This is a genomic window from Jannaschia seohaensis (assembly GCF_900116765.1).
Classification (GTDB): Bacteria; Pseudomonadota; Alphaproteobacteria; order Rhodobacterales; family Rhodobacteraceae; genus Jannaschia; species Jannaschia seohaensis.
Window position 1 is genome coordinate 217,994 of sequence record NZ_UETC01000004.1, and the last position, 112,163, is coordinate 330,156.

The 112,163-nt window shown below is 66.3% G+C and carries 101 protein-coding genes, 2 tRNA genes, 6 pseudogenes and 1 riboswitch (2 of these 110 running past the window's edge); of the genes and pseudogenes, 76 read left to right on the top strand and 33 right to left on the bottom strand.

Annotated features, from left to right (window positions below; genetic code table 11):
* Window positions 1-486: the end of a histidine kinase dimerization/phosphoacceptor domain -containing protein gene (locus DTQ71_RS11330; protein WP_170125402.1), read on the top strand. The gene continues 621 nt to the left of window position 1, outside the view; only the last 486 of its 1,107 coding nucleotides appear in the window; its start codon lies beyond the left edge, outside the window; its stop codon occupies window positions 484-486.
* Between the two features lie 6 nt (window positions 487-492).
* Window positions 493-1,164 carry an SOS response-associated peptidase gene (locus DTQ71_RS11335; RefSeq protein WP_109564404.1) on the top strand — a complete coding sequence of 224 codons (672 nt, stop codon included), beginning with the start codon at window positions 493-495 and terminating at the stop codon, window positions 1,162-1,164.
* 278 nt (window positions 1,165-1,442) lie between these two features.
* Here the strand turns inward: DTQ71_RS11335 and DTQ71_RS11340 are convergent, their stop codons facing one another.
* Both DTQ71_RS11340 and thrS read right to left on the bottom strand, forming a co-directional pair.
* Window positions 1,443-1,757: a hypothetical protein gene (locus DTQ71_RS11340; protein WP_109564405.1), complete on the bottom strand. Its 315-nt coding sequence runs from the start codon at window positions 1,755-1,757 to the stop codon at window positions 1,443-1,445.
* Between the two features lie 145 nt (window positions 1,758-1,902).
* Complete coding sequence (gene thrS / locus DTQ71_RS11345; RefSeq protein ID WP_109564406.1) at window positions 1,903-3,849, bottom strand: threonine--tRNA ligase; 1,947 nt, start codon at window positions 3,847-3,849, stop codon at window positions 1,903-1,905.
* Window positions 3,850-4,070: 221 nt separating this feature from the next.
* Between thrS and DTQ71_RS11350 the strand changes: the two genes are divergently transcribed.
* The 22 genes and pseudogenes from DTQ71_RS11350 (at window position 4,071) to DTQ71_RS11430 (ending at window position 22,185) form a co-directional block, all read left to right on the top strand.
* Window positions 4,071-4,904, top strand: coding sequence for a universal stress protein (locus DTQ71_RS11350; RefSeq protein ID WP_170125403.1), 834 nt, complete (start codon window positions 4,071-4,073; stop codon window positions 4,902-4,904).
* A 185-nt stretch (window positions 4,905-5,089) separates the two neighbouring features.
* Entirely contained in the window at window positions 5,090-5,644 is a 555-nt protein-coding gene (gene frr / locus DTQ71_RS11355; protein WP_109564408.1) for a ribosome recycling factor, read from the top strand.
* A 259-nt stretch (window positions 5,645-5,903) separates the two neighbouring features.
* On the top strand, window positions 5,904-6,620 hold the full coding sequence (gene uppS, locus DTQ71_RS11360) for a polyprenyl diphosphate synthase (RefSeq protein WP_109564409.1): 717 nt from the start codon (window positions 5,904-5,906) through the stop codon (window positions 6,618-6,620).
* Complete coding sequence (locus DTQ71_RS11365) at window positions 6,617-7,495, top strand: phosphatidate cytidylyltransferase (RefSeq protein ID WP_245947437.1); 879 nt, start codon at window positions 6,617-6,619, stop codon at window positions 7,493-7,495. The genes uppS and DTQ71_RS11365 overlap by 4 nt, the downstream gene beginning before the upstream one ends.
* Window positions 7,495-8,649: a 1-deoxy-D-xylulose-5-phosphate reductoisomerase gene (dxr, locus tag DTQ71_RS11370; protein ID WP_109564410.1), complete on the top strand. Its 1,155-nt coding sequence runs from the start codon at window positions 7,495-7,497 to the stop codon at window positions 8,647-8,649. Before DTQ71_RS11365 ends, dxr begins: the two co-directional genes overlap by 1 nt.
* Before the next feature lie 11 nt (window positions 8,650-8,660).
* Window positions 8,661-9,992, top strand: a complete 1,332-nt coding sequence (rseP, locus tag DTQ71_RS11375) for an RIP metalloprotease RseP (protein ID WP_109564411.1) — start codon at window positions 8,661-8,663, stop codon at window positions 9,990-9,992.
* Between the two features lie 98 nt (window positions 9,993-10,090).
* On the top strand, window positions 10,091-10,216 hold the full coding sequence (locus DTQ71_RS24610) for a hypothetical protein (RefSeq protein ID WP_281271237.1): 126 nt from the start codon (window positions 10,091-10,093) through the stop codon (window positions 10,214-10,216).
* A 121-nt stretch (window positions 10,217-10,337) separates the two neighbouring features.
* Entirely contained in the window at window positions 10,338-12,689 is a 2,352-nt protein-coding gene (gene bamA / locus DTQ71_RS11380; RefSeq protein ID WP_109564412.1) for an outer membrane protein assembly factor BamA, read from the top strand.
* 2 nt (window positions 12,690-12,691) lie between these two features.
* Window positions 12,692-13,258 (top strand): OmpH/Skp family outer membrane protein, encoded by a 567-nt coding sequence (locus DTQ71_RS11385; protein WP_109564413.1) that lies wholly within the window; start codon window positions 12,692-12,694, stop codon window positions 13,256-13,258.
* 87 nt (window positions 13,259-13,345) lie between these two features.
* On the top strand, window positions 13,346-14,608 hold the full coding sequence (locus DTQ71_RS11390) for a calcium-binding protein (RefSeq protein ID WP_109564414.1): 1,263 nt from the start codon (window positions 13,346-13,348) through the stop codon (window positions 14,606-14,608).
* A gap of 72 nt (window positions 14,609-14,680) precedes the next feature.
* Window positions 14,681-15,145 (top strand): 3-hydroxyacyl-ACP dehydratase FabZ, encoded by a 465-nt coding sequence (gene fabZ, locus DTQ71_RS11395; RefSeq protein ID WP_109564415.1) that lies wholly within the window; start codon window positions 14,681-14,683, stop codon window positions 15,143-15,145.
* Window positions 15,142-15,939, top strand: a complete 798-nt coding sequence (gene lpxA, locus DTQ71_RS11400) for an acyl-ACP--UDP-N-acetylglucosamine O-acyltransferase (protein ID WP_109564416.1) — start codon at window positions 15,142-15,144, stop codon at window positions 15,937-15,939. The genes fabZ and lpxA overlap by 4 nt, the downstream gene beginning before the upstream one ends.
* Entirely contained in the window at window positions 15,936-16,841 is a 906-nt protein-coding gene (locus tag DTQ71_RS24270) for an LpxI family protein (protein WP_245947439.1), read from the top strand. Before lpxA ends, DTQ71_RS24270 begins: the two co-directional genes overlap by 4 nt.
* Window positions 16,838-17,989 (top strand): lipid-A-disaccharide synthase, encoded by a 1,152-nt coding sequence (lpxB, locus tag DTQ71_RS24275; RefSeq protein WP_245947440.1) that lies wholly within the window; start codon window positions 16,838-16,840, stop codon window positions 17,987-17,989. Before DTQ71_RS24270 ends, lpxB begins: the two co-directional genes overlap by 4 nt.
* A 39-nt stretch (window positions 17,990-18,028) precedes the next feature.
* Window positions 18,029-18,105: transfer RNA gene (locus DTQ71_RS11410), tRNA-Arg, on the top strand.
* Window positions 18,106-18,546: 441 nt separating this feature from the next.
* Entirely contained in the window at window positions 18,547-18,822 is a 276-nt protein-coding gene (locus DTQ71_RS24895; protein WP_211317133.1) for a universal stress protein, read from the top strand.
* A 13-nt stretch (window positions 18,823-18,835) separates the two neighbouring features.
* The gene (locus DTQ71_RS23870; protein WP_211317134.1) at window positions 18,836-19,024 is read left to right on the top strand and encodes a hypothetical protein; all 189 of its coding nucleotides are present in this window, start codon (window positions 18,836-18,838) and stop codon (window positions 19,022-19,024) included.
* A gap of 91 nt (window positions 19,025-19,115) precedes the next feature.
* Entirely contained in the window at window positions 19,116-19,400 is a 285-nt protein-coding gene (locus DTQ71_RS24280) for a hypothetical protein (protein WP_245947442.1), read from the top strand.
* Complete coding sequence (locus DTQ71_RS11420) at window positions 19,400-20,032, top strand: Bug family tripartite tricarboxylate transporter substrate binding protein (RefSeq protein ID WP_245947444.1); 633 nt, start codon at window positions 19,400-19,402, stop codon at window positions 20,030-20,032. The genes DTQ71_RS24280 and DTQ71_RS11420 overlap by 1 nt, the downstream gene beginning before the upstream one ends.
* A 112-nt stretch (window positions 20,033-20,144) precedes the next feature.
* Window positions 20,145-20,513, top strand: coding sequence for a tripartite tricarboxylate transporter TctB family protein (locus tag DTQ71_RS11425; RefSeq protein ID WP_245947446.1), 369 nt, complete (start codon window positions 20,145-20,147; stop codon window positions 20,511-20,513).
* Window positions 20,480-20,650 (top strand): hypothetical protein, encoded by a 171-nt coding sequence (locus DTQ71_RS24285; protein ID WP_245947448.1) that lies wholly within the window; start codon window positions 20,480-20,482, stop codon window positions 20,648-20,650. Before DTQ71_RS11425 ends, DTQ71_RS24285 begins: the two co-directional genes overlap by 34 nt.
* Window positions 20,651-20,773: 123 nt before the next feature.
* Window positions 20,774-22,185 (top strand): annotated as a pseudogene (locus DTQ71_RS11430) (tripartite tricarboxylate transporter permease).
* A gap of 6 nt (window positions 22,186-22,191) precedes the next feature.
* Here DTQ71_RS11430 and DTQ71_RS11435 read toward each other — a convergent pair.
* Both DTQ71_RS11435 and DTQ71_RS11440 read right to left on the bottom strand, forming a co-directional pair.
* Window positions 22,192-23,172 (bottom strand): 2-dehydropantoate 2-reductase, encoded by a 981-nt coding sequence (locus tag DTQ71_RS11435; protein ID WP_109564417.1) that lies wholly within the window; start codon window positions 23,170-23,172, stop codon window positions 22,192-22,194.
* A gap of 14 nt (window positions 23,173-23,186) precedes the next feature.
* Complete coding sequence (locus DTQ71_RS11440; RefSeq protein WP_109564418.1) at window positions 23,187-24,716, bottom strand: acyl--CoA ligase; 1,530 nt, start codon at window positions 24,714-24,716, stop codon at window positions 23,187-23,189.
* 250 nt (window positions 24,717-24,966) lie between these two features.
* A riboswitch (TPP riboswitch) is annotated at window positions 24,967-25,078 on the top strand.
* On the opposite strand from DTQ71_RS11440, the gene DTQ71_RS11445 reads away from it, so the two are divergent.
* From DTQ71_RS11445 to DTQ71_RS11460, 4 genes are all read left to right on the top strand, one after another.
* On the top strand, window positions 25,069-25,677 hold the full coding sequence (locus DTQ71_RS11445) for a YkoF family thiamine/hydroxymethylpyrimidine-binding protein (RefSeq protein WP_109564419.1): 609 nt from the start codon (window positions 25,069-25,071) through the stop codon (window positions 25,675-25,677). It overlaps the preceding riboswitch by 10 nt.
* A gap of 61 nt (window positions 25,678-25,738) precedes the next feature.
* Window positions 25,739-26,323 carry an ECF transporter S component gene (locus DTQ71_RS11450; protein WP_109564420.1) on the top strand — a complete coding sequence of 195 codons (585 nt, stop codon included), beginning with the start codon at window positions 25,739-25,741 and terminating at the stop codon, window positions 26,321-26,323.
* The gene (locus DTQ71_RS11455; RefSeq protein WP_109564421.1) at window positions 26,316-27,887 is read left to right on the top strand and encodes an ABC transporter ATP-binding protein; all 1,572 of its coding nucleotides are present in this window, start codon (window positions 26,316-26,318) and stop codon (window positions 27,885-27,887) included. The genes DTQ71_RS11450 and DTQ71_RS11455 overlap by 8 nt, the downstream gene beginning before the upstream one ends.
* Window positions 27,881-28,621: an energy-coupling factor transporter transmembrane component T family protein gene (locus DTQ71_RS11460; protein WP_109564422.1), complete on the top strand. Its 741-nt coding sequence runs from the start codon at window positions 27,881-27,883 to the stop codon at window positions 28,619-28,621. Before DTQ71_RS11455 ends, DTQ71_RS11460 begins: the two co-directional genes overlap by 7 nt.
* Window positions 28,622-28,637: 16 nt before the next feature.
* Here DTQ71_RS11460 and hemN read toward each other — a convergent pair whose 3' ends face one another.
* The 12 genes from hemN to DTQ71_RS11520 all read right to left on the bottom strand — a co-directional run bounded on the left by hemN (window position 28,638) and on the right by DTQ71_RS11520 (window position 46,267).
* The gene (gene hemN / locus DTQ71_RS11465) at window positions 28,638-30,002 is read right to left on the bottom strand and encodes an oxygen-independent coproporphyrinogen III oxidase (protein WP_109564423.1); all 1,365 of its coding nucleotides are present in this window, start codon (window positions 30,000-30,002) and stop codon (window positions 28,638-28,640) included.
* A gap of 9 nt (window positions 30,003-30,011) precedes the next feature.
* Window positions 30,012-30,656 (bottom strand): bacteriochlorophyll 4-vinyl reductase, encoded by a 645-nt coding sequence (bchJ, locus tag DTQ71_RS11470; protein WP_109564424.1) that lies wholly within the window; start codon window positions 30,654-30,656, stop codon window positions 30,012-30,014.
* Window positions 30,649-32,313, bottom strand: a complete 1,665-nt coding sequence (bchE, locus tag DTQ71_RS11475) for a magnesium-protoporphyrin IX monomethyl ester anaerobic oxidative cyclase (RefSeq protein ID WP_109564425.1) — start codon at window positions 32,311-32,313, stop codon at window positions 30,649-30,651. Before bchE ends, bchJ begins: the two co-directional genes overlap by 8 nt.
* 276 nt (window positions 32,314-32,589) lie before the next feature.
* Window positions 32,590-33,408, bottom strand: a complete 819-nt coding sequence (locus DTQ71_RS11480; protein WP_109564426.1) for a hypothetical protein — start codon at window positions 33,406-33,408, stop codon at window positions 32,590-32,592.
* A gap of 1 nt (window position 33,409) precedes the next feature.
* A complete protein-coding gene (locus DTQ71_RS11485) occupies window positions 33,410-33,721 on the bottom strand; it encodes a hypothetical protein (RefSeq protein WP_170125404.1) in 312 nt (103 codons plus the stop codon).
* 132 nt (window positions 33,722-33,853) lie between these two features.
* Window positions 33,854-34,705: a dynamin family protein gene (locus DTQ71_RS11490; protein ID WP_109564428.1), complete on the bottom strand. Its 852-nt coding sequence runs from the start codon at window positions 34,703-34,705 to the stop codon at window positions 33,854-33,856.
* Entirely contained in the window at window positions 34,702-36,681 is a 1,980-nt protein-coding gene (locus DTQ71_RS11495) for a dynamin family protein (protein ID WP_109564429.1), read from the bottom strand. The genes DTQ71_RS11490 and DTQ71_RS11495 overlap by 4 nt, the downstream gene beginning before the upstream one ends.
* Window positions 36,682-36,717: 36 nt before the next feature.
* Window positions 36,718-37,878 carry a hypothetical protein gene (locus DTQ71_RS11500; protein ID WP_109564430.1) on the bottom strand — a complete coding sequence of 387 codons (1,161 nt, stop codon included), beginning with the start codon at window positions 37,876-37,878 and terminating at the stop codon, window positions 36,718-36,720.
* A complete protein-coding gene (locus tag DTQ71_RS11505; protein WP_170125405.1) occupies window positions 37,875-38,783 on the bottom strand; it encodes a PP2C family protein-serine/threonine phosphatase in 909 nt (302 codons plus the stop codon). Before DTQ71_RS11505 ends, DTQ71_RS11500 begins: the two co-directional genes overlap by 4 nt.
* On the bottom strand, window positions 38,776-39,771 hold the full coding sequence (locus tag DTQ71_RS11510) for an FHA domain-containing protein (protein ID WP_245947454.1): 996 nt from the start codon (window positions 39,769-39,771) through the stop codon (window positions 38,776-38,778). Before DTQ71_RS11510 ends, DTQ71_RS11505 begins: the two co-directional genes overlap by 8 nt.
* A 3-nt stretch (window positions 39,772-39,774) precedes the next feature.
* Entirely contained in the window at window positions 39,775-41,133 is a 1,359-nt protein-coding gene (locus DTQ71_RS11515; RefSeq protein WP_245947456.1) for a serine/threonine-protein kinase, read from the bottom strand.
* Between the two features lie 817 nt (window positions 41,134-41,950).
* Window positions 41,951-46,267: a calcium-binding protein gene (locus tag DTQ71_RS11520; RefSeq protein WP_109564432.1), complete on the bottom strand. Its 4,317-nt coding sequence runs from the start codon at window positions 46,265-46,267 to the stop codon at window positions 41,951-41,953.
* A gap of 250 nt (window positions 46,268-46,517) precedes the next feature.
* On the opposite strand from DTQ71_RS11520, the gene DTQ71_RS11525 reads away from it, so the two are divergent.
* Window positions 46,518-46,742, top strand: a complete 225-nt coding sequence (locus DTQ71_RS11525; RefSeq protein ID WP_342768125.1) for a hypothetical protein — start codon at window positions 46,518-46,520, stop codon at window positions 46,740-46,742.
* An 80-nt stretch (window positions 46,743-46,822) separates the two neighbouring features.
* Here the strand turns inward: DTQ71_RS11525 and DTQ71_RS11530 are convergent, their stop codons facing one another.
* Entirely contained in the window at window positions 46,823-48,547 is a 1,725-nt protein-coding gene (locus DTQ71_RS11530) for a tetratricopeptide repeat protein (RefSeq protein WP_170125406.1), read from the bottom strand.
* Between the two features lie 8 nt (window positions 48,548-48,555).
* Here DTQ71_RS11530 and DTQ71_RS11535 point away from each other — a divergent pair, with 8 nt between their 5' ends.
* Together DTQ71_RS11535 and DTQ71_RS11540 are read left to right on the top strand one after the other, a co-directional pair.
* On the top strand, window positions 48,556-50,841 hold the full coding sequence (locus tag DTQ71_RS11535; protein WP_170125407.1) for a SulP family inorganic anion transporter: 2,286 nt from the start codon (window positions 48,556-48,558) through the stop codon (window positions 50,839-50,841).
* 714 nt (window positions 50,842-51,555) lie between these two features.
* Entirely contained in the window at window positions 51,556-52,002 is a 447-nt protein-coding gene (locus DTQ71_RS11540) for an ion channel (protein ID WP_109564435.1), read from the top strand.
* A 288-nt stretch (window positions 52,003-52,290) separates the two neighbouring features.
* Here DTQ71_RS11540 and DTQ71_RS11545 read toward each other — a convergent pair whose 3' ends face one another.
* Window positions 52,291-53,217, bottom strand: coding sequence for an endonuclease/exonuclease/phosphatase family protein (locus tag DTQ71_RS11545; protein ID WP_109564436.1), 927 nt, complete (start codon window positions 53,215-53,217; stop codon window positions 52,291-52,293).
* 6 nt (window positions 53,218-53,223) lie between these two features.
* Here DTQ71_RS11545 and DTQ71_RS11550 point away from each other — a divergent pair.
* Window positions 53,224-53,567: pseudogene (locus DTQ71_RS11550) on the top strand (integrase core domain-containing protein); the annotation flags it as partial.
* Between the two features lie 127 nt (window positions 53,568-53,694).
* Here DTQ71_RS11550 and DTQ71_RS23170 read toward each other — a convergent pair.
* On the bottom strand, window positions 53,695-53,874 hold the full coding sequence (locus tag DTQ71_RS23170) for a hypothetical protein (protein ID WP_146204845.1): 180 nt from the start codon (window positions 53,872-53,874) through the stop codon (window positions 53,695-53,697).
* Between the two features lie 993 nt (window positions 53,875-54,867).
* Here DTQ71_RS23170 and DTQ71_RS11555 point away from each other — a divergent pair.
* Window positions 54,868-55,533, top strand: coding sequence for a cold-shock protein (locus tag DTQ71_RS11555; RefSeq protein WP_109564438.1), 666 nt, complete (start codon window positions 54,868-54,870; stop codon window positions 55,531-55,533).
* 78 nt (window positions 55,534-55,611) lie between these two features.
* Here DTQ71_RS11555 and DTQ71_RS11560 read toward each other — a convergent pair whose 3' ends face one another.
* Together DTQ71_RS11560 and DTQ71_RS11565 are read right to left on the bottom strand one after the other, a co-directional pair.
* Entirely contained in the window at window positions 55,612-56,277 is a 666-nt protein-coding gene (locus DTQ71_RS11560) for an acyl-homoserine-lactone synthase (RefSeq protein ID WP_109564439.1), read from the bottom strand.
* Between the two features lie 114 nt (window positions 56,278-56,391).
* Window positions 56,392-57,009: a helix-turn-helix transcriptional regulator gene (locus DTQ71_RS11565; RefSeq protein WP_109564440.1), complete on the bottom strand. Its 618-nt coding sequence runs from the start codon at window positions 57,007-57,009 to the stop codon at window positions 56,392-56,394.
* Between the two features lie 122 nt (window positions 57,010-57,131).
* On the opposite strand from DTQ71_RS11565, the gene DTQ71_RS11570 reads away from it, so the two are divergent.
* Complete coding sequence (locus tag DTQ71_RS11570) at window positions 57,132-57,632, top strand: autoinducer binding domain-containing protein (RefSeq protein WP_170125409.1); 501 nt, start codon at window positions 57,132-57,134, stop codon at window positions 57,630-57,632.
* A gap of 925 nt (window positions 57,633-58,557) precedes the next feature.
* Here DTQ71_RS11570 and DTQ71_RS11575 read toward each other — a convergent pair.
* Window positions 58,558-58,860 (bottom strand): annotated as a pseudogene (locus DTQ71_RS11575) (IS630 family transposase); the annotation flags it as partial.
* A gap of 222 nt (window positions 58,861-59,082) precedes the next feature.
* On the opposite strand from DTQ71_RS11575, the gene DTQ71_RS11580 reads away from it, so the two are divergent.
* The 7 genes and pseudogenes from DTQ71_RS11580 to DTQ71_RS11605 all read left to right on the top strand — a co-directional run bounded on the left by DTQ71_RS11580 (window position 59,083) and on the right by DTQ71_RS11605 (window position 63,485).
* Window positions 59,083-59,964: a hypothetical protein gene (locus tag DTQ71_RS11580; protein WP_146204846.1), complete on the top strand. Its 882-nt coding sequence runs from the start codon at window positions 59,083-59,085 to the stop codon at window positions 59,962-59,964.
* A gap of 269 nt (window positions 59,965-60,233) precedes the next feature.
* Window positions 60,234-60,545: pseudogene (locus DTQ71_RS24900) on the top strand (DUF3987 domain-containing protein); the annotation flags it as partial.
* A gap of 55 nt (window positions 60,546-60,600) precedes the next feature.
* On the top strand, window positions 60,601-60,759 hold the full coding sequence (locus DTQ71_RS24295; RefSeq protein ID WP_245947460.1) for a hypothetical protein: 159 nt from the start codon (window positions 60,601-60,603) through the stop codon (window positions 60,757-60,759).
* Complete coding sequence (locus tag DTQ71_RS11590) at window positions 60,752-61,579, top strand: hypothetical protein (RefSeq protein ID WP_109564444.1); 828 nt, start codon at window positions 60,752-60,754, stop codon at window positions 61,577-61,579. Before DTQ71_RS24295 ends, DTQ71_RS11590 begins: the two co-directional genes overlap by 8 nt.
* A gap of 81 nt (window positions 61,580-61,660) precedes the next feature.
* Entirely contained in the window at window positions 61,661-61,876 is a 216-nt protein-coding gene (locus tag DTQ71_RS11595) for a helix-turn-helix domain-containing protein (RefSeq protein WP_109564445.1), read from the top strand.
* 7 nt (window positions 61,877-61,883) lie between these two features.
* Window positions 61,884-62,330, top strand: a complete 447-nt coding sequence (locus tag DTQ71_RS11600) for a helix-turn-helix domain-containing protein (RefSeq protein WP_109564446.1) — start codon at window positions 61,884-61,886, stop codon at window positions 62,328-62,330.
* Between the two features lie 111 nt (window positions 62,331-62,441).
* Window positions 62,442-63,485: a tyrosine-type recombinase/integrase gene (locus DTQ71_RS11605; protein WP_170125410.1), complete on the top strand. Its 1,044-nt coding sequence runs from the start codon at window positions 62,442-62,444 to the stop codon at window positions 63,483-63,485.
* A 489-nt stretch (window positions 63,486-63,974) separates the two neighbouring features.
* On the opposite strand, the gene DTQ71_RS11610 is transcribed toward DTQ71_RS11605, so the two are convergent.
* Window positions 63,975-64,241: a hypothetical protein gene (locus tag DTQ71_RS11610; RefSeq protein ID WP_109564448.1), complete on the bottom strand. Its 267-nt coding sequence runs from the start codon at window positions 64,239-64,241 to the stop codon at window positions 63,975-63,977.
* A gap of 157 nt (window positions 64,242-64,398) precedes the next feature.
* Here DTQ71_RS11610 and zorA point away from each other — a divergent pair, with 157 nt between their 5' ends.
* The 5 genes and pseudogenes from zorA to DTQ71_RS11635 all read left to right on the top strand — a co-directional run.
* A complete protein-coding gene (gene zorA, locus DTQ71_RS11615) occupies window positions 64,399-66,441 on the top strand; it encodes an anti-phage ZorAB system protein ZorA (protein WP_109564449.1) in 2,043 nt (680 codons plus the stop codon).
* Between the two features lie 71 nt (window positions 66,442-66,512).
* Window positions 66,513-67,415: an OmpA/MotB family protein gene (locus DTQ71_RS11620; RefSeq protein ID WP_170125411.1), complete on the top strand. Its 903-nt coding sequence runs from the start codon at window positions 66,513-66,515 to the stop codon at window positions 67,413-67,415.
* Entirely contained in the window at window positions 67,412-69,634 is a 2,223-nt protein-coding gene (locus DTQ71_RS11625) for an EH signature domain-containing protein (RefSeq protein WP_109564451.1), read from the top strand. Before DTQ71_RS11620 ends, DTQ71_RS11625 begins: the two co-directional genes overlap by 4 nt.
* Window positions 69,631-72,729 carry a DEAD/DEAH box helicase gene (locus tag DTQ71_RS11630; RefSeq protein ID WP_109564452.1) on the top strand — a complete coding sequence of 1,033 codons (3,099 nt, stop codon included), beginning with the start codon at window positions 69,631-69,633 and terminating at the stop codon, window positions 72,727-72,729. The genes DTQ71_RS11625 and DTQ71_RS11630 overlap by 4 nt, the downstream gene beginning before the upstream one ends.
* Before the next feature lie 128 nt (window positions 72,730-72,857).
* Window positions 72,858-73,335, top strand: a pseudogene (locus tag DTQ71_RS11635) (IS5 family transposase); the annotation flags it as partial.
* 123 nt (window positions 73,336-73,458) lie between these two features.
* On the opposite strand, the gene DTQ71_RS11640 reads toward DTQ71_RS11635, so the two are convergent.
* Window positions 73,459-73,548, bottom strand: a tRNA-Ser gene (locus DTQ71_RS11640).
* Between the two features lie 155 nt (window positions 73,549-73,703).
* Between DTQ71_RS11640 and DTQ71_RS11645 the strand changes: the two genes are divergently transcribed.
* The 23 genes from DTQ71_RS11645 to tsf all read left to right on the top strand — a co-directional run bounded on the left by DTQ71_RS11645 (window position 73,704) and on the right by tsf (window position 96,576).
* Complete coding sequence (locus DTQ71_RS11645; RefSeq protein WP_109564454.1) at window positions 73,704-74,567, top strand: DUF2059 domain-containing protein; 864 nt, start codon at window positions 73,704-73,706, stop codon at window positions 74,565-74,567.
* Window positions 74,568-74,779: 212 nt separating this feature from the next.
* On the top strand, window positions 74,780-75,490 hold the full coding sequence (locus DTQ71_RS11650) for a 50S ribosomal protein L21 (RefSeq protein ID WP_109564455.1): 711 nt from the start codon (window positions 74,780-74,782) through the stop codon (window positions 75,488-75,490).
* A 6-nt stretch (window positions 75,491-75,496) separates the two neighbouring features.
* On the top strand, window positions 75,497-75,766 hold the full coding sequence (gene rpmA / locus DTQ71_RS11655) for a 50S ribosomal protein L27 (RefSeq protein ID WP_109564456.1): 270 nt from the start codon (window positions 75,497-75,499) through the stop codon (window positions 75,764-75,766).
* Window positions 75,767-75,872: 106 nt separating this feature from the next.
* Window positions 75,873-76,475, top strand: coding sequence for a LysE family translocator (locus tag DTQ71_RS11660; RefSeq protein WP_109564457.1), 603 nt, complete (start codon window positions 75,873-75,875; stop codon window positions 76,473-76,475).
* A complete protein-coding gene (locus DTQ71_RS11665) occupies window positions 76,472-77,038 on the top strand; it encodes a GNAT family N-acetyltransferase (protein ID WP_109564458.1) in 567 nt (188 codons plus the stop codon). Before DTQ71_RS11660 ends, DTQ71_RS11665 begins: the two co-directional genes overlap by 4 nt.
* A gap of 31 nt (window positions 77,039-77,069) precedes the next feature.
* Window positions 77,070-78,110, top strand: a complete 1,041-nt coding sequence (obgE, locus tag DTQ71_RS11670) for a GTPase ObgE (RefSeq protein ID WP_109564459.1) — start codon at window positions 77,070-77,072, stop codon at window positions 78,108-78,110.
* A complete protein-coding gene (gene proB, locus DTQ71_RS11675; protein WP_109564460.1) occupies window positions 78,095-79,198 on the top strand; it encodes a glutamate 5-kinase in 1,104 nt (367 codons plus the stop codon). The genes obgE and proB overlap by 16 nt, the downstream gene beginning before the upstream one ends.
* On the top strand, window positions 79,198-80,457 hold the full coding sequence (locus DTQ71_RS11680; RefSeq protein ID WP_109564461.1) for a glutamate-5-semialdehyde dehydrogenase: 1,260 nt from the start codon (window positions 79,198-79,200) through the stop codon (window positions 80,455-80,457). The genes proB and DTQ71_RS11680 overlap by 1 nt, the downstream gene beginning before the upstream one ends.
* 24 nt (window positions 80,458-80,481) lie before the next feature.
* Window positions 80,482-81,666: a trans-sulfuration enzyme family protein gene (locus DTQ71_RS11685; RefSeq protein ID WP_109564462.1), complete on the top strand. Its 1,185-nt coding sequence runs from the start codon at window positions 80,482-80,484 to the stop codon at window positions 81,664-81,666.
* Window positions 81,667-81,689: 23 nt separating this feature from the next.
* On the top strand, window positions 81,690-82,754 hold the full coding sequence (locus DTQ71_RS11690) for an ATP-binding protein (protein WP_109564463.1): 1,065 nt from the start codon (window positions 81,690-81,692) through the stop codon (window positions 82,752-82,754).
* 158 nt (window positions 82,755-82,912) lie between these two features.
* Window positions 82,913-83,947: a substrate-binding domain-containing protein gene (locus DTQ71_RS11695; protein ID WP_109564464.1), complete on the top strand. Its 1,035-nt coding sequence runs from the start codon at window positions 82,913-82,915 to the stop codon at window positions 83,945-83,947.
* A gap of 98 nt (window positions 83,948-84,045) precedes the next feature.
* The gene (gene pstC / locus DTQ71_RS11700; RefSeq protein WP_109564465.1) at window positions 84,046-85,509 is read left to right on the top strand and encodes a phosphate ABC transporter permease subunit PstC; all 1,464 of its coding nucleotides are present in this window, start codon (window positions 84,046-84,048) and stop codon (window positions 85,507-85,509) included.
* Window positions 85,506-86,858: a phosphate ABC transporter permease PstA gene (gene pstA / locus DTQ71_RS11705; protein WP_109564466.1), complete on the top strand. Its 1,353-nt coding sequence runs from the start codon at window positions 85,506-85,508 to the stop codon at window positions 86,856-86,858. The genes pstC and pstA overlap by 4 nt, the downstream gene beginning before the upstream one ends.
* A gap of 14 nt (window positions 86,859-86,872) precedes the next feature.
* Complete coding sequence (gene pstB / locus DTQ71_RS11710; RefSeq protein ID WP_109564467.1) at window positions 86,873-87,670, top strand: phosphate ABC transporter ATP-binding protein PstB; 798 nt, start codon at window positions 86,873-86,875, stop codon at window positions 87,668-87,670.
* Window positions 87,671-87,674: 4 nt separating this feature from the next.
* Window positions 87,675-88,397 (top strand): phosphate signaling complex protein PhoU, encoded by a 723-nt coding sequence (gene phoU, locus DTQ71_RS11715; protein ID WP_109564468.1) that lies wholly within the window; start codon window positions 87,675-87,677, stop codon window positions 88,395-88,397.
* On the top strand, window positions 88,394-89,083 hold the full coding sequence (gene phoB / locus DTQ71_RS11720) for a phosphate regulon transcriptional regulator PhoB (RefSeq protein ID WP_109564469.1): 690 nt from the start codon (window positions 88,394-88,396) through the stop codon (window positions 89,081-89,083). Before phoU ends, phoB begins: the two co-directional genes overlap by 4 nt.
* Window positions 89,084-89,199: 116 nt before the next feature.
* Window positions 89,200-90,582, top strand: coding sequence for a Trk system potassium transporter TrkA (gene trkA / locus DTQ71_RS11725; protein WP_109564470.1), 1,383 nt, complete (start codon window positions 89,200-89,202; stop codon window positions 90,580-90,582).
* Window positions 90,582-92,120, top strand: coding sequence for a potassium transporter TrkG (locus DTQ71_RS11730; RefSeq protein ID WP_109564471.1), 1,539 nt, complete (start codon window positions 90,582-90,584; stop codon window positions 92,118-92,120). The genes trkA and DTQ71_RS11730 overlap by 1 nt, the downstream gene beginning before the upstream one ends.
* 140 nt (window positions 92,121-92,260) lie before the next feature.
* Window positions 92,261-92,509, top strand: a complete 249-nt coding sequence (hfq, locus tag DTQ71_RS11735) for an RNA chaperone Hfq (RefSeq protein ID WP_109564472.1) — start codon at window positions 92,261-92,263, stop codon at window positions 92,507-92,509.
* A gap of 55 nt (window positions 92,510-92,564) precedes the next feature.
* On the top strand, window positions 92,565-93,872 hold the full coding sequence (gene hflX, locus DTQ71_RS11740; RefSeq protein ID WP_109564473.1) for a GTPase HflX: 1,308 nt from the start codon (window positions 92,565-92,567) through the stop codon (window positions 93,870-93,872).
* Between the two features lie 235 nt (window positions 93,873-94,107).
* Window positions 94,108-94,665, top strand: coding sequence for a lipid-binding SYLF domain-containing protein (locus tag DTQ71_RS11745; RefSeq protein ID WP_109564474.1), 558 nt, complete (start codon window positions 94,108-94,110; stop codon window positions 94,663-94,665).
* A 159-nt stretch (window positions 94,666-94,824) separates the two neighbouring features.
* Window positions 94,825-95,628, top strand: a complete 804-nt coding sequence (gene rpsB / locus DTQ71_RS11750; protein ID WP_109564475.1) for a 30S ribosomal protein S2 — start codon at window positions 94,825-94,827, stop codon at window positions 95,626-95,628.
* Window positions 95,629-95,700: 72 nt separating this feature from the next.
* Window positions 95,701-96,576: a translation elongation factor Ts gene (gene tsf / locus DTQ71_RS11755; protein ID WP_109564476.1), complete on the top strand. Its 876-nt coding sequence runs from the start codon at window positions 95,701-95,703 to the stop codon at window positions 96,574-96,576.
* Between the two features lie 351 nt (window positions 96,577-96,927).
* Here tsf and cobT read toward each other — a convergent pair whose 3' ends face one another.
* Window positions 96,928-98,811, bottom strand: coding sequence for a cobaltochelatase subunit CobT (cobT, locus tag DTQ71_RS11760; RefSeq protein WP_109564477.1), 1,884 nt, complete (start codon window positions 98,809-98,811; stop codon window positions 96,928-96,930).
* A gap of 161 nt (window positions 98,812-98,972) precedes the next feature.
* On the opposite strand from cobT, the gene DTQ71_RS11765 reads away from it, so the two are divergent.
* Complete coding sequence (locus tag DTQ71_RS11765; RefSeq protein ID WP_109564478.1) at window positions 98,973-100,250, top strand: TAXI family TRAP transporter solute-binding subunit; 1,278 nt, start codon at window positions 98,973-98,975, stop codon at window positions 100,248-100,250.
* Between the two features lie 199 nt (window positions 100,251-100,449).
* Here the strand turns inward: DTQ71_RS11765 and cobS are convergent, their stop codons facing one another.
* Window positions 100,450-101,436: a cobaltochelatase subunit CobS gene (gene cobS / locus DTQ71_RS11770; protein WP_109564479.1), complete on the bottom strand. Its 987-nt coding sequence runs from the start codon at window positions 101,434-101,436 to the stop codon at window positions 100,450-100,452.
* A gap of 118 nt (window positions 101,437-101,554) precedes the next feature.
* On the opposite strand from cobS, the pseudogene DTQ71_RS24615 reads away from it, so the two are divergent.
* A pseudogene (locus tag DTQ71_RS24615) lies at window positions 101,555-101,926 on the top strand (phospholipase effector Tle1 domain-containing protein); the annotation flags it as partial.
* A 29-nt stretch (window positions 101,927-101,955) separates the two neighbouring features.
* On the opposite strand, the gene DTQ71_RS24620 reads toward DTQ71_RS24615, so the two are convergent.
* Complete coding sequence (locus DTQ71_RS24620; protein WP_281271239.1) at window positions 101,956-102,084, bottom strand: hypothetical protein; 129 nt, start codon at window positions 102,082-102,084, stop codon at window positions 101,956-101,958.
* A gap of 6 nt (window positions 102,085-102,090) precedes the next feature.
* Here DTQ71_RS24620 and DTQ71_RS24625 point away from each other — a divergent pair, with 6 nt between their 5' ends.
* A complete protein-coding gene (locus DTQ71_RS24625) occupies window positions 102,091-102,747 on the top strand; it encodes a phospholipase effector Tle1 domain-containing protein (RefSeq protein ID WP_484131399.1) in 657 nt (218 codons plus the stop codon).
* Window positions 102,748-102,813: 66 nt separating this feature from the next.
* Here the strand turns inward: DTQ71_RS24625 and DTQ71_RS11785 are convergent, their stop codons facing one another.
* Window positions 102,814-103,425, bottom strand: a complete 612-nt coding sequence (locus tag DTQ71_RS11785; protein ID WP_109564481.1) for a J domain-containing protein — start codon at window positions 103,423-103,425, stop codon at window positions 102,814-102,816.
* 76 nt (window positions 103,426-103,501) lie between these two features.
* Between DTQ71_RS11785 and DTQ71_RS11790 the strand changes: the two genes are divergently transcribed.
* Complete coding sequence (locus tag DTQ71_RS11790) at window positions 103,502-103,759, top strand: BolA family protein (RefSeq protein WP_109564482.1); 258 nt, start codon at window positions 103,502-103,504, stop codon at window positions 103,757-103,759.
* A 9-nt stretch (window positions 103,760-103,768) separates the two neighbouring features.
* Here DTQ71_RS11790 and DTQ71_RS11795 read toward each other — a convergent pair whose 3' ends face one another.
* The 3 genes from DTQ71_RS11795 to DTQ71_RS11805 all read right to left on the bottom strand — a co-directional run bounded on the left by DTQ71_RS11795 (window position 103,769) and on the right by DTQ71_RS11805 (window position 106,238).
* Window positions 103,769-104,188: a DUF4177 domain-containing protein gene (locus DTQ71_RS11795; protein WP_109564483.1), complete on the bottom strand. Its 420-nt coding sequence runs from the start codon at window positions 104,186-104,188 to the stop codon at window positions 103,769-103,771.
* A gap of 519 nt (window positions 104,189-104,707) precedes the next feature.
* The gene (locus DTQ71_RS11800) at window positions 104,708-105,010 is read right to left on the bottom strand and encodes a DUF4177 domain-containing protein (protein WP_146204849.1); all 303 of its coding nucleotides are present in this window, start codon (window positions 105,008-105,010) and stop codon (window positions 104,708-104,710) included.
* 106 nt (window positions 105,011-105,116) lie between these two features.
* Window positions 105,117-106,238, bottom strand: a complete 1,122-nt coding sequence (locus tag DTQ71_RS11805) for an aminotransferase class I/II-fold pyridoxal phosphate-dependent enzyme (RefSeq protein ID WP_109564485.1) — start codon at window positions 106,236-106,238, stop codon at window positions 105,117-105,119.
* A 79-nt stretch (window positions 106,239-106,317) separates the two neighbouring features.
* Between DTQ71_RS11805 and xylB the strand changes: the two genes are divergently transcribed.
* Window positions 106,318-107,775 (top strand): xylulokinase, encoded by a 1,458-nt coding sequence (gene xylB / locus DTQ71_RS11810; RefSeq protein WP_109564486.1) that lies wholly within the window; start codon window positions 106,318-106,320, stop codon window positions 107,773-107,775.
* Here the strand turns inward: xylB and DTQ71_RS11815 are convergent.
* Complete coding sequence (locus tag DTQ71_RS11815) at window positions 107,763-108,974, bottom strand: ROK family transcriptional regulator (RefSeq protein ID WP_109564487.1); 1,212 nt, start codon at window positions 108,972-108,974, stop codon at window positions 107,763-107,765. The two genes, xylB and DTQ71_RS11815, sit on opposite strands and share 13 nt — an antisense overlap.
* Before the next feature lie 113 nt (window positions 108,975-109,087).
* On the opposite strand from DTQ71_RS11815, the gene xylA reads away from it, so the two are divergent.
* Complete coding sequence (xylA, locus tag DTQ71_RS11820) at window positions 109,088-110,395, top strand: xylose isomerase (RefSeq protein WP_109564488.1); 1,308 nt, start codon at window positions 109,088-109,090, stop codon at window positions 110,393-110,395.
* Between the two features lie 23 nt (window positions 110,396-110,418).
* Here xylA and DTQ71_RS11825 read toward each other — a convergent pair whose 3' ends face one another.
* The gene (locus DTQ71_RS11825) at window positions 110,419-111,930 is read right to left on the bottom strand and encodes a CRTAC1 family protein (RefSeq protein WP_109564489.1); all 1,512 of its coding nucleotides are present in this window, start codon (window positions 111,928-111,930) and stop codon (window positions 110,419-110,421) included.
* Between the two features lie 184 nt (window positions 111,931-112,114).
* Here DTQ71_RS11825 and xylF point away from each other — a divergent pair, with 184 nt between their 5' ends.
* A protein-coding gene (gene xylF / locus DTQ71_RS11830; RefSeq protein ID WP_109564490.1) for a D-xylose ABC transporter substrate-binding protein crosses the window boundary here: on the top strand, window positions 112,115-112,163 show its beginning. 983 nt of this gene lie beyond the right edge of the window; only the first 49 of its 1,032 coding nucleotides appear in the window; the start codon lies at window positions 112,115-112,117; its stop codon lies beyond the right edge, outside the window.

Consider the following 112,163-nt stretch of genomic DNA (forward strand, 5'->3'; position numbering starts at 1 on the left):
GTCGAGGCGCGGATCGCCGCAACCTCCGCGCTCCATCGGGAGCTCTACCGTCAGGATATCGGCGCTGAGGGGATCGAGGTCTCGGACTACATCGCCCAGATCGTGCGCCACTTGGCCGAGACGGCGCCCGAAGAGATCGCCATCTCCTGCCGGATCGAGCCGCTACGCTTGCGGGGCACGCAGGCCTCGGCGCTCGGGCTGTTGATCAACGAGATGGTGTCGAATGCGATCAAGCACGGCTTCCCGGAGGAGCGGCCGGGCTCGATCCGTGTCGTCGGGCGGCTCGACGAGGCGCAGACCTATGTCTTGACCTGCACCGACGATGGGATCGGCGGGGCGGCCAAGCCGAGCAGTTCGGGCCTTGGGGGGCGGCTGATGCAGGCATCCGCGCTGCAACTCGGCGGGACGATGGAGCACGGGCCGCGCACGGACGGAGCCGGCTACCTTGCGGAACTGCGATTCATGCCGCCGCTGCCGGCGGACTGATCCGGCATGTGCGGCCGCTACGCGCTCACGCTTCCGCAGGATGCGATGGTGCAGATGTTCGACGCGATCCCCGCCAACGATCTGCCGGAGGGGCCGCGCTGGAACATCTGCCCGACGACGCAGATCCCGGTCGTGCGCGCCGGGGCGGAGCGGCGGGCGCTGGTCTCGATGCGCTGGGGGTTCCTGCCGCACTGGTACAAGACGCCGACGGATGGCCCTCTTCTCATCAACGCCCGCGCCGAGACCGTCGCGGAGAAGCCCGCCTTCCGCGCCGCCTGCCGGGAGCGGCGCTGCCTCGTCCCGGCCACCGGCTTCTACGAATGGGTGAAGACCGAGGACGGCACGCGGCTGCCCTGGTATTTCCATGCCGCCGATGGCGGGCTGCTGGTCTTTGCCGGGATCTGGCAGGATTGGGGGCCGGACCGGATCGCCACCTGCGCCATCGTCTCCTGCGCGGCGGGGCCGACAATGCGCGAGATCCACCACCGGGAGCCGGTGACGCTGGCGCCCGAGGACTGGCCGCTCTGGCTCGGCGAGGCGGAGGGCAAGGCTGCGCCGCTGATGCGGGCCGCGCCGGAGGGCAGGATCGCGCGCTATCGCGTGTCCCGGGCCGTCAACTCCAACCGCGCCGAGGGGCCGGAGCTGATCGATCCGCTGATCGACGAGGACGACGCGTAAGACGACGCGTCAAACGTGGTGCGACCCGCGTGTGGAACACGCGGGTCGACCGGTCTTCGGGAGAGAGAGTAAGGAAGAGACCCGTCCGAGGGACCCGATGGGGGGAGGGGAACTGGTCGACCCCGTCCGCGTCGCTGCCTTAAGGTCATGTATGCCGTCCGAATGTGGCCCGAATGAGGCGCGTGGGGGCCATGTCGGGGTCAATCCTAGGATAACTGAATCTTTGTTGCAGCACCGGCGACGGCGCCTTTCGGTACCGATACGGCCGCGCAACGCGCTCACACGGTGCAATGCAGCAGGGCGGACATGCTCAGCGGGAAGGCGATGGCGCTGCTGCCGACCAGAAGCAGCAAGGGTTTCACCCCGTAATGCAGACGGCCCGCCTTTCGAGATTTCCAGGCCAGGACGAGCAGCGCGACGAGGATCGGGGCCAGAAGGGCCAGCGTCCCCAAGCTGCCGACAAGGCCTCCGACGCAGGCCCCGTCGGACAGGATATCCCGGCTCGAAGAGAAAACCGCGAAGATCGCCAGGAAGATCTGAGCGGCTGCGACCGCAATGGCCGGACCCCAAACCTTCGGCGGTTCCTGCTGCATGGGTCGTCTTTCCCGGCTTCCTTGGCGTCCGAAATCCAGAGCATTTCAACCGCTCGCCCGCCGTAGCGGGCGGACAGGGGCCGTCGCGTCCGCCCAGGGCATGACGAAGGATGCGGGGCGGCAGCGGGGTGCCGCCCCGAGGCTCTCAGCGCAGGTCCGGGGGCGTCGCCTCGGCGGCGAGCGCCGCGACGACCTCGTCGAGCGCGACCACCTGCGTCGCCTTCTCGCCCAGGCGGCGCAGTGTGACGGTGCGGTCCTCCACCTCCTTGCGGCCGATGGCGAGGATGGCGGGCACCTTGCCGACCGAATGCTCCCGCACCTTGTAGTTGATCTTTTCGTTGCGGGTGTCGGCCTCGGCCCGCACGCCCGCCGCCTTGAGCGCCGCGACGACCTCGTGGACGTAGTCGTCGGCCTCAGACACGATGGAGGCGACGACGACCTGACGCGGGGCCAGCCAGAAGGGCAGGCGTCCGGCATGTTCCTCGATGAGGATGCCGATGAAGCGCTCGAAGGAGCCCAGCGCCGCGCGGTGCAGCATCACGGGCCGGTGCCGCTCGCCATCGGCGCCGACATATTCCGCCCCCAGCCGCTCCGGCAGGACGAAATCGGCCTGCAAGGTACCGCATTGCCATTTGCGCCCGATCGCGTCCGTCAGGGTGAATTCCAGCTTCGGCCCATAGAACGCGCCTTCGCCCGGGTTGATATTAGGCTCGATCCCGGCGGCGCGGGTGGCGTCGAGCAGGGCCTTTTCGGCCCTGTCCCAGACCTCGTCCGAGCCCGACCGCTTTTCGGGCCGGTCCGAGAACAGCACCTCGAATTCCGGAAAGCCGATGTCGCGATAGATCGCCGACAGGAACTCGATATAGCGGGCGGTCTCGCTCTCGATCTGGTCCTCGCGGCAGAAGATATGCCCGTCATCCTGGGTGAAGCCGCGCACCCGCATGATGCCGTGCAGCGCGCCCGACGGCTCGTAGCGGGCGCAGGAGCCGAACTCCGCCATCCGGAGCGGCAGGTCGCGGTAGGAGGTCAGGCCCTGCTTGAAGATCTGCACGTGGCACGGGCAGTTCATCGGTTTGAGCGCGTTGACGGTCTTTTCGCGCGCATGCTCCTCGTCGACTTCGACGATGAACATGTGCTCCTGGTATTTGTCCCAGTGGCCGGATTCTTCCCATAGCTTGCGGTTCACGACCTGGGGCGTGTTGACCTCGACATAGCCGCCCGCGCGCTGGCGGCGGCGGACATAGTCCTGAAGCTCGGTGTAGATGGTCCAGCCGTTCGGGTGCCAGAAGACCTGGCCCGGCGCCTCTTCCTGCATGTGGTAGAGGTCCATCTCGCGGCCCAGGCGGCGGTGGTCGCGGGCCTCGGCCTCCTCCAGGAACTTGAGATGCGATTTCAGGTCGTCGCGGTTGCGGAAGGCGATGCCGTAGATGCGCTGAAGCTGCGGCCGGGTGTTGTCGCCCAGCCAATAGGCCGCCGAGACGCGGGTCAGCTTGAAGGCATCCGCCGGGATCTGCCCGGTATGTTGCAGATGTGGGCCTCGGCAGAGGTCCTGCCAGTCGCCGTGCCAATACATCCGGATCGGCTCATCGCCCGGAATCCGGTCGATGAGCTCGACCTTGAACGGCTCGTTCGTGTCCTCGTAATGCTTGCGCGCGCGGGCGCGGTCCCAGACCTCGGTGCGGACAGGGTCGCGGGCGGCGATGATGCGCTTCATCTCGGCCTCGATCTGGCCGAGATCCTCGGGGGTGAAGGGCTCCTCCCGGTCGAAATCGTAGAACCAGCCGAAATCGCGGACCGGGCCGATGGTGACCTTGACGTCGGGCCAGATCGCCTGGACGGCGCGCGCCATGACATGGGCGAGGTCGTGGCGGATCAGCTCCAGCGCCGGTTCCTCGTCCTGCATGGTGTTGATGGCGATCGTGGCGTCGGCTTCGATCGGCCAGGCGAGATCCCAATGCGTGTCGTTGACCTGGGCGGAGATCGCCTTCTTGGACAATGATTTGGAGATATCCGCAGCCACCTCGGCCGGGGTGATCCCGGCGGGGACCTGACGCTGATTGCCATCGGGGAAGGTGAGGGTGATCTGGGACATCGCGTGTCCTCCTCGTCGGTTTGGCGCCCACGGAACGCCCGGTTGCGGGTATGTGTGCCGCGCTTGTGGCCGCTGACGCGGCCGAGCGCAACCGCGCGTTGAACGGCCGGGGTCGATTTCCCAGGCCCATGCCCGCCGCGGCCCGAAGGTTGACCGGGATCAAGGTAGCTTCCGCTCTGGCCGCCTATCTGTGGCGCGCCATCGAGCAAGGGAGAGACCTCATGGAAAAGATCCTCGTCGCCACCGATCTGAGCGCGCGATCGGATCGCGCGGTCCTGCGGGCCGCGCAGCTGGCAGGGGCGAAGGGCGCGGCTCTCCGGATCGTTCACGTCGTGGATGACGACCTGCCCGCTGCGATGTTACAGACGCGGACGGAAGAGGTCACGGATGCTCTTGAGGCGATGGTCGCGCAGACGCCGGCGCTGTCGGAGCTCTCGCCCGAGATCTCGATCGAGGCGGGGCATATCGACGTGCTGCTGCCCAAGGTCGCCGCGGAATACGGCGCCGATCTCCTGGTGGTGGGCGGCCACCGCAACCGCGGCATGGCCGAGCTGCTGGGGACCCCGACGCTGGTTCGGCTGGTGCGTGGCACTGAATTGCCGGTGCTGGTCGTGACCGGACGACCCGAGGCGCCCTATGCGGCGGTCTCCGTGGCCTGGGATTTCTCGCCCGCGGCCCGGATCGCGGGGCTGACGGCACGGGCGCTGGCCCCCGATGCGGCGCTGACCTTGGTTCATGCCTGGGTCGAGCCCTATGGCGGCAGCCCCTATGGCATTGACGCGGCGGCCACGATGCCCGCCGCGATGCGCCAACGGCTGGAGACCAAGATCGCCGGGGACGCGGCCGAGTTGGGCGGCGACCCGGTTCCGGGGCAGGTCATCGTCATCGGCCCTCCGGGCCATGTGCTGCGCCGCCGGGCCGTCGATGGCGAAGCCGACCTCCTGGCGCTTGGGCGTCATGCGCGCTCGGGGCTCGCGCGGTTCCTGCTCGGGGCCACGGCCGAGGACGTCGCGCTGACCGCCGATTGCGACGTCTTGATTGCGCCGCCGGAATAGGTCGCGGCTTTCCGGCCGCATTTTGCACGAAATCTGCAGTTAGAGCCTGCGTGTCCTGGGCGACCCGGCCGTTATGGGGCCGTTATGGGATTGCCCGGGGCGCGGATGTGCTGACACTGGCATCGCGCCCCGCGAGCGGGTAAGGAGCGTCACGGAAATGACTGACCTCGACGGGGTAAAGACGTATGAGCGACGATTTCGATCTGGATGTCGCGGATCTGGAGCGGCGCATGGATGGAGCGATGGCCAACCTGCGCACGGAATTCGCGAGCCTCAGGACGGGCCGCGCATCGGCTTCCATGCTGGAGCCGGTGATGGTCGATGCCTATGGCAGCCCGACGCCCATCAACCAGGTCGGCACCGTCAACGTGCCCGAGCCGCGGATGGTGACGATCAACGTCTGGGACAAGTCGCTGGTCGGCAAGGTCGAGAAGGCCATCCGCGAGAGCGGACTGGGCATCAACCCGCAGCTCAACGGCACGATCATCATGCTGCCCATCCCCGAACTCAACGAGGAGCGGCGGCGGGAACTGGGCAAGGTCGCCGGCCAGTATGCCGAGGGTGCCCGGATCTCGATCCGCAACGTGCGCCGCGACGGGATGGAACAGATCAAGAAGGGCGACCCGCCGGAAGACGAGCGCAAGATGTGGGAGCAGGAGGTCCAGGAGCTGACCGACAAGCACATCAAGGCCGTCGATGCCGCGCTCGAAGCCAAACAGGCGGAGATCATGCAGGTTTGACGGCCGCACCCGCGCACCGCGCGGGCGAAAGGTCCAGTGGACCTTTCGGGCCGTCAAAGGGCGAAGCCCCGGGCCCGGCCGCACCCGCGCACCGCGCGGGCGAAAGGTCCAGTGGACCTTTCGGGCGACCGAGAGGCGGGGCGCCGGGCGCGCGCCGCCTCGCACCATTTCCCGGGGCGCGGAAGGCGCTCCATGCAAACCAAGGGCCACAGGCGCAAAACCCGTCCGACGCCCCCGCGAAGAGCGAGAGGAACGAGCGATGAGCACCCCCGCCCAAGGCCCCCGCCACGTGGCCATCATCATGGACGGCAATGGCCGCTGGGCGCAGCAGCGCGGCCGCCCGCGCCTGCTGGGCCACCGCGCCGGCGCCAAGCGCGTGCGCGAGATCGTCGAGGCCTGCCCCGACAACGGCGTCGAGTACATCACCATCTTCGCCTTCTCGACCGAGAACTGGAAACGCACCCAGGAGGAAGTCGCCGGTCTGATGGGCCTCTTCCGGCGCTATATCGAGAACGAGGCGCAGGACATGCTGGGGCAGGGCGTGCGGGTCCGCTTCATCGGCGACCGGCTCCGGCTCGACGTCAAGCTTCAGCGGCTGATGAACTGGATCGAGGCGCTGACGGCGCATAACACCCGCGTCAATCTGACCATCGCGATCAACTATGGCGGCCGCGACGAGGTCTCCCGCGCGACCAAGCGGCTGGCCCGCGACGTGGCGGCCGGGCGGCTCGACCCCGACGACATAACCGACGAGACGCTGCCGCGCTATCTCGACACCCATGTCCTGCCCGACCCCGATCTGGTGATCCGCACCAGCGGCGAGGCGCGCATCTCGAACTTCCTGCTCTGGCAATCCGCCTATGCGGAGTATGAGTTCGTCGACACCCTCTGGCCCGATTTCCGGCGCTCCGATTTCGAGGCCGTCCTCGCGCGCTACTCCGGCCGGGATCGGCGTTTCGGCGGCATCAAGGCGTGACCGAAGGCACCCGACCGCCCCGGCCCGAAGCCGAGGAGGAGGAGCCGCCGCTCTTCCAGTTCGAACAGGCCGAGCCCGTCGCGCCGGCCGTGACCGGCCGGTTCCAGGATCTTGCGCCCCGGCTCGCCACGGCGATCTTCCTTATGCTGATCGGCGGCACGGCGATCTGGTTCGGCGGGCCAGTCTTCATCACCCTGATCTCGGTCTGTGTGGGCCTCATGCTGTGGGAACTGGCGACGATGGTGCGCACCGGGCCCAAGCGCGCGCGCCTGATGGCGGTCGTGGGCGCGCTGGGCGTCGCGGCGGCGAGCGTGATGCCCATCGGCTTCGGTCTACCGCTGCTGATGCTGGTGCCGATGACGGCCATCGCCTTCATCCGGCGGCACCGGCGGATCATGGTCGGGTTTTCGGCGGCGATCGTGCTGGCGGGCCTGTCGCTGACGCAGCATCTGACGGAATTCGGCCTGGCCTGGATGCTTTGGCTGATCGCCGTGGTCGTCGTCTCGGACGTGGCGGGTTATTTTGCGGGCCGGATCATCGGGGGACCGAAATTCTGGCCGCGCGTCAGCCCGAAGAAGACCTGGTCCGGCACGGTGGCCGGCTGGATCGGCGCGGCGCTGATCGGCTGGATCTGGGCCGTCGCGATGGGGGCGGGCCTGGAGACGGTCGGGATCTCCGTCGCGCTGGCGATGATGGCGCAGATGGGCGATATCGCCGAAAGCGCGGTGAAGCGGAAGATGGGGGTCAAGGACTCCTCCAACCTGCTGCCCGGTCATGGCGGGCTGTTCGACCGGTTCGACGCGATGCTTGGCGCGGCGCTGATGCTGCTGGTGATCGAGTCGCTGTCTGAATTTCCGCCGCCGCCGGGGGTTTGATGCGTCGGGTCAGCATTTTCGGGGCGACGGGCTCCATCGGGCAGAACACCATCGATCTGATCGCGCGGGCGCCGGACGAATACGACGTCGTGGCGCTGACCGGCGCGTCGAACGTGGCGCAGCTGGCCGCCGATGCGCGGCGTCTGGGCGCAGAGCTGGCCGTCACCGCCGACGAGGCGCGGCTGCCGGAGTTGCGCGACGCGCTGGCGGGGACGGGCATCGAGGCGGCGGCGGGGCAGGCCGCCCTGGAGGAGGCCGCCGACCGGCCGACCGACTGGTGCATGTCGGCCATCGTCGGGGCGGCAGGGCTCGTGCCCGGCCTGCGGGCGCTGCGCCATGGCGGCACGCTGGCGCTGGCCAACAAGGAATCGCTCGTCTGCGCGGGTCCGCTCCTGATGGCGGAGGCCCGCGCCCATGGCGCGCGCGTCCTGCCCGTCGACAGCGAACATTCCGCCGTCTTCCAGGCGCTGGCCGACAACGACCCCGGAGCCGTGGAAAAGATCGTCATCACCGCCTCGGGCGGGGGCTTGCGCGACTGGCCGCTCGACCGGCTGGCCCAGGCCACGGTCGAAGAGGCGGGCAGCCATCCGAACTGGGACATGGGCCAGCGGATCACCATCGACTCGGCCTCGATGTTCAACAAAGCGATGGAGCTGATCGAGACCCACGAATATTTCGGCACGCCGCCCGGCGGCATCGAGGCGGTGATCCATCCCCAGAGCATCGTTCACGCCCTGGTCCAGTTCCGCGACGGCGCGTTGATGGCGCATCTCGGCGCGCCCGACATGCGCCACGCCATCGGCTTTGCGCTGCACTGGCCCGAGCGGCGCGACCTGCCGGTGGATCGCGTAGATTTGACCGCGCTCGGCTCGCTCGAGTTCTCGGCGCCCGATCCGGCGCGCTATCCCGCGCTCGATCTGGCGCGTGCGGTGATCGCCGGCGGCGGCCTGCGCGGGGCGGCGTTCAACGCCGCAAAGGAGGCCGCGCTCGACCTCTTCATCGGTGGCGAGATCGCGTTCACCGACATGGCGCCCCGGGTCGAAGCGACGCTTAACGGGCTGGAAAGGCGCGGATGCCTTGATGCGGACAGGATTACACTCGATATGGTGCTGGATACCGACCGTGTGGCGCGCGCCCTGACCCACGCGCCCTGACAGGAGGCGACATGGAATTCATTCCCCAGTTCGGTGGTCTGCTCTGGACACTCGCGGCCTTCGTGGTGGCGCTGTCGATCATCGTCGCGGTGCATGAATACGGCCATTACATCGTCGGCCGCTGGTGCGGCATCAAGGCGGATGTCTTCTCGATCGGCTTCGGGCCGGTGCTGGCCAGCCGGATGGACCGCCACGGGACGCGATGGCAGATCGCGGCGCTGCCTTTGGGCGGCTATGTCAAATTCCGGGGGGATGCCAACGCGGCCTCGGTGGGGGCCGATGGCTCGGTCGCCGAGATGACGGCTGCGCAGCGGGCCGAGACCATGACCGGCGCGGCGCTGTGGCGCCGCTCGGCGACGGTCGCGGCGGGACCCGTCTTCAATTTCATGCTGTCGATCCTCGTTTTCGCGGCTTTCGTGCTCTGGAGCGGGGCGGCCGTCGAGACGCCGGTGATCGGCAAGACCAAGGCCATGCCCGAGGATGTCGTCCTGCTGGAGCAGGGGGATCTCGTGCTCTCGGTCGAGGGCCAGCCGGTGGAGACCTTGCAGGAACTCTCGGAGGTCTCGCGCACGCTGCCCCCGTCGCCCACGGTCACCTATGAGATCGTCCGCGACGGCAGCAGCCAGAGTGTCGAGGCCGCCCATCTCATGCCGGCGCGGATCGAGACCGTGAACGCGCGCTCGGCCGCGTGGGATATCGGGCTGGCCGAGGGCGACGTGATCCGCGCCATCGACGGCACGCCGATCCACTCCTTCCAGGAGCTTCAGGCCGCCGTGGCCGCGGGCGAAGGCGTGCCGCTTTCGCTCGATGTGTGGCGCGCGGGCGAGATGCTGGAATTCACGCTCACGCCGCGCTCCACCGACCTGCCGCAGCCCGACGGCACTTTCGAAACCCGCTATCTGATCGGCATCACCGGCGCGCTTTTCTTCGACCCGCAGACCGAATCGGTCGGACCGCTGACGGCGATGCAGCAGGGGGTCGAGCAGACGATCTATATCGTCCGGTCCTCGCTGTCGGCGCTGGCGCATATCTCGACGGGCGCCATCAGCAGCTGCAACCTGTCCGGTCCTGTCGGCATCGCGGAAGTCTCGGGCGCGGCGGCCAGCCAGGGGGTCGACAGTTTCATCTGGATGATCGCGGTGCTCTCGACAGCGGTGGGTCTGTTGAACCTCTTCCCGATTCCCGTGCTCGACGGCGGACACCTGGTTTTCCACGCCTATGAAGCGGTCCGGGGTCGTCCCCCCTCGGACGGGGCGGTGCGCGTTCTGATGTCGGTGGGCATCAGCGTGATGCTGACCGTGATGGTGTTCGCGACCTTTAACGATCTGATCTTCTGCCCTTGATCGGGACCCGGCCCGGGGCGGAAAATGCCGCGACCGTGCCTCAGTCCTGCCCAAATTCGGGGCCATCCGGGGGAGGTCATTGAAGCGGGGCGTAGACCATGCAGCAGATCAGAAACGGATATCGCGGATTGTCCATCTTCATGGGCTTGAACATCGACCGGGTTCTCTCGGTCCTGGTGATCGCTCTGGCGGTTTTGATGGCGGCCTGGATCCAGTCCATCTGACCCCGACAGACCGTCACATTTTTGCGCCCCGCTGACCTTGCTCGGTCGGCGGGGCGCTTTGACATCGAAAGGCCGCTTCGCTACTCACAATCCATAAAAACGCGAGGGCGGGGCATTGGACATGGACGATCGCGGCGGCGCGCGGGCGCTGGACGCCCGAGATGTGATAACCCGGATGACGACCGGCCTACGGGCCACGCTGCTTGGCGGGATCGGAGCGGTCGTGATCGCCGGCGCCAGCCAGGCGCAGACCTTCCGCTTCACCGAGTTCGAGATCCAGGGCAACACCCGGATCGAAGCCGCGACCATCCTGACGAACCTCGGCGTGGCTCCGGGGCAAACGGTCAGCGCCGGCCAGTTGAACGACGGCTTTCAACGCCTCCAGGGATCGGGCCTCTTCCAGCGGGTCGAGATCATTCCGCAAGGCGGCAAGCTCTTGATCCTGGTCGATGAGTTCCCGACGATTAACCGCATCTCCATCGAGGGCAACGCGCGGCTCAGCGACGAGGATCTGCTGACCGTCGTCACCTCGACCCCGCGCCGGACCTACAGCCCGGCCCAGGCCGAGCGGGACGCCGCGGCGATCACCGACGCCTATGCCGCCTCGGGCCGTCTGGCCACGACCGTGGTGCCCAAGATCATCGAGCGCAGCGGCAACCGCGTCGATCTCGTCTTCGAGGTGGCCGAGGGCCGCGTCTCCGAGGTCGAGCGTCTCAGCTTCGTGGGCAACCGCGCCTTCTCCGACCGGCGCCTGCGCCGCGTCCTGGAGACGAGCCAGGCCGGCATTTTCCGCGCGATCATCGGCTCCGACACCTTCGTTGCCGACCGCATCGCCTTCGACCAGCAATTGCTGCGCGACTTCTATCTCTCGCGCGGCTATGCCGACTTCCGGGTTCTGTCGGCCACGCCGGAGCTTGCGCCGTCCCGTGACGCGTTCTTCGTCACGTTCCAGGTCGAGGAAGGGCAGCAGTTCCGCTTCGGCGAGGTCTCGGCCGATAGCGTGCTCGATGTCATCGACGTTCCGCTCTACGACTCCGAGATCCGCGTGCGCCCCGGCGACGTGTTCAGCCCGCAAGCGGTGGAGCGGACGATCGAGCGGCTGGAGCTTCTGGCGCTCCGCGAGGGGCTGGACTTTATCCGCGTGACGCCGCGCTTCTCGCGCAATGACCGGGACCTGACCATCGACGTGGTCTTCGAGGTCGAGCGCGGAGAGCGGATCTTCGTCGAACGGATCGACATCGAGGGCAATGCCACCACGCTCGACCGTGTGATCCGCCGCCAGTTCGACACCGTCGAAGGCGACCCCTTCAACCCCCGCGCCATCCGCGCCGCCGCGGAGCGCATCCGCGCCCTGGACTATTTCAGCCAGGCGGATGTCAACGCGCGGGCCGGCACCGCGGAGGGCCAGGTCATCGTCGATGTGGATGTCGAGGAGCAGCCGACGGGCTCTCTTGGCTTCGGCATCAACTACTCGGTCGAGGACGGGGCGGGCGTCGCCCTGTCCTTTGCGGAGACAAACTTCCTGGGGCGCGGCCAGACGCTGAACTTTACGATCGATACCGGGTCGCAGGACACGTCCTCGAACATTACCTTCGTCGAGCCATTCTTTCTCAACCGCGATCTCGCCGCGTCCTTCTCGCTGTTCTACCGGGAGACGGATGACGACGATCAGAGCTTCGACACGCGCTCGATCGGGGTCCGTCCGGGGCTCGAGTTTCCGACGGGCGAATTCAGCCGCCTCGGCGTCTTCTACAGCCTGACCGAGGATACGCTGAACCCCAACGACACGACGCAGTTGTCGCAGATCCTCGAAAACGACGAGGGCTCCAACATCACGTCCAGCTTCGGCTATCGCTTTACCTACAATACCATCGGGCGGGGCCTGGATCCGACCCGGGGCGTGCGGCTGCGCTTCGGGCAGGAATTCGCCGGGCTCGGGGGCGATGCGGAGTTCGTGAAGACCACGGTCGAGGCCACCGGCCAACGGACCATCGCCAATGAGGAGATCACCCTGCGCGCCTCCTTCGAGGGCGGGATTCTGACATCGCTGGGCGATACCAACTCCCTGCAGGCAAACCGCTTCTTCAACGGACCGCGGATCATTCGCGGCTTCGAGTCGGGCGGGATCGGACCGCGCGATCTGAACGCCGACGACGATGCTCTGGGCGGCAATCAATATGTCGCGGCGCGTTTCGAGGCGCTCTTCCCGATCGGCATTCTGCCGGACGAGTATGGGATCTCGGGGGCTGCGTTCGTCGACATGGCGTCGGTCTGGGGGCTGGACGACACCAATGGCGGTCCCGATGGCGGACAGCCGGTGGATGACGAATTCTTCCTCAACTCGGCCGTCGGTTTCGGCATCTTGTGGGACACGCAGATCGGTCCGCTGCGGTTCAACTTCACCAGCGCGATCAACAAGCGGGATTTCGACCGCGAGCAGAATTTCGATCTGACCATCCAGACCCGGTTCTGACGATGTGGCGCGCGCTGGCGCTGTTCCTGGCGCTCTGCGGGGCGCCGGCTGGGGCGCAGGGGCTGCCCTCTGGCGTCCCTGCATCGGCGGTCGTGGTTCTGGATCGCGACCTGCTGTTCACGCAAACCCGCTTCGGGCGGCGAATCCTGTCCGATATCGAGGCCAGCAGCCGGGAGCTCGCTGCCGAGAATCGCCGGATCGAGGCGGAGTTGGAGGCGGAAGAGCGGGCGCTGACCGAGCGCCGCGCCGAATTGCCCCCCGAAGAATTCCAGTCCCTCGCCGACGCGTTCGACGAGAAGGTCACCGGTATCCGACAGACCCAGGACGCCAAGGCGCGCAACATCCAGCTGCGCTCTGACCGGGCGCAGGCGATCTTCTTCGAGCAGGCCAACCCGATCCTGCTGGATCTGGTGCGCGAGATCGGCGCGCTCGTGATCCTGGACCGGCGGATCGTCATCGCCTCTGCCGACCGGGTCGATATCACCACGCTTGCCCGCGACCGTATCGACGCGGCCTTGGGCGAGGGGGAGGGGCTGCCGGACGCGGTGTCGCCCTCCGGGACGGACTGAGCCGACCTGCCGGGCGCGGCTGCTCGACAAGCCCACGCGATTGGTCCAACCCTCTTGATATCAGCATTATGCCGGGGTGTTTCCATCATGCGGGCGACGTTCTTCGACCTTCCGGGCCTCAACGTGGTTCAGGCCGTTGCGCCGCCGGAGGAAACGCCGGTCACGCCAGTCACGCTCACGCTCGTCTTCGAGGAGGGCACGACCGTTGTGAGTTATTCCGACCTCGGGTCCTTTGGCTACGACCCGGCGGTCATCGCCGGGTTCGACGATCCGCCGCTCCTCGGCGTGCTGATCGACGGCGAGGCTGCGGAAGGCGGGCTTGACACGGAGTTCAGCGTCATCCGAGTCGACTGGAGCGGCGGATCGACCATCGTCGGGACCTTCCTGCAGGAGCCGGACTTCGCCAACGCCGACACGCGCGATCTGATCGCAATAACGGACTTCGTGCTCGACGGACCCGCGTTGCCCCCATTCGACAGCTTCGAGGCGTTTCTGGCGTTCTACCGCGAGGAGACGACGCAGGTCGGGTCGGTGCCCAATGGCGCCCCCTTCGGCGCCGGCAGCCCGATCAATCTGACCCTGGTCCCGGGCGTCTCCGTCGAGACGCGGATGTTGGAGCCCGACACCTTCTCGACCGAGTTCAGCGATGACCTGCAGGGCACGGCCGGCAACGATGTCATCGATGGGCGCGAAGGCCAAGACACCATCGACGGCGGCGCGGGGGCCGACACTCTGATCGGCGGGCCGGGCAACGACCGGCTTGTCGGCGGCGATGGCCCCGACCTGATGCAGGGCGGCGCAGGCGACGACGAATATGTCGTGACGGAGCGGGGCGACCGGGTCGAGGACACCGGGGGCGGGTTCGACACCGTCCGGACATCGGTCGATTTCTCGGTCGGGATCTCCGGCGTCGAAACCGTCATCGCGACGGGTGAGCGCGACCTGCGACTCACCGGTTCGGCAGGGGATGAGCGACTGACCGGGAATGGCGCGGACAACATCCTGATTGGGGGCGGCGGGCAGGACAGGATGATCGGTGGCGAAGGCGCCGATTCCTTCGTCCTCTTCGGTCGGACGGAGGCTCCGTTCATCACGGTCGGCGATTTCGACAGAGCGGAGGGCGACCGGATCGGCATCGACGACCAGTTGCTGGGACTGGGCGGGCGCAGAACCGATATCCGGTCGCTGGAGGTCTCGGACCTGCGGGCGCTGATCCAGGGCGGGCAGGTTTCCTATGACCGTGCCGCGAACCGCGTCGAGATCGACACCGACGCAGATGGCGCGGTCGATGCCTCGATTGAGTTGGCCGCGGGCATCGCGCTGTGGGTCGAGGACGTGCTGATCTTCTGACGCAGCGGTGCGGGCCGCTTGCGCGGCCCCGTCCGCCGCTTGTAAGCGGTGCAAGAGACCAAGGAGCCCGCCATGCCAAGCGACGTGCCCGAAGAGGCCGACATCCACCTGATCCAGCGGATCATCCCGCACCGCTATCCGTTCCTGCTGGTCGACAAGGTCGGCGAGATCGTCGCCAACCAGTCCGCGACCGGGATCAAGAACGTCACCTTCAACGAGCCGCATTTCCAAGGCCATTTCCCCGGCACGCCGATCATGCCCGGCGTGACCATCGTCGAGGCGATGGCCCAGACGGCTGCGGTGCTGGTCGGCGTCTCGAACGATTTGGCCGACAGCAATTTCCTCGTCTACTTCATGGGGATCGATGGCTGTAAGTTCCGCCGCAAGGTCATCCCCGGCGATGTGCTGGAATTGCGGGTGACGGTCACGCGCGGCAAGCCCGGCGCCAAGGTCTGGCGTTTCCGCGGAGAGGCGTCGGTCGGCGGCGAGATGGCCGCCGAGGCCGATTTCACCGCGATGATGGACCTGCCGAAGTGAGCATTGAACCCGGCGCCCGCATCCATCCTTCGGCCCTGATCGAGGACGGCGCGACCATCGCGGACGGCGCCTCGGTCGGCCCGTTCTCGGTGATCGGGCCCGAGGTGGTTCTTGGTCCCGGCGTGCAGGTCGACAGTCATTCGGTCGTCACCGGCTGGACGGAGGTGGGCGAGGACACGCGCATCTTCCCGTTCTCCTCCATCGGGGAGATTCCTCAGGATCTGAAGTTCGGCGGCGAGCGGACCCGTCTGCGCATCGGTAAGCGCAACCGCATCCGCGAGCATGTGACGATGAATACCGGCACAGTTCAGGGCGGCGGCGAGACGGTGGTGGGCGATGACGGGCTCTTCATGGCGGGCTGCCATATCGCCCATGACTGCGTGGTCGGCGACCGGGTGATCGTGGTGAACCAGTCCGCGCTGGCCGGGCATTGCCGGATTGAGGACGACGTAATCATCGGCGGGCTGTCGGGCGTGCATCAATGGGTGCGGATCGGGCGCGGCGCGATCATCGGGGCGCTCAGCATGGTGACCAAGGACGTCGTGCCCTATGGCCTCGTCCAGGCGCCGCGTGCCGAGTTGGACGGGCTGAACCTGGTCGGGCTCAAGCGGCGGGGCGTGTCCCGCGCCGATATTCAGGCGTTGCGCGCCGCGATGGGGGCGTTGAAGCAGGGCGAGGGCACGTTCCACGAGCGCGCCGTGCGCCTGGGCGAGGACACGCAATCCGAGTATGTGCGCGAGATGGTGGCCTTCATCACCGGCGAGACGGATCGCTCCTTCCTGGTGCCGCGATGAGTGTCGCGCTGGTCGCGGGGCAGGGGGGCTTGCCGGGCGTGCTCGCCAACGCCCTGGGCCGGTCGGGTGCGCCCTGGTTCGCCTGCCATCTGGAGGGCTTCCCGCCGCAGGCCGTGGGCCAGTCCCGTGGGTTCCGCATCGAGCAACTCGGCACGCTGATCGCCGCCTTGACGGCGGAGGGGGTCGAGCGGGTCTGCTTCGCCGGCGCCATCGCCCGGCCGCCGCTGGACCCCTCCGCCGTGGACGCGGCCACGATGCCGCTGGTCCCGCGCATGATGCAGGCGATCCAGGCGGGGGACGACGCGGCCCTGCGCACCGTCATCGCCTTCTTCGAGGAGGCGGGCCTGACGGTGGTCGGCGCCCAGGAGATCGCGCCGGAGCTGTTGGACCTGCCGGTCACCGGCAGCCCGTCCAAGCAGGACGCCGCCGACATCGTCCGCGCGGCCGAGGTCCATGGCGCGTTGGGCGCGGTGGACGTGGGCCAAGGCTGCGTCGTCGCCAAGGGCCAGGTGCTGGCGGTCGAGGCCGCGCCGGGGACGGATTTCATGCTCGCCACGCTGGCCAAGCAGCCCCCCGCGCCGCCTCGCGCGCCCTCGGGCGGTCTGTTCGGCGGCGATCTGTTCGGCGGCGCCGCGGACTGGCTCAGCGGCAGCGGCGGTCCGCAGCGGCGCCTCCCGGATTTTGCCCGGCCTTCGGGCGGCGTGTTCTTCAAGGCCGCCAAGCCCGATCAGGACCGCCGCATCGACCTGCCCACCATCGGCCCGGCCACGATCCGCGCCGTCGCCGCAGCGGGCCTGAACGGTCTGGCGCTGGAGGCGGGCGGCGTTCTGGTGATCGACCGGGAGGACGTGGCGGCCCAGCTTGCCAGCACGGGCCTGTTCCTCGCCGCGTGGGAGCGGTGACGCGCCTCTTTCTCATCGCCGGAGAGCCCTCGGGCGACCGTCTCGGGGCCGCGCTGATCGCAGGGCTGCGGCAACTGGTGCCCGAGGTCGAGATCCACGGCATCGGCGGGCCGGAGATGGAGGCGCGGGGCCTGCAGAGCCTGTTCCCGATGTCCGACCTCTCGGTCATGGGGCTGGCCGAGGTGCTGCCGCGCTTGCCCCACCTCTTCCGCCGCCGGGACGAGGCCGTCGCGGCCATCGGCCGGCTGAAGCCCGATGCCCTCATCACCATCGACAGCCCCGATTTCTGCCTGCGCGTGGCGGCGCGCGCCAAGCAAGCGCGGGCGGATCTGCCGGTAATACACTACGTCGCGCCCTCGGTCTGGGCCTGGCGGCCGGAACGCGCCCAGAAGATGGCCCGGACCGTCGATCACGTGCTGGCGCTCTTGCCGTTCGAGCCCGACTACATGCGCGCCGCCGGCATGACCTGCGATTTCGTCGGCCACCCGGTCGTCGCCGACCCCATCGCACCGCCCTCCGAGGCGGGCCGCTTCCGGGAGCGTCATGGCATCACCGGCCCGATCGCCCTTGTGCTGCCGGGCTCGCGCAAGGGCGAGGTGGGGCGTCTGGCCCCGGTCTTCGGCGAGGCGTTGCAGCATGTGCCGCTCGGCACGCGCGTGGTCGTCCCGACCGTCCCCAATGTCGCCGAGGAGGTCCGCAAAGCGGTCGCGCTCTGGCCCGGCGCGCCTCTTGTCGTGACCGAGGCCGCCGAAAAGCGCGAGGCCTTTGCCGCCGCCGATGCCGCGCTGGCCGCCTCGGGCACGGTCAGCCTGGAGCTTGCGGCCAACGGCGTGCCGATGGTGATCGCCTATGACATGAACTGGTTCTCGCGCCGCCTGCTGGCGCGGATGCTCAAGGTCGACACGGTGACGCTGGTCAACCTCGTGACGCGGACCAAGGCGGTTCCCGAATTTCTGGGCGATGCCTGTCGCCCGGCGCCGATCGGCCGGGCCCTGGCCGATCTGCTGCGCGTGCCCTCCCAGAGGGAGCGGCAGATGGCGGCGCTCGACCGAACCATGGACCTGCTCGGCCGTGGCGGAGAAGATCCGGGGCTGCGGGCCGCGCGCTCCGTCCTGCGACATCTGGGATGGGAAGACGTGTCGGAATGACTTGCGGGCCCGGATGTGACGGGATACGACCGGCCTCAGGCACCCATAGCTCAGCTGGATAGAGCGCTGCCCTCCGAAGGCAGAGGTCAGAGGTTCGAATCCTCTTGGGTGCGCCACTCCCTCCCCTCGGATTGTCCCGCGCCTCCGCCACCGGCAGAGCGAAGCGGTTTGGACATGGTGTCCCGGCCTGCGGGTGCGGCGCGTTGGCTGTCGGTGGGCCAGGGTGGAGCCGAGGCGGCAGGGCAGGGCGGAGGCATAGGGCCGGAGAACGCGGTCGCGCTCTCTTCGCGCGCCAATCGCCCCGTCTGTCGGCTTTCTTCCAGGCCTCGCCCGGCCTTCATCCCTTGGGAGCAATACGCTTTTGGCTACGTCCCGTCGGAGACGATCTGACGCCTTTGACTCAGAAAGTAACGGTTGGCCCCTTTATCCCTGAAAAAGGAAATAATTGTGCGCGAACGATTGTTGAATCTCGAAGGGCGCAGGCCATCGCGGAGAGTCGCGGCGGACGGGGGAATGGAATGCTGACGAAGATACTTGTGCCCGTGCGCGGCGACGGGATGACCGGAACGGTGCTGCAACACGCCGCGGCGCTCGCCCGACGGCATGGGGCGCATGTGGTGGTCGCCCATTGCTGGATGCGCCCTGAGGATCTGGTTCCGCAAAGCGGTCTGCTGCCCAGCTTCGCGCGCACGACGATGATGGAGCAGGCCCAGGGAACTCGCCGACCGTCAGGAGGATCACCTCCGCGGAATCCTGCATCGTCTCGCCCGCGAATTCGGCCTGGAGGAAGGCCCGCCCCGGATTGGCGAGGCCGCGACCTGCGCCTTCATTGAGGTGCCGGGCAAGATGGCCGACGTGGTGACGCATCACGGGCGGCTGGCCGATCTCGTCGTGCTGCCCAAGCCGCAGCGCGAGCGGAACCTGGGCCAGGGCTCCCTGCGCGCGGCGCTCTACGCGACCGGGCGGCCGGTGATGATTTGTCCGACCGAGACCCGGCCCGAGGAAGACTTCGCGCGCCATATCGCGATCGGCTAGAACGGCTCTCTGTCCGCCTCGCGCGCGGTGTCCTCGACGCTCGATATCGTCGGTGCGGCCGAGGAGGTGACGATCCTCGTGGGCGAAGAGTATGACCATCCTCAAGCACGCCTTCGCCGGGTTTGCCGTCGCGGCGGCCCTCGGGACCCTGCCGATCACGGCGTCGGCGCAGGATTGGACGCCCCGGCGCCCCATCGACTTCACCATCATGGCCGGTCCCGGCGGGGGCGCGGATCAGATCGCGCGATTCACTCAGTCGGTGGTCGAGCAGAACGACATGACCAACCGTCCGCTCGTTCCGACGAACCGGGGCGGGGGCTCGGGGCGGGGGCGCTTCTGCATCTCAAGGATGCGCGCGACCCCGAACATACGCTGATGGTCACGCTCAACTCCCTCTACACAACGCCGCTGCGACAGGAGGCGTTGGGCGTCGACATCGAGGCCTTCACGCCGATCGCGATGATGGGCGTCGATCCCTTCGTTCTCTGGGTCCACAAGGACGAGGGCATCTCCACCTTCGAGGAATTCGTCGAGAAGGTGCGGTCCATGGACGGGGATTTCGTCATGGGCGGCGCGGGGCAGGGGCAGGAGGACTCGATTGTCATCGCCTACATGTCGGGCGCCTGCGATCTGGACATCAACTACATCCCATATGACGGCGGCGGCGCCGTGGCCAAGGATCTCGCCGGACGTCAGATCATGGCGACGGTGAACAACCCGGCCGAGGCCAAGGGCTTCTACGAGGCAGGGGATTTCGTGCCGCTCCTGGCCTTCTCGGACGAGCGCATGGACGCCTATCCGGACGTGCCCACCCTCAAGGAGAAGGGGCACGACTTCACCTACTACAACCAGCGCGCCGTGGTCGGTGCGCCCGGCATGTCGGAGGCGGCGGCCGAGTATTACCGCGATGTCTTCTCGCAGGTCTACGAGAGCGATGCCTGGCAGGGCTATGTCGAGTCCGAGAGCCTCTCGAACCTGCCGATGGATGCCGACGAGACCCGCGCCTGATGGACCACGCAGGTTGCTAACCACCGCAACCTGCTGGCGCAGATCGACGGCTGAGCGAGACATGCGGGCGCCCGCGACTGACGGGCGACCCTGCTAAGACGAAGGGGCGGCAATGCGCCGAGGCGAAATCATCATGGTGGGGCTCCTGGCCCTCTTCTCGCTCTACCTCATGTGGAAGAGCGCGGAACTGCCCATCGGCTATATCCGTGGCCAGGGGCCGGGCGGCGGCGCGTGGCCGTTCTGGCTTTCGGCGGTGATGCCGGGCAGCTGCGGCGTGATCGCGCTGCGCTGGTGGCGCCGCGAGAGCCCGCCCTCGCGCTCCGAGGAGCCGATGCTCGACAGCTACGGCTGGCGCACGCTGGCGCAGGTCGGCGGCATCGTCGTCTTCGTGGCGCTGATCGACGTCATCTTGATCTACGGCGCCATCGCGGTTTCCTGTTCTATTACATGCGCTTCCTCGGGCGTCACGGCATCCCGCTGACGCTGACGCTGACGATCTCGCTCGTCACCCCCATCGCGATGTTCTTCTTTTTCGAGGGCGCGATGATGATCCCGATGCCGCAGGGCATGCGTTTCACCCAGCCGGTCTTCGACCTGCTCTACGACATTCTCTGCTGACGCCCGGAGGGCTCCGACATGGACGTGCTGTCCTTCCTCGCCGACGGCTTCGTGCTGGCGCTACAGCCGACCAATCTGATGCTGATCCTCATCGGCGTCTCGATCGGTCTCTTCATCGGCGCGATGCCGGGGTTCGGCTCGGTCAATGGGGTGGCGATCCTTCTGCCGATCACCTTCCTGGTGCCGCCTAACTCGGCGATCATCTTCTTTGCGGCGATCTATTACGGGGCAATGTATGGCGGCGCGATCTCCTCGGTGACGCTGGGCATCTCGGGCGCGTCCACGGCGATGGCCACGACCTTCGACGGCAGGCCCCTGGCGCTACAGGGCCGGGCGAGCCTGGCGCTGGTGACGGCGGCGCTAGCCTCCTTCGTGGGGGGCAAGGTCGCCAACATCCTCTTCACGCTCTTCGCGCCGATCCTGGCGACGGTGGCGCTGTCCTTCGGCCCGCCGGAGATCTTCGCGCTGATGCTGCTGGCCTTCGCGACCTTTGTCGGCCTCGGCGGCGATGACATCCCAAAGACGGTGCTTTCGATCTGCCTCGGCCTCGGCCTCGTGCTGGCGGCGGTGGGCATCGACACGATCTCCGGCGAGCCGCGGCTGGTGCTGTTCGAGATCGACGGCTTCCTGCGCGGCATCGGCTTCATCGTGCTGGCCATCGGTGTCTATGGCATCGGCGAGATGCTTTGGATCATCGAGCAGACCCGCGGCGAGGTCACGACGACCAATCCCAAGATGACCGCCAAAGGCATGATGGCCGACACGCGCGAGGCGGTGCGTCGCGGCTGGAAGGGCACCTGGATCGGCTCGATCCTGGGCTTCTTCGTCGGCGTCCTGCCGGCTGCGGGGGCCACGCCGGGGTCGCTGATGTCCTATGGCGTGGCCAAGATGGTCTCCAAGACGCCCGAGGAATACGGGCGGGGCACGCCCGATGGGGTGGCCGCGCCGGAGGCGGCGAACAACTCCGCCTCGATCGGCTCGATGCTGCCGATGCTGACGCTGGGCATTCCCGGCTCGCCCAAGACGGCGATCCTGCTGGGCGGCATGATCATCTGGGGGCTGGTCCCGGGGCCGCGCCTCTTCGTCGACGAGAGCGAGTTCGTCTGGGCCTGATCGGCTCGTTCTACATCTCGAACGTGGCGGCGCTGCTCATTCACCTCGCCTTCATCCCGCTCTTCATCCGGATGCTCCGCACGCCCTTCACGATCCTCGCGCCGATGATCTTCGTGCTGTCGATCATCGGCGGTTTCGCGGCGACGCGCTCGATGCACGACATCTGGCTGATCGTGATCTTCGGCCTCGCGGCCTTCTTCCTGCGGAAGTTCGACTATCCGCTCGCGCCCGCCGTTCTGGCCATCGTGCTGGGCCCCATCGCCGAGCCGACGCTCCGCCAGTCGCTTCTGCTCTCCTCGGGGGATCCCTCGATCTTTTTCACCCGGCCCATTGCCGGGCCGATCACGGCGATCGCGCTGATCCTGATCTTCCTGCCCGCGTTCAAGATGCTGCGGCGGTGGAGGGCCGCCGCACGCGGGTAGGGCGCATCAGCCCGTGTAGAGCCCGGCCACCTTCGCGCGCAGCTGCACCAGCGCGAGGACAGTGTCGATGGTGGGGGTCGGCGTCTCGGTGACGCGGCCCAGTTCCTGCACCGAGCCAACCAGCGCGTCGATCTCCATCGGCCGCCCCTGGTCCAGGTCCTGGAGCATCGAGGTCCGGTGCGCACCGACCTGGGCGCCGCCCTTGATGCGGCGGTCGACGTCGATGGGGAACTTCACGCCCAGCTTCTCGGCGACGGTCTGCGCCTCGACCATCATCGCGCGCGCGACCGCCCGCGTCCCGGGATCGGTGCAGAGCACGTCCAGCGTGGCATGGGTCAGCGCGCTGATCGGATTGAAGCTGAGATTGCCCCAGAGCTTCACCCAGATCTCGTCCCGCAGCTTGGGCCGGACGGGTGCCTTGAGCCCGGCCGCCGTCAGCGCCTTGGAGAGGGCCAGCGCGCGCTCGGACTTGGACCCGTCGGGCTCCCCCAGGGAGAAGCGGTTGCCCTCGATATGCTTGACCACGCCCGGCTCGATGACCTCGGCGGCCGGGTAGACCACGCAGCCCAGCACCCGGTCGGGGCCAAAGCCGTCCCATTGCGCGTTGCCGGGATCGACGCTTTCCAGCCGGGTGCCCTCCAGCGGGCCGCCGATCTTGTGGAAATACCACCAGGGCACGCCGTTCACGCCCGAGACGATTGTCGTGTCCGGCCCGATCAGCGGCTGCATCTTGTCCACCACCGGCGGCACGGAATGGGCCTTGAGCGTGACCACGACATAGTCCTGCGGGCCGAGTTCCGCGGGGTCGTCCGTCGCGGTGACGGGGACCGAAATCTCTTTGCCGTCCTCGATGAGCCGCAGCCCGTTCTCGCGCATCGCGGCCAGATGCGGGCCGCGCGCCACCAGGCTGACCTCCGCCCCCGCCTGCGCGAGCTTGGCCCCCATGTAACCGCCGATCGCTCCGGCGCCGAAGATGCAGATTTTCATGCCTTTCCCCTCGCTCAGCTGCCCAGGCCCAGCTTTTCGGCCAGGCCGATCCGCTGGAGCTTGCCGGTCGCGCCCTTGGGGATCTCGTCGAGGATCAGAACCTGACGCGGCACCTTGAACGCCGCCAGCCGCTCGGCCGCGAAGTCGCGGATCTCGCGCTCGGTGGCGCTGGCGCCGTCGCGCAGCACGACGGCTGCCGCGACTTCCTCGCCCAGCTTGGGATGGGGCACGGCAAAGGTCACGCATTGCGCGATGGCCGGGTGGTCCGACAGGATGCCGTCCACCTCCAGCGGGCTGACCTTTTCGCCGCCGCGGTTGATGATCTCCTTGAGGCGCCCGGTCAGGCCCAGATATCCGTCCTCATCAAACGCGCCCTGGTCGCCGGTGCGGAACCAGCGCTTGCCCTCGGCCTCGAAGAAGCTCTTGGCGTTGGCGTCCGGGTTGCTCTCGTAGCCGGGCGTGACGTTCGGACCCGAGATCACGACCTCGCCCACGCCCTCGACCAGCCGGTCCTCGGTCTCGTGCGCCACGCGCACCTCCGGCCCTGCGGCGAGGCCGACCATCCCGGGCTTCTGGCGCCCGGGCTCGACGGGGTTGGAGCACATCTGATGCGCCGCCTCGGTCATGCCATAGGCCTCGACCACGGGGGCGCCGAAGGTCTCGGCCAGCTGCGTCATCACCGGCCCCGGCAGCGAGGCCGACGAGGAGCGCAGGAAGCGCAGCCGCGCCTTCTCGATGATCTCGGTGTTGCGCTTGGCCCGCGCCAGGATCGCCTGATGCATCGTCGGAACGGCGGTGTACCAGGTCGGGTCCACCTCATCGAGCCAGCCGAAGAAGCGCAGCGCGTCGAAGCCCGGTGAGCAGGAGATCGAGGCCCCCGCCGCCAGCGACGCGCCCACCGCCGCCACCAGCCCGTGGATATGGAAGAGCGGCATGACGTTCAGGCAGCGGTCCTCGGCCGTCAGCTTGAGCGAGGCCGCGATATTCCCGGCCGAAGCGGCGACGTTAGACTGCAGCAGCGGCACGATCTTGGGCCGCGAGGTCGTCCCCGACGTGTGCAGGATCAGCGCGACACCGTCCGGGCCGGGCGTGCCGTCCTCCGTCGCCGGGTTGGTCTCGCCCACGGGCGCCAGGGTGAAGGCGCCGGCCGGGCCGGTCTCGTCGGCGGTCAGCTCGATCACCGTCAGGCCCTGTCCCTCGGCGGCGGCGCGCGCCGGGCTCTCCGCCCCCGCCGCGACGATGATCGCCTTGGCGCCCAGGTCTTCGAGGTAGAAGGCGAACTCTTCTTCCTTGTAAGCAGGGTTCAGCGGGGCGGTCGTCGCGGCTTGGGCGACGGTGACGAAGGCCACCGCCATCTCGGGGCCGTTCGGCAGCACGATGGCGACCCGATCCGCCGCGCCCACGCCAGCCGCGCGCAGTGCGCCGCGCACCGCGTCCGATTGCTGGCGCAACGCGCCATAGGTCGTCCAGTCCCGGCCCGGCGCGCCGATCGCGGGCGCTCCGCTGTCATGATCCGCGATCAGTCCTGCAATCGTGTCCGCCATGGTCACCCCTTTCCTCCAGCCGTCCCGTGACGGTCGCGGCATCTTATTTCGTGGCCGATCGCGGAGCGCAACGCCCGACGGCCTGCGCAATCGCCTCCGACCCCGTGTTAGCGCCACCGCATGCGACGAAAACCCCGGCGTCCTGCGTCGCGAGAGCCCGGTGCGGCCGGCGACCGACCGAAGACCGGCGCGTGCCGCGCCTGCGCGAACAGCCGGTTGACGCCTTTCGAGAAACTCCTTACCCATCGGGGCAACATAGCAGGGGCGCTCCGTATTGCCGGGGCTGAGATGCGGGGCGCATGCCCTCGGACCCTTGAGCTGATCTGGATAATGCCAGCGGAGCGAGGTGAGCATGTTCTCAGGAGCACAAGTGTCTTTGTACCCGATGTCCGACGACTTCGTCGGCATCATTCTCGGTGCGATCGGGTCTCTGGACCCCTGGCGCGACCGGTTAAGGATCGAGACCGACTCTCTGTCGACCCTTATGGTCGGCCCCCCGGATGTGCTGTTTCCCGCGATGCGCGACCTGTTCTGCGCCGCCGCCCGGTCGGGCGTTCACACGACGATGCATGCGACCGTGTCTCGCGGCTGTCCGGGCGAGCCCGACGACCCGATCTGCACGCCGGTGGCCGGGCCGTCGCGCGACCTGAGCCTCGCCGAGCGCGTGGAGGCCTGCCGCGCGGTGGTCGCCACCGCCCCGGTCCTGGAGCAGGAGATCTCCGTTCAGTTTTCGCTCTACCCGCTGGGCGTCGGGCATCACATGGACGAGATCTACGGCTGCATCGAGTTCCTCAAGACCTCGGGAACCTTCTTGCGGTCCAAGAACTTCTGCACCGCGCTGCGCGGCGATGCGGGGCCGGTCTTCGAGACGCTCAGCCAGGCCTTCACCGGCTTCGGGGCCACGGCCGGGCATCTCGCGATGGATGTGACCGTTTCGGCCAACTCGCCGAGCGACCGCTGAAGCCAGGGTCGCGCGGCGGCCCTGTTCCCTTTCCAACATTCCCGTACCTCAGGAGGCTGATATGGCCAATACTACCGTGTGGACTCTGCGTGAGACCCTGATCGTCGCTGTGCTGGGGGCCGTCTTCGGCGTGCTCTATCTCGGCTGGGTGCAGGTGTGGCTAGTGCTTCAGGCAATCTTCGGGGCTGTGACGATGGATGTCGTGATGGGCTTTTGGTTCATCGTCTCGATCATCGCCGCCGCCATCATCCGCAAGCCGGGCGTCGCGCTCGTGTCCGAAGTCTTGGCGGCGGCGGTCCAGGTCCTGCTGGGCAGCCCGGCCGGGCTGCTTCTGCTGCTAACCGGTCTCGTGCAGGGCGCGGGGGCCGAAGCGGTCTTCGCGGCGACGCGGTGGCGGCGCTATTCCCTGGCGGTGCTGATGGCGGCGGGCATGGGCGCGGCCCTGTTCTCCTTTGTCTATACTTGGGTCCGCTTCGACTATGGCAGCCTGGCGCCGGGCCTTCTGGTCGCGATGTTCGCGCTGCGGCTGGCCTCCGGCGCGCTGCTGGGTGGGTTGCTCGGCCACGTGATCGTCAAGGCGCTCTACCGCACCGGCGTCCTTTCGGGGCTCGCCATCGACCGCGACATGCGCACCGCCAATGCCTGAGGCGCTGGCCTATGACCGCGTCGCGCTGCGCCATGACGGCGCGGGCGGCGACGCGGTCGGTCCAGTGTCGCTCAGGCTGCGCGAGGGGGAGCGCGCCCTGCTGCTCGGCGCGTCCGGCGTGGGCAAGTCCACGCTGGTGCAGGCGGCGACGGGGCTGTTCCCGAAATCCATCCCCGGCGAAAGACGCGGCGCGATCCGTCTCTGCGGGCGCCCGGTCGATGACCGGACGCCGGCCGACTGGGCCGATACGTGCGGCTATCTCTTCCAGGATGCGGCGCAGACGCTGGCGGGCTTCACGGTCCGCGACGAGATCGCCTTCGGTCCCGAGAATGCGGGCGTTGCCGGGGCGCGCCTTCCCGAGATCGTCGCCGAGGCCATGGCCCGTGCTGGCATCCCGGAGACCTGGTCGGCCCGCCGCATCGCGACCCTCTCGGGAGGAGAGCGCCAATGCGTCGCCCTGGCGGCGCTGCTGGCGCAGGGCGCGCCGATCACGCTTGCGGACGAGCCTGCCGCAAGCCTCGCGCCGGTCGCCGCGCGGCGGATGGCGCGATTGCTGCTTGCGCCCGGTCGCACGACGCTGGTGGTGGAGCACAAACCGGGCCCGGTCCTCGATCATATCGACCGCTGCATCGCCTTGGGCCGGGACGGGCGGGTGATGTCCGAAGGCGCGCCCCGGCAGATCTTGGCGCGCGACGCCGACGCGCTGGCCGACGCGGGCATCGCCTTGCCGCTGGCTGCCCGCTTGCATCTGAACCTGCCGGATCTAATCGACCCCCGCCTGTCGCTGGAGGAGGCTTTGGCCCGGCTGCCGCCCGGACAGGCGCACCGCCTTCGCGACGTGATCCTGCCCGCGCCGATACCCATCGGAGAGGTCGTCCTTCGGCTCGACGGGGCCGACTGCGCGCCGGCATTCGGGCCTGTCGTCCTGCGCGATGTGTCGTTGACGCTTCGCGCGGGAGAGGTGCTTGCGATCCTGGGGCCGAACGGCGCCGGGAAGTCGACGCTTGCGGCCTGTCTCTCGGGCCTGCTGCCCCCCCGTGCCGGACGCCGGGAGGGGGCCGCCGGGGCCGTCGCCTTTCAGAACCCCGAAGCGCATTTTAGCCGCGAATCCGTGCGCGCCGAGATCGAAGATATCGACCCCGCGCCAGAGCGCGTGTCGCGGATCCTCGACCGCTGGGGCCTGACGGCCGTGGCCGACCAACACCCGTTCACCCTGTCGCAAGGGCAGAAGCGTCGCCTGTCTCTTGCCCTGCTGGCCGAGACCGACCGGTGGCCGCTGCTCATCCTCGACGAGCCGACGGCCGGGCTGGACGGCGTCGCTGAAGCGGCGCTCCGCGATCGGATCGCGGGCTTGGCGCGCGAGGGCCGGGCCGTCGCGGTCATCACCCATGACATGGATTTCGCCCTGTCCGTCGCCGACCGCGCGGTTCTGGTCGGCGGGGGCGCGCTGCGCTTCGACGGTCCTTGCGCCGCCCTGATGCGGGACAGGGAGCGGCTGTCGGCGGCGGGGCTGCTGCCCCCGGAGGCCGCGCCGGTGCTCGATTGGATCGATAGGACATGCTGATTTCGATGCACCCGCTGCCGAAGCTGGTCCTCTGCCTTCTTTGGATCGTCGCCGCGCTGGTCGTCTTCCGGCTGTCCTTCCAGATCGCGCTCTTTGCGGTGGCCACGCTGGTTCTGCTCTTCGATGCCCGCATTCCCTTGCGGCGACTGCTGGGCCTCATGGTGCCTTTCGCCCTGTTCGGCTTCGGCTTTCTGACGACATCCGTGCTGTTTCGCGCCGAGTCGGGCTTTGCGGTGCTGATGGCGCAGGAGCAGGGCGGCGCGCCCGAGGTGGCGCCGGGGCTCGTGCTGTTCTTCCGCGTGATGGCGTGCGGGATGATCTCGGCGGTCTTCGCGCTGACGACCGATCCTGGGCAATTCGTGCGCGCGCTGATGCAGCATCTGCGCCTGCCCGCGCCAATGGGATTTGCCCTGATGCAGGCGATGCACATGGTGCCTGACCTGCGCGCGGAACTCCTCCAGATGCGCATGGCGCGCGCGATCCGGCTGGGCCGACCCTTGCGGCGCGTGCCCACGCCGCCTGAGGCCCTGGCGCTGGCGATCCCGCTTCTGGCCTACGCGATCCGCCGCGCCACACGCGCCGCCCTGTCTTTCGAGGCGCGTGGCCTTCGACCGGGCCGCGTGCGCAGCCAGTTGCCGCAGGCGCAGATATCGCGCGCGGATTGGATGCGCCTTTTCGCCGGCATCGGAGGTCTGGCCCTGCTGCTGGCCATGGCGCCGCAAGGCCTCACCTGAGCGCGCGCCGCCCTGGTTAGACGGCGACCGCGTGCCGCGCCTTCTGCGTGGCGAGATAGGCATCGAAGGCGGAGGCGATGACGCGAATGAGCGGGCGCCCGAGCGGCGTGGCGGTGATGAGGCCGGAGGCATCTCTGACGATGAGACCGTCGGCCTCGAGCTCCGCCAAGGCCGGTTCCGCATCGGCAAGGGCCGTCGCGCTCTGCCCATGAGCCGCGGCGACAGCGGCGGGGTTGACGCGGCCTTGGCACATCAGCCGCTCGATGATCTCGCCCCGCAGGAGGTCGTCGTCGGTCAGCGCCAGACCGCGCCCGACCGGCAGGCGGCCCTCGGAAATCGCGCGGGCCCAGGCGCCCGTCTCCGACAGATTCTGGGAATAGCTGCGCGGCGTCCGCCCGATCGAGGTCGTCCCAACGCACAGCATCGTCGTGGCGCGGTCGGTGGTGTAGCCCTGGAAATTGCGGCGCAGCGTGCCGTCCTCCGCCGCTTGTGCCAGCGCGTCCCCCGCCCGCGCGAAGTGATCGAGGCCGATGGCCGTGAACCCCGCCGCCTGCAAGGCATGGCTCGCCGCGTTCGCCTGGTCCTGACGGGCCTCCGCGCCGGGCAGGGCGGCCTCGTCGATCAGCCGCTGCTTCTTAGCCATCCACGGGACATGGGCATAACCGAACAGCGCGATCCGGTCGGGGCCGATTTCTTCGCAAAGGCGGATCGTTTCAAGCAGCGTCTCGGTCGTCTGATGCGGCAGCCCGTAGATCAGGTCGAAATTGATCCCCTTGACCCCGGCCGCGCGCAGCCCGTCGACGGCGCGCCGCACCATCTCCGGTGGTTGGATTCGATTGATCGCCGCCTGCACCCTCGGGTCGAATTCCTGGACGCCGAAGCTGGCGCGATTGAAGCCGAGCGCACCGATCATAGCGATCATCTCGTCCGACAGGCTGCGCGGATCGCTTTCGATCGCGAGTTCCGCATCGGGCTCGATCTGGAAGCGATCGCCCACCGCGCGCATCAGCATGGCCAGATCCTGCGGCAGGAGCGCCGTCGGCGTCCCGCCGCCCCAATGCAGATGGGAAATGCGCATCTTGGCCGGCAGGTGCGATGCCAGAAGGTCGATCTCCTGACGCAGCATCTGAGCATATTGGGCGATGGGGGCCTCGCGGGAGGCGAGCTTCATGTTGCAGCCGCAATACCAGCACAGATGCCGGCAGAAGGGCACGTGCAGATAGAGGGAAATCGGCTCCGCCGGGTCGAGCGCGGCGAGGGCGCGGGCGTGGGCCTCCGTCCCGAACCCCTTATGGAAATGAGGAGCGGTCGGATAGCTCGTATATCTCGGCACGTTCCGTGTCCGATAGCGATCGAGTCGGGTTTGGATGCAGGCTGTCATGACGGGGTCCTACTGCGCCGCGCGGGGATGCGGTTTGATGTCGATCAGGTTCGGCGTCGATCCGCTGCGTTCGAGTTCGAAGCGGCAGGGGTGGCCCGGGCTATGGGCGCCGCAGCTCGTTTCGGTGCAGGTCGCATCCGCTGCGACGAGAACGTGGTAGAGACGGGCAAAGACGGCCGCGTGCCAGTGGCACAGGCAGCCCTCGGACCGTTCGCCCGCGACGAGCGGGTTGTCGGCGATCTCGAAGGTCATCGGATCGACGACCCGGAACCGTCCGGAGCCGACGAAGGTCCAGGCATGGCGGGCGATGGCCCGCGACAGGAGCGCCGCCGAAGGCCCCGCCGGAAGCACCCGGAGCAGGAGTTGCGCCGGACGCGGGATCCGATGGGCGAGGATGTAATCCGCCGTCGCGCGGCCAGCCTCGCCGGCGAGCGCGGGGGCGAGGATCGGCTCCTCCTGGCGGAGCGTGCGATGCAGCTGCGCGGCCTGGGTCTCCGGGATCATCCGCGTGCCGTCCGGCAGGTCGAATATCCCGGCCCGGGCGAGGATCTGGCCGCGCCGTTCCGGGCCGCCCAACCGGTCGAGCACCGGCAGCATCTGGAGGATGGCGTTGGGGCCGATCAGGGCGGGGCCGGACCGGACATCCTCAGACATCCTCCATCTGTTGATCGCCGCCGCCGCAGACCCGGACCTCCGCCCCGTTGGGCATCTTGAACGTCTGGTTGCGCTCGGCGGCGCGTTCCTTGCCCTGAGCCCGCAAGGCTTCGCGCCGCTCGGCCGCCCGGGCCGCCTTGTCCGCCGCCGCTTCCCAATCGGCGGTCTGCGCCTCGGCCAGTTGACGGGTTTCGTCGAAGTGGAAATCGACGGTCGACTTGGTCTGCGGACCCCAATAGCCCGCCTTGCCCAGGTCGTAGAAGGTGCGCTGGAACCCGGCCTTGAGGAAGGCATAGAGGCATCCCAGCAGATAGCGGCGGCGGAAGCCGGTGCCGCGCCAAGGATAGTGGAACAGCGCCTTCTTGGAATAGAACCGGCGGTAATTGTTCATCACCCCGTCCAGCAATTCGCCCCGGTCCATCGCGGCGGGCTTCATGATCGGGGTGACGAAATTGTATTTCGAGAAGTCGTAGATCTCGACCTGATCCTTGAGCTCCTGGAAGAGGGGCGTGAAGGGCCAGGGCGTATACATCGACCAGTTCGCAAGATCCGGCTGCCAGTCCCAGGCCATCTGATAGGTCTCTTCCAGCGTGTCCGGCGTCTCGTTGTCGAGGCCGACGATGAACTGCGCTTCCACCAGGATATCGGCCTCCCGCAGGAGGCGGATCGCCGTCTTGTTCTCGTCGACCTTGGTTTCCTTGTTGAAAACGTCCAGCTTCATCTGCGCGGCGGCCTCGGTGCCGAGGCTGACATGGACGAGCCCCGCCTTGCGGTAGAACTTCAGCAGGTCTCGGTCGCGGTAGATATCCGTCACACGGGTGTTGATGCCCCATTTGACCTTGTCGGGCAGGCCCCGGTCGATCAGCTCCTGGCAGAAGGCGACGAATTTCTTCTTGTTGATCGTGGGTTCCTCGTCGGCGAGGATGAAGAAGCCGACCCCATGGGTCTCGACCAGGTCCTCGATCTCGTCGACGACGTCCTTGGGGTCGCGCACCCGGTAATCGCGCCAGAATTTCCATTGGCTACAGAACGAACAGGTGAAGGGACAGCCGCGCGCCAGGTTCGGGATGGCGACGCGGGTGCCGAGTGGGATGTAGATATACTTGTCCCAGTCGAGCACGGTCCAGTCGGGCTTGATCTTGGAGAGGTCCTTGACGGTCGAGGCGGCCTCGGTGGCGACGATCTCCTGCCCGTCGCGGAAGGCGAGGCCCTTGATCTTGCGCCTGTCGGCCGGCCAGCGGCCGTCTTCGATGGCGAGCATGAGCTCGGTGCAGATTTCCTCTCCCTCGCCGCGGACGATCACATCGACCCAGGGCGCCTCGGAGAGGACTTGCTTGAACATGAAGGTCGCATGAACGCCGCCTAGCACCCGAACCGCGTCCGGAACCACATCGCTTGCGACCTTGAGAACATCCTCCGCGCGGTAAATCGACGGCGTGATCGCGGTCACGCCCACCACATCGGGGCGGATCGCCTCCATGCGCCGCGCGAGTTCCGCGTCGTCGATCTCGTCCGTCATCGCGTCGATGAAATGGATGTCGTCGAAGCCCGATTGCCGCAGATGGCCGGTCAGATAGGCGACCCAAGCCGGGGGCCATGTCCCGGCGATCTCCGCGCCGCCGGAGCGATAATTGGGGTGAACGAAAAGGATGCGCATGATGAAGTCCCCGGGACAGGTGTCACTATGAATAGACGCTAAAATGTCAGGATGGGTTGACACACATCAAGCGAATCGGGGGGAGCGGGCAGAATTCTGCGGGTGTCACTGCTGATCGGGCCCTTTGGTTGTCATTCCGCCGTGGCAAGGCGAGCCTGTAGGGGCGGGCCACCGCCGGGCGGAAAGCAAGTCTCTGGCGGTCATCGCCCGGCATGGCCGGTCCTGTAGGGGCCGGGCCCATCTCGGGGCGGAGGCAAGCGCTCATCGAGAGACAGCTCAGGCCCGGGGGCGAGCAGCGGTCCCCAGAGCATCGAGCCAAAGCGCGCGGAGGGCGGGCATCGCGCTCGCGCGGGCCGTTGCCAGCAGCAGATGATCGTCGATCTCTGCGACCAGCACATCGTTCTGGACCTGACCCACGCCCGCGACGATCAGCAGGCGCCAGCGCGTGGGCGCGCCCGCCGCCCCTTCTGGCGCATTCATGCGGCTCAACAAGTCGCTGGAGACGCGAAAGAGCGCCCCCGCATCGGCCTCCGGCCCCTTGACCGGATCGACCGTGTCCCCCTGGACGATCACCGCCGATGCGATGAGATCCTGTGCCTTGTCGAGAAACCGGCGCAGGCGCGCCGCCGGTTCATCCTCTGCATCGGCGGACTGCAAGCGGGCGAGCAAGCGCTCCACCGGAAACCCGGCCCTGGTTGAGGTGCCGCCCGCGACAAGCGCCTCGGAGCGCACGGAGATGTCGCTGGCCCTGCTGCATAGGCCGGCCAGCGTCTCCTCGAATGCGGCCGCCGCATTTTCGATCGCGGCGCTGTCGTCGCGATTCTCGAAGCCATTGGGGGCCGATGCTGCGCCGCTGGAGTCGAGGGTGGAAAAGGCCAGGAGCCGGCCCATCTCGGCATCGCAGCGCAACCGCTCCGCCCCGTCGAAGGCGAAGATCAGGCGTCGGCCGAGCATCGTGTCCGCGAGTCGCCGGAGGACGAGCGCCGCGCCCTCCGCCCCGGTGGTCAACGTCCGGCCGGTATCGGCGCCGAGCCCGTATGCCGACGCGCTGGTCAGCGCCTGCCAGAGCGCGGGTTCGGTCGCATCGCCCGCCATGTCACGCCAGCGCCGCGCGATCGCCCGGCAGGAGATCGTCGAACACCCAGGCGGCGGCTTCGAACACATCGTCGATCGCGGCCTCGGGGGCGAGGATGCAGCCGAAGACCTCGTCGCCCTGCGGCGTTCCGCGCTGAAAGACCTGGCACCCGGTTTCCGTTGCAAGCATGGCCCGCATCATCCCCATTTCTGGCCCGTTCCCCGGCGCGGCGGAGAGCAGCCGCGCCGCGAGACCGCACAGCGCGTCCAATTCTTCCTGCGGCCATTTCAGATCGCTGTCCCAGGCCAGCACCGTGCCCGTGGACAAATCCATCAGAAGCGCAATCTCGCAGCCGGCGATCTTGTGCCTGAAGTTTCTGAGCGCGTCGTGGGTCATCGGCCTCCGGGAACAGCTGACCTCTGGTCTAATCCGCCCTCGTTAAAGCAAGGTTAGCGTGCGGACCTCTCACGCGCCGGGCTGCGCATATGCCGCGCCGCGCGGGTCGCGCCTCAGGGCGATGCGACGCGGCTGAATGCCCTCTGCGCCGGTCCGTGGTTCCGGGGCGTCCTGCGCGCGCGTGGACGCCGCGAAGGTCACGGTGCCCGTGCGCGGCGCCTCCAGAGGCTCGACCATCTCCAGAAGGCTCGCAATGAAGGCATCCGCGCCGGAGGCGTCGAGCGCGGCCATGTCCTCGCCCGCCGCCGCCGCCGCGGTCAGCGAGATCGGCAGAACCGCCTTGAAGAGACCGTCGGTTTCGTGGCGGACGCGCGTGAGAATGCGCGCGCGGTCCGCCTCGGACGCGATCTTGTCGATCCGCGTGATGAGCAGGAGGCTGCGCTCCCGGAGCCGATCGGGCAGGCTCTCCCACAGTGTCGCTTCGGTCTGTCGCCAAGCTTGCGTCGCGGGCGTGCACCAGACCACGCCATCGACATGCTCGATCATCCGTTCCCAGATATCCTCGGGCAGGTTCGGGTCCGAGGTGCCGGGCATGTCGATCAATTCGCAGAATTCGAGCACATCGGCCGAGAGCGACACACAGACGGCCTGAGCGTCGCGATGAGACAGCGTCGTCAGGTCTTCGGCCGTGATCGGCTGCTCGGCGCCGTTCATGTCGATGCGTGTCATGCGGCTGCGGCCGCCACGATACCAGATCGGAGGAAGCTGTGTCGCCGTGACCTTGACCGGCGAGATGGCGTGGCCCAGCAGCAGATTGGCCAGCGTGCTCTTGCCCGCGCTGAACTCCCCCATCAAGGCGATCCGCGGGTGGCAAGGCGGATCGGCGGGCGGGGTCGCATCGGTCGGATGGTCGGTGCTCATGATGCGATCTCCATCGTTTGGGCGAGATTTTCGGATGCGTTCGACGCCCCCGCGCGCGCGAGATCGAGCAGGACCCTGCGGTTCGCATCCAGGAAATCACCGAGCGCCGCGCGCAGGGAGGCCTCGTAGCCCTTCGCATTGTCGCTCAGGAGCGTCTGGAGGATCGGCTGGGTTTCCTCGTGGATCAGGCGCTCGAAATCGTCGGCGCAGGCCTGGTAGCCCTTCCGGCGGCGCCAAAAGCGGGTCCACCAGGTGCCGCGCAGGTCGAGCGCGATGGTCTGGCCCAGCACCACGGGCGCATCGGGCGCGGGCAGGGGCGGGGCCTCCAGCATGGGCGGCGCGTCCCTCAGATCGAAGGCCTCCCGGTAGAGCGCGTTGAACTCGGCGGAGACGGCGGCCATGCCGTCGGTGCCATGGCGGCCGACCGCGCGGACATAGCGTTGAAATGCCGAGCGGAGGAGTGCGCGCAGACCGCAGGAGTCATAGCGCCAGACCGCCATCTCTCCGTGAAGTTCGAGATGCGAGACCAGCGCCACCAGGGCGCGCCGAACGAAGACCTGCCGCGCGCCGTCGACCCGCTCTTCCAAAGCCGCGTGCAACGGCCCGAGCCCGTCCGCGAACCGGCGGCGCGCCCTTTCCTCGATCTCGGAAATGGCCTCTTCCAGGGCCTCTGGCGGAATCCGGCAAACGCTGCCCGCGCCACGCCGCGCGGCCGCGACGGCATCGGCGGTGAGAACCGAGCGATCGAGATTGCCGATCTCCACCTCGATCTCGCGCAGGAGTTGCGCGCCCGCGCCGGATTCGATGCGGGCCGCTATGATCCGGCCCAATGCGGGGACACCGGAGAGGGTCCAGGCCATGTCCTCCAGAGAGCCGAAGGCATGCTCCTCGCCGACGCCTGCCTCCGCCCAACGGACCATGGCGTCGACGCTGTCTTCGGGCAGCGCCTCGACCTGACCCGCCATCGCCTCCGCCGCCCAGGCGCCGCTCCCGAAGATGATCTCGGCATTCTCGGGGCCTTGATGTTTGCGCAGGGTGTCGAGGATCGAGTCGCGGATCTTGGGGATGTCCGATGCGGGGTCGTCCAGCTCGTCGATGCGGTTGACGAAGATGACGACATCCCGCGCGCGCAGGTTCGCGATCATCCGGATCAGGGCCAGATCGACCGTGGTCAGCGCCTGCGTCGCCGCAAGCACCATGACGCAGAGACGGCTGCCGCGCAGCGAACTGATGGTGATCTGCTCTCGGATCATGAAAGTGTCGTTCACGCCGGGCGTGTCCCGCAGGCAGAGAGGCAGCGGCAGGCCCGGCTGCTTCAGCCACAGATCGGCCGTGCGGGTGATATCCGCAAAGCGGCCCTTTTCGCGGTCGCCGCCGGCCTCCTCCCAGAAGTCGTCGCCCATGCAGACATAGCGTTCGACCAGAGCAGCATCGAAGCGGTCGTAGTCATGGGACTGGCCGAGCAGCATCTCAAAGCGACGGCCCAGCCGCTCGCGGGACTTGGCGCGCATCTTTTCCATCTGGGCGCGGACCTTCGCGACCTCGTCCTCCGCCCCGGCGCGGCCGGCGAGTTCGCCCAGCCGCCCGCCCTGGCGCACGAGCCGGGTCCATTCCTCTTCGCCAAAGAAGGTAAAGGTGGCGTTGGCGGTCTGGCGCTCCGGTCCCGGTTGCAGGTGAAGCCCCGTCACGACCGAGGTCCAGGGGTTGACGTCGGCGGGCAGGAGACCCTGCCACCCGGTCATCGCATTGATCAGCGTGGTCTTGCCCGCCTTGACCTGGCCGATGATGGTGACGGTCGGCTCGAAGTCGCGGATCTTGCGCAGTAGCTGCTTGGCCTTGGCGGCGATCGCGCCGTTGCCGGACGCGCTGAATTCCACCAGTCGGGCGTCGAGCGCGGACAGCCGGGCCGCCAAGGGGGCGAAGCCGGAATAGGTCTCGGTCAGCAGCCTCGAACGGATCGGATCGTCATGGTCCATCAGCTTTCTCCTTCGTTCGGCCCTGCGGCCCAAAAATTAGGCCGCGAGCGCGTGACAGACCTCGCGCCGCATTTGGCTCAGCAACATGAGGCCCTCCGTGGCCTGCCTTGGCTGGCCCTCGATCTTGAGCAGCTGCACCAGCTCTTGGGCGTTGATCAGCTCGGCATGGAGGGCGGGGAAGGCGTCGGCAAAGGCATCGTCCGCGTCGGCGAGATCCAGCAGCGCGTCGAACGAGGCCTGGAGACGCGCGAGCACGCGGGTGGCGTCGTCCTCCGTCAGGCCGTGGCGGGGCAGGCCCCGTGCCAAGTCCCGGGCCGCGTGGCGCATCTGCCAGACCATTCGGGACAGGGCCGCATGGACCGATGGCGATGGTGTGGCGATGGCGGCCGGTTCGGGGCGCGCGCGTTCGGATACAAGCTCGGGGCGCGCTTCCATGGCCGGGAGCGGGACGTCTGGCGCGTGCTGTTCGAGCAGGAAGGCGGCGACATCGAGATCGGCGGCGCGGGCCGTGTCGATCATGTCCGCGAGGCGCCGGCGCAGCGTCTCCACCTGAGCGGGGCAGGGCGCGTCCGCCCGCCCGTCCGCCGGCACGACGCAGGTCTCGTAGCCCTGAAACGACCCGCCGGCCCGGGCCCGGTCAAGAACCTCCTCGCCCGCGGTCGCCACCAGCAGGGCGTGGTGCTTGAGCGCGTCCGGCCCCGCCTCCCAGATCCGGCGCTCGGCTGCGTCCCAAGCGCGTGTGCACCACAGCGCGATGTCGCAGCGCTGCGCCGCCCAGGCCATCGCGGCCATCATGTCGCGCGGCGCGGCTTCGGCGGCGACGTTCAGCACCGACATGCGCTCCAGCGCGGGGTGGCTGACGGCGATATCCGCGAAGAGCACCCCAGGGGGCGCGACGAAAGGCAGATCCAGCGGCACCGTGGCGGTCTCGCCCCCCGCCAGGGTCAGCCGGGCGGCGGGCTCCGTGGCCCGGCGGAGCAGGACTGGGACGGATTGCGCGCCGGGCCGCAAGATCTCCGCCCCGGCCAGCGCGTTTACGATCGCGGCCTTGCCCGCGCCCGGCAGACCGAAGACGCCCACCCGAACGGGCGCTTCCAGCCGGTCGATCAGGCGCGCGATCCGGTCCGCCGCACGCCGTGAGAGCCCGTCCACGCGGGACAGCGCCTTAAGCTGGGAAAGGGTCGCTTGGGCCGTCATCGGACGAACCGATCCATGAAAGCCGAGGCGAATAAGGCCCGAAACTGCGCGATCCCCGCCCGGATCCGGGTGATCACGGCGGATCGGGCGGCGGGCCAGGGCATCGCCGCTCTCGGCGCGGCAAAGGACGGGCGCGGCTTGACGACGATGACCGACACGTTGTCCTGATCCGGGTCGCCCGCGCCCGCTACGGCGTCCAACAGGGCCCGCGCGATGGCCTCGCTGGGGCAGTCTCGATGGTCGGCGAGGATTTGACGGACCTGGCCCTGCGCCAAAGCCGCCAGACCGTCGCTGGCCATCAGAAGGATATCGCCCTCGGCCAAGGCAACCGGCTCCGCGGGACAGTCGATGCAATTGATCCGCGCCCCCACCAGCGCCGAGGTGAGGCAGCCCCTCTGGGGATGGGTGCGCGCGGTTTCCGGGTCCATCATGCCCCGCTCGACCAGCAGGTCGATCTGGGGCGCAAGCGAGTGATCCTCGTTGAGCCGCGACAGGGCACCGTCCCGGAAGAGGTAGAGCGAGGAATCGCCCACCGACACCCAGCTGAGCCGCTCGTTCTGTAAGATGGCGGCGACGACTGTCCCGCCCATGCCCTCTTTGCCGGAGCCATCCTCGACCCGCGCCCTGAGGCTGTTATTGGCGGCATGCACGCCGTCGAGCAGGTGCCGGCGCGCCTGCTCCTGATCCAGTGGCCGTGTCAGTCCTGCGAGGGGCAGGGCGCCCGAGAGCGACGAGACGATCACCCGCGCCGCGAGGTCGCCATCGTCATGCCCGCCCATGCCGTCCGACAGCACCGCGAAGCCGTATTCGCCGTCGTCGTCGAACCGGGTGGCGACGACGTCCTCCTGACGCTCGCGGCATCCGAGGGCCACCGCGGTGGCGACATCGGCGCGCGGTTCAGACATCGCCCCCGGCCTTCTGACGGGTGTCCGACCAGCTGAACTCCGGCCCGCACAGGGCGACAAACCGCAATGTCGTCTTGCCGATGCGGATCTGGTCACCATTGCTCAGTTCGGTGGTCGAGACCAGGGGTTTGCCGTTCAGCCGCACGAGGTTGGACTTGCCGCCATGTCCGATCAGAACCTGGTTCTCCTCCTCGTCATAGGCGATGGAGGCGTGGTTGTTGCGCGAGATGCTGTCGTCGCCGAAATCGAGCGTCACGGTCTGATCCTCGCCACGGCCCAGGGTCGAGAGCCCGGCGGCCAGCGCAAAGGAGGTGCCGAAGCCCGGCCCGTCGATGATCACCAGGAAACCGATCGGGCATTTGACCGCCTCGGCGGTTGCCGTGGTCTGTCCGGGCGCGAACAGGTCCGGCACGAGGTCTTCGGCGTGGAAGCCCAGCAGGCGCGTTCTGACACGCCGGTTCTGAGGCGGGGCGGGCGGCGCGGTCCGGGCCGTCTCCTGCGCCGGGATCTGCGGCGCCGCTGCCGGGGCGGCCGGGCTGTCGGCGGACGCGGCGGCGACGACGCGATCCGTCAGATCGGAAAGGGAGACCTCCGGCGGCGCCTCCGGTTCTGGCCGCACCGGCGGTTCGCTGGCGGGTTCCAGGTCCCAGATCTTGCTCTCCGGCGGGGTCATGAGCGGCCCGCCCGGCACATCCGAGGGGGGCTCCTCCTCCACGATCTCTTCCGCATTCCCGTCATCTGCCATGGTGTGGAGCGGCGATTCCGGCTCCCAGTGCTGGGGCTCCTCCAAAGGTGCCGGACGGCTTGGCGGCCGTTCATGGGCCGGCGGTCTCATCGCGTCGATCGGGTCGAGCAGGACGAGCGGCTTTTGGCCCGGCGCTTCGGCGGGGAGGTCGTCGCTGACAGGCGGCGCAGCCTCCTCCTGCGGCATCTCCGGCGTGATCAGGGAGGGCCGTCGGCGCGCGACGATGTTTCTGAAGGCAGACATGGATTAATCCTCCTGGGGTTGGAGCGCGGGTTTGGTTGAGACATCGCGGCGCAACGTCAGAAATCCGGCGACCCACTGGCCGAAGCGCGAAGGCGTCCGGGCCTTGCTCGCCGCCCTGCGCCCTTGGTGGTCGGGGCCGTGCCTGGCCTTGCCTTGCGCGTGCCGCCGCCTTGCATCGGCCTCTTCCGTCTCGCGGCGCAGGGCTTCGGCGGCTTCGATCTCGGCCCGGATCTCTTCGAGGTCTCTGGTGACCTTCGCCCAGTGTTCGCGTTCCTTGGCCCGTTGAATTTCGATCGGATCCGGCCGGGTGACTTCGATGGCGGCTTCGGGTTCGCGCCTGGATTGGCTGATGCAGACCGCCGTTTCGCGCACGAGTTCCGAGATCTGGCGCCGGAGATCCTGGCCCAACTCGCCCGCTGGCGCGGGCGTCGACGCTGGCGCGCCCGAGATGGCCTGGAGCCATTCCTCGGCGCTTTTCATCCGGTCTTTCGCAAAGAGATTCAGGCATTTGTCGATCGCGGCGAGAAACGCATCGTCATAGGACGGGATGCGCCCGGCGAGCGGCTGGTAGGGATCGGGATCGTTCTGCGCCACGGCGGCCAGGCGCACGGTGCTGTTGGGCGGCGGGCATCCCCGGATCAGATGGTGGAAGGTCGCCGCCAGCGCGTAGAGATCGCTCGATTTCCGCTGGGAGCTGCCGGCCAGATAGAATTCTTGCGGCGAGTAGCCGTCCTTGACGGTGTGAATGCGCGACAGCATCCGGGTCGCCCGTGCCGCGTTCTGGCGCGCGGCGCCGAAATCGATGAGCACCGGCATCCCGTTTGGGGCGAGCAGGATGTTGTCCGGCGAGATGTCGCGATGCAGGATCCCGTTCTCGTGGACATAGGCCAGGGCCTTCAGCAGCTGATCGAGCAGCCGCCGCACCTCGTCGGGGCCAAGCCGGTCCGGCGTCGTCTCCAGGACGTCGAAAAGGTCGGGGCCCTCGACGAAATCCATCGCCATATAGGCGGTGCCGTTCTCCTTGAAGATCTGATGCACGCCGACGACGTTCGGGTGTGAGAGCTGCGCCAGCGCCCGTGCCTCGCGCTCGAACAATTCCACGACGCGGCCGAAATCGACTTCGTTCGACACCGAGCGCAGGCGCACCTTGCCCTGCCTGCGGCAACACATGGAGCCCGGAAAGCACTCCTTGATGACGACCTTCCGGCCCAGGCTGTCATGGGCGAGATAGGTGACGCCGAACCCGCCCGAGTTGATGTAACGCAGAACAGTATACTGCCCCTGGCACATCTTGGTGCCCGGCTGCAGCTCGTCCGCCATCGGAGAGGCTGCATCCGTCGCCAGAGCAGGCTCCTGTTCCATGATAGCGCGGCCTCCTGTTCTTTGGGGTCGGACAATAGCTCCCGGCGCAAGGGTCGCGGGTTCGCTGAAATATGGCGCGGATTCGGCCCGAAACCTGACACGCAGGAGTCCGAGTTTTGACAAGTAAGCGGGATGTTAGACTTCTGCATTCCGCTCAAATTCAGAGTATCGGGCCAATCGCGGGCGCATCGCCGTCATCTGTTTGGCGGCGACCTTGATCCTGGCGGAGTGACGGCGCGATCGGTGATTGCCAAACGTGGCCTCGCCGTCGCGACCCGGACAGTCGCGGCGGCGAGAGGCCTCGTTGGACAAGGCAGCCGACGCGGTCACGGCATGAAACCAGACTGATGGCTCGGCGGCCTGGGGCCGCCGATCCCGTCGATCGATGGCCGCCCCCGGATCGCGGGTATGGCGCGGGATCCATCCTGAGGCCAACAAGGAAACATCGGAGGCCCGAGCGGTCGAGATGACCGGGCGCGCCATCGGCGATCCCCGATGCTGCTCCGTCTGCGCCAAATTGCGCGCGCGCCCGATCACCACGTGTCGGACCTCCAGCGCCGCATCGCGGTCCCGAAGCGCTACACCGCGAAGGGCATGCCTGTCTCCGTGGCCCTCAGGTGACTGCCTCCGGGGAAGGGCAAACTGCGATCAGGCCCCGATGTGTGCAACACCGTCCGACAAGCCTTGAACACGGTCTGTGTGAGGACCACGCCGATCATTTCGGCGTCGCCGGAGACTCGCCCTTCGTTCAGTTCGGGCCTTCACGCGGGGGCGTTCACATCGCTATGCCACCCAGCCGCGCGCGCGAGCCTCCAGGTCAGAACAGCATGACGTCGTCCAAGCCGAGAGCCGGGCGGCCCTCGAAGGTCGCGATGATCTGTAGGCCCTCCGGTCCGTCCGGCCCGTCGATATCGACCGACAATTCCTTCGTGCGGAGCCGGAACGCGGCCAGCCCGTTATCCAGCAAGTCCAGAACCTCGGCCCTGTCGAGTGGCCTTAAATTGATCCGGCTGTTCCCCAACCCGAAGAATTGATCGTCGAGCAGCAATTTGTCGGAGGCGTCGAAATCCGTGATCGTGCCATTCGGCGCGACAGCGGTCCCCTGGAACGCGAAGTAATCACGGCCGGCGCCGCCCGTCATGGTGTCGTTGCCGCCACCGGAGATCAGGATGTTATCGGCCTCGTTGCCGATCATTTCGGTCGCGCGCGCGTCGCCAAAGATCCAGGAGTTTCCGCCGCCTTCTGCGGCTTCGACACGCTCCACGCCGGTGCCCTCGACCCGGAACTTGACCCGCTGCTCAAGGATAACACTGTCGAAGCCCTCGGTGTCGCGGACCCTGTCGCGCTGGTCGTCGACGATATAGGTGTCGTCGCCCCCTCCGCCTTCCATCGTGTCGGCGCCCGAGCCGCCATTCAGGGTATCGGCGCCGGGGCTGCCTTGGAGCGTGTCGTTGCCGGCGGTGCCCTCGAGCACGTCATCGCCCGCGACGATGATGCCTGTCGGATCGCTCACCACCCGCTCCGGCGTGCCGAACCCATCGGTATAGGAGACCTGGACCGACAGCTCCGTCCCCACATCCTCTGCGGCCAACTCGTAGCTCTGGCCATTGGCGCCGGTGATCTCGGCCCCATTGCGCAGCCATTGGAAGGCGAAGGCGCCAAGCCCGTCCGCATCGGTGAGCGCGTCGGTGCGCGCGACGAGGGTTTCGCGCTGCTCAATCAGGCCATCGATCGTCGGCGCACCTTCCGGCAGGTCATTGATGTTCGCGATGGCGGCCGTCTCACCGCTGACGACAGACTCGTCCGTGCCGAACCCGTCCACATAGCCGACCCGCAAGGTGATCGCCGCCCCGACATCTGCCTGCTCAAGCAAGTAGGTCTCGGCGGTCGCATCCGCGATCTCGACGCCGTTCCGGAGCCATTGGTAGCTGAACGCCCCAAGTCCGTCTTCGTCCGCGATACCGGTCGTGACCGCCGTAAGCGTTTCGCCCTGCCGCGCCGTCCCGAGGACGGAGGGACTGCCTTGAGGCGCGTCGTTGACATTCGTGACGGGCGCCCCGGCGGTGCTGACGCTGACGCCGTTCCCTCCGAACCGGTCCGACACCGTGGCGCGCAGGACGATCTCGGCGCCGACATCCTCCTGCGTCAGCAGATAGGTCTCGCCGGTGGCTTGATCGATCTCAACACCATCGCGCAGCCAGCGATAGCGGACGGACGCGATCCCATCCTCGTCGCTCAGGCCGGAGATATCCGCCGAGAGCGCCGCCCCCTCCTGGAGGTCGCCGGTAACGGCGACACTCCCCTCCAGGGCGTCGTCCACATTCTGGACTCGGGTGAGGACGGTTCTCTGTACCTCCTCCTCCGTGCGGAAGAGGTCCGTGTAGCGGTACACGACCGAAATCTGAGTTCCGACATCTTCCTGGCCCAGCTGATAGGTGGCAGCGGTCGCGCCGGCGATTTCGACGTCATCGCGAAGCCACTGATAGGTTCCCGTCACCGAGAAACCGTCGGTATCGGTGATGCCGCCGAGATCGACGCGCAGCGTGGCGTCTTCGATCATATCGCCGGACACAGCGAGGCTGCCGGTCGGCGTGTAGTTCCGCGCCGTGTTCTCGAGCGTCAACGAGCTGCCATCGTGGAAGGTGGCAACGCGGCTGGTGTCTTGCTGAGTGACCGTGATCTGCGCCAGTTCGGCGGCGGTGAAGGCGTTGAAATCCAACTTGTCGCGGCTGCGCTGATAATCGGTGATGACGTCGCTTCCGAAATCCGGCGCGAACACGAAGACATTGCCCTCCGAAAAGCTCGTTCCGCCCGTGAGCACATCGTCGCCAGGGCCAGCGATGAGCGTGTCGGTCCGCGAGCCTCCGATTAGCGTGTCGTTGCCGAGCCCGCCGTCGAGGTAGTCATCGCCTGAATTGCCTTCGATCGTGTCGTTGCGCGTCGTGCCGATGATACGGTCGTCGCCGTTTCCGCCCAGGATCGAGTCGGCGTTCACGTAGCCGGTGATGCCGCTCAGGTCGAAATCGCCGCCGGTCGATGTGGCGCGCAGGGGGCCTTGCGACAGGTCCAGCCGTTCGACCGAGGCCGCGGCGTCCAGACGCAGGTAGTCAAGACCGCCCGGGATCGCGAGATAGGTGTCCGTCCCCTCTCCGCCGAGGATCGTGTCCTCGCCGCCATTGCCGCTGATCGTGTCGTCGCCGCCTCCGCCCTCGAGCCGGTTGGCCTCCAAGTCTCCGATCAGCCGGTCGCCCTCGGCGCTGCCGACGAGGTTCTCGAAGCCGAGCAACGCCTCGCGATAGGGCGTCTCGAACGTGGCCACATAGCTGTCGGCCAGCGAGAGAATATGCGCGCCGGATCCCGCCACCGAGAACGTATCGTTGCCCGCCCCGCCGTCGAACCGGTCGATGCCGGCCGATTGCACGACGAGGTCGTCGCCGCCAAGCGCCGCGATACTGTCGTCGCCGGCCGTGCCGAGGATAGTGTCGGCGTACGCGCTGCTGGCGGGGGTTGCGTCGTAGGCCGCCGCGTTCTGATAGCTCACCCACTCTTCCTCGGCGCCGCTCCCATCCCAGAAGGCGATGACGCCATCCTGGGTCGCGGCGACTACGGGCCGCAGGTTGTTGCCGACGGTGTCGTCGAGCGCGTTGCTCATGTTGGCTGGCGTCCCGAGCGTGCCGTCCTGGGCGATCGGGATCATCATCGCGTGGGCGCCGAAGACGGCGCCGTCGGGGTTGTTGGGGTCATTCACTTCGAGCGCGAGGTAGGCGCCGCCGCCGGGCGCCTCGGTCAGCGAGATGTCCCCATTCGACACGCTGTATTGTCCTGGCAGCGGGTTTGCCGCGGTCACGGCCCCGTCGACATAGGTCGCCAGCACCGTCTCGCGTGTCGTGGTCAGGAAGGCGGCGGCGAAATTTCCGTTGCCAAGCGCGGCATAGTCAGCCGTCATGATGCCAACGCCCGGCTCGAAGCGGAAAAGCTCGGTATCGTTCTCCGTGCCGGTATAGGTGATCGCGCCCGTCGCTTCATCGACCGTATGATTGCGCGCGATGAGACGGTTGATCACGTCGTTGTTGCGGTCACGCAGCGTCGTGTCGAGATAGATCGAGGTATAGCCGTCCGGCAGGGCAACGGCGCCAGGGAAGAACCCGCCCAACCCGGACAGCTCGAAAGACGCGCTGTCGCGCCTTGTGCCGTCGAGGTCGACGACGGTCTCGACGAGGTGGCGTGTCGGGCTCTCCCAGGAAACTAAGAGCCGGCCGTCTTCCATCGTCGTGGCGGAAAAGCCGACCGGGGTCGTGACCGGGCCGCCCGGTGGGTCTTCGTGGACCACCAGCGCCTCGCCGCGTTCCGTGCCGTCGGCATTGAAGAGCTGGACCTTGAGCTGCGTGAGATATTGGCTGCGGTCTCCCTGGACCGTGGTGCTCTGCTCCAGAAATGTGATCGCGAAGCCGCCGTCCACGAGCGCGGTCACCTGTCGACCGTTCGTGAGCTGCTGCTCGTAGGGATTGAAAAGTTCGCGCGTGCCAAGCCCGAACAGGTCGGAATTCAGAACGATGTCACCATCGCCGTCGATGATGCGAAACCCCAGTTTCCCAAAGTCGGCACCGGGTTCACCGACCTGGAAAACCTTGACGACGTTTCCGTCCGACAGGCTCGCTACGGTCCGGCCCAGCAGGTTGCCGGGGCTAAGGCTTGTGATGTGCTGGACCTCGAAAGACTGCACATCGGTCTCGGCATGCCAGTCGAGAGCGCCGACGCTCAGCGTCGTGTCTGTCCCATCGGGCGCGCGCAGCGTCTCGACATCGCGCAGGAGTGTGCGACCGTTATTCTTGAGCCCGCCCAGTTGGAAGGTGCTCAGGTGCGTGAGGACGTGGGTGTAAGCGCCATACAGGATTGGATCGACTTCGTGGATCGCGAAATCCGGGACGGTGTCCTCGGGATCCGCGCCCTCGGGAATGACCACCTCGAATGTGTCGCTGCCGGCTCCGCCATCGATGCGCGCGATCCAGTCACGATTTCCGGTTCCGCTCTGGAGGATGAAGTCGTCGCCGCCAAGGGCCTGCAAGGTATCTTCGGTCCCGGCCGAGGAGAGGACGTCCGATTGCGGGGTGCCAAAGATCCTTTGGTTCGCCATAGTCTTAACCCGTCACACTGTGTTCTGTGGAGGTTTTGAAAAGCGCCGGGCAGATGTGCGCAACGCTGCGGCCACTGTTTGTATGATTTTGTTGCATATTCCTTACATCTGACCCCTCCAAAGACCTCCGCCGTCGCGCTGCCCGTAGTGACTGGCCTGCCTCGGAACAGGCCGCTTGGCGGAGCATCAAGGACCGACTGGAGGAGGTCTCGGCCGGGGGGCGCTGGCCCGCGCCTTCCGCTGGTAGGAGATGCTGGACTCGGGCGCGCAAGCCACCATCGCCGAACTGGCCGAGCGGGAAGGGACCGCGTCCTCTTCCATGACACGCATCCTGCGTCTCAGCCGGCCGGCACCCGGCATCGTCGAGGCAATCCTGGATGGGCGGCAGGGGCCGCAGGTGACGCTGGCGCGGGTGCTCGAGCCGTTTCCGACTGAATGGGGACTACAGCGGGAGAGCGTGACGCATAGGTCGTGAACTGCCCATTGCTGACCTTGCTCGCTGACGGAGTGAAGGGCTGGGAAAGGCCCGGTGAAGCCGATGTTTGGAGCTGCAATCTACTGAAAATCGGCCAGTGACGAGGCCTTGCGCACGCCTGAGGCGAGCATGTTGATCAGGGCCGGATCAAGAAAGCGCCGCTCGAGATCGCCCGTCAATGCTTCGGGGTAGTCGGGACGCAAATTTTCTAGTTTCCCAAGGGCTTCGCTTGCACCGGTTGCATTGCCAAGGTGGCCATGGGCGGCTGCGAGAAGGACATAGGACATGTAGAAGCCGGGCATCTCTCCGAGCCGGGCTTCCTCCACGGCGCGGTCGAAGTCCCTTTCAAGGATCGCGGCCATGGCTGTGGAATGGTGCCAGACGGGCGGATGGACCGGAGACATGTCCCTTGCCTCGGCAATCAGACGCTGGCCCTCCTCCCACTCGCCGGACATCGACAGGAGATGTCCAAAATAGGCGCGTGCATCGGGATCGTTGGGGTTGAGTTCCAGCGCCCGACGGGCCGTCTCCCGGAAGGCGGCGGTATCGCGCCGGAAGTATTGCGTCGCGGCGAGGACGCTGTGGGCCGACGCGCTGTCAGGTGCGATCTCCACGGCGCGATTGGCCGCTTCGAAGGCGCGGGACAGGGGCGGGCCCGGCGCGGCTCCCTCTCGGAATCCGTTGCGCCGCTCGTCGAGATAGATCTGCGCCAGGCTGCTCCAGACTTCGGCGTAATCGGGCGACACCCGCGTCGCGTCTTCAAGGCAGTCGCGGACGGCAGCGTGCTCCTGCGGGTCACGGAACTGCAGGTATGAGTAGAACCTGAGGACACACATGTAGCTCGCCCTGTCCGGCGCATTCTCGCCGCCGCTGTCGGAGGCTATGAGCCTCGGGATGACGCCGTCGCGCGTGGCGAGCGCGCGAGATATGGCGTTTGCCGCGTCGACTCGTACCGTCGATAATCCCTGCTCGGTGTCGGGCAGCGAGTGTTCGTCAACCCAGACGACCTGGCCGTCCGGTACCGTCAGCAACTCGAGCGTCAGCCGGGATCCGTCGACACTGTCGTGAAGGGCGCCGGAGAGCTGATAATCTGCGAGCAGTCTTTGCCCGAGCGGGATCGCCGTTTCCCCAGGCTTGTTCGCCACGGCGGTGGCCGCGCGAGACACCACGACCAGATTGTCGAACCGCGCCAGGCGATTCACGATGTCGGCTGTCAGCCCGGTGGCGATGTAGTCCGGACTGCCCGACAGGTTTTCGATTGGCGCAACGGCCACAAGCGGGCGCTCGAATGCCGGGCTGTCCGACGAACGCGTCGACCACAGCGTGCCGGTCGCGAGGGCCAGGAACCCGACGGCACCCCCGACGACGACCCGTCGTGAGGACCACCACGAAGAGTTGACCCGATCCAAGGGGTTTTCCTGCCCCTGGGCCGGTTTCGGCGGCACCGTTTCAACGGCCTTGAATGTTGCGAAATATGCGCCCTTGGGGATCTCGATGGTAACGCGTTCTGTCGCGCCCTCGGTCTCGAAATAGTGCTTCAGGCGCGCCCGTAGGCGACCGACTTCCACGCGAACGCGCGAGATGTCCGATGTCTCGTCGACGTCGATCCCGAACACGTCGGCGGCAATGTTCTTGCCGAGCAACTGGTCGCCTCGTCCTTCGATCGTTTCGGAGACGATGTGGCGCAACAGAAGGCGAAGGCGCTCTGATCGGGAAAATGTGTCGCTTCTCAGTACGCGCGCGAGGGCCTCCCTCAATTCGGCTTCCTGCACGGGCTTTGCGGCGACGGGGCGATCATTCTTCATGGATAACAATGATCCCGTTGGTTTCCGCTACGGTATCTTACGAATGGCAACCTTCCGCGTCGAGACTGATCTGCCACTCTGGCGCGTATGCTGCATTGTCGCTCTCACACATCCCGGCCGAACGGCGGCAGAAAGCGATGCGCGCCGTGAAGTGGCTTTATGCCCTGTCCTGCGGCTTGCTCGTGGGCGCCACCGCCGTGGTCTACAGCATTTCGTTCTTTGCGATCGTGTTCACGGGCGATCTTGCCACGCACGCCGAGGCCTGGGTGGGCGCATCACTGATCGCTGCCGGGGTGATGAGCATCGTCGGCGGCTTGTTCTTTTCATGGAGCGGGACGATCATGCACCCGCAGGACGTGACGGCTGCCCTGTTGTCGATCGCGGCCGCGCATGTCGCGGCTGGACTTGCCGGCGCTGCACAGGCGGAGATCGTGGGCACCATCCTGTCGATGATCGCGGTCACGACCGTGGCTGCCGGGATCGCGGCCTTCCTGCTGGGCCGGGCCCGATTGAGCTACGTCGTTCACGCCATTCCCTACCCGGTCGTGCTCGGATTTCTGGCGGCAACCGGTTTCCTGCTCGTCCTCGGCGCGGTCGGGATGGCCATTGAACGCACCACAACGGTCTGGACTATCTCGGAAGCGGTCCGTGCCGACGCCATCATGCAATGGATGCCCTGGCTTGCCGCCAGCGCGGTTATCTTTCTTCTGAGCCTTCGCATCCGCTCCCCCCTGCTCTTGCCGGTCTCCGTCGGCGTGACACTGGCGGTCTTCTATACGGTCGTCGCCGCGGGGCCCGGCCTTGCTCAAGTTCAGTCCAGTGGCGTGATGTTGGCGCCCCCGGACGGCGCGCAGGGCGCGCGTCTCGCTGTTTCGCTCTACGGCGCGGCGAACTGGTCGGCGATCACCTCGGAGCTTCCGGTGCTGATGGCGGTCGTGGGGCTTACCATCGTGGGCGGATTGCTGAACCTGACCGGCGTGCGCTACGCGACCGGGCAGTCTCTCGACCTCGACCGCGATCTCAGGGCCATCGGCGCCGCCAATGTCGCGGGCGGCGCGGCAGGCGGACTGGTGGGCTACCCGGTCGTGAGCACCTCCTATCTTGGCTGGAGAGTTGGACTGAAGGGCCTCGGCGCCCCCGTCGCCGCTGCGGGCACCTGCGGCGCGGTCGGGCTTTTTGGCGCCGAGCTACTTGCCCTTCTGCCGAGAGGTCTCTTTGCGACGATCATCGGCTTTCTGGGTCTCGATCTCCTCGTGTCGTCCCTCAAGGCCGCCCAACAGCGCCTTTCCAGAACGGATCGCCTTCTGTTCACCGGAGTGGTGACCATGGCCGTGACCGTTGGCGTTCTTGAGGCCATGGCCGTCGGCTTCATCGCCGCCATCGTGCTTTTCGCCCGGGCCGCAAGCCAAGTGGACGTTCTGCATGCTCGGCACACCCTGGCCACAAGAACCTCCCGCACGGAACGCCCCAGCGCCGACATGCGGCACCTTGCACGCAGCGGACAGGATATCGTGATCATCGAACTCCAAGGTTTCCTGTTTTTCGGGGCCTGCACCCGTCTGCGAAGCATCGCTGACCAGGAGCTCGTGAAAGCGGGGCGCCCGCCTGACGGGATCGTCCTGGATTTCTCGCGCGTCGGCGGCCTGGACATTTCGGCCGCGCTGGCCTTCGCAGAGCTTCGAAGCCAATGTGCGACCATCGGGGTGGACCTGGTCGTGGCCGGCGCCCGGACTGCGGTGAAAGCGATGCTCGGCGCTGTCGATGCCCAGGGAAGCGACGCGATCACGTCATACGGAACGCTTGACGAAGCGCTCTTCGCTGTCGAGGAGACGCTTCTCTCCTCGACCGAGAGGCTTGGCAGGCCTCGTGGTGGCACCACTTTCCTCGACGACCTCGCAGATCTGCACCCGGGCTTCGACCCCTTGCGTTTCTGCGAGGTGACCACGGCGAAGGCGGGAACCCGCATCCTCTGCGGACAGGACGATGCGCGGGAACTGTTCGTGCTCATTTCAGGACGCGCCCGCGCAACTCTCCGAAACGGGTCCGATCGGAGCCATGTCGTCGCCCGCTTTCTTCCGGGTACTGTCATCGGTGAGATCGCTCTATACAACGGCACCCCCCGGTCGGCGGAAGTCGAGGCAGAGACCGACTGCAGGTTGCTGCGGATCGACCGGCAGTCGATCCTCTGGTCGAACTCCGGATCCGGAGCTCTCTCGACAGACTTCCATCGACTGCTTGCCGAGACGCTGGCCAGTCGGCTTCAGCGCTACATGACATACGTGACCGAGATCTGACCGAGCGCGTCTCGGCCTCCGAAGCGATCAATTCGTGAGCTTGCCGCGTTTGGCTTTGAGCGAACAAGCTCGCTACCAAGCGTTCCGCGCCGGTTTGATGCCTCTCTTGTCGGCACGACGGACCTTGCCCCCCCCGGAGTAGCGAAGGTTTGGGACCCGGCCTTCGTGACGAATATCAGCTCTACTGCGGCGCAGCATTCTGCCATTTGGCCGGCGCGTGGCGGACGTGCGATCTCCGTTCCATCGGGTCGAGCGCGACCAGTATCGGGATGTTCCGCCATCTCCCCCAAAAGAGACAGGTGTATCTGACACCTTGCATGCTCTGCACCAAATCTGCACAGCCATGAAGGCCGGAGAATATCGGCCCCGAGAGACCGCCTCCGCGCCTTTTGGTGCCGCTGCTCAGCGCCAACCGCACAACCTACCGGAACAACGAGAAATTCTAGCCGATGACACGTGCGGAGAAACGGTTTCCAAGGGCAAGGGGCGGAGCGGTCGCTCGAGCACCTCGGGCGCATGGCTTGCCGATGTCTTCCCTGTGGCTCCGTACTCTCATAGTCAGGAGTCTCCGGTAAACCGGGGCGCTTCAGATCGTCGATGACCCACCTTGGCACACCATACGCAGTCGGGGACGGTCACACCATTAGACCCCCGTTACGCAACAAAGCCCCCGGCGCTTTTTAAAGTGCTACAGAACAACGGCACAAAGAAAGGATGACTGAGGTAATGTTTGGCCAGTTGGCGCTGGGAGGCGCGATAACGTTCTTCTCTTTGACTGGGGCCGCACTTATGTGGTGGATTTTAAACGAAGCACTCTTGTTTATGGAAGCTTGGCTGCGACGCCCTCCAAAACCGGCCAAATCACTTATCGTTGTATTGATGGCCGTCCTTGCAACTATGGCAATGATGACCTTTGGTGTATGGCTTTGGGCAATAATCTTTGTGCAAATGCTGGTCTTCAACTCATTGGAGGAAGCCGTGTACTATTCTCTTGTTGCCTATACAACTCTGGGCTTGGGAGACGTTGTGGTTCCGCAGGATCAGCGGCTTTTGGGCGGGATGACAGGCGCAAATGGTTTTTTGATGTTTGGCCTTATGACCGCTATGTTGACCGATACTTTTCGGCATGTGCGACGAGTGCAACGAAATTTACGGGACTGATGCCCTCCTGCTGGAAAGCGGCAAACGCCCTCGACCGTGTGGATAAAACCTTATCCTGACGACAGTGCCGTGATTCACGCTGCCCGACTGTGATCGGGTGGGGGGACAGGGTATCGGGCGATCTCGCGTTCAGCGGGAAATCCGTCCCCCAAACGGATTGCTGCTCCGCCTCACCGCGAAGAGCACGACCCACCTCCGCACGAACGGGTGGGGCCTCGCGAACTCGCACTTTGATCCTGAAAGGGAATGACGTCTGACAGGCCTACCCGGTTCAAGCGGTCTGGCGCACTACAAGCCCGGAAAGTCCGCGTAGACTAGGGCATGATCACTTGCATGAGGTCCGCTATCTAACCAGAAAGGTTGAAAATTCGGCGAAATCTGTCGCACCGGCTGCATGCCTGACCTGATGATATGCGGACGGACATCTGGATACTCCTCGGCCAACCTGGGTGAGACGAAGATCCGATCGGGTCGCGAATGGAGATGCTTGTCTGGCATGTCGTAGGTCCAATCCGTTCCCGGCGTGAGCCGATCAAGTAAGTCTACCGCGAAGTTTGATTTGAGCGGCTGCAGTGCTGACCTCGACATAACGTCCGCGCGCGCCGGCTCGTTGAAGTCACCGAGAATGATCCAGCGTTCGCTCATAGGGTCCGCGAAGCGCGCCTCGACGATCTTTCGAACCGAGCGGGCTTCTGCTTCCCGGACGAGACGTGCCTTTGCAGCGTCGGGATACGGAGCCTTGAAGTGGCAGACGAAGAGGGTGACGCTGCCAAATTCGAGCTGCAAACAATCGCGCCGAAAGATTGGACGATCGTGCAGGTCGGCGGGCAGGTCTGCCAGCCCTAGGTCGGCTCCCGTCAGTTCCGCATGGCTCGTTGTGCTGACGGGCTGTTGCCGCGACATTGCGGCGACGTTCAGACCGCGTCCGTCGTTTCCCTTGAAGCAGTATCGGTGAGGATACCCAGGCAATCCCGCCGCAAGCAGAAACCGGTCGTGGAAGAAGTCCAACGCCGCTAGGTCAAAGACCTCCTGCAGGGCGAGTATATCCGCCTGGGCGCTCGCAATGACCTTTGCCGTCTCAACCCTGTCAGCACGCGCAAGATCAGTCGGGCGAAGCATCTCCCGCCGATCCTGATCCGAAGCGCCGTCAAGCGTTGGGCGTCCGTCGCGGGTGCGAAGCCGTAGGTTCTGAAGGTTGAAGGTCGCTATTCGCATGGCGCCTATCCCTGCACGGTGGTCAGCGTGAACTGCACCGAGCTTACTGCAATCGTCCTCTCGAAGTAGCAGGAGGAGCGCCGTGTCGAGTGCCCTTACATCATGGCTGGGAAACCGATGCAGAAAGCTCGCGGCGCCCTCGGACTGATGGCGGCTCGCCGCTCGCTGGGGAAAGCTTCAACGGTCGGCTCCGTGAAGAATACCTGAACGCGCACCTCTTCGGTGGTCCGCACCTTGCCCGCCGATTGACTGCGGCATGGCGCGACGACGACAACCATCACCGCTCGCATACGCGCCTCGACGGGCTCACGCCGCGGGAATATTTCAACAGGTCAGAGAGGGACCCAACCCGGAGCGGACTCAGCTTCTTATCGAGGACAACAAGGGGAGCGGGTCACCTGGCTTTTTCATGCGCTACCGAAGGCAGGCCAGCTTGACCCAGGAGGCAGATCTTCCGACAGGTAAGAAATACTGAAGTCAGGCCTTCTGGCCCAGCGGGCTCAGCGCACGCATGAAACGAGGCATCCAGTTGAGAAGCTTGGCGACGGCTCCGCGTCGTTGCGGAGCCGCCTTGCGGTTATGAAGATCGAATTCCTCCTGCGAAGGCAGTTTCGGTAGCAGATCGGCTTTTCTGATCTTCGTTGCACTTACCGTCATTTGACACATCACTCGATACACACTCGTTACGCTCTTGCGTGTCGCCCTGGCGGGAACACGACCGCTTACTCTCATCACGATACCGGTGGGAGGCGACGCGATGAACATTACCAGTTGGTCATTTCGCCGGACCTTCCGAAAACAATTCTGGCCGCGGCGGTCGAAAACAGCAGAAACCGATGACAATCGGCCAACATTCAGGCGGTGGCAAGTGACCTGCATCTGGTCGTCTGTCGGTTGAAGTCCTGCGCCATGGGGCGCTAGGCTAACGGCGGCACGCTGTGCATCTTTGTCTCGACGTGACTCCGGCGGCGGTATCGTTCCGGGCCACCCTGGGACCGACGGCGGGCCTGTCCCACGATCGTCGTCTCCACAGCGCAAGGCTGAGAAATTCTCGGTACATACGGCCTTGTTTCGGGCCATGGTGACGGCTGAGATGGCCGTCCATGGCATCGCGTTGCTTCGGGTAGGATCATGGCGTGAGCGCCGCGGTCGGCAATGGCGTCATAGCATTTGCGCGTGTCCTAGGCGACCTCGGCATTAATGCTGCTGAGCCGTTCGTCCGCTGGGATCTAGCCGAGCAGGTCCGTCAGCAATGGCACGTCGCCGATATGGTTTCCGGTGACCTCGATCGCGCGGGTTTTCAGTGGTTCCTCATTAATCCCGAGCCACCTCTGTCCCCATATCTGCTGCATATGTGTACAATGGACAGAGTGGGGAGGATCTCGCAACGTGGCGATATTGATCCGGGCCGGGGGGACTTTGCACTTTACACGCCACGGCTGTCTTCGGCAGCTATGGATCAGGCGCATGCATAGAATTGTCGCAAAAGAGAGCGAAAACGGCCCGAAAGTCGCCACCGTGCCCGCTTATTGTCCGGTCTGCAATCGGGCTTCCATGTCGTTTTCAAGGTCGAAAACAGGTACGGTCAACTTGGCGAAATGCTCCCCTGTAATTCCCTTGCCTCGCCTTGCGCGGAACGCATTCAGTTCTATGAACAACAAGGGAATAGCCGAAGACTCAGCTTCGGAGAACCGCTTGCAGCACTGTGTGCCGGCGATCGAATTCGGTCGGGAGGAGGAGCCCCGTATTGTCGGGGGTAGGATAAAATGGTTTGATCCAGAGCGAGGCTTTGGCTTCGTGCAGTCCGAAGAGGTAGACTGCGATATACTGTTGCATGCCAACGTCCTTAGTGAGTTCGGACAAACTTCGATCAGCAGCGGAAGTCTGGTCAGGATTCTTGTTCAGGATCGCGCTCGCGGACTGCAGGCCGTCGAGTTAATCTCCGTGAAAACGCCGAACCCAGACGGCCCTGTCGGTACCGGGCATGATTTGACCGACCTCACACGGCCAGTCGACAGTTCCGTGCCCTATCTGCCCGCGCGCGTAAAGTGGTTCGATCACACGAAAGGCTTCGGCTTCGCAAACACCTTTCGCGACGACAGGGATGTCTTCCTGCATGCCAGCGTCCTGCAACGCTTTGGCTTAACCAAATTGGCGCCTGCTGAAGCGATCTGTCTGCGTGCCGTCGATCGTGAGAACGGTCGCGTGGCCGTAGAAGTTCGGCGTTGGAACTTCCCGCCACCCACAGTCGCCCATTCTGATGCGACATCCTTGGAAGGCGATTCAAGGTCTCACCAAGACGAAGGCAAACTGTGACAACGGCTGTCAGCGAGGCCCGACGCTGATGGAGAGAGGATCATCACATCTGGATGCCTCAGAAGCGTGGAAGCCGAATTAGCTTATCCGGTTGAGGCGCGTCTCGATAACTTCGCCGAGTTCGGCGTCTATTCCCAATTCGGCCAGACGTCCCAGGGCGCGTTCCGCCTTGCAGCGGAAGACCGCATATTCGCGTCCATCGTCCTCGCTGACGACCGGATAGGTCAGTCGGTCGATTTGTAGCCCGACCAGAGCTGCGGTTCGCTGCAAGGGAAGAGGTGAAAGCGTGAGGAACGAGGTGCCACCCGCTTGCGTGACGATCCGGACCAAGCCATCGATGATGAGGGCCAGGCACTGCATCCTGCGAAGCCTCGACCTTAAGTGATCGGACACAACGAGACGGGTTCCCTCCCAAGTCTTCTCTGGCGGGTAGGCCGCCGGATCGAACCCTATCGAGGGGCCTCCTGCCATGAGTCCCCGGGAGAAGTCGTTGAGCATATAGGTGTAAATGCCCCAGGAGGCATCACAAGGTTGGCAGCGCGCGCCCCCGATGACCTGCCCGCCTTCCAGGACGATGGAGTATTTCGCCAAAGGCGTGTCATACTGGTCCATCTCCACGATCCCATCGGTCGGGAGCCGCCAGCCCAACTGGTCGACGAAGAAACTCTTCCTCAGCTTGAGAAAGTCATAGAAGGCAGACCCATGCAAATGCATGGTCGACATGTCGAACGTTACGCTGCGCATCTGCTGCTCGTGCCCTTTTTGGGCTAAAAAGGCAGATATCTTAGGTAAATGTTAACGTCTAACCGGAGGTGAGAGCGTCATGGTCGTCAAGTGAGGTATTAATCACACAGGCGCTCAGAGCAGGCCGTATCCTACCGCCAGGGAGACCGCATGCGGGGTCGTCCGCGCACCGAGCTTGTCCTTGGCGCTCCGGAGGCGCTGCTTCACGGCCCCTTCCGAGATGGAGAGCTTGAATGCGATCTCCTTGATGAGCTCTCCGTCTCTGATCGCGGCCAGGACCTCAGTCTCGGCTTCGGTGACGTCGTCCGGCGCTGTCAGATCGGAAAACAGAAGCTCCAGCCTGCGCTCGAGTTCCTTTATCTCACTCGGCTCGAACTCTCTATCGGAGCGGCAAAAATTTCCGAAGCTTCTGATGCTCGCATCTTGTTCGTCCCGGATCGAGATCGCCGCACCGAAGTTGAGGTCGTATCGCGCGGCCTCCCGCAGGACCCCGGCTGTATCAGAAATGTCGATCTCGCTCCATCGAATGGAGCCCACGTTGCAATAGACCCACCGGAGTACGGGATCCATCATCAGCAGACCCTGCTGGGTGTACTTGTGCACCCATGGGCGTGGTAGATCGTTATACTCGAATTCAGGAAGCAGGAACTCGATCCGGAAAGCGATGTAGAATCCGGCATTCGCCATCTCATCGAAACCGTAGTCCCGGATCTGGGATTCGGTGACCGTCATGTCGAAGAACCTTCGGTCACAACGGCGTTGCGTCGCCTACTCCCAGTCGGATAACGAGAAGCGACGGTGGGCACAGCGCGCGTAGTATGGCCCCTCATGAAGGTCGATCGAGGGACGAAAACATGGATAAAGCTACTCAGCTCATCGGCCTGTTCGATGGCCTCGATGAGATGAGTCCGAGCGGATACGCCATCGGGCTCCATCTCAGCTTCACGACGTCGAAGTACATCTTCCAGGCATATCCCCGTGAGTGGATGGAGGTGTACTCGCGCAAAGGTCTGATCTTGCAGGATCCCACCATTCGCTGGGGGGTCGAGAACACCGGCGCGATACGCTGGTCCGATCTGGAGCGCTCGGACCCGGGCGGCGTCATCAACGAGGCTCGCTTGCACGGCTTGGTCGAGGGCGTCTCCATTTCGTTTGCGACAGATAGCTCCCGATCCCTGGCCAGCTTCGCCACGCCAGGCGAACGTTTCGACGACGCGACCGTGGCGGAGCTCTCCGGAAGGCTCCGCAAGATGCACGAGATCACCGCCGATATCGAAGCGGATTCTCCAGAGGACGAGCGTATCCGACGCTTCGCAGCCTCTTTGTCCGTCAGGGGATCCCACGGCGGCTCCTAAGCCCGTCTGATGGGGCCTGCCGTCGCCCTAGGCGAAAGGTCTGCAGGTTCGTCTGGGTCGCCGAAGAAATCTATCTCTGCGGCGAGGGACAGGGTCAGACCATCGACGCGATGGGGCGGACTGGAGAGATAAGGATCTGCTTTGACGAGGCGTGTGGGCGTCCGTGGGTCGAAGCCCTCTTTGATCAAGGCGCGCGCCAGCAAGCAGGTGGCTCGCTCCAGCGCGATTATGCTAACTCCTTCTGCCCAGGCGGTCGATGTCCGCCGCCCTGCGATGAAGGTCTCGTCGTGAAGTATCGTCAACATCGAGCATTACCAATTTTCCGTAACTTATCGACTTGCACGCTGACAACAGTTCGACCGACATGCGGTTTCCTGGGGGCCTATTCGCGTCACAATGTTGGAGCTAACGATGCGTCAACGGCCATTCCCGGCCCTCGACTAGGCCGGGAGGGGGGTGGCCGCCTCATGCTCTGGTCCGGCCCTATCGGAGCAGAGCAGCGGAGGCCGACGTAAGCTCGCCTGTCGCCCAATCTGAAACAGAGCGTTCGTGAATATGAGTGGGGCCTGAACTTTTGGCAATGCAGCCCCGGGTCATTCCGTTTGCTAGAAAGTTCAGGCGGCACATGTTTGTAAGTGGTTATAAGTTAAGATAAGTGGTGTTCGTGTTACGGATGCCGGACAGCCTAAGTGGTGTCGCTTCGCTGAGACAGACAGCGCCTCTAGTGAGAGGGAGCTGTTTCAAGGCGAAAGGTTCTGTCCGGTATCTTCCGTTTTGTCGCGAGTATGGTTGCAAGGAATATCGGTTAGCCAGTTGCTCGGCTTGGGTGCGCGTGGCGGGGTGAACTGTAACGAATGTTGGAGTTCCCCCGGTTTTGTGGACGGTTATGGGCTAGAGACCTCTAGTGTGCCGAGTCTGACGCTCGCTACCTGTTCCCCCTGATTTCGTCGAGGGCGTCGAGGGCGCGGCGTTCGCGGGCGAGGATGTTCTGGGCCGACTTGGTCCAGGTGAAGGTCTTCGGGCCGGCGTTGTGCTGGAGGAGGTAGTCGTAGATGGCAGCTTCCAGGTCGCCGACGCTGGTGTCGCTGCCGCGCCGGATGCGCTTGGCCGTGATCTCGGCGAAGAACCGTTCGACGAGGTACAGCCAGGACGCGCTGGTCGGCGTGAAGTGCAGCCGGAAGCGCGGGTGCTGCGACAGCCAGGCCTTCACCTCTGGCGTCTTGTGGGTGTCCGGAACTTGTGCCGGTCGAGAAGCTCGCATTCGAAGGTGGCGAAGAAGCTTTCACACATCGCGTTGTCGTATGGGAGACGACCCTCGAGGCGCTCAACGAAGGCGCCGCCGAGCTCGAGCACCCGCGCGCCGTTCCTGCGAGATGGCAGACCCAACCCGAGACAGGGGGCAGGGCAGCCATACCCGACGATGGCCCCGATCGATATTGCACGGATGGCGATGGCCCCCCCGTGCGTTCCGAAGGACAACGCGAGGTGGTTCATTGCGTCCAGCTACGCCCAGCCCGACGCCCGGTCCCATGCTGCGCAGGCGGAGCGGGGCACGTTCTGGGCGCTGCCGGTGGACGTCGATAGCGGCAACCCCTCGCTGGAGGCCGTGGAAGCTGCGTTGATGGCGGTCTTGGGGGACGTGCGGTGGCTGGTCTACTCCAGCCGCTCCGCCACCGAGGACGCCCGCAAATGGCGAGCCTTGGTGCCGCTGGAGGGACCCTTGCCGGGCGCTGATTACGCGGACACGCAAGCCGCCTTCTTTGCACTGCTGGACGCCGAGGGCCTTGCCTGCGATCCCGCTCTGACGCGACCCGGACAACTGATCTACACCCCAAACCGGGGCGCGTTCTACACCTACTCGCTTCGGAGCGACCCGCCGCGTCTGACATTGACCGCAAGCGCGGTGGTCCGGCAGCGTGAGGCCGACCGGAGCTTGCGCGCCGCGGCCGAGGCAGCGCAGCACGCCCGGACCGAGAGGCTGCGTCTGGAACGGCTTGAGCAGCTACGTGACGGACCATCGCCCATCGAAGCATTCAACGCGGCAAATCCGGTTCCCGATCTTTTGGCGCATTACGGGTACCTCCGGGCGGGCGCGTCCTGCGACTGGCGTAGTCCGATGCAAACCAGCAAGTCCTACGCCACCCGCGCGGCCTCCGACTGGTGGGTGAGCCTGTCCGCCTCCGACGCGTCCTCAGGCTTGGGGGCGGTTTCGAGAGCAGGCGCGGCCTACGGCGATGCCTTCGATCTTTTCGTTCACTTCGAGCACGGCGGGAACCGCGAGACCGCATTGAGGGCCGTGCTGGCCGGACTGTGGGAGGGCGGCTCATGCTGATCCCCATCGCGCCATCAGTTCCGGCCCCTGATCCGATGGACGGCGAGCCGGAGCCGTCTGATGCCATGGCCGTGCAGGCTGCTGACCCTAACGCTTGGCCCGCGCCGGACATGCGGCTCCTTTCGCCCGATCTGCCGCCCGCTCCGCCGCTACCGCTGAAAGACGTATTGTCGCCCCGCGCGGCCGCATGGGTCGCGGCGACGGCCGAGGGCGCGGGCGCGCCCGCCGATTATGTCTTGGCTGCGCTTCTTGCCGTGGCATCCGCCGCAATGGGCAACGCGCGTTGGGTGACGATCTGGCCGGGGTGGTCCGAGCCGCCGACCCTCTGGACGATGGCGATAGGCAACCCCAGCGCGGGGAAGTCGCCCGCCATCGCCTCCGTTCTGGCGCCCTTGGAGGCGGCGGAGCGGCCCTTGCGCCGGGAGGCCGAGGACGCGCGGGACGCATGGGCGAAGTCCGCCAAGTTGGCGGAGGTAAAGGCGGAGGCATGGAAGGCTGCCGTCAAGGCGGCGCTGAAGAAGGGCACCGAGCCGCCGGAGTTGCCCGAGGACGCGCGCACGGGCGAGCCGCCGCATCTGCCACGTCTAGTGATCCGTGACGCCACCGTGGAGAAGGTGGGCACGATCCTGCATGCCCATGCGGGCCAAAACGTTGACGGTCACGTTGCGCACGCCGAACACGACAACCCTGCCCAACACGACGGAGGCAGACCGGAGCTATGCGCTGGACCTGCTGGAACGCTGGGGGCTGGTGGCGCCGCCCGCGCAGGGCGTTGACCTGATCGAGGATGACTGACGTCTCTCCCATCGCGCTACTGAGCGGCATCATCGCCCAGGGAGGGAAGGTGGCGGCAGACAGCTATCGCGACTGCGACGGCTATGGCCCCCTCGTGACTGCGGGTCTGGTCCGACGGGAGGGACTTGTTTCGTCGGTCCTATGCGAGGCGTGCGATATTGGCCACGAAGCGCCCGTCCTCTACGAAAGTGACACCTACGGCCATGTCTGCCCCGAGGCTGGTTTCGTGCCGATGGCCCGCGGCGACCTGATCGCCATCGCGCCTGATCTTGAAGTGTTGGCGACGCAGATCGCTGGTGCGCTGGGGTGCCGCGAGCGCGCACCGCGGCACATTGGCGATGGCATCTGGCATGTCGGAACCGTGCGAACCGAGGCGGCGGACGTTGGGGTCTATTTCTGCGCGCGTTTACAGACCTCTGATGACCTGCACTTGCTGGACGCGGCATTGCGCGATCAGGTGCGCAGGCGCTTCGGGCTGGTTCTGACGGCACATGGCACGCTCCAAATGCCGGGCATGACCACAGCTCCGCTCGATCAGGTGATCGGGTTCGATGGGGCGCGCGGCTGTCTGGTCGCCGACGCCGATCCGACCACGCTCGTCAATGCTCCGATTACGCGCAAAGGTGGGCGCCCGAATCTTCATGGCGAGCGCATCAGGGCGATCATCGCGGATCGCACTACGAGCAGTCAGGCTGAGGTGGGCAATAACGCGGAAGTCCGCGCGATTCTGGCCGAATACCAGCAGAAACACCCCAACGAACCACAGCCGTCCCGTTCAACCATCCGACGCCACCTGTCTGCCGCGCGGGGTGGTTCATAACTGGTCCATAACCGCGCCAGTGTTTTGGACCACCTGCCGTTCGCCATCGTCCGCCCGCACTCAAACAAAGGAGTATGGGCTATGGCGGACATCACCGAAATCTTGAACCAAGTGCCTCAGATCATGGCTGTTTCACCGAACGAGGCAGCTCGTCTGTGCAGTATCGGTCGCACGACGCTCTATGCTGCCCTGTCCTCGGGCGAGTTGAAGAGCGTTAAGATCGGTACGCGCCGTCTGATTACGTTGGAGGCGCTGCGCGAATGGTTGCAGCGTAACGAAACCGCTGGGGGCAAGTGAGGCGTAAATGCCGAAGCAAGCCCGCCTGACAGGCATTAAATCGCTGCGCTGCTATACAGTGGACGAGGCGGCAGAGACGGTCGGCGTCTCTGTCCGCACCGTGCGCAACTGGATCGGGGCGGGTCTTGAGGCGATGGATGACGACCGCCCGATGCTGATCCGCGGCGATGCGCTGCAAGCTTTCATTCGGCAGCACCGCGCCCGCCGAAAGATCAAGGTCACCATGGACGAATTCTACTGTCTTGCCTGCCGCGCGGCGCGCAAGCCCGCGGGCGGCATGGCCGACTGCACCATCCGCGAGGGGCGGGCGATGCTGACCGCGCTCTGCACCACCTGCGAAACCGTGGTCAACAAGCCTGTGCCGGTGGGGCAGGTGCCCCTGATCGCGCGCCGCCTCGAGCTTGCAATCACGCGGCATCCGACGTCACCGGCGCCTGCTGATCATGAGGCATGAGAGCACATTAAGGTGTTGGACAGTCTCCCCCCTGTTTTTCCGCTTCGCGTCCCCCTCCATCGGCACGCTTTCCAGCACGCCCAAATCATGCTGACGAAAGGACCTGGTACCATGAAACCCGCAGCCCGCCCGCTTGAGAAGAACGAACGCGTCAAGCGTCAGTTCATGGCGTTCCGCAAACACGCCAAGCAACTGTCCGAGAAGACGCTGGACCGTGAACTAGCCGCGTTGGAGACTTTCGATGTCTGGAACGGGCGCAAGGATTTCGCGCGCTTCCATGTCGAATGGGCCATCGGCTTCCGCGGGCATCTGGATCAGGCCAGGGGGCGCGACGGCAGACCGTTCAGCAAATCCACCACCCGCGCGATCATGGGCACGCTACGCGAGTTCATCCTATGGCTGTCGCAGCAAGACGGATTTCGCCGCCGCATCCGCCCCGCCGATGCCGACTACTTCCGGCTGTCCCGCCGCGACGAAGCCGAGGCCCGCGCCGCTCCCGAACGCCCCGCGCCAAGCCCGACGCAGGCACGGCGCGCGCTGTCTCTAATGCCCGCGGGGACGCCGCGCGAGATGCGTGACAAGGCAGTGGTCGCGTTGCTGATTTTGACCGGCATCCGCGTGAAGGCGCTGGTGTCGTTGCGACTCAAACATGTCGATCTGGTCGAGAAATCGGTCATGCAGAACCCGCGCGAGGTGGCCACCAAGTTCGGCAAGCGCATCGATACCTTCTTCGCCAAGGGGTTCGATGAGGCCGAGGTCGCGCTGGCGGCATGGATGGCGCATCTAGATCAAACCGCCCTCTACGGCCCGGACGACCCGCTGTTTCCGGCCACCGCCATCGCGCCGCGCGCCAATTCCGGGTTTGCCGCCAGTGGGTTCGAGCGCCGTCCATGGAAGAGTACGGAACCCGTCCGCCAGATCGTCCGGGCGGCATTCGAGGCCGCCGGCCTTCCCAACTACGGCCCGCACGCGTTTCGACACATGCTGGCCCGCCACGCGGCCAAGACGGCCAAGTCTGTCGCCGAACTGGTCGCCACCTCCCAAAACCTCGGCCACACCGATGTCCTGACAACCTTGCGCAGTTACGGCCAGATCAGCCGCGAACGCCAACGCGCTCTGATCACCGGTCAAGCCGAGGATGACCTGCTTGAATGATCCGTACCGGCCTAAGCAACGGACGCCAGGCGTGGGGAAAGTGTAGGAACGTCCTGCTCTGGTCTCAAAATAAGATAATAAAACAGATGTTTGAAAAATTAAGTGGCGAAAGCGAATTCCGAGTCCGAACGTTCTTCGAACTACAGGAAATTGAGAGTGAGATATCTTTCTGTCTGTGGCAGCGTGCCAGCCAGCGAGCGTGGAGGCTGTCACGATCCGAGCACTGCCCACAGGCACATCAAGGCGGGCAAACACTTGCTGGTCTTGACGCTACTGCGCTCGGGTGCCGCACGACCAGACCAAAAGGATCGTCCAGGGGCGACGAGCGGAAGCGACATTCCGATTCCGCGAAGGCCAACCGCATCTCGCCTCTCCTGCAAGAGCCCTCACAGATGGCCGTGACCCTCCGTGGGAAACACAGCCTTTTCGCAGATGCCGCCCTTTCGCGTCCGGCACCGCGTCGGCGGTGCCGAGACCGCAATACCGCATCTAGCTGAGCCGGTCTCGCACCATCTTCCCCGTCGCCTTTAGAGTCAGCCCGTGCAGGCTCTCCAAAATGAGCATCCGGGACCTGGGCACAACGTCCATATCGAGACACCCGCCCTTCGGCGAGCGCTTGCACCCCGCGGTGTACTCCTGGTTGGGCCGGAACATCTTGAAACCCACGGCCGCGTTCAGCGTCTCCAAGGGATCGGCCCCTTCGCAGATCTCCGCTGGCCGGTCCTCAGCGCTCCAGAACCTCGCCAGCTTCTCCATCAATCCTGCGCCCGCTGCATCTATCGGCGTTGACTCGCGGCATCTCGCCCAGGGAGATAGGTTTCCGGAACTTTTCAGCTATGTCTCTGGACTCACGACGTGAATCCCAGGCAGGCTTCGTGCAACAAGGCCACGACGCGCAGGAAGGAAGAAGGCGTTGGAGTTTATTTTAGACATCGGATCGAAGATGTCAGATTTTATTTTCTGGGCATCATCTTTCCTGACCACCCCCCGGGCGCCCGGCTTGGTTTCGATCGGGATCTTGATTTGGCTCCTGGTCTCCATTTTGGTTGTGGGTATCAGTTCTCACAGAAAACTGAATGCCCTCAAATGGCTAGGAGGTGAAATTCGGACTACGAAAAACGAGGCCGCGTTCGCCGCCCAGATTAACAAGATCAGTCAGCAGGCCAAAAAGGTCCGCACCCGAAGCGGCTACGCCCATATCACAGCCGCTTGGGACGAGTTTCGAGAGACCCTGATAGAGGATAAGAGCGCCGATCCACCGGTCTTGCGAAACAGTGTGCGCCCCTCGAGCTTCTTCAATCTTGAGGATCTTCATTTCGGCCCGGGGTTCTTCCGCTACATGCCAGGCCTGTTTGTGACGGTCGGGCTGTTCCTCACGTTTCTCGGACTGATCTCGGCGCTTCAGGTGATGGAGGGAGAACTGAAGAATGCTGAGGGAGATATGCGCGATGGCCTCAGCAATCTTCTAGGGGCGGCATCCGCCAAGTTCATCATGTCTCTGACCGGACTGCTGGCTTCTATCGTCTTCACTATCGTCCTTCGCTCGCTCACGGGGCGGGTGGATCGTCGGATCCACGCACTCTGCGCCGATCTTGAGACTCGATTGAGCTTCATCAGCCTCGAGGCGGTCGCGATGGAGCAGCTCGAGATCGCCCGCGGCCAGAAGGACAGCTTCCAGGAGATCGGTACAACACTTGTCGCCGAGCTAAACAATTCCATGCAAACGGAAATACCGCAGTCAATTTCCAGTTCCATCAGTACAGCGATGGCGCCGCTGCTCGACCAGGTCGGCAAGGCCGGCACCGACGGGGTCGGCCAAATGGTGACTGATCTGTCTTCACGCTTCTCGGAAGACATCGGTCGGACCCTTTCCGACGCAAGCGCGCAGCTTTCCGCCGCGGGAGATAAGATTGCGAGCCTATCCGAACGCATGGACCGGAGCTCCGGCCAGATGGGACAGGAAATGGAGGCCTCCATAGGCAAACTCGCCAACGCGGCAGAGGATCTGTCTACCCGTCTTGCATCCGCGGCTGAAACGACGGACGGAACCCTGAGCGCTGGCGCAGAGAAGCTCCTCGAAATTATGAACGAGACGCTCAAGGGAATTCGACACAACACCGCCGAAGGGACGGATGCACTGAAAGAGGCGGCTGCGGATATGCGCGCCTCCGCCGGAACGTTCCGCGAGGAGCTCGACGCCGCCGCTACCAGCGGATCCGAAGCGGTCCGCTCCCGGATGGAAACGGCCGGCGCCGAGGTCGAAGGGACGATCTCGGAGGCGGGCCGCGGGATGGCAGACTTGGTCACCCGTAGCGGGCAGGACCTCCTGTCCGCAACGGACGAGTTCCGCGAAAAGATCCGGGCCGACCTGGTGGAGCCGATCACCGAGGTAGTGGACCAGTTCGACAAGTTGGCGGACCGGCTGAAAGACGGGTCCGGTCAGATCGCGACCGCGGCAGGTCACATCAAGTCCGGCGGAGAGACGACCCGGTCTGCGGCCGAAACTCTCATAGCTGCGTCGAGGGACCTGCATGCGGCCACAGGGCCGGTACGAAGCAGCGTGGAGCGGATCGAAACCGCGACTGATGGGCTCGCGAAGAGTACTGCGGAGGCCGCCGAGACCGTCACCAAGTCTTCAAGGGAGACTGCGGAGAACGCCGCGCGGGTTCTGGATGCAGCAAAAGCCGCGCTGAGTGGGGAGCAGAAACTGATCGAGACCTCCCTCACGAAGTTGGGGGAGGCGCTGGACCATATGGAGCGCCAGCGTGAACAGATCGATGACATGGACGACAAGCTTGGCGTGGCGTTCACTCAGTTTGCCTCTCATGTCAGGACATCACTCGACACCTTCGCCGAGCATGTCCGCAAGATGAACGGCGAGCTGGCACCTGCGCTGGACACGATGCGAGAGATCGTTGACCAGGCTGAGAGGTTCCGTCCTGAGCAGAGGCGCTGAGCATGCGCAGGCTAGAGCGGAACCGGGCACGCACGGAGGAGGAGGAATCCGTTTTTGTCACGATGACGGACATGACGATCAGCTTCCTCCTGATCATCATGATCCTGCTCGCCTTCTTCGCGACCCTGATTAACGACGAGGAGTTCGCACTTCCGGAAGTGTGCGAGAACATTCGCGATCAAGATGTAAGTCAGGATTTTTCCGCTGAAATTGTGGGCGACTGCATCGAAGAACTGGTTGACCAAGTAAAATCACTAGAGGCGAGATTGGCTCAGGCTTCTCGGGAAAATGAAGACCTAAGGGAAGAGCTAGGACAGTTAAAGAACGAGCAGTTACCGATAGCCAACCGGCTGGAAACTTACATGTCCCAGTCCACGGAACAACGACGCGAGTTTCTCGACAAACTCCGAGAAGGGCTGCTGGTCGAGTTTCCGGAGCTTCAGGTCGTAGTCAGCCCGGAACAGGACGCGCTCCGGTTCCAGGGGGAAGGTCTGTTCCGCAGCGGATCAAGCCGCCTTGAGCCACGTCAACGCGAAATCGTGGAAACCTTGGGTCGGCTCCTGGACGAGACCCTTGTCTGCTTTACCCTCGGGGAAAGGGCGGAGCGTGGGCCGGATTGTAAGAGCGGAAACGCCCTAATCGAGGCGGTCCAGATCGAGGGGCATACCGATAGCGATGGAACCGATCTTAACAATCTGCGCCTGTCAACCGAACGTGCAAACGCGACCCTGCTCGTGATGCTTGATGAAGACCGGTCTATTCTCGAACATCAGAACCTGCGGGGGCAGCCGGTCATGTCCGTCTCCGGCTACGGGGAGATGCGGCCGATTGAAAAGAACGATACGATCGAAAGGAAGGCCGCGAACCGACGGATCGATCTCCGGATCATTATGTACGCCCCCAGTAAAGTTATGGATGTGGAAGAGGTCGAGCGCCGGCTCGATGCGCTGCGCGATGCAGGGGAAGCGCAATGAGTCTCTTTGATGCGCTTGAAAATGCGGGGCGGCTCTCGCCCCAAGCAGTTCCGGAGATTCGGTATTTGCGAGCGGCCGCTGACCGGGTGCGGGAACGCTGGCCAGACGTTCAGGTGGCCAGAACTGAGAAGGAGCGCGAGGCGCTGGCCCAAAGGCTCCGGGATCGTGTTGAAAGTGGCGATTGGGAGGGCACCCGCCTCTCCTTCGTAGTCGCCGCGGCGTCGGCCGTTTTCGATGCGGAACGGCGGGAGCGTCCCGACCTAGCTCGGACGCGAGACTTTCTCTACGCTGAGGTCGCCGCATCAACATCCGAGACTTTCTTGTCCGGGTTGCTGCGCACTTATCTCGACAGCTACGCCCCCGAGGGTGCGCACACGACCGCGCTGGCGACCGCACTCGTCACGGCGGCGCCACGGATGAGCGCAACCGGCCGTCTCCTTCTAGACGCTGTCCCGGAACTCATGGATCCCGTGTCAGGTCCGGATCGGCTCGCGGCCCGGATGTCGAAGATGTCTGACCCTTACACGGAACTCCTCCGTCTCGGGGTTCGCAACCCGCATGGCGGCGGGTTCATGGATCTGGCCCACCTGTCCCTGACCTCTCTCGTCCGGCCGCATTTGTCCGAGCGGAACCTGATCGACTGGTATATCAAGTGGCTACGGCCACCGGGCAAGTCGGCGGGCCTCAACACCGGGGCAGAACAGTCGATAGAAGCCTTGATTGATCCCTGGTTGGAAAAAGCTCCTGCAGACGAGCTCAGGTCGTACCTCGTGGAAGCCCTGATCGAGCTCTACGGGGACCCGCGGATCAAATCCGGGGGGGTATGGGGCGCCATTGGCGAGCGCTACATGGCAGTCGTGCACCGCTGGCTGACACGGGAAGATATGCGCTTCTTCACCGGGGTTGTGGACGCGACCCAGAAAGACCCCATGTGGCCACCGCGCCGGGACTTCTGGCTGAAGCTCTATGATGAGGGCAAGATTGACGCGGCCTGGGCGGCCTTGTCCTCTCAGGCTTTCGAGTATACCCGCCAGCACCTCATGCGTCAGGATGCGAAGAACGCCTATACCCGGGTCGGGTATCAGCAGGCGCGCCAGAACACGTCCCTCCTGATCATGAAAATCGGTAATAAGATAATGGTGGACGGGTGTCACAGCTACCGGACGCACGTGTTCGACATCGGGGACCCCATGGCTCCGAAGCTGTTCGAGGAAGGGTATGATTGTGATCAGATCATGCGCGCCTCTGACCGTAGGGCTAGAGGTGCCTCAAAATCACACAGCAGCATCCCCTCCTGGAGCCGCTGGGTCAGGGACATGATGAACGCGGATGTTCCATGGTCGCAACAGACCCGGGCGTATACAAAAGTGTTTCGCCCGCGTCCGCCGAAACGCAGATATGCACCACCACGGCAGCCCGTAACAGGGCGCTACACTGATCTGCAGCCAGCTGTACGCACTTTTGGCGCCGCAAACACCGATCAAGACCTGTTCAGTTCGACAGGTGCGACACGAGCATCTTCTGGTAATGGACTTATCAGTCCCGTCCGTCGAGCTGCCTCACCTCCCGCAAGTGTTGCTGCCGCAAGGCGCGTTCATCCTGATCCCTTGGGGCTAGTGAAACCCACCTCCGGTGATGCGTCCTCATTGAAACAGACCCGGTTCGCCAGCCATATGGACCGGATGATCGCTTACGGTCCTGCGGCCGCCGCCGCGGTCCTCGCATATCTCGAGGCACCGGAGAAAGGCAGGACCCGACCAGCCCTATCGCCGAAGTCTCGAGAAGGCTTGGCATGGGTTCGGGCGGTAAAGGGCGACCCTCCACTTCGTTTGAGAAACGCGCTGGAGTATCTGCTTCTCAACCTGAAAACGAGCGGTGTGGATCTAGATGACCTATTCGCGTCAGCCGGTGATCCCCCTGAAGTAACGGATCAATCCGCTCGGCACGCGACCATTCCGCGAGAATCGTCGGATTCTAGCGAGCAGAAATTTCCACCGCTCCCAGATCATACCGATGGGCGCCTGGACCTGCTCCGGAAAAATGCCGATGCACTGGAGGACCTCGGGATGTGGCAGAGCACGTTCGAAGAGCGCAAGGAGTTGGCCATTGCGATAAAGCGGCTTCGATCGCAAAGCCCACATTTGCGAGCGGATCAACGCGCGAAACTCTATGCGCTCTACGAGAAGCTGCGCCTTGGCGGAAAGCGCGGACGAAAATGATCCAGCTGAGCTATGATCAAGACGGGGTTACCCTTGAGTTCAGGTCGCGCCAGTCCCTGCTGGACCGGCTCCTCTCACGCGGGATGGATCCGGATTTCGATCACGATAAGCGGCTGAGCTTCGCGTTGGCCGATCTACGAGCCACCGCCGAGAAGACCGGCGATCAGGTGGAGATCGGGAGTGACCGGATTCGGCTATCTCACAGGACGCTGAGCGCGCTCTCCTCGGAGACGGCGGACGCGCTCGGTCTTCCCCCCTTGGTGGACCTCACCCTGCGCACGGACGTCATGGGCCAGATCGGCAGCCCCGATTTCCACCTGACCCATGACTGGGTCCGGGCGGGCCGCAAGCAGATCGCCCATCGGACCGGCGCGATCCTGGAGACATCGGGCGACGGGGCCGACGGGCTTCGCCGCCTTCCCGGATGGATGCTGGACGCGCTCGAGGTGGCGGACCAGTTCCGGGCCGGCTCTGACCTCGACGAGCACTGGGAGGCGCTCGCCCGTTTTAGGCGCGCCCTCGAGCCTGGGGTCCGGATGGACCAGGCCGACGCGGAGGCACGCCTCGGGATGACCGATTTCCTCTTTGGGCTCGAGGTGACCCTGACGGACCGGTTCTCGATCAGCCCGCGGGGCGAAGACCAGTTCGCGATCATCCCGTTTCTCGGCGAGACGGTCGAGGCCGCAGAACGTGACGGGGAGCCAATCAGCGAGGCGGAGGCGGAGCTGCAGGAGGGTCGGCTTCGGGCTTTCCAGGACAAGGCGTTCGCCCGGGGTGCCCGCCCCGCTTACAAGCTCGGCGCGCAGAGTTACCTGGTCGTGGACCCCACCGCCGCTCCGGTCCTCAAGGTGATGGCGGACATGCAACGAGCGGATCCGGTCGCCCGGGCCGCATTCGTTCGCAACCCGCGTCAGAGGATTACGGAAGCAGTCACGGACCATCTGCGATCACGGGGCAAACTGGACGGGCTATCGCCGGCCCAGGAGCAGGAGCTGATCGAACAGGCGGCGGAGCCAGCCTTCGTCGAAACACGGGAATACTCAGAACGGGTGATCGGGCTCACCGTCTATGAGAAACCGGCGCTCGAAATCACTGGGTCCGGGACAACATGGCTGCCTGAGGCATTTACCGAAGCGGCGGCCGAGAAGATCGAGGCATTGCCCCCGGATCAGGTCGAACGGCTCATCCATCAAGTGGATGCGGCGATCGCGGCTGGGGAGCCGACGGTGAACGTTAATGGCGCGGAAATCCCAGCGACCCCGACAAGCCGCACCGCGCTGGAGCAGCGTCTCGAAGCCATCCGCATTCGGGAAGAGCCAGAAGATAAGTCAGTGATCGAGGAGGAGGTCGATCCGCGGATCGGACCAATCATCCTCGACACCTCGGACAACCTCGAGGACCTAAACTGGGCTGCAAAGATCAGACCCCGCGCCCAGCTCGCCCCAGACACGCTTCCGGACGTGGTGAAATCGACCCTCAAGGGGCACCAGACAGAGAGTTTTTTGTGGAAGCAAAAAGCTTGGGCTGCAGGCTTGCCCGGCATCCTGAACGCGGATGAGCAAGGGCTAGGGAAAACCCTGCAGGCGATCGCCTTTCTCGCGTGGTTGAAGGAAAACATGTCCCGCATGGAAGCCGGGCGCGCCGGGCCAGTCCTTGTGGTGGCGCCCACCTCGCTGCTTATCAACTGGGAGGAAGAGGTCGACAAACACCTGCGGGCGCCTGGGCTCGGCAACGTGGTCCGGCTCTACGGGTCAATCCTAGGAGGCAAGAAGCGACCCGGTCAGCAGGGCATCGAAACCGATAGCGGAAACGCGCTACTGGACCTGCGCGATCTAGAGGAGGCGATCGATGAGAGGCGCGGGCACCGTTACTGGGTGCTGACCACCTACACTACGCTGACGAACTACCAACACTCGCTAGCGAAGATCCCCTTCTCGACCGCCGTATTCGATGAAATTCAGTCAGTAAAAAACCCCGTCAGTTTGCGCGCCAAGGCGGCGCTCGCGGTCAACGCGGATTTTCGGATCGGGCTGACAGGCACCCCCATTGAGAACAGTACGGTCGATCTCTGGGCAATCATGGAGCAGCTTATCCCGGGCCGTCTGGGTTCGTTGAAGGCGTTCCGAGAAAGGTTTGGGGAGCCGGCAGAGGGGAACATGCGCGAGCTCTATTCGCAAATGTTCGAGTCACAAAGCGGCCTTCCCCCGGTTGCGCTGCGTCGTCTGAAAGAGGATGTCGCCCGCGACCTTCCAGAAAAGTCGCGCCGTTTGCACCCGCGGCTCATGCCGGAACCGCAAGCCTCTGCTTACGAGGAGGCGCGTGGAAAGCTGGCTTCCGGCACCCGTGGCAGCGCACTCAAGATGCTTCACCATATACGGTCTGTCTCCGTACACCCGAACGCGTCGTCACCGACGGAGGACGAAACCTATATCAGCATGTCCGCCCGTCTCATGGCGGCAATGGACATCCTGCGCGGGGTGCGGGACCGGGGCGAGCGCGCGCTGGTCTTCATCGAGCACGTGAAGATGCAGCACCGGTTCATCGAGCTCACAAAACGGGAGTTCGTTCTTCCTCGTGTCGACCTGATCAACGGAAATACCCCGATCCCGCGCCGCCAAGAGATCGTGAACAGGTTTCAACGACACCTCGATCGTGATGAGGGCTTTGATCTTCTGGTGCTCGGCCCTAAGGCAGCGGGGACCGGGCTGACGCTAACGGCAGCCACGCACGTGATCCATCTGTCACGCTGGTGGAACCCGGCTGTGGAAGAGCAGTGCAACGATCGTGTCCATCGCATCGGGCAGTCCAAGCCCGTCACCGTGCACGTCCCGATGGCGATCCACCCCGGGTACCAGCACAACTCCTTCGACTGCCTCCTTCACAGTCTTATGGCCCGAAAACGGCGCCTTGCCACTTCCGCCCTCTGGCCGATGGGAGATACTGAGGAAGACGCGAGCCGGTTGCAGCAGATGCTCTCGGAAGGCGGTTCAGCGCGAGCTGAGCATCCCGTCTCCGCCGCTATGTCAAACATGTTCAAACGAGACGATACACCAATGGGCGCCAAAAACGCGGACGGGTCGATCTCGTATCAGTAACTGACCATTGAAGAAGCCGGCATTCAGTGAAGGCTGTCCTTCAACAGCAGCGTTTCCGTGCGCAGTCATCTGATGGGCTTTATTGCAGACCTCCGGCCATGCAGGAGTCACGTCAAGAATCCTCGCGGTTATGGGAGACGATCCTCGAGGCGCTCAACGAAGGCGCCGCCGAGCTCGAGCATCCGCCCGACCGCTTGCAGATGATCGACAGCACGGTCGTTCGGGCGCACCAGCATGCGGCCGGCGCCAGGGGGGAGGACTCCGCGACAGGGTATTGGGCGCTCAAGAGGTGGCCAGACGATCAAGATCCACCTCCGCGCTGCAACGCGTGGGGCCTGCCGACACGCACCGACGTAACGCCGGGCCAGCTCTCCGACCACAAGGGCTTCGGCCTCGTCATGGGCGACGATCTGCGCGCACCGCGCGTGCTGCTCGCCGACAAGGGCTACGATGCCGACCGCATCCGCGACTGGGCCGAGGCCCGCGACGCGACTCCCGTCATCCCCATGAGTCGCAACCGAAAGACCCGCGCGGGCGTCGACCGGACGTTCTACGCTCTGCGCAACCCTAGTCGAGCGTTGCTTTGGGAAGCTCAAGAAGCCGAGGATGACGCGCTTGATTGATCCGTACCGACCCCTTCAACAAACGCCAGGCGTGGGAACAGGTGTGGGAACGCTATGCGCGGATTTCTAAATTCCGTGGTAAAATCAGGACCTTAGGGAAGGTATGTGGCGGAGAGACAGGGATTCGAACCCTGGGTGGGCTTGCACCCACACCGGTTTTCGAAACCGGCCCGTTCGACCACTCCGGCACCTCTCCGCGCTCGAGTGGTGGCGCGTCTTTAGGCAAGCTCTTGGGGCGGCGCAAGCCATCCTCGACGTGAAAGCTGCGGGTTTCACAAAATTGCGCCAGAGGGCCTTTCATTTTTCCAAATCGGGCTGTTCACTCGGTCTTGGCGATCAAAGAGGGCAGTCATGAACAAAAAGGCACGGATCGCCGCCACTCTGCTTCTCGGCGTCGCCCTCGCGGGTGGGGCTGCGCGGGCGGAGCCGCAGGCGGCTGATATCATACGGATCGAGACCATCGCGCAATCGGACCTTCTGACGGTGACCCAGATGGGCCCGCTGATGCGGATCGTGGCCACCGAGGGCGCGCGCCACGGCATCTCGCTGGAGCGGGCGCTCTTTCCCGGAAAAGGCGGCGAGGGATGGCGGCGCGAGGTCGCGCGAATCCAGGCGCCCGAGCGGCTGACGCCGTTCATCCACGAGAGCCTGGCGGAGATTCTGCGCCCCGGCGACCTCAAGAAAGCGCATGCCTTCTACGCCTCCGATCTGGGGCAGCGCATCGTCGGGCGGGAGGTCTATGCCCGGCGACAGATGCTCGATGGGAGCGTCGAGGCGGAGGCGAAGCAGGCCTCCGCGACGCTCCTGGCCGCGGATGCGCCGCGCGCTCTGCTGATCGACCAACTGATCGACTCACTCGATCTGGTGGCGACCAATGTGTCGGGTGGCATGAACGCGAATTTCGCCTTCTATCGGGGGCTGGCCGATGGCGGCGCCTTGGCCGAACGGCTGGCGGAGACCGATATGCTCGCCATGGTGCGCGAGCAGGAGCCGGAAATCCGCACCGCCACGCTGAGCTGGCTGCGGGCCTATCTGATGATGGCCTATACGCCGCTTTCCGACGAAGAGCTTGCCCGCTACGTGGCCTTCGCGCGCACCGATGCGGGCAAGCGCTATAACGCCGCCATGTTCGAAGGCTTCGGGCGCGTCTTCGAGAGCACCTCCTACGAGCTGGGACGCGCGGCCGCACGCTACATGGTCGCGACGGACATCTAGGGGCTCCCGCCGCGGGGTGGGTCTTGACAGCAAGGCCGTCCCCTGCGATTGGGCTCCCGGGCCGCGGATCGTCGCGGCCCATTGCTATTTCTGTCGCCTACGGGCGGCGCCACCATGCCTCAGAGGAGGCACGCAGTCCGAGGTGCGGGGCAGGCCCGCGCGAACACCCCTAACGGGGGACCGAAGGGCGCGACTGACATAGGAGAACGGGCATGTTCGCCGTTCTGAAAACCGGGGGCAAGCAGTACCGGGTCGCCACGGGCGACGTGCTGCGTGTCGAAAAGCTGGCCGCCGAGGCTGGGGACAAGGTTCAGTTCAACGAGGTGCTGATGATCGGGGGCGAGACCGTCACCGTCGGCGCCCCGACGATCGAGGGCGCGGCCGTCCAGGCCGAGGTGATCGACCAGATCAAAGGCCCGAAGCTGATCCACTTCGTTAAGCGCCGCCGCAAGCATTCGTCGAAGCGGACCAAGGGTCACCGTCAGCAGCTGACGCTGTTGCGCGTTGGTGACATCCTGACCGAGGGCGCAGGCAGCACCGGCGTCAAGGCCGCCGTGGGCGCGGGCTCCGTCTCTGGCGCCGCTATGGCCGCCGTCACCGAGGCGACCGAGGCCGCCTTGGGTGTCTCAGACACCGCCTCCGACGAAGCCAAGATCGCCGAGGCCGCGACCGCCGGCACCCGCCCCACCAACCTGCTCGAGGCTGCGCGCGGCGGTAAGGCCGACGATCTGAAGAAGATCTCGGGCGTCGGGCCCAAGCTGGAAGGGCTGCTGCACGAGAACGGCGTCTTCCACTTCGATCAGATCGCCGCTTGGGGCGACGAAGAGATCGCCTATATGGATGACAAGCTGTCGTTCAAAGGCCGCATCGCGCGTGACGGCTGGATCGACCAGGCGAAGCAATTCGCCGCAGAACAGGAGTAACGAGACATGGCACACAAGAAGGCAGGTGGCTCCTCCCGTAACGGCCGCGACTCCGCCGGCCGCCGCCTCGGCGTCAAGCTGTTCGGTGGCCAGACCGCGATCCCGGGCAACATCATCGTGCGCCAGCGCGGCAACAAGTGGTGGCCGGGCGAAGGCGTGGGCCAGGGCAAGGATCACACGATCTTCGCCACGGCCGAGGGCGCTGTGACGTTCCGAAAAGGCTTCAAGGGCCGCACCTATATTTCGGTCCTCCCGGTGGCGGAGGCCGCTGAGTAAGCCGAACCTTCATATTTCGCAGTTAGGGGGATCGGCGACAGCCGGTCCCCCTTTCATTTGAGCCGGAGGGCGAAATGCCCGACCACCCTCAACGCGGCCCAGCGGCATGAGCGTCGCCGTGGCATCCTTCGCGGTCTTCGCCGCGAGCCAGGTCGGCACGCCCGGACCTGCGAATATGGCGTTGATGGCGACCGGGGCGCGCTTCGGCTTCCGGCGGGCCCTGCCGTTCGTGGCGGGTGTCGCGTTGGGCAAGCAACTCATCATCTGGCCCGTCGGCTTCGGCCTGATGGAGCTGGCGGCGCGCGCGCCCCTGGCGTTCGAGGCGCTCAAATGGGCGTCGGCCGCTTATATCGTCTGGCTCGCCTGGAGGGTCGCGAACATGCGCCTGGGCGAGGAGGGCGAGGCGCGGGCGCCGGGCTTTGCCGCGGGGCTGATCGTGCATCCGCTCAACCCGAAGGCCTGGGCGATGATTACCGCCGGCTTCACCGGGTTCGTCGCCGCAGGAACGCCCACATTCGAGGCGACCCTGGCGATCGCGGCCGTCCTACTGGCCTGTCAGATCGTCCTGCATCCGCTTTGGACGATGGGCGGCGCGCTGGTTGCCCGCACCCTGCGGGGCCGGCCGGGCGAGCGCTATTTAATGTGGACCTTGGCGGCGCTGACCGTTGCCAGCGTCCTGTTCGTGTTGTTCGGAGGAGGACCGACATGACCCCCCAGACCGCTCCGGTCCGTTTGGACCCCGCCGCGCCGCGTCCGCAGGAGAGTGTGCGGACCGACCGCTTGTCCTTGCGCCCCGTCCGGCGCTCGGACCAGGGCCTGATCGAGCTCTATGCCGGTCGCCGGGAAGTGGCCGAGATGACGACGGCCATCCCGCACCCGCTGCCGCCGGGCAGCACCGACGCCTTCGTCACGCGCTGCCTGTCGGGGGAGTCGAACGAAACGGTCTGGGTCATGGATGCCTCCGAAGCGGGCTTGGGCGAACTGGTCGGCGTGATCTCCCTGACGCAGATGGACCGCGCGCAGGCCGAGATCGGCTATTGGGTCGCGCCGGTGGTCTGGAACACGGGGCTCGCCACCGAGGCGCTGCGCGCGCTGATGCAGGCCAACCCGCTGGGCAACAGCCACATTTTCGGCACCGTCTTTCAGGACAACCCGGCCTCGGCGCGGGTGCTGACCAATGCGGGTTTCGACTATATCGGCGAGGCGGAGGCATTTTGCGTCGCCCGCGGCGCCATCGTTCCGCAATGGACCTATATCCGTCATATGGCTTGAGGCGGGCCGGTCCGCCGCGTAAGGGCAGGTTATGAAATTCCTCGATCTCGCTAAAGTCTATCTGCGTTCCGGCGCGGGCGGAAACGGTGCCGTGTCGTTCCGGCGGGAGAAGTATATCGAGTTCGGAGGCCCCGATGGCGGCGATGGCGGACGCGGTGGCGACGTCGTGGTCGAGGCGGTGGACGGGCTGAATACTCTCATCGACTTCCGCTACCAGCAGCACTTCTTCGCGAAGAACGGGCAGGGCGGTCAGGGCCGCCAGCGCACCGGCAAGGATGGCGACGACATCGTCCTGCGCGTGCCCGTCGGCACCGAAATCCTCGACGAGGATCAGGAGACGGTGCTGGCCGACATGACCGAACTGGGCCAGCGCGTCGTCCTGGCCAAGGGCGGCAATGGCGGCTTCGGCAACCTGCACTTCAAATCCGCCACCAACCAGGCTCCGCGCCGCGCCAATCCGGGCCAGCCGGGGGTGGAGCGGACCGTCTGGCTGCGGCTGAAACTGATCGCCGATGTCGGTCTGTTGGGCCTGCCCAATGCGGGTAAATCGACTTTCCTGGCCGCGACCTCCAACGCCCGGCCCAAGATCGCCGACTACCCGTTCACGACGCTCGTGCCCAATCTCGGCGTCGTCGCCGTCGACGGGGAGGAGTTCGTCGTGGCCGACATTCCCGGACTGATCGAGGGCGCCCATGAGGGTCGCGGCATCGGCGACCGTTTCCTCGGCCATGTCGAGCGCTCCGGCGCGTTGCTGCACCTCGTGGATGGCACCTCGGGGGATGTTGTCGCGGACTGGCAGACCATCGTGAACGAGCTGGAGCAATATGGGGGCGGTCTGGCCGACAAGCCGCGCGTGCTGGTGCTCAACAAGATCGATGCGCTGGAGGCGGAGGAGCTCGAAGAACGGCGCGCAGCCCTTGCTGAAGCGGCCGGGACCGATGTGATCGCCATGTCCGGCGTCTCCGGCGAGGGTGTCACCGAGGTGCTCCGCGCCCTGCGCGCGCTTCTCAAGCGCGAGGCGGCGGCGGCCGAACCCGATCCCACCGAGGGAGCGCCGTGGTCCCCTCTCTAGACGCGGCCCGTCGGGTCGTCGTCAAGATCGGCTCGGCGCTGCTGGTCGACCGGGCTACCGGAGATGTCCGGGCCGCGTGGTTGCGCGGGCTCGCCGCCGATGTCGCCGATCTGCGCGCGGGCGGGGTGGAGGTCATCCTGGTGTCCTCCGGGTCAATTTCGCTGGGCCGCTCCGTTCTGGGCCTTGCGCCGCCCTTGTCGCTGGAACAGAGCCAGGCCGCCGCCGCGACGGGTCAGATCCGCTTGGCCGGTGCCTATGATGCGGCGCTCGGGCCGCTCGGAGTGACGACGGCGCAGGTCTTGCTGACCCTCGACGACAGCGAGGACCGGCGGCGTTATCTCAATATGCGCGCGACCTTCGAAACGCTGCTGGGCCTGGGTGTCGTGCCAGTGGTCAACGAGAACGACACGATCGCCACGGACGAGATTCGCTTTGGCGATAACGACCGGCTGGCCGCGCAGGTCGCGGCGATGGCCGGGGCCGATGTCTGCGTGCTGCTATCGGATGTGGATGGGCTCTATACCGCGAACCCAAACCTCGATCCGAATGCCAGACATTTGCCCGAAGTGTCTGACATTACGCCCGAGATCGCCGCGATGGCCGGGGAGGGCGTGTCCGGGCTCTCCAAGGGCGGCATGATCACGAAGCTGATGGCCGCGCGCATCGCGACCGAGGCGGGCTGCGCGCTGGCGATCACGCTGGGGGGCGACCGCCCGCTGCGGGCGCTGGCGCAAGGCGCGCGCGCGACCTGGTTCCTGGCCAAGGGCGATCCGAAAACCGCGCGCAAGCGGTGGATCGGCTCGATGAAGCCACGCGGAACGGTGGCGGTCGATCCGGGCGCCGCGCGGGCGCTGCGCGACGGCAAGTCGCTGCTGCCCGCTGGGGTGACGTTCGTCGGCGGGCGGTTCGGCCGCGGCGAACCGGTGACCATCGAAGGACCGGACGGCCGCGCGCTCGGACAGGGCCTGATCCGCTACACGGCGGACGAGGCGCGGCGGATCAAGGGGCTGCGCTCGGGTGACATCTCGGCGGTGCTCGGCTATCCGGGGCGGGCGGCGCTGATCCACAGGGATGACATGGTGATCTGATGAAGGACGTGACGGACGACATTCCGGCTCTGATGGCCGAGATGGGCAAGGCCGCGCGCGCGGCCGCCGCCGAGCTGGCCTCGGCCAGCGCGGAGCAAAAGCACGCCGCGCTGATCGGCGCAGCCGAGGCGCTTTGGGCGCGTCGGGGCGAGGTGCTGCAGGCGAATGCCAAGGACATGGCCTATGGGCGCGAGAAGGATCTGTCCGATGCGATGCTCGACCGGCTCAAGCTGGACGAAGACCGTATCCGCGGCATCTGCGACAGCCTTAAGGCCATCGCGGAACAGGCTGATCCCGTTGGAGAAGTGATCGCCGAATGGGACCGGCCCAACGGCCTCCATATCCGCCGTGTCCGCACGCCGCTGGGCGTGGTCGGTGTCATCTACGAGAGCCGGCCCAACGTGACCGCCGATGCGGGGGCGCTCTGCCTCAAGGCCGGCAACGCGGTGATCCTGCGCGGCGGCAGCGAGTCGTTCCATTCGTCCGGCGCCATCCACGCCGCGATGATTGACGGGCTGCGGAAGGCCGGTCTGCCCGAAGCGGCGATCCAGCTGGTTCCGACCCGCGATCGCGCGGCCGTGGCTGCGATGCTCACCGCAACGGAGTTCATCGACGTGATCGTTCCGCGCGGGGGCAAGGGGCTTGTCGGCCTCGTCCAGCGCGAGGCCCGCGTCCCCGTCTTCGCGCATCTCGAAGGGATCGTGCACATCTATCTCGACGCCTCCGCCGATGCGGAGATCGCGCGCCGCGTCGTGCTCAACGCCAAGACCCGCCGCACGGGCATTTGCGGCGCCGCCGAGTGCCTGCTGATCCACCGCGATATCGCGGCGAGCCTGGGCCAAGGGGTGATCGACGCGCTCCGAGCCGAGGGTGTCGAAGTGCGCGCGGGCAAGGGCTTGCATGGCGATGTTGAAGCGACGGAGGCGGATTGGGGCACCGAGTTTCTCGACATGAAGATCGCGGCGAAAGTTGTTGATAATGTTGATGATGCCATTGCTCATATCCGGAGATACGGGTCCAATCACACGGATTGCATCATCGCATCCGACCCGGCCCCGGTCGCGCGCTTCTTCGAGCGGCTCGACAGCGCCATTCTGATGCACAACGCCTCCACCCAATTCGCCGATGGAGGCGAGTTCGGGATGGGGGCCGAGATCGGGATCGCCACCGGCAAGATGCATGCGCGCGGGCCGGTGGGTTCCGAGCAGCTCACCAGCTTCAAATATCTCGTCACCGGCGACGGCGCGATCCGTTCCTGACCAACCCGTTAAGAGGCGACCTTCATGTTCAGACGCCCCAATCTCGTGCGCCGCACGCCCTTTCCGGACTCGGTCAGCCGGGCGGTCGTGACGCCGCTCCAGCCCTCCGTCGTCTATGCGTCGCCGGATCCGAACGCGCTCGACGACCAGTATGAGGGGCGCGCGAAGGGCTACACCTATGGCCGCGAAGGGCATCCGAACGCGGATGTCCTCGCGCAGATGATCGACCGGATGGAGGGGGGGGCCGGCGGGATCGTCACCGGCTCCGGCATGTCCGCCGTCACGGCGACAATACTCGGGCTGCTGAGCGCCGGCGACCATATCGTCGGGGGCAACCAGCTCTATGGGCGGTCGCTGCGGATGATGACTCAGGATCTGCCTCGGTGGGGCATCACCTCGACCCTGGCCGATCCGACGGACCTCGCGGCGATGGAGGCAGCGATCACGCCGACGACCAAGCTGATGCTGGTCGAAGTCGTCTCCAACCCGACGCTGCGGATCGCCGATATGGAGGGGCTGACCCGCCTCGCCCGCGATCGCGGCCTGATCCTGGTCGTCGATAACACGTTTACCACGCCTTACGGGTATCCCGCGTTCGAGCGGGGCGCCGATGTCGTGATCCACTCCGTGACGAAGTTGATGGCGGGCCATAGCGACGTGACACTGGGCTATGTCCTGGCGCGCGATCCGGCGCGTCGGAAGGCGATCTACGACACGATCGTCACGCTCGGCCTGACGCCAAGCCCTTGGGATTGTTGGATGGCGGAGCGGGGGCTCTACAGCTTCGACATGCGGCATGAGCGCAGCCAGGCGAACGCGGCGGCGCTGGCTGAGGCCATCGCGGAGCATCCGGCGGTCAGCTCGGTGCTCTATCCGGGTCGGGCCGATCATCCCGATCACAACCGGGCGGGCGCCGTGCTGGACGGGCAGTTCGGCAATATGGTCACCTTCTGTCTGAAGGGCGGGCGGGACGCGGCGGTGGCGCTGACCCGGGCCGCGCCGCAGCTGCCCTTCGCACCGACGCTGGGCGATATCGGCACGACGCTTTCGCATCCGGCCTCCTCCTCGCATCGCGGGCTGACGCCGGAGAAGCGGGCCGAACTGGGCATCACGGAAGGGATGTTCCGCGTCTCTGTCGGCTGCGAGCCGGTGGCGCTGCTGCGTGAAGATTTCACGACGGCCCTGGATGCGGTCTCCGCCCTCGGATAGCTGACCCCAACGGAGGGGCGGCGATGCGGACAGCGGACAGATCGGACGCGGCGACGGATCTTGCGGGGCAGATCGTCGACGCGTTGATCGAGCCGGTCCTGCTGCTCGACCCGAACGGGCGGGTGCAGCGGGCCAATGCGGCGGCGCATGAGTGGTTCGGCACTTGGATCGACCGGCAATCCTATGTCAGCGTGCTCCGGCAACCGGGCCTGCTGGCGCCGGTCGAGGATGCGTTCTTTCGCGGGACGCCGGGCCATGCGCGGTTTTCCCATAGCTCCGGTGCGGTCGAGACGCTTTTCGATGTGACGGTGACGCCGCTGCGGGGCGGGGGGGCGCGACCGCGCGTCCTGCTGGTGTTCCGCGACGTCTCTGGGCGGCACGACGAGGAATCGATGCGCCGCGATTTCGTCGCCAATGTCAGCCACGAGCTCAAGACGCCGCTGACCGCGATGCGGGGCTTTATCGAGACGCTGATGGGTCCGGCGCGTGGCGACCCCGTCGCGCAGGAGCGGTTCCTGGCGACCATGGCGCAGGAGGTCGCGCGCATGAGCCGCCTCGTCAGCGATCTGCTGACGCTCAGCCGTCTGGAGGGGCTCGCGCGGCGGCGCCCGACCGAGGTGATCGACCTCAGATCGGTCTTGGCGGAGGCCGTCGAGATGCTCGGCGCCGGGGCGGAGGTCGAGGATGTCACGCTGGTCCTGGAGGCGGACACGCCCGCGCCGGTCAGGGGGGATCGCGACCAGCTGATGCAAGTGGCCAGCAACCTGATCGAGAACGCGGTCAAATACGGAGCGCGGCCGGGAGGTGTGCGAATCTCGGTCCATCGCCTCGCGCGGGAGCCGGTACTGCGCGGTCCGGCCTGGGTGTTGGAGGTCTCCGATGACGGCCCCGGCGTCCCGCCGGAGCATGTGCCGCGCCTGACGGAACGGTTCTACCGAGTCGATACCGGCCGTTCGCGGGCGCAGGGCGGCACCGGGCTGGGACTTTCGATCGTCAAACACATCGTCAACCGCCATCGCGGCCGCCTGAAGATCGAAAGCACGCCGGGGCAGGGGACGACGGTTTCCGTCACTTTGCCAGAGGGTTAGGCCGTCTCCGGGTGAACGGATTTCGCTGCCGTCATGAGGTCGCGCGCTGTCATAAAACCGTTACGATCCTGTCACAAAAGCCCAACGCAGGCCTCATAGCTGCGGCGTCGAATGAGCACGGGTGTGCTCATTGAAGGACGTCAAACTCAGGAGTTGTCATGTCCCTTACGAAGACCGCTGTCTCGACCATCGCCGTCGCCGCCGTCTGCGCCACCGCTGCCGCCGCGCGCGATCAGGTCCAGGTCGCCGGGTCCTCCACGGTGCTGCCCTACGCCTCCATCGTCGCCGAGGCCTTCGGCGAGAATTTCGACTTCCCGACGCCGGTCGTGGAATCGGGCGGCTCCTCCGCTGGTCTGCGCCGTTTCTGCGAGGGCGTGGGCGAGAACACGATCGACATCGCCAACGCCTCCCGGGCGATCCGGTCGGGCGAGATCGAGGCCTGCGCCGCCAATGGCGTCACCGACATCATCGAAGTCCGCATCGGCTATGACGGGATCGTCTTCGCCAGCCAGCAGGACGGCCCGGCCTTCACCGCCTTCACCCCGTCCGACCTGTTCAACGCCCTGGGCGCGCAAGTGCTGGTCGACGGCGCGCTGGTCGAGAACCCCTACACCCAGTGGTCCGAGTTCAACGCCGACCTTCCGGCCGTCGATATCGCCGCCTTCATCCCCGGCACCAACCACGGCACGCGTGAGGTGTTCGAGGAGCAGGTGATCGCGGCGGGCTGCGAAGCCACCGGCGCCTTCCAGGCGATGATGGATGCAGGCATGTCCGAGGACGACGCCGAGGATGCCTGCCTCGCCGTCCGCTCCGACGGCGCGGCCGTGGACATTACCGGCGACTACACCGAGACGCTGGCCCGCATCGACTCGAACCCCGACGGGGTGGGTGTCTTCGGCCTGTCCTTCTATGAGAACAACACCGACGTGCTGAAGGTCGCGACGATGAACGGCGTGTCGCCGTCGGTCGATACCATCGCCTCCGGCGAATACCCGGTCTCGCGCCCGCTGTTCTTCTACATCAAGGGCGCGCATATCGGCGTGATCCCGGGCCTGAAGGAATATGCCTCCTTCTTCGTGTCCAACGACATCGCCGGTCCCTGGGGTCCGCTGGCCGATTACGGCCTGGTGTCCGACCCGGAACTGGAGGCCGTTCAGGCCAATGTCGAAAACGAAGTGAACATGACCGAGTGAGCCTGACCGCCCGCTGATATCGGCCGCGGCGGGAGGCCTCCCGCCGCGGCGCCCTCCGCGCGCCGCTTGGCGCGCGGCCCTGTTTTCCGGAGATCTGCATGTCGCCTTTCTGGCTGATCCTCCTCGTCGCCGCGCTCGCTCTGGTCGGAGCCGTGCTGGGCCGCCGTAAGGCCATGGCTTCGGCCGGTGGGGATGCGCGCGTTCTGCACTCGCTGCCGAACTACTACGGCGCCAATGTCGCGCTGTTCGTGGCGGCGCCGGCCCTTCTGGTGCTTGCCGCCTGGATGGTGATTCAGCCGCTCGCGCTCGACGGCCGCGTGTCGGCGATGATCCCGGAGACCGCCTATGAGGATGCCGGCGCCCTGAACCTGCTGATGGCGGATGTCCGGCGGATCGCCGAGGGGCTCGACCTCGCGGTGGAGCAAGGGGCTTTGACCGCCGCCGAAGCCCGTGCCGCGCAGGCCGAGGATCTGCGGGCGCGCCTGGCCGAGATCGGCGTCGCCGTGGGCGCGGAGATCGACCCCTCCACGCTTGTGGCGGCGCAGGGCCTGCGCATGCTCGACGCGCGGGCCGATCTGGTTCGGACGGTCGTGATCCTGGCGCTTGCCGCGGCGGGCTTCGCGTTCACCTATGCGCGGACGAACGCCAGCTATCGGGCGCGCAACTCGGTGGAATTCGCGATCCTGCTCTTGCTCATCGGCGCCTCGACCATCGCGATCCTGACGACGCTGGGCATCGTTCTGTCGATGCTGTTCGAGACGCTCAACTTCTTCCGCCAATACCCGGCTTCCGAATTCTTCTTCTCGCTCACCTGGGACCCGAGCTTTTCCGGTCGCGGCGGCGCTTCGACGCTGGGCATCCTGCCGCTGCTCTGGGGCACGCTCTATATCTCGATCATCGCGCTAATCGTGTCGGTGCCGATCGGTCTCTTCTCGGCGATCTACCTGTCGGAATATGCGGGCAAGCGTTTTCGCGGCTTCGCCAAGCCCCTCCTGGAGGTCCTGGCGGGCATCCCGACCATCGTCTACGGCCTCTTCGCGCTGATTACCGTCGGTCCGCTCCTGCGGGACGCCATCGCCTCGCCGCTGGGCCTGGGCAACTCGGCCTCGTCGGTGATGACCGCGGGGCTGGTCATGGGGATCATGCTGATCCCCTTCGTCTCCTCGCTGTCGGACGACATCATTAACGCGGTGCCGCAGGCGATGCGGGACGGCTCTTACGGGCTAGGCGCGACCCAATCGGAGACGATCCGTCAGGTGATCCTGCCCGCCGCGCTGCCGGGGATCGTCGGCGCCATCCTTCTGGCCGCCTCCCGCGCCATCGGCGAGACCATGATCGTCGTGCTGGGGGCGGGAGCTGCGGCCAAGATCGACGTCAATCCGTTCGAGGCGATGACGACCGTCACCGTGAAGATCGTCAGCCAACTGACCGGCGACACGGACTTTTCCTCGCCCGAGACGCTGGTGGCCTTTGCCCTGGGTCTCACCCTGTTCGTCATGACGCTGGGGCTGAACGTCCTCGCCCTCTATATCGTTCGCAAGTATCGGGAGCAGTACGAATGACCGACGCCACTGCCGAGACCCCGCGCCGCGGCTCCGGTACCGGCTCCCTGATGGTGCCCGACGCGCGGACCGCGAAGCGCAACGCCCGGGAAAAGCGCTTCCGCCTCTATGGTCTGGTGGCCGTCTGCACCGGCATACTGATGCTGGCCCTGCTGCTGACCTCGATCCTGAGCGCCGGCCTGTCGGCCTTCCGCCAGACGACGATCCAGGTCGAGGTGCCTCTCGTCGCCGAGCGGCTTGACCCGGAAGGCAACCGCGATCCGGCCCAGATGGCCAAGGTCACGACCTTCGGCTATGCGCCCTTGCTGCGCGATGCGCTGATAGGGACGATCGAGAGCGCGGGCATCGAGACCGAACTCGACCCCCGCGCCATCGCCGATATGGTCTCCGACGAGAGCGTGGCGCAGCTGCGGGCCTTCGTCCTGGCCAATCCCGGCGTGCTGGGCCAGACGATCCCGGTGGAAGTGCTTGCCTCGGGCCGCATCGACGGCTTCTTCAAGGGCCGCGTGACCTATCAGACGGCCGAGCTCGACAAGAACATCTCGCCCGAGCAATTGCAGCTCGCCGAGGCGCTGCAGGAGGCGGGCCTGCTGGCGACCGGCTTCAACTGGCGTTTCATCACCGCGCCGGACGCCTCCACAACCCGTCCCGAGGCCGCCGGTTTGGGCGTGGCGATCCTGGGCAGTTTCTACATGATGCTGGTCGTGCTGGCCCTGGCGCTGCCCATCGGCGTCGCGGCCTCGATCTATCTCGAAGAGTTCGCACCGCAGAACAAGTTCACCGACCTGATCGAGGTGAATATCTCGAACCTGGCCGCCGTGCCCTCCATCGTGTTCGGCATCCTGGGTCTGGCGATTTTCATCAACTTCGCGGGACTGCCGCAATCGGCGCCCATCGTCGGCGGGCTCGTCCTGACGCTGATGACCTTGCCCACGATCATCATCGCCACGCGCGCCTCGCTCAAATCGGTGCCGCCCTCGATCCGCAGCGCGGCCCTGGGGCTCGGCGCGTCCAGGATGCAGACGGTGTTCCACCACGTCCTGCCCTTGGCGATGCCTGGGATCCTGACCGGCACGATCATCGGTCTGGCGCAGGCCCTGGGCGAAACGGCGCCGCTGCTGCTGATCGGGATGGTCGCCTTCGTACGCGAATACCCCGGCGCCCCCTGGGAGGGCGGTCTCTTCGACCCGGCCACGGCGCTGCCGGTGCAGGTCTACAACTTCACCCAGCGGTCCGACCCGGCCTTCGTCGAGCGCGCCTCGGGCGCGATCATCGTGCTGCTGATCTTCCTGCTCATCATGAACCTCGCGGCGATCTTCCTGCGTCGCAAGTTCGAGCGCCGCTGGTAAAGGGGGGCGAGACGATGAACGATATGCGATTTACGGAGAGGACCGTGGCCACAGACGAAGTGAAGATCGCCGCGAAGGGCGTGCAGGTCTATTACGGCGACACCCACGCCATCAAGGACGTGACCATCGACATCGCCGACAAGACTGTGACCGCCTTTATCGGCCCCTCGGGCTGCGGCAAGTCGACCTTCCTGCGCTGCATCAACCGGATGAACGACACGATCCCGTCCGCCCGTGTCGAGGGCGACATCCGGATCGACGGCGAGGACATCTACGACAAGCGCGTGGATCCGGTGCAGCTGCGGGCCAAGGTGGGGATGGTGTTCCAAAAGCCGAACCCGTTCCCTAAGTCGATTTATGATAATGTCAGCTACGGCCCCAAGATCCACGGCCTCGCCCGCAACAAGGCGGAGCTCGACGAGATCGTAGAGACGTCGCTGCGCCGTGCCGCCCTTTGGGACGAGGTCAAGGACCGTCTCGGCGCGCCGGGCACCGGGCTTTCGGGCGGGCAGCAGCAGCGCCTCTGCATCGCCCGGGCCGTCGCGACCTCGCCTGAGGTTCTGCTGATGGACGAGCCGTGCTCGGCGCTCGACCCGATCGCGACCGACCAGGTCGAGAACCTCATTCACGAACTGCGCGAACGCTACAGCGTCGTGATCGTCACCCACTCCATGTCGCAGGCCAGCCGCGTCAGCCAGCGCACCGCCTATTTCCACCTCGGCGAGATGGTCGAATACGGCGACACCGGCGATATTTTCACCAACCCCAAGGACGAGCGGACCGAGAATTACATCACCGGTCGGATCGGATAGGATCATGCACTCCAACCCCCATATCTCCGCTGCCTTCGACCGCGATCTGGAGGCGATCCAGGCGCTCATCATGAAGATGGGCGGGCAGGTCGAGGAGGCCGTGGCCGCGGCCGCGCGCGCCCTCGTCGAGCAGGACGCGGATCTCGCGGCTCAGGTCCGTGCCGGCGACCGCGTCATCGACGAGATGGAGCATCGCGTGAACGAAGAGGCCGCGCGCCTCATCGCCCTGCGGCAGCCCATCGCCTCGGACCTGCGCACCGTGCTGACGGTCTTCCGGATCTCCGCCGCGCTTGAGCGGATCGGCGACTATGCCAAGAACATGGCCAAGCGCACCGAGATCATCATCGAACTTCAGCCGGTCGACGGGGGAGCGCACTCGCTCCGCCGGATGTCGCGGGCGGTGGAGGGCATGCTCAAGGACGTGCTGGACGCCTATATCCAGCGCGACGCCGCGCTGGCGGAGGACGTGCGCGACCGCGACGCGGAAATCGACCAGATGTATAACGGTCTCTTCCGCGAGTACCTGACCCACATGATGGAAGACCCGCGCAACATCACGGCCTGCATGCATCTGCATTTCATGGCCAAGAACATCGAACGCATGGGCGATCTGGTCACCGGCATCGCCGAGCAGGTCATCTATCTCGTCTCCGGCGAACTCCCCGAGGACGATCGCGCGAAAGCCGACAAGACCAGCACCCCAGCAGGCGGTGCGCCGAGCCAATGAGCGGGCAGCCCTGCGTCCTCGTGGTCGAGGACGAGGCGCCGCAGCGGGAGGTGCTGGTCTACAACCTGGAGGCCGAGGGCTATCTCGTCCAACAGGCGACTTCCGGCGATGCCGCCTTGGAGATGGCGCGCGAGGACGCGCCCGACCTCATCCTGCTCGATTGGATGTTGCCGGAAGTGTCGGGCATCGAGGTCTGCCGCCGGCTGAAATCGGCCTCCGAGACCCGCGGTATCCCCGTCATCATGATCTCGGCCCGCTCCGAAGAGGTGGACCGTGTCCGGGGGCTTGAGACGGGGGCGGACGACTATGTGGTCAAGCCGTATTCGGTGGTGGAGCTTATGGCCCGCATCCGCACCCAGCTGCGCCGGGTGCGCCCGGCATCGGTGGGAGAGGTGCTCGAATTCGGTGATATTTCCGTCAATTCCGAAGAGCACCGCGTGTTCCGCGAGGGGCGGGAGCTGCATCTGGGCCCGACTGAGTTCCGGCTGCTGACCACCTTCATGGAGCGGCCGGGCCGCGTCTGGTCGCGGGACCAGTTGCTCGACCGGGTCTGGGGGCGCGACATCTATGTCGACAGCCGCACGGTGGATGTCCATGTCGGCCGCCTGCGCAAGGCGCTGCGGGGCGCGACGGGCACCGACGACCCGATCCGCACGGTGCGCGGCGCGGGCTACGCGCTCGGATGACCGCCGGGCCAGATGCCGTCCGAGGCATTCGGCCCGGCGCCTCTCGCGCTCCCGTTGACCGCCACTCAGGACGGCCCTATCCCTGAACTCCAACGCCACGGCCACGGAGCCAAGCCTTGAAGGTCATCATCTGCGGCGCGGGGCAGGTCGGCTGGCAGATCGCCCGGCACCTCGCCGGTGAGCGCAACGACGTCACCGTCGTCGACAACAATCCCAGCCTCGTGAACCGCGCCACCGACACGCTGGACGTGCAGGGCATCACGGGCTTCGCGTCCTATCCGAACGTGCTGGAGCGGGCCGGGGCCGAGGACGCGGACATGCTGATCGCCGCGACCCATTCCGACGAGGTGAACATGGTGACCTGTCAGGTCGCCCATTCGGTCTTTACGGTGCCGCGCAAGATCGCGCGCCTGCGCGCGCAGTCCTATCTCAGCGCGATGCGCTCCGATCTCTACCGGCGCGACCACATGCCGATCGACGTCGTCATTTCCCCCGAAAGGGAGGTGGCCGAGGCCGCGCTGCGCCGGCTGCGTGCGCCCGAGGCGTTCGATATCGAAGAGTTCATGGACGGCCGCGCGCAGCTCATCGGCCTTCAGCTCGACGCCGCTTGCCCGGTCCTGGACACGCCCCTGCGCCAGCTCTCGGAGCTCTTCTCGACCCTGCGCGCCGTCGTGGTCGGCGTCCGCCGCCCCGGCGGTCGCCTTTTCGCGCCAAGCCCTAAGGACCAGCTTCAGGCCGGTGATCAGGTCTATGTCCTGACCCATACCGGCGATCTGGCCCGCACCCAGGAGATCTTCGGCAAGTCCGCGAAGCGGGCCGAGCGGGTCGTTCTGATCGGCGGCGGCAATGTCGGCTTGACGGTGGCCAAGGCCTTGGAGGCCAGCCCGGAACGCGTCCGCGCCAAGATGATCGAGCGCAACCGCTCCTGCGCCGAACGCGCCGCCGAAGCCCTGGAGCGGACGATCGTGCTCTCGGGCGACGGGCTCGACATCGAATTGCTGCGCGAGGCCAATATCGAGCGGGCCGACGCCGTCCTCACGGTCACGGACGACGACAAGACCAACCTGCTTGCGGCGGTGCGGGCCAAGGCGGCCGGGTGTTCCAAGACGGTCGCGCTGATCAACGACCCGACCCTGGTGCCGCTGATGGGGCCGCTCGCCATCGACGCCTATGTAAACCCGCGCCAGACTACCGTCAGTTCGATCCTGCGCCATGTCCGTCACGGGCGCGTGCGCAACGTCTACTCCATCGGCGACGCCGAGGCCGAGGTGATCGAGGCGCAGGTCATGTCCACCTCGCCTCTGGCCGGACGCCGCATCCGCGACGTGACATTTCCGGAAGGCGCACTGATCGGCGCCATCGGCAAGGAGGACGGGCGCGTCCTGCGGCCGCAGGGCAGCACGCTTATCGAGGAAGGGGACACCGTGGCCATCTTCGCGCTGGCCGCCGACGTGCCCGAGGTCGAGCGGCTGTTGCAGGTACAGGTGGATTTCTTCTGATGCCCGATCTGGCCGCCGGCGCCCGTCGACGGGCCGGGGGGCTGCCGCTTCTGGTGAAGCTCGCGGGCGGCCTTTCCGCGTCGATGACGGTGCCCGCCGGGCACGCGCTCTATTACGGGCGGATCGGGGACGCCCAAGCCTTCGGTCTCTGGGCCGCGATCCTGATGGCGCTGACCGGCGCGATGGCACTGGCGACGGCCCGCAACCAAAGCAGCAACCCGACACGCAGCCATCTCGTCGCGCTGCTCGGGGCGTTGGCGCTCTTGCCCGCCCTCGCGGCCTTGCCTCTGAACGAGGCGGTGTCGAACACGCGCTTCGTCAACGCCTATGTCGAGATGGTCATGGCGGCGACCACCACCGGCGGCACCCTGTTCGCGCCCGAGCGGCTGTCGGAAAGCGTGCATCTCTGGCGCGCCCTGGTGGCCTGGCAGGGGGGGCTGCTGATCCTGGTGGCGGCGGTCGCCATCCTGGCGCCTTTGCGGTTGGGCGGGTTCGAGGTCACCTATTCGGCCCGGTTCGGGCAGAGCGCCCGGCTCTCGACCGAGGATCAGAGGGCCGATCCGGAGCGCCGGGTGGCGCGCTATTTCCGCGCCATCGCGCCGGTTTATGCAGGGCTGACGGTCTTGCTCTGGCTGCTTCTCTACGGCGCGGGCGATACCCCGACGCGGGCCGCGATCCATGCGATGTCGACCCTGGCGACCTCGGGGATCACCGCCGGAGGCGGCCCGGCCGAGGCCCCCAGCGGCATCGGCGGCGAGATCATCATCTTCGCCTTCCTCGCCTTCGCCGTGTCGCGTCAAGTCTATTCCGGACACCTGCCCAGGGACCAGGTCGTGCGCCTTACCCAGGATCGGGAGATCCGCATCGCCCTGATGATCATCGTGCTCGTGGCCGCGCTGCTGGTCTCGCGCCATTTCCTCAGCGCGCTGGAACTGACGACCGAGACCGACGCGCTCACCGCGCTTCGCGCGGTCTGGGGGACGGTATTCACGGTGCTGTCCTTTCTGACGACGACCGGGTGGGAGTCGGCGGATTGGGACACGGCGCGCAACTGGTCCGGGCTCGACACGCCGATCGTTCTCTTGATGGGACTTGCGCTGTTCGGCGGCGGGATCGCGACCACCGCGGGGGGCGTGAAGCTGCTGCGGATCTACGCGCTCTATGAGCATGGGCGGCGGGAGATGCACCTGCTCGTCCATCCCCACGGGATCGCGGGCGGCAGGGTCCGCAGCTCCATCCCCATGCGGGGGGTCGAGGCGGCCTGGGTCTTCTTCATGCTCTTCGCCATCACCCTGGCCGCCGTGACCCTGCTGCTGGCGGCCACGGGGCTCGATATGTCGAACGCGATGATCCTGGCGGTCGCGGCGCTGACGACCACGGGACCCCTGGCCGATATCGCTTTGGGCACCGGTCCCGCCACCGGCGTCGGCACCCTCTCGGACGCGACCAAGCTCATCTGGGCGGCGGCCATGGTGCTGGGCCGGATGGAGGCCCTGGCCCTGATCGCGCTGTTCAACCCCGACTTCTGGCGAAATTGACGGCAACCGGGGCGGAAAGCGGCAGGCTGCGCACAATCCACGTGCGACAGGGGTAGATGTTTCGTGATTCGACCCTCATAAACGGCTCAAACGCAACCAGGACGGCCCAGCCAAGGGCCGCAGAGACAACGGGACGGCACATGGCCTCGGACAAGCAGAACCTTCAGGACGCCTTCCTCAACCATGTCCGCAAGACAAAGGTGCCGGTGACGATCTTCCTGATCAACGGCGTCAAGCTGCAGGGCGTCATCACCTGGTTCGACAATTTCTGCGTCCTGCTGCGCCGCGACGGGCAATCGCAGCTTGTCTACAAGCACGCGATCTCGACCGTGATGCCGGCGCAGCCGATTCAGCTCTATTCCGGCGAGGGCGATTCTGACGGGGCCTGAGACGGGACATTCGACCGAGGCGCGCCCCACCCGCGCCTACGTCCTGCATCCCGACATGCGCGGGGGCGACCGATCCGGCCGCGACCCCCGCTTGGCCCTCGAAGAGGCCGTGTCCCTGGCGCATGCGCTGCCGGGCCTCGATGTCGTGGGCTCCGACGTGGTTCGCCTGCCCAAGCCGCATCCCGGGATGCTGTTCGGCTCCGGCAAGGTGGAGGAGCTGCGCGCGCTGATCGAGGCCGAGGAGATCGAACTGATCCTGATCGACGGCTCGGTCAGCCCGGTGCAGCAGCGCAACCTGGAGAAGGCGTGGAAGGTCAAGCTGCTCGACCGGACCTCCCTGATCCTGGAGATCTTCGCCGATCGCGCCGCCACCCGCGAGGGCGTGCTCCAGGTCGATCTCGCCGCGCTCAGCTACCAGCGCACGCGCCTCGTGCGCGCCTGGACCCATCTGGAGCGGCAGCGCGGCGGGCTGGGCTTCGTCGGCGGCCCGGGCGAGACCCAGATCGAGGCGGACCGCCGTGCCATCGACGAGCAGATGGTCAAGCTGCGCCGCCAGCTCGACCGCGTGGTCAAGACCCGGGAGCTGCATCGCGCGGCGCGCGCCAAGGTGCCTTATCCAGTCGTGGCCCTGGTGGGCTACACGAACGCGGGCAAGTCGACGCTGTTCAACCGCCTGACGGGGGCGGAGGTGATGGCCAAGGACATGCTCTTCGCAACGCTCGACCCGACGATGCGGGCGGTGACGCTGTCGGCGAAGGGCACCAATCCCTTCGACGTGATCCTGTCGGACACGGTGGGCTTCATCTCGGACCTGCCGACCCAGCTCGTCGCCGCCTTCCGCGCGACCCTGGAGGAGGTGCTGGACGCCGATCTGATCCTGCATGTCCGCGACATCTCGCATCCCGAGACGGAGGCGCAGGCCCAGGACGTGGAGTCGATCCTGGAGGCACTTGGCACCGACGAGTCCATCCCGCGGCTGGAACTCTGGAACAAGGTCGACCGGCTGGACCCCGCCGAGGCAGAGGCCGCCGCGAACCGGGCCGCCCGCCGCGACGACGTCTATCTGGGCTCGGCGGTGACGGGGCAGGGGCTCGACGCGCTGCTTGCCCGGATCGGGGCCGAACTCTCGGAGGTCACGGAGGAGACCACGCTGACGCTCCCCTTCGCCGAGGGCCGGGCGCGGGCCTGGCTGCACGACCAGGGGGCCGTGCTCTCGGAGGAAGTCACCGAGGAGGGCACGCGGCTGTCGCTGCGCTGGACCGCACGCCAGGCGGACCGCTTCGCGGCCAGTTTCCCCGGGCTCATAGACCGTCCCGTGCCGACCCCGGCCCCGGCCGCGCCGCCGACCCGATGGGAACCTTAACCAAGCATTAAGGTTAACGCGCCCGCCCCCTCATCACGGGTTCACAAATACTCAAATCCCGACCGACGTCCCAGGCGCGGGCCTCGGCCGGGGAGACACCGCTCTGCCATACCGCAAGCCGGCCATCCGGATCGCGTCGTGCAAAGGCGATGACAGGAAATGCCGGTCCTGTTAGTCTCGCCACTGGAAGGGGCAGAAGACCCCGGCAGAGCAGACATGGACAGGACCTGAAGATATGACCGCATTTTCGCGTCGCCGCTTCCTTGCGGCGGCTTCCGCTCCGCTTGCCTTGGCGGCTTGCGGCAACGGCGTGGGCTCCCCTGGGGGCGAGATGATCGACGCGCGTGTCGACGCCGCCATCGCCTTCATGGAAGACACGCTGCCCGAGACGCGCGACCTGCGCGCCCGGAGCGCCGGCATGTTGATGATGCCGCTGATGACCGAAGCCGGTCTGGGCATCGGCGGGGCCTTCGGGCGTGGCGCGCTGCGGGTGGATGGCGTGACGGTGGATTACTACTCGGCCACCGCCGCGTCGGTCGGGCTTCAGATCGGGGCGCAGCAATACGCCCATGCGCTGTTCTTCATGACGCCTGCCGCGCTCTCCAATTTCCGCCAAAGCCCTGGCTGGGTCGCGGGGGCGGATCTGGAATACGCCGCCTCCTCCAACGCGCGGGCGTTTACGACCGACACGACCTCGCTGACCACGCCGGTGGTTGCGGTCATCTTCGGCCAGGCCGGTCTTTTGGCCGGGGCCACCATCGAAGGGCAGAAGTACAACCGCATCATCCCCTGAGCGGCGCGCGCCCTCTTGCATTCCTCTCCGCAGGGTGCCAAAGGGCGCGCACTTCACAGGCGGGGGCGGGCCCCCGGGGGAGACATCCCCGGACGGTCCACCGGTTGGCGCATCCGCGTCGAAACCCCCGCCGAGGCTCAAACCGGAAAGGAAACGAGCATGGCTCTGCCTGACTTCTCGCTTCGTCAGCTTCTCGAGGCCGGCGTTCACTTCGGCCACCAGACGCAGCGATGGAACCCGCGCATGGCGCCCTATATCTACGGCGCCAAGAACGGCATCCACATCATGGACCTGACGCAGACGGTTCCGCTGCTGGACCAGGCGCTCAAGGCCGTCCACGACGTCGTCGCCCGCGGCGGCCGCGTTCTCTTCGTCGGCACCAAGCGCCAGGCGCAGAAGCCCGTGGCCGAGGCCGCCGAGCGTTGCGCGCAGTATTACATGAACCACCGCTGGCTGGGCGGCACGCTCACCAACTGGAAGACGGTTTCCAACTCCATCAACCGCCTGAAGGCGATCGACGAGGCGATGGAGCAGGGCTTCGAGGGCCTGACCAAGAAAGAGCGCCTCGGCATGGAGCGTGACCAGGCCAAGCTGCAAGCGTCGCTCGGCGGCATCCGCGAGATGGGCGGCCTGCCGGACATGCTGTTCATCATCGACGTCAACAAGGAAGACCTGGCGATCGCCGAGGCGAAGAAGCTGGGCATCCCGGTCGTGGCCGTGGTCGACACCAACTGCTCGCCCGAGGGTGTGGACTATGTCATCCCCGGCAATGACGACGCCGCGCGCGCCATCGCGCTCTACTGCGACCTCGTCTCCCGCGCGGCCCTCGAAGGCATGAGCGCCCAGCTCGGCGCAGCCGGCGTCGATATCGGCGCCATGGAAGAGGGCCTGGCCGAGGACATCGATCCCGGCGAGGCGGAAGAGCTTCCCGCCTCCGAGACCGAGGCGCCCGCCCAGGCCTGATGCCCTGGCATCAAATGGTTACGTGGCGCGGCTAAAGCAGCCGCGCCCTTCCCAATTCCAAGGAGTAGACCCATGGCGATCACAGCCGCACTGGTGAAGCAACTGCGCGACTCGACGGGCGCAGGCATGATGGACGCGAAGAAGGCGCTGACCGAAACGAATGGCGACATGGATGCCGCCGTCGATTGGCTGCGCACCAAGGGCCTCGCGAAGGCCGCCAAGAAGTCGGGCCGCACCGCCGCCGAGGGCCTCGTGGCCGTCGCCGTCGATGGGGGCTCGGGCGTCGCGGTCGAGGTCAATTCCGAGACGGATTTCGTCGGCAAGAACGCCGAGTTCCAGGCCATGGTCGGCGACATCGCGCAGACCGCGCTCACCGTGCCGGATCTGGGCGCGCTGACCGAGGCGGAGATCGGCGGCAAGACCGTCGCCGCGATCATCACCGACAAGATCGCCACCATCGGCGAGAACATGTCCGTGCGCCGGATGGCCAAGATCTCGGGCGAATCGGTCGTGACCTATGTCCACAACGCCGCCGCGCCGAACATGGGCAAGATCGGCGTGCTGGTCGCGCTGTCGGGTGACAATGAAGCCTTCGGCAAGCAGGTCGCGATGCATATCGCCGCCGTGAACCCGGCCTCGCTGTCCGAAGCGGATCTCGACCCGGCCGTCGTCGAGAAGGAGCGTCAGGTTCAGATCGACATCGCGCGCGAATCGGGCAAGCCCGAGGCCGTCATCGAGAAGATGATCGAAGGCCGCATGAAGAAATACATGTCCGAGGTCACGCTGCTGAACCAGGCCTTCGTCGTGAACCCCGACCTGACCGTCGGCAAGGCCGCCGAGGAAGCGGGCGTCGAGATCACCGGCTTCGTCCGGCTTGAGGTCGGCGAGGGCATCGAAGTCGTCAAGGAAGACTTCGCCGCCGAGGTCGCGAAGGCCGCCCAAGGCTGACCACCGCCTCACAAGGCATTGAGAGATGAAAAAGCGGCGTCGAGGGGAAACTCGACGCCGCTTCATCGTTGATCGGGCCGTCCTTGGGGATGAGACATGCCCGCGATGTTCCGCGTGGCCCCCCCGGCATAATTGCCCGAAAGACCGCGCATGCCGAGCATCATCGGCTAGGTGCTCAGGCCACGAGACAATTCGCTCGCGTCGCCGTCACGCCTTTTAGTCCATGGCGTAATTGCCACCACTCACAAGACGTTCACAGAATGACCCGGACACTCCCGCTAAGGAAGTCGGGTTTTCCTTACCTATCGGTAAAAATCTGTCCGCCTGTTCAAATCCTGATAGCAGGGCCCGTCACGACGCGCGCCGGATGCCCATCACCCGCGCCCGCGCGCGCGGGTCGGCGTCGAAAAGCGCGGCAAGCTGTTCGGTCATCGCGCCAGCCAACTGCTCGACATCGGTGATCGTCACGGCGCGGTTGTAGTAGCGCGTCACGTCGTGGCCGATTCCGATGGCGAGCAGTTCGACGGCCTTCCGCTTCTCGATCATGGCGATCACGTCGCGAAGGTGCTTTTCCAAGTAGTTGGCAGGGTTGACCGACAGGGTGCTGTCATCGACCGGCGCGCCGTCCGAGATCACCATCAGGATCTTGCGGACCTCATTGCGCGCCAGCATCCGGCGATGGGCCCATTCCAGCGCCTCGCCGTCGATATTCTCCTTCAGCAGGCCCTCTTTCATCATCAGGCCCAGATTGGGCCGCACCCGGCGCCAGGGGGCGTCGGCGGATTTGTAGATGATGTGGCGCAGATCGTTCAGGCGGCCCGGCTGCTGCGGCCGTCCGTCCTTGAGCCAGGCTTCGCGGCTCTGGCCGCCCTTCCAAGCGCGGGTGGTGAAGCCCAGGATCTCGACCTTGACGCCGCAGCGCTCCAGTGTGCGTGCCAGGACATCGGCGCAGATCGCCGCGATGGAAATCGGGCGGCCGCGCATCGAGCCGGAATTGTCCAGGAGCAGCGTCACGACGGTATCCCGGAACTCCGTATCCTGCTCCATCTTGAAGCTGAGCGGCGTTGTGGGGTTCGCCACGACGCGGGCAAGGCGGCCTGCGTCGAGGATACCTTCCTCCAGGTCGAACTCCCAGCTGCGGTTCTGCTGCGCCTGGAGGCGGCGCTGTAACTTGTTGGCCAGCCGCGAGACCGCGCCTTTCAGCGGCTCCAGCTGCTGGTCGAGATAGGCGCGCAGGCGCTCCAACTCCGCGGGTTCGGCCAGGTCCTCGGCCCCGACGACCTCGTCATACTCGGTGACATAGACGGTGTAATTCGGGTCGGCATCGGAGATCGGTTGCGGCGCGGGCGGCTCATGGCTGTCCTCGGCCTCGGGCATCTCGGCCTCTTCGCCCGCTTCCTGGTCGGCCATGTCGTCCATGGAGACCTGGGCCTGGGAGGGATCGTCCTGCTGCTCCTGCGAGGATTCGGGCGAGGCTTCCTCGTCCTCCTGATCCTCTTCGTCTGAGCCGGTGGAGTCGGGTTCCTCCTCTTCGTCCTGATCGGCGCCTTCGTCCTGGTCCTCGTCCTCCAGATCCGGGTCGTCGCCCAGCTGATCGCCATAGCCCAGGTCGTCGATCAGCTGGCGCGCCAGCTTGGCGAAGGCGGTCTGGTCGCGCAGAACCTCGTCCAGATTGTCCAGCCGGTCTCCGGTGGCGCCTTCGATGAAGTCGCGCCACAGTTCCAGCACGTTGTCGGCGCCCTTGGGCAGATCCCGGCCCGTGGCCATCTGGCGAATCCAGTAGCCGGCGGCCGCGGCGAGCGGCGCCTGCGCCTTGTCGGTGATGTCGCCATAGCCCTTGCGCGCGGCTTCGACGGCGATCTTGGCGTCGATATTGCCGGCCGTGCCGGGCATGTCCTGCGCGCCGACCGCTTCGCAGCGGGCGGTTTCCATCGCTTCGTAGAGCTCTCGCGCCATGTTGCCCTGCGGCAGATAGCGCGCGTTGATGCTGGCGTCGTGGTGACGGTGCCGCAGCGCATAGGCATCGGCGGTGCCGCGGGCCAGAAGCACCTCCTCGCGGGTCATCCGGCGCGAGACCTGGGGCAGGCGCACCGCGTCATTCGTCTGGCCCGGCGGGTCGACGGAATAGCTTACGGCCAGATCCGGGTCGTCGGCCATCGTCTTGGTCGCCTCGGCGAGGGCCTTCTTGAACGGATCGGCGGGGTTGTCGCCCGGACGGGAGGAGCTGTTCTTCATACCGCGCAACCTAGTCGTTTGGTGCGGAGGCGCAATGGCGCGCCGACACGTGCAGCCAGTCGAGAAGCGACGCGGGGCGGCGATCGGTCTCCGGGGAGAGGGCTTGCGCCTCCGTCACGGGCTTGGCTTCATCGGGGCCGCGCAATCCCGGGGAGCTTTGCATGACAGCCGTTCGTTTCGCGGTCTATCTGGCCGTCGTTCTTGGGATCGTTGCGGCGACGGTCTTTGCCGTTCGCGACTTGATGCCGCCCGCCTCGATGCGCTTTGCGGTGGGGACGGAGGGCGGCGGCTATTGGCGCTATGCGGAACGCTACCGCGCGATCCTCGCTCGTGACGGGATCGCGCTGGAATTGGTCGCCACTGCGGGTTCGGTGGAGAATGCGGGCCTGCTCGACGCGCGGGAGGTGGAGGCCGGTTTCCTGCAAGGCGGCGTGGTCGTGAACGAGGACGCGGAAGCGCTGGGCTCGCTTTTCATCGAGCCTCTGCTGATCTTCTCCAGCGCCGCGCCGGAGGAGGACAGTCGGCGCATTCCCCGAAACGTCGCCGATTGGCGGGACCTCACCATCGCGGCGGGAGCCGAAGGCTCTGGCGCGCGGGCGGCTGCCATCGCGCTGCTCGGGGCGGCGGAGGTGCCGGACGACGCCAACACGCTCCTCCCGCTGGGCGGGGCCGAGGCGGCGGAGGCGCTGGCGGATGGCGCGGCGGATGCGGCGCTCTTCGTGGCTCCGCTCTCGGCGCCCTATCTCGCGCCGCTCCTGTCGGATCCGGACATCGCTCTGTTGGACATAGCCCATGCGGAGGCGCTGTCGCGACGGATGCCGCAGACGATTTTGATCGACCTGCCGTCGGGCGTGTTCCAATTGTCACCGCCTCTGCCGCCACGAGATCGGCAATTGCTGGCGATGGTCGCGCGCATGGTCGCGGTGCCCGACTTGCATCCCGCGCTGGTGGACCGGCTGGTGAGCGCGGCCGTGACGATCCATCGCCGGGGCGACGCGCTGACCGACGAAGGAACCTTCCCGAACCTCGAGAACACGACCCTGCCAGCCCACCCATATGCCCGGGACCGGCTGGCGGACGGGCCCTCGGTGCTGGCGGACGTGCTGCCGTTCTGGATGGTGGCGCAGATCGAGCGGCTGGCGATCCTGCTGCTGCCCATCGTGTTCCTGCTGCTGCCGCTGCTGCGAGCGCTTCCTGGGCTGTATAACTGGGGCATACGGTCGCGCGTCTTCCGCTACTACGCCCGGATCCGGGAAATCGATGCGGAGCTCGACGGGGCCGAACCCGGACGCTTGCGGGCGCTGGATCGGGAGCTTTCGTCCCTGGATCACGAGATCGCCGCGCTGAAGCTCCCGCTGGCCTACCGCAACTATGCCTATGACGCCCGGCTGCATGTCGAGCTTCTCCGCCGCCGGATCTCCCAGGGGTTGGGCGGTTAAGCTGCCATAGGGGGGCTCTGGCGGAGAGGCGGGGCAGTCTCCCAGCTCGGCCAAGGCGCGCGGCCGGTCAAAGGACGGGCCCTCCGCGATCCGAGCGAACCCCGTCTGGCCGCGCTGTGGACGCGAAAGGGGCCGCCCGATCGCCGGGCGGCCCCTTGTCCAAATCGCATCGGCCTGCGCGTGGCGCGCGCCTGAGGGATCAGCCCAGCGACATGCTCGCCGCGCTCTCGGGCAGTTCCTCGTCGAAGCAGCGCTGGTAGAATTCGGCCACCGTCTGCCGCTCCAACTCGTCACATTTGTTGAGGAAGCTGAGGCGGAAGGCATAGCCGACATCGCGGAAGATCTCGGCGTTCTGGGCCCAGGCGATGACGGTCCGCGGCGACATCACGGTCGAAAGGTCGCCATTCATGAAGGCGGTCCGGGTCATGTCGGCCACCGTCACCATCCGGCTGATCGTCCGGCGCCCTTTCTCGGTGTTGTAATGCGGCTGCTTGGACAGCACGATCTGCGTTTCGGCATCGTGGCTCAAGTAGTTCAGCGTCGCCACGATGGACCAGCGGTCCATCTGCGCTTGGTTGATCTGCTGGGTGCCGTGGTAGAGGCCAGTCGTGTCGCCCAGGCCCACCGTGTTGGCGGTCGCGAAGAGGCGGAAGGACGGGTGCGGGGTGATGATCTCGTTCTGATCCATCAGCGTCAGCTTGCCGTCGGCCTCCAGCACGCGCTGGATGACGAACATCACGTCGGCGCGGCCCGCGTCATATTCGTCGAACACGATCGCGACGGGATTGCGCAGCGCCCAGGGCAGGATGCCCTCGTGGAACTCGGTGACCTGCACGCCGTCCTTGAGCTTGATCGCGTCCTTGCCGATCAGGTCGATGCGGGAGATGTGGCTGTCGAGGTTGACGCGCACACAGGGCCAGTTCAGCCGGGCGGCGACCTGCTCGATATGGGTCGACTTGCCGGTGCCGTGATAGCCCTGGATCATCACCCGCCGGTTCCAGCCGAAGCCCGCGAGGATCGCCAGCGTCGTGTCCGGGTCGAATTTGTAGGTCGGGTCGATCTCGGGCACGCGATCGGTGCGCTCTTCGAAGCCCTTCACGGTCATGTCGCTATCGATGCCGAACACCTCACGGACGGAAATCTCCATTTTGGGCTTCGCGTCGATATCGATGGTGCCGTCGGCCATATCCGTCTCCTTGGTCTCCGCTCGCCCGATTGCAACATATGCCGACCAGTCGCAAGGGGAAGGGACCCCAGGAACGCCCGGTTCGGGCTGGGAGGCACATCGTGGTAATCTGCCGCGCATGAAACGGATCGTCATTCTCTGCGACGGATCCTGGAACTCCGCCGACGCAGAGCACCCGACGAATGTCATGCGCGTCTCCCACGCCTTGGCCCCCGTGGGGGCGGACGGGGTGGCGCAAGTCCCGATCTATATCGAGGGCGTGGGCACCGGGCGGCGCGGGGTGACGATGCTGACGCGGGGGCTGGATCGTCTGCTCGGCGGGACGATGGGGGTGGGGCTGCACGAGAACGTGATCGAGGCCTACCGGCATCTCTGCTTTCTCTACCAGCCGGGCGACTCGGTGCATGTCTTCGGCTTTTCACGCGGGGCGTTCACGGCCCGGTCGCTGGCGGGCTTCATCCGCTACACGGGCCTTTTGACCCGCACGACCCTCGACCGGCTGCCCGAAGCGGTGGAGCGCTATTCCCAACGCTCGTTCTGCCGCCGGGCCGCCTCCAGCGGCGCAATGCCGAGTGGCGCGCGATCCATTCGCCTTGGGTCAGGGTCGATCCCGACGATGCCGATGTCTAAGCCGAATTCGGCCACCATGAGGCGATCCCCTTCGAGATCGATTTCATGGGCGTCTGGGACACGGTGGGCGCGCTGGGCGTGCCGGGGCACTTCACCGCGGCGCCGCTCTTCAACCGGCACTTCATGTTCCACGACACCGACCTGTCCGAGATGGTCCGCGCCGCGCGCCACGCCGTCTCGGTCGACGAGCGGCGCAAATCGTTCCGGCCGACGCTCTGGACCAATCTCGACGCCCTGAACGACGCGCGGGAGGGCAGGCCGTATCGTCAGGCGTGGTTCGCTGGGGATCACGGATCGGTCGGCGGCGGGGGCGAGATCACGGCGCTCTCCTCCATCGCGCTGCGCTGGGTGTTGGAGGGCGCGGCGGCCGCGGGGCTGGAATTCGACGAGATCTTGCTGGAGGCCATCGCGCGGGAATGCGACCCGACCGGTCCTCTGTTCAACGCGGACCCGCCCCGCGGCGGGCCGGTCGCCGCGCTGATGCGCCAGTTTGGTGCCGCCCGTGCTCCCGTGACGCGGCTCGAGGACGTCCATGCCGCGGTCCGGACACGCTGGGTCCACGAGGGGGACGGGGACGGCTTCCGTCCCTACCGGCCCGAGCCCCTGCAAGGCTTGGCGCGCGAGTTCGAGGCGTGGCGGGAGAGCCGCATCAGGGCGCCAAGGGCGACGCCCTCCGCCTGAAGGGGCGGCGGGGTAAACCCCGCCCTACGGGCGCAGCTCGGATGTAGGGCGGGGGTCTCCCCGCCGCTACTTAAAGTTGCGGCTGTCCTTCAGTTGATCCCAGGCCCAGACGACTTCGCTTAGCTGCTCTTCCTGGCTGCGGTCGCCGCCATTCATGTCAGGGTGCAGCACTTTGATCAGCGCCTTGTAGGCCTTGCGGATGCGCGCCTTGTCCCAGTCGTCCTTGGCTTCCAGGATCTCGATCGCCTTGCGCTCGGTCGGCGGCAGCTTGCGCCCCGCCGTCTCGCGGCCCGGATTGCGGGTCGCGTTGCCGCCCAGGACGGAATGGGGGTCCTCGATGCCGAGCCGGGCCCAGGCGCGCTCCTCGATGGTCTTGCGGAAGGGGCGGGTTTTCTGGTCCTTCGCCTCCTGCGCGGCGATCTCGGCCTCGGTGGCGCCATCGAAGAAGGACCACTTGGCGTTGTATTCGCGCACATGCTCCTTGCAGAACCAGTAGTAATCGTCCTTCGAATCCCGGCTTTTCGGCGCGCGGTACTGGCCCGGTTCGGTGCAGCCGTCCTGCTCGCACTCGCGGGTCGAGGTCTCCACGGCGCCGGACATGCCGCGCTTGCCGCGCGGATTGCGCTTCTTCGCGGTCGAGACGCGCATGTCGAAATTGAATGGATCGTTTTTTGTCATGCAACGCCCCCTTCCGGTCCGAGGCGATGGAGTTTAGTCATTGCCGCGCCGAGGGGAAGAGCCAACCGGGGGAATAATGGCGACGATGGAAGAGACGATCCGCGACCGGCTGCAATCCGCCTTCGCGCCAGATCACCTGGAGGTGCGCAACGACAGTGCGCGCCATGCGGGCCATGCCGGCGATGACGGCTCGGGCGAGAGCCATTGGCACGTCGCGATCCGCAGCGCGGCCTTCGCCGGGCAGTCCCGCGTGGCGCGTCACCGGGCCGTGCACGCGGCGCTGGGCGACGTCATGTCGCGCATCCACGCGCTGTCGCTCGACCTGTCGGACTGAGTCTCGCGCTCACTCGGCGGCGAGCTTGGGGCCCGCCCGGGCGGTCAGGATCTCGATTACCTCGGCCTCGTCGATCTCCTCGTCCTCGAAGCCGGGCCATTCCGGGACCGGACCCTGCAACATCAGCGGCGCGGGCGCCTGCACCACCTGCTGCACAGGAGCGGCTGCGACCGGCGGCGCCAGCGCACGGCGGAAGACCAGCAATGCGTGATACTTGACCTCTTTTCCCGTCAGTCCGACCCGTTCCTCGGCGGGCAGGGTGTCGGCGCGGACATATTCCCAGCCCTCGGCCCCCATACGGTTGAAGAGCCGCGAGAGGGCCAGGGCGAACCGCGCCTCGCCCGAGCGCACGCCACGGGCCTTCTCCCCTTTGCGCGGCGCGGGCACGACCCTGTATTCGAAAGTCTGGTGCGGTCCATCTTCGGTCATGGCGCTGCCTTGATATCGCCACATTCCGATGGAGTCCCGAAAATGGTTAACGAACACGGCGTTTCCGTCCGTGCGACGATAAAACGCGCCGCGGATGCGCGCAAAAAGCAGGCGAGCAGCGGGTGAGAGGGTGCCCATGGGCGGCCGACGCCCCGGCGAGGGGCGGGGCATTTCAGGGGGCGACCTGCTCGTTTCTGGGCCAGCGCGCCGAGTTGATGCGATCGGCGCGCGCCTCCTCCTGGGTCGCAGCCCATTTGGGGCGCATCGGGTCCGCCTCACCCGAGATTGGTCCGCCCGACACGTGTACCCATTTGGCGTGACGTTCGGGCGAACCTGTCCCGGGCAGCGGCGACGGCCTATCGGTGCCAGGACGATCCGTCCGTCCTCGGTTTCAGACGGACGGAGAGCCGGCGCGCGCGCACTGCGCGCGGAGAACGTCGCGGCCCCGTCGGGCCTCGCACCCAGCGTCGCTGTCCGTGGATCGGGCTAAGGGGAAACGGCCTGACTGGAGACTCGCGCCTATGCGCGCATCGCCGCCGAGAGCTGGACGGCTGGCGGGATCTCGCAAAGCAGGCGCCGGAAGACGAGCAGGGTCATGGTCTTGGGGGCCGTGCCTGTCAGATCCTTGGAGCTGTCATTGGGCAGGGTGTCCGCGCGGACATAGTCCCACCCGTCCAAAGCCATGTCGTTGAGCAACTGCGTCCAGGTCGCCGCCATCCGTTCGGCATCTGTGCGCAAGCCTTCGACCCTTTCTGCCTTGGACGGAGCGGCGACAACGGTGAATTCGTAAATGGCCTCAAGGCCCGGGGATACGTGTTTCATGGGCAAGGCTTCGCCGACGAAAATGTCGCCTTGGCGGCGCGGCAAGGGCTGAGCTCGGACATTCCTTGGCAAAGCGTGGCGATCTCGCGCCCGCCTCGTGACGCGGTTAACGGAGCGCCTTGAGCACGCCAGAAATCAGCGGCAGGCCCGCCCGCAGATCTTCCGTCCGGTTGGCGAAGCCGATCCGCAGCGTGCCCTCGGCCCCCATCACGGCGCCGGGCGTGAGCAGCACGCCTGTTTCCTCTAGCAGGGTGCGGCACAGGGCCTCGGACCCGATCTCGACGTCGTAATGCAGCAAGGCCGTCGTCCCCGCCGCGGGCCGGACCCAGGTCACCCCCGGCTCGGACTCAACCCAATCGGTCAGGATCGCGAGATTCTCCCGCGTGATCCGGCGGGAGCGGGCGAGGATGCGATCGGCATGTTCCAGCGCCAGCGCGGCGAGATGATCGTCCACCATGCCGACGGATATGGTGGTGTAGTCGCGATGCCGCTCCGCCGCCTCGCGCAGCCAGGCGGGACCGACGATCCAGCCCAGGCGCAGCCCGGCCAGCGAGAACGCCTTGGACATGCCGGCGGTCGCCACGGCGTGCGGGCTGATCTCGGCCACCGACAGGCCCCGACCGTCGCCAGTCTGCCCGGTCCCGCGATAGACCTCGTCGGCCAGCACGGTGGCGCCCGCCGCCTCGGCCGTCGCGACGATCTCGCGCAGCAGGGCGTCGGGCATCAGGCTCCCGGTCGGATTGTTGGGGTTGGTGAAGGCGACGACCCGCGTGTCCGGGCGCATCAGCGACCGCAGGTGGTCGGGGTCGGGCAGGTAGCCGCCCTCGGGTGTCAGTTCCAACCGGGTCACTTCGGCGCCCAAGCTCTCGGGGATGGAGACGTGCTGCTGATAGGTGGGCACGACGCTGACGACGTGGTCGCCAGGGCCGGCCAGCGCCCGCCAGGTCAGGTCGTTGGCCCCGATCGTGCCATGAGTCACCAGAACGTCCCCCGCCGCACGCCCGGCATAGAGCGGGGCAATGGCGCGGCGCAGCCGGTCCGAGCCCTCGATGGCGCCATAGCTCAGCGGCACGTCCCGCAACTCCGACAGCGCATCGGCATTGCGGCCCGTCATCTCCATCAGCTCGCCCAGGGTCATCGCCGCGACGCAGGTCTCCGCCAGGTTCAGACGGCAGCGCGTCTCCCAGGCGTTCATCCAGATTTCGACGCCGAACGGATCGATATGCATGGCGCGGGCCTCCTTCGCGCGCAGTGGTGGACGCAACCGCGCCTTGGGTCTAGCCCTGCGGACACAGGAGGAATGCGAAATGTATCTCGGTCTCGATCTCGGCACGTCCGGTCTGAAGGCGATTCTCACCGATGAGACGGGCGCCCTGCGCGGCACCCGCGAGGCGTCCTATGCCAACCCGCATCCCCATACCGGCTGGTCCGAGCAAGACCCGGCGGATTGGATCGCGGCCTGCGAGACCGTGCTGGATGGGCTGGCGGCCGGTCACCCCTCGGATATGGCCGCGCTGAAGGGAATCGGCCTGTCGGGGCATATGCACGGCGCGACGCTGCTTGGTGCCGATGACGCGGTTCTGCGCCCCTGCATCCTCTGGAACGACACCCGCGCGGCGGAGGAGGCGGCGGCGCTGGATGCCGCTCCGGGTCTCCGAGAGGCGACCGGGAACATCGTCTTCCCGGGCTTCACCGCGCCCAAGCTGCTCTGGGTCGAACGGCACGAGCCCGAGATCTGGGAGAAGGTCGCGAAGGTCCTGCTGCCCAAGGACTACCTGCGCCTCTGGCTGACCGGCGAACATCTGAGCGACCTCTCCGACAGCGCCGGGACCGCGTGGCTGGATGTGGGCGCGCGGGCCTGGTCGGACAGGGCCCTGGAGGCGGGCCACATGACGCGCGCCCAGATGCCGGGTCTGGTCGAGGGCAGCGCCGAAGGCGGACGGCTGCGCGATGCGTTGCGCGCGCGATGGGGCGTGACCGGGCCGGTCGTGGTCGCGGGCGGCGGCGGCGACAACGCGGCGGCGGCCTGCGGGGCAGGCTGTTTCGCCGAGGGGCAGGGCTTCGTCTCGCTGGGCACGTCGGGCGTCCTGCTGTCGGCGAAAGGCGGCTATGCCCCCGATCCCGCCAGCGCGGTCCATACCTTTTGCCACGCCGTGCCGGACACCTGGTATCAGATGGGGGTGATTCTCTCGGCGACCGACTCGCTCAACTGGTTGGCGCGGCAGACCGGGCGCGGCGCGGCGGAGCTGGCCGGGATGCTGCCGGAGCGGGCGGAGGGGCCGGGCGATCTGCTCTTCCTGCCCTATCTTTCCGGTGAGCGGACGCCGCATAACGACGCCGCTTTGCGCGGCGCGCTAATCGGGCTGGACGTGGCCCACGATCCGGCCGCGCTGACCCAGGCGGTGGTCGAAGGCGTCTGTTTCGCGATTCGGGACTGTCTGGAGGCGCTGCGCGGCACCGGGACCGAACTGACCTCGGTTCTGGCCATGGGCGGCGGCGCGCGGTCGCGCTTCTGGCTGGAGGCGATGGCCTCGACCCTCGATCTGCCGTTGCAGGTCCCCGCGGGCGGCGAGTTCGGCGCGGCGCTGGGTGCGGCGCGGCTAGGAATCGCGGCGGCGACCGGGGGCAGCCCGGCGGAGATCATGACCCCGCCGCCCGTCGGCGAGACCATCGCGCCGCGCGCCGATCTGGTCCCCCGCTACGCCGCCGCTTGGGAGAGATACCGCGCCCTGGTGCCCGCGATCCGCGCCGCTCAGGCCGACTGACCCAGGGGCCGCCGCTCGACCGCGAGCGCCTCGACCCGTTCGATGCCATAGGCGGTGGCGCCCTCGGCCCACATGCGGTCGTCGCGGAACTGCACGTCGATCTCGGTCGGCGGGGCATCCACCGAGAGCGAGAGCTGGCGCACCTGCTCCAGCACCTCGGGCGTGCAGAGCGGGTGCCCCTCCTCCGCCTCGACGGCGAGCACGATGAGTTCGGGGTCGAAAACGGTCACGAGATTGGCGAGGACGCGCGCGAAATGCTGTCGTGCCTCCGACAGCACCTCGATGGCGACCGGGTCGCCCGCGGCCTCGGCCTGGCGTAGATCCTCGACGCTCATATCCTTGAGACCGGCCTCGGCCGCGCGCATGCGCAGGCCGTAGCCCCCGGCATATGCCTCCAGGCACCCGCGCTGCCCGCATTGGCAGAGCGCGCCATCGGATACGACCTTGCTGTGGCCCAACTCGCCCGAGCAGCCGCGGGCGCCGCGATGGAGTTCGCCGCCCAGGATAACGCCCATCCCGATACCGTGCTGGACCGTCACGACCAGGAAGTTGTCGACGCCCCGCCCGCGACCGAAGAGCTGCTCTGCTTTGGCGACGAGATTGGCGTCGTTCTCCAGAAAGACGGGGCAGGGGGCGCGCGCGGCCAGGGCGGGGGCGAGATCCACGTTGCGCCGATCCAGCGCCGAGGACCAATGGACATGCCCACGCGCCCCATCGACCTGTCCCGCAAGCCCCACGCAAATGCCGGAGACGTCCTCCAGGCGCCGCCCGTGGCGGGCGCAGGCGGCGGTGGTCGCGGCCACGATGGCGTCGGCCAGCACCGCCGGGGCCGAGGCAATTTCCGCGCGCGGCGCCTCGTGCAGCCCGATCTCGGCGCCGGTGAAGTCCACCAGAAGAACGGTGATGACCCGGTGGGACACCTTGACCCCCGCCACCAGCCGCGCCTCGCCGCGAAGCCGCAGCGCCTCGCGCGGGCGGCCGCGCCGACCGGCGTCGGGCGCCCGGTCCTCGGGATGAATGCGTTCGATCAGACCTTCGGACAAAAGCTCCGCGGTCAGCGCCGTCACCGTGGCGGCGCTGATTCCCGTCTGCCGGGCGATGTCGACCCGCGCGATGGCCCCCGCCTGCCGGATCGCCCGAAGCACGCGTCCGCGCCCCCAGCGCCGCGGGTCGTTCGCGGTGTCGGTTGCTTCACGCATGCTGATCCTCCAAAGGGCCCTGCCGGCCCGCCATTAATTTTGACACATAAACTAATTCTGTCTAGCAGTCACTCAGGCCGAAGCGACCGGCTATACGCAGGGGAGGACGCGTCATGACGACTGGATTTTTCGACGGGCTCTCGCCCGCGCGCTATCAGGGAACGCCGGCGACCGATCCGCTGGCGTTCCGCCACTACGACCCGGACGAGGTCGTGATGGGCAAGCGGATGGAGGACCATCTGCGCTTCGCCGTCGCCTATTGGCACTCCTTCGCCTGGGAGGGGGGCGACCCGTTCGGCGGCCCCACCTTCGAGCGCCCCTGGCATCCGCAGGACGATATGGGCCGGGCCAAGATGAAGGCCGATGTGGCCTTCGAGATGTTCGACCTGCTGGGCGCGCCCTTCTTCTGCTGGCACGACGCGGACCTGCGCCCCGAACAGGGCAGCTATGCCGAGAACCTCGCCACCCTGGAGGAGATCACCGACTATGTCGGCGAGAAGATGGAGGGCTCCAAGACCAAGCTGCTTTGGGGCACCGCCAACATGTTCTCCCACCGCCGCTGGATGGCGGGGGCCTCGACGAACCCCGACCCCGACATCTTCGCCTATGCTGCCGCCACGGTGAAGGGCTGCATCGACGCGACCCATAAGCTGGGCGGGGCGAACTACGTCCTTTGGGGGGGGCGAGAGGGATACGAGACGCTGCTCAACACCGACCTCGTCCGCGAGGGCGAGCAGATGGGCCGGTTCCTCAGCATGGTCGTCGACTACAAGCACAAGATCGGCTTTGAGGGGCAGATCCTGGTGGAGCCCAAGCCGCAGGAGCCCTCCAAGCATCAATACGATTACGACGCGGCGACTTGCATCGGGTTTCTGCGCAAGTGGGGCCTCCAGGACGAGGTGAAGCTGAACCTGGAGCAGGGGCATGCGATTCTCGCTGGGCACAGCTTCGAGCACGAGATCGCGGTCGCGGCGGCCGAGGGGATGCTGGGCTCGATCGACATGAACCGGAACGACTACCAGTCGGGCTGGGACACGGATCAGTTCCCGAACAACGTGCCCGAGGTGGCGCTGGCCTATTATCATATCCTCAAGGCGGGCGGTTTCACCCAAGGCGGCACCAATTTCGACGCCAAGCTGCGGCGGCAGTCGCTGGACCCGGAAGACCTGATCGCCGCGCATGTCGGGGGCATGGATACCTGCGCCCGCGGGCTCAAGGCGGCGGCCGCGATGCTGGAGGATGGTGGGCTGGAGGACGCCCTGGCCGAGCGCTATGCCGGCTGGGACGATCCGCAGGCGCAGGCGATGCTGACCTCGGATCTAAGCGCCATCCAGGCGCGGGTGATCGAGCAGGGGATCGACCCGCAGCCGCGCTCCGGCCGGCAGGAGCGGCTGGAGAACTACGTCAACCGCTTCGTCTGATCCCCTGGCGGGCGGGGCCGGCGTCAGTCTCTTTCGATGCGGAGGACGGCGCCGGCCTCCGCCTCTCGCCAGCGCCCCACGGTCCCGTCCGGCCAGATCACGCGGATTTCCGCCGCTTCCGCCGTGCCCAGTCCGAAATGCAGCGGCACGGCGCTGCCGCCGGCATGGCCGCCGCCGACCGTGACCTCGCGCGCCTGCGTCCCGGCCTCGGTCCGAACCTCGACGGTTGCGCCCACCGCCCGCCGGTTCCCCCCCGGCTGGCGGGGATCGACGGCGAGCCAGGCCCCGGCCTCGGGCGTGACATTGCGATGCAGCTCCATCGGAGCGCGCCGGTTCACGACCACCACGTCCAGAAGCCCATCCGCGTTCAGATCGACCAGCGCCCCTCCGCGCGACCGCGCCACGGTCGCGATCCCGGCGGCGGCGCTGGCCTCGCGGAACGTCCCGTCCGGCTGTTGCATCAACAGGTTGTTCGGATCCTCCATCGCCATGCCGGGCATCTGGTCGACATTGCCCTTGGTGATGAGCAGATCCGCCAGACCGTCATTGTCCACATCGCCGAACTCGGCATGCCAGCCGGTCGAGGGCCGCCCGTCCTCGCCGACATGCGGGCGCTGGGCCGCCGTGCCCATCGCGAAGGGCGCCGCCACATAGCCGTCGCCCTGGTTCAGCATCAGCACCTGGTCGCCCATGGAGGTCAGCATGACCTCCGGCAGCCCGTCGCCGGTCACGTCGCGGCTGGCGATCCCCATGCCCCAGAGCTTCTGTTCCGGGAACCCGTCCTCGGGGCCGAGTTCCTCCAGGGGATCGAGCCGCCACATCTGCTCCCGCCCCTCGCGCACGTAATAGTGGCGGTCGTTGGAGACGCGCAGCATCGTCTCGCCCGAGCGCTGCCAGTCGGAAAACAGCATCGAAAGCGGGCAGAAGCCGGGCTCCAGCACCAGGGGCGGGGCGTAGCGCGCGCCGTCGGGTCGGTGCAGGTGCACGTCGGCGCAGGTGCCGAAGGGGCCGTCGGGATCGTCCCGGTCCACATAGTCGCCGGTGGCGAGCGTCGGCAGGCCGTCGCCCTCCCAGGTGGCCGAGAAGGCGGTGGTCCAGCCATCGCCCGGGTCGATCCCGAGCGCCTCGGTCGCGTCCTCGAAGGCGCAGCGGCCCAACCCGCGCAGGACGACATTCGCGCCCACGCGCATCACGAAGAGGTCGAGCCTGTCATCCCCGTCGATGTCGAGCGGGTAGGCGCCCGTGACCCCGGTCAGCTCGGGCAGAGTGCCCGCCTCGAAGGACAGCGGCCCGCCGGGCGCGGAGCGGTTGAGGAATAGCCCGGCCGGCGCGGCCCCTCCGGCGGCGAAGAGATCGGGCCGGTCGTCGCCGTCGCAATCGAGCACGGCGACCCCGCCGCCCACGAAATGCTCCCATCCGCCGGTGTAGAGATGGGGGGCAGGCAGCGCGTCCGACTCATCGACGAAGCGCGGCTCGGCGAGCGCAGATGTCGCGCCCAAGGGCAGCAGGAGCAGCGTCCGGAGGATGGAATGCATCTCTATATCAGACCTTTGTGAGCCGTTCCTCGCCGCGCAGCCAAGCCCGGGACAAGGCTGGCAGGCTACATTTCAAGAGCTACCCGGAAATAATTTCTTTGACAAATTAATTCGGGAACCGCATACCGATTCCATGGCGAAGGCGAGCACCAGACCTCGTCCCAAGCCCTCACGGGAGGAAATTATGAAGAAGACCCTAATCACCGCGGGCCTGCTCGCGGCGCTGTCCACGT

Excerpts from the sequence above, each read along its gene's own strand:
- DTQ71_RS11665 (WP_109564458.1), top strand. The coding sequence starts at position 76,472 with ATGACCCCCCAGACCGCTCCGGTCCGTTTGGACCCCGCCGCGCCGCGT.
- DTQ71_RS11480 (WP_109564426.1), bottom strand. The coding sequence starts at position 33,408 with ATGGCGGGCGATGCGACCGAACCCGCGCTCTGGCAGGCGCTGACCAGC.
- DTQ71_RS11565 (WP_109564440.1), bottom strand. The coding sequence starts at position 57,009 with ATGACGGTCACCGAATCCCAGATCCGGGACTACGGTTTCGATGAGATG.
- bchE (WP_109564425.1), bottom strand. The coding sequence starts at position 32,313 with ATGCGCATCCTTTTCGTTCACCCCAATTATCGCTCCGGCGGCGCGGAG.
- hemN (WP_109564423.1), bottom strand. The coding sequence starts at position 30,002 with ATGACAGCCTGCATCCAAACCCGACTCGATCGCTATCGGACACGGAAC.
- DTQ71_RS11765 (WP_109564478.1), top strand. The coding sequence starts at position 98,973 with ATGACAGCCGTTCGTTTCGCGGTCTATCTGGCCGTCGTTCTTGGGATC.
- DTQ71_RS11350 (WP_170125403.1), top strand. The coding sequence starts at position 4,071 with ATGGAAAAGATCCTCGTCGCCACCGATCTGAGCGCGCGATCGGATCGC.
- pstA (WP_109564466.1), top strand. The coding sequence starts at position 85,506 with ATGACCGACGCCACTGCCGAGACCCCGCGCCGCGGCTCCGGTACCGGC.
- frr (WP_109564408.1), top strand. The coding sequence starts at position 5,090 with ATGAGCGACGATTTCGATCTGGATGTCGCGGATCTGGAGCGGCGCATG.
- DTQ71_RS11790 (WP_109564482.1), top strand. The coding sequence starts at position 103,502 with ATGGCGACGATGGAAGAGACGATCCGCGACCGGCTGCAATCCGCCTTC.
- thrS (WP_109564406.1), bottom strand. The coding sequence starts at position 3,849 with ATGTCCCAGATCACCCTCACCTTCCCCGATGGCAATCAGCGTCAGGTC.
- DTQ71_RS24895 (WP_211317133.1), top strand. The coding sequence starts at position 18,547 with ATGACCGGAACGGTGCTGCAACACGCCGCGGCGCTCGCCCGACGGCAT.
- DTQ71_RS11485 (WP_170125404.1), bottom strand. The coding sequence starts at position 33,721 with ATGGATTTGTCCACGGGCACGGTGCTGGCCTGGGACAGCGATCTGAAA.
- DTQ71_RS11450 (WP_109564420.1), top strand. The coding sequence starts at position 25,739 with ATGGCCAATACTACCGTGTGGACTCTGCGTGAGACCCTGATCGTCGCT.
- DTQ71_RS11340 (WP_109564405.1), bottom strand. The coding sequence starts at position 1,757 with ATGCAGCAGGAACCGCCGAAGGTTTGGGGTCCGGCCATTGCGGTCGCA.
- DTQ71_RS24295 (WP_245947460.1), top strand. The coding sequence starts at position 60,601 with ATGCGGGCCAAAACGTTGACGGTCACGTTGCGCACGCCGAACACGACA.
- DTQ71_RS11805 (WP_109564485.1), bottom strand. The coding sequence starts at position 106,238 with ATGCATATCGATCCGTTCGGCGTCGAAATCTGGATGAACGCCTGGGAG.
- DTQ71_RS11420 (WP_245947444.1), top strand. The coding sequence starts at position 19,400 with ATGGTCACGCTCAACTCCCTCTACACAACGCCGCTGCGACAGGAGGCG.
- DTQ71_RS11815 (WP_109564487.1), bottom strand. The coding sequence starts at position 108,974 with ATGCGTGAAGCAACCGACACCGCGAACGACCCGCGGCGCTGGGGGCGC.
- DTQ71_RS24270 (WP_245947439.1), top strand. The coding sequence starts at position 15,936 with ATGAGTGTCGCGCTGGTCGCGGGGCAGGGGGGCTTGCCGGGCGTGCTC.
- DTQ71_RS11440 (WP_109564418.1), bottom strand. The coding sequence starts at position 24,716 with ATGGCGGACACGATTGCAGGACTGATCGCGGATCATGACAGCGGAGCG.
- DTQ71_RS11525 (WP_342768125.1), top strand. The coding sequence starts at position 46,518 with ATGCTGGACTCGGGCGCGCAAGCCACCATCGCCGAACTGGCCGAGCGG.
- DTQ71_RS24620 (WP_281271239.1), bottom strand. The coding sequence starts at position 102,084 with ATGGTGGCCGAATTCGGCTTAGACATCGGCATCGTCGGGATCGACCCT.
- pstC (WP_109564465.1), top strand. The coding sequence starts at position 84,046 with ATGTCGCCTTTCTGGCTGATCCTCCTCGTCGCCGCGCTCGCTCTGGTC.
- obgE (WP_109564459.1), top strand. The coding sequence starts at position 77,070 with ATGAAATTCCTCGATCTCGCTAAAGTCTATCTGCGTTCCGGCGCGGGC.
- rseP (WP_109564411.1), top strand. The coding sequence starts at position 8,661 with ATGGAATTCATTCCCCAGTTCGGTGGTCTGCTCTGGACACTCGCGGCC.
- DTQ71_RS11545 (WP_109564436.1), bottom strand. The coding sequence starts at position 53,217 with ATGCGAATAGCGACCTTCAACCTTCAGAACCTACGGCTTCGCACCCGC.
- DTQ71_RS11730 (WP_109564471.1), top strand. The coding sequence starts at position 90,582 with ATGCCCGATCTGGCCGCCGGCGCCCGTCGACGGGCCGGGGGGCTGCCG.
- DTQ71_RS11625 (WP_109564451.1), top strand. The coding sequence starts at position 67,412 with ATGAGTCTCTTTGATGCGCTTGAAAATGCGGGGCGGCTCTCGCCCCAA.
- DTQ71_RS11580 (WP_146204846.1), top strand. The coding sequence starts at position 59,083 with ATGGCCCCCCCGTGCGTTCCGAAGGACAACGCGAGGTGGTTCATTGCG.
- rpmA (WP_109564456.1), top strand. The coding sequence starts at position 75,497 with ATGGCACACAAGAAGGCAGGTGGCTCCTCCCGTAACGGCCGCGACTCC.
- DTQ71_RS11595 (WP_109564445.1), top strand. The coding sequence starts at position 61,661 with ATGGCGGACATCACCGAAATCTTGAACCAAGTGCCTCAGATCATGGCT.
- fabZ (WP_109564415.1), top strand. The coding sequence starts at position 14,681 with ATGCCAAGCGACGTGCCCGAAGAGGCCGACATCCACCTGATCCAGCGG.
- DTQ71_RS11540 (WP_109564435.1), top strand. The coding sequence starts at position 51,556 with ATGACTGAGGTAATGTTTGGCCAGTTGGCGCTGGGAGGCGCGATAACG.
- DTQ71_RS11515 (WP_245947456.1), bottom strand. The coding sequence starts at position 41,133 with ATGGAACAGGAGCCTGCTCTGGCGACGGATGCAGCCTCTCCGATGGCG.
- DTQ71_RS11520 (WP_109564432.1), bottom strand. The coding sequence starts at position 46,267 with ATGGCGAACCAAAGGATCTTTGGCACCCCGCAATCGGACGTCCTCTCC.
- DTQ71_RS11785 (WP_109564481.1), bottom strand. The coding sequence starts at position 103,425 with ATGACAAAAAACGATCCATTCAATTTCGACATGCGCGTCTCGACCGCG.
- DTQ71_RS11630 (WP_109564452.1), top strand. The coding sequence starts at position 69,631 with ATGATCCAGCTGAGCTATGATCAAGACGGGGTTACCCTTGAGTTCAGG.
- DTQ71_RS11510 (WP_245947454.1), bottom strand. The coding sequence starts at position 39,771 with ATGTCTGCCTTCAGAAACATCGTCGCGCGCCGACGGCCCTCCCTGATC.
- tsf (WP_109564476.1), top strand. The coding sequence starts at position 95,701 with ATGGCGATCACAGCCGCACTGGTGAAGCAACTGCGCGACTCGACGGGC.
- hfq (WP_109564472.1), top strand. The coding sequence starts at position 92,261 with ATGGCCTCGGACAAGCAGAACCTTCAGGACGCCTTCCTCAACCATGTC.
- DTQ71_RS11695 (WP_109564464.1), top strand. The coding sequence starts at position 82,913 with ATGTCCCTTACGAAGACCGCTGTCTCGACCATCGCCGTCGCCGCCGTC.
- DTQ71_RS11685 (WP_109564462.1), top strand. The coding sequence starts at position 80,482 with ATGTTCAGACGCCCCAATCTCGTGCGCCGCACGCCCTTTCCGGACTCG.
- bamA (WP_109564412.1), top strand. The coding sequence starts at position 10,338 with ATGGACGATCGCGGCGGCGCGCGGGCGCTGGACGCCCGAGATGTGATA.
- DTQ71_RS11620 (WP_170125411.1), top strand. The coding sequence starts at position 66,513 with ATGACGATCAGCTTCCTCCTGATCATCATGATCCTGCTCGCCTTCTTC.
- DTQ71_RS23870 (WP_211317134.1), top strand. The coding sequence starts at position 18,836 with ATGGCCGACGTGGTGACGCATCACGGGCGGCTGGCCGATCTCGTCGTG.
- DTQ71_RS11435 (WP_109564417.1), bottom strand. The coding sequence starts at position 23,172 with ATGAAAATCTGCATCTTCGGCGCCGGAGCGATCGGCGGTTACATGGGG.
- DTQ71_RS11600 (WP_109564446.1), top strand. The coding sequence starts at position 61,884 with ATGCCGAAGCAAGCCCGCCTGACAGGCATTAAATCGCTGCGCTGCTAT.
- DTQ71_RS11680 (WP_109564461.1), top strand. The coding sequence starts at position 79,198 with ATGAAGGACGTGACGGACGACATTCCGGCTCTGATGGCCGAGATGGGC.
- DTQ71_RS23170 (WP_146204845.1), bottom strand. The coding sequence starts at position 53,874 with ATGACGGTAAGTGCAACGAAGATCAGAAAAGCCGATCTGCTACCGAAA.
- DTQ71_RS24610 (WP_281271237.1), top strand. The coding sequence starts at position 10,091 with ATGCAGCAGATCAGAAACGGATATCGCGGATTGTCCATCTTCATGGGC.
- DTQ71_RS11535 (WP_170125407.1), top strand. The coding sequence starts at position 48,556 with ATGATCCCGTTGGTTTCCGCTACGGTATCTTACGAATGGCAACCTTCC.
- bchJ (WP_109564424.1), bottom strand. The coding sequence starts at position 30,656 with ATGTCTGAGGATGTCCGGTCCGGCCCCGCCCTGATCGGCCCCAACGCC.
- DTQ71_RS11505 (WP_170125405.1), bottom strand. The coding sequence starts at position 38,783 with ATGTCTGAACCGCGCGCCGATGTCGCCACCGCGGTGGCCCTCGGATGC.
- DTQ71_RS11455 (WP_109564421.1), top strand. The coding sequence starts at position 26,316 with ATGCCTGAGGCGCTGGCCTATGACCGCGTCGCGCTGCGCCATGACGGC.
- DTQ71_RS11460 (WP_109564422.1), top strand. The coding sequence starts at position 27,881 with ATGCTGATTTCGATGCACCCGCTGCCGAAGCTGGTCCTCTGCCTTCTT.
- DTQ71_RS11800 (WP_146204849.1), bottom strand. The coding sequence starts at position 105,010 with ATGAAACACGTATCCCCGGGCCTTGAGGCCATTTACGAATTCACCGTT.
- dxr (WP_109564410.1), top strand. The coding sequence starts at position 7,495 with ATGCGTCGGGTCAGCATTTTCGGGGCGACGGGCTCCATCGGGCAGAAC.
- DTQ71_RS11795 (WP_109564483.1), bottom strand. The coding sequence starts at position 104,188 with ATGACCGAAGATGGACCGCACCAGACTTTCGAATACAGGGTCGTGCCC.
- DTQ71_RS11560 (WP_109564439.1), bottom strand. The coding sequence starts at position 56,277 with ATGCGCAGCGTAACGTTCGACATGTCGACCATGCATTTGCATGGGTCT.
- pstB (WP_109564467.1), top strand. The coding sequence starts at position 86,873 with ATGAACGATATGCGATTTACGGAGAGGACCGTGGCCACAGACGAAGTG.
- DTQ71_RS11570 (WP_170125409.1), top strand. The coding sequence starts at position 57,132 with ATGGATAAAGCTACTCAGCTCATCGGCCTGTTCGATGGCCTCGATGAG.
- DTQ71_RS11335 (WP_109564404.1), top strand. The coding sequence starts at position 493 with ATGTGCGGCCGCTACGCGCTCACGCTTCCGCAGGATGCGATGGTGCAG.
- phoB (WP_109564469.1), top strand. The coding sequence starts at position 88,394 with ATGAGCGGGCAGCCCTGCGTCCTCGTGGTCGAGGACGAGGCGCCGCAG.
- DTQ71_RS11690 (WP_109564463.1), top strand. The coding sequence starts at position 81,690 with ATGCGGACAGCGGACAGATCGGACGCGGCGACGGATCTTGCGGGGCAG.
- DTQ71_RS24285 (WP_245947448.1), top strand. The coding sequence starts at position 20,480 with ATGCGCTTCCTCGGGCGTCACGGCATCCCGCTGACGCTGACGCTGACG.
- DTQ71_RS11645 (WP_109564454.1), top strand. The coding sequence starts at position 73,704 with ATGAACAAAAAGGCACGGATCGCCGCCACTCTGCTTCTCGGCGTCGCC.
- xylA (WP_109564488.1), top strand. The coding sequence starts at position 109,088 with ATGACGACTGGATTTTTCGACGGGCTCTCGCCCGCGCGCTATCAGGGA.
- DTQ71_RS11500 (WP_109564430.1), bottom strand. The coding sequence starts at position 37,878 with ATGACGGCCCAAGCGACCCTTTCCCAGCTTAAGGCGCTGTCCCGCGTG.
- uppS (WP_109564409.1), top strand. The coding sequence starts at position 5,904 with ATGAGCACCCCCGCCCAAGGCCCCCGCCACGTGGCCATCATCATGGAC.
- DTQ71_RS11650 (WP_109564455.1), top strand. The coding sequence starts at position 74,780 with ATGTTCGCCGTTCTGAAAACCGGGGGCAAGCAGTACCGGGTCGCCACG.
- cobT (WP_109564477.1), bottom strand. The coding sequence starts at position 98,811 with ATGAAGAACAGCTCCTCCCGTCCGGGCGACAACCCCGCCGATCCGTTC.
- DTQ71_RS11530 (WP_170125406.1), bottom strand. The coding sequence starts at position 48,547 with ATGAAGAATGATCGCCCCGTCGCCGCAAAGCCCGTGCAGGAAGCCGAA.
- DTQ71_RS11385 (WP_109564413.1), top strand. The coding sequence starts at position 12,692 with ATGTGGCGCGCGCTGGCGCTGTTCCTGGCGCTCTGCGGGGCGCCGGCT.
- DTQ71_RS11490 (WP_109564428.1), bottom strand. The coding sequence starts at position 34,705 with ATGAGCACCGACCATCCGACCGATGCGACCCCGCCCGCCGATCCGCCT.
- phoU (WP_109564468.1), top strand. The coding sequence starts at position 87,675 with ATGCACTCCAACCCCCATATCTCCGCTGCCTTCGACCGCGATCTGGAG.
- DTQ71_RS11445 (WP_109564419.1), top strand. The coding sequence starts at position 25,069 with ATGTTCTCAGGAGCACAAGTGTCTTTGTACCCGATGTCCGACGACTTC.
- DTQ71_RS24280 (WP_245947442.1), top strand. The coding sequence starts at position 19,116 with ATGACCATCCTCAAGCACGCCTTCGCCGGGTTTGCCGTCGCGGCGGCC.
- rpsB (WP_109564475.1), top strand. The coding sequence starts at position 94,825 with ATGGCTCTGCCTGACTTCTCGCTTCGTCAGCTTCTCGAGGCCGGCGTT.
- xylB (WP_109564486.1), top strand. The coding sequence starts at position 106,318 with ATGTATCTCGGTCTCGATCTCGGCACGTCCGGTCTGAAGGCGATTCTC.
- DTQ71_RS11555 (WP_109564438.1), top strand. The coding sequence starts at position 54,868 with ATGAACAACAAGGGAATAGCCGAAGACTCAGCTTCGGAGAACCGCTTG.
- DTQ71_RS11660 (WP_109564457.1), top strand. The coding sequence starts at position 75,873 with ATGAGCGTCGCCGTGGCATCCTTCGCGGTCTTCGCCGCGAGCCAGGTC.
- DTQ71_RS11605 (WP_170125410.1), top strand. The coding sequence starts at position 62,442 with ATGAAACCCGCAGCCCGCCCGCTTGAGAAGAACGAACGCGTCAAGCGT.
- cobS (WP_109564479.1), bottom strand. The coding sequence starts at position 101,436 with ATGGCCGACGGCACCATCGATATCGACGCGAAGCCCAAAATGGAGATT.
- DTQ71_RS11495 (WP_109564429.1), bottom strand. The coding sequence starts at position 36,681 with ATGGACCATGACGATCCGATCCGTTCGAGGCTGCTGACCGAGACCTAT.
- DTQ71_RS11390 (WP_109564414.1), top strand. The coding sequence starts at position 13,346 with ATGCGGGCGACGTTCTTCGACCTTCCGGGCCTCAACGTGGTTCAGGCC.
- DTQ71_RS11825 (WP_109564489.1), bottom strand. The coding sequence starts at position 111,930 with ATGCATTCCATCCTCCGGACGCTGCTCCTGCTGCCCTTGGGCGCGACA.
- DTQ71_RS11745 (WP_109564474.1), top strand. The coding sequence starts at position 94,108 with ATGACCGCATTTTCGCGTCGCCGCTTCCTTGCGGCGGCTTCCGCTCCG.
- DTQ71_RS11610 (WP_109564448.1), bottom strand. The coding sequence starts at position 64,241 with ATGGAGAAGCTGGCGAGGTTCTGGAGCGCTGAGGACCGGCCAGCGGAG.
- DTQ71_RS11590 (WP_109564444.1), top strand. The coding sequence starts at position 60,752 with ATGACTGACGTCTCTCCCATCGCGCTACTGAGCGGCATCATCGCCCAG.
- DTQ71_RS11425 (WP_245947446.1), top strand. The coding sequence starts at position 20,145 with ATGCGCCGAGGCGAAATCATCATGGTGGGGCTCCTGGCCCTCTTCTCG.
- hflX (WP_109564473.1), top strand. The coding sequence starts at position 92,565 with ATGCGCGGGGGCGACCGATCCGGCCGCGACCCCCGCTTGGCCCTCGAA.